This window comes from Amycolatopsis sp. NPDC101161 (assembly GCF_044768185.1).
Taxonomy (GTDB): Bacteria; Actinomycetota; Actinomycetes; order Mycobacteriales; family Pseudonocardiaceae; genus Amycolatopsis.
In genome coordinates, this window is the sequence record NZ_JBIWPI010000003.1 from 191109 (window position 1) to 304812 (window position 113704).

Consider the following 113704-nt stretch of genomic DNA (forward strand, 5'->3'; position numbering starts at 1 on the left):
GGCGGGGGGCGCCGGCGCCGCCCCCCCCCCCCGGCGCCGCGGGGGGGCGCCCCCGCCGCCCCCCCCGGGGGGGGGGGGGGGGGGGCGGGGGCCCCCCCCCCCCCCCCGCCCCGGTGGTTTGATCGAAATCACCAAACCAAACCCGGGGAGTGCTCCGATGGTCAAGAAGGCGTTCCGGTTCGGCGTGGTCGCGGGCGCGACCGAGGGCGGCGCGAAGTGGCTGCAGACCGCGCGGCGGGCCGAAGAGCTCGGCTACTCCACCCTCCTCAGCCCGGACAACCTCAACCTCCCGACGCCCACCGCCGCGCTCGCGGCCGCCGCGGCCGTCACCACCGATCTCCGGGTCGGTTCCTTCGTCCTCGCCAGCCCGCTGCGGACCGCGCGGGCCGCCGCCTGGGAGTCGCACAGCCTGACCGTCATCACGCAGGGGCGGTTCGAGCTCGGGCTCGGGACCGGGCTGCCCACCATGCGCCAGCAGGCCGAGGAGCTCGGCCTGCCCTACGGCTCGGGCCAGGAGCGGCTCGACTCGATCTCCGAGACCATCGACCACGTCCGGCGGCTCGACGGGGACGGGCACACCCCCGTCATGATCGCCGCCGGGGGACCGAAGGCCCGGCGGCTCGCCGGGGCGAAAGCCGACATCGTCACCCTGGCCGGCGGCGTGCTGACCACCCGCGAGGAGATGGCCGGCTACGTCGAGGAAATCCGCGCCGCGGCCGGCGACCGGGACGTCGAACTCGCGCTCAACATCTTCGTCGTCGGGGAGCAGGTGCCGCCGTGGATCCGGGGGTTCATCGGCGTCGACGCCGAGACGCTCATCGAACACGACTCGCTGACCATGCTCCGCGGCAGCCTCGACGACATGGCCGCCGAGCTCGAACGGCGCCGCGACGAGCTCGGTGTCTCCTACATCAGCGTCAACAGCGCCTTCATCGAGGAGTTCGCGCCGCTGGTGGCGCGGCTGTCGGGGAAGTGAGCGTCGCCGGGTCGGTGTTCGCGCCGCACAGCAGCACCGCGACGCGCTCTCCGGGCGACGGCCGGTAGGCGCCGTCCAGCAGCGCCGCGAACGCCGTGGCCCCGCCCGGTTCGACGGCCAGGCGGTAGCGGTCCCACAGCGCCGCCCGGGCTGCCAGGATCGCCGAGTCGTCCACCAGCACCGACCCCACCCCGGTGCGGGTGGCGACCGCGAACGCGATGTCGCCGAGCCGGGACGCGCCCAGCGAGTCCGCGGCGACGCCGGACACCTCGACTCCGACCGGCTCGCCCGCCGCCAGGGCCGCGTGCAACGTCGGCGCCGTGCGCGGTTCGACGCCGACGACCCGCGCCCGGCCTTCGACCGCCGCCGCGATGCCGGCCAGCAGCCCGCCGCCGCCGACCGCGACCAGGATCGTGTCGACGCCGCCCGTCTGCTCCAGCAGCTCGAGCCCGACCGTGCCCTGGCCGGCGCAGATCTCCGGCTGGTCGTAGGCGTGGCAGAAGAGCGCGCCGCGGTCCGCCGCGTCCTTCACCGCCGCGTCGTAGGCGTCCGCGTACTTGTCGCCGACCAGTTCGACCGCCGCGCCCAGCTGCCGCAGCTTCGCGACCTTGACCGCCGGCGCGTTCGCCGGGACGTAGACCCGCGCGGCCACCCCGAACTCCCGCGCGGCGTGGGCGACGGCGAGCCCGGCGTTGCCGCCCGACGCGGCCACGACGCCGGCCGCCGAAAGCGGGCCCGCGGCGATGATCCGGTTGAACGCGCCCCGCGCTTTGAACGACCCGGTGTGCTGCAACTGCTCGAGCTTGAACCACAAGCCGTCGTCGGCGAACACGGGCGTCCGGCGGACCCGGCCCTCGATCCGCGCGGCGGCCTGCTCGACATCCGAAGTGCTGATCACGTCTTCAGCATGCGCGCGGAGCGTCGTAAGCACCAGCGATGTCTTCTATGCTGCCAACAGGTCTGCTTATGGCTGGAGGTGCCGTGCTCGACGCTCGCCGCCTCGCCCTGCTCGCCGAAGTCGCCCGCGCGGGCTCGATCGCGGCGGCGGCTCAAAGACTCGCTTTCACACCGTCCGCCGTCTCGCAGCAGCTGGCGAAGCTCGAACGGGACGTCGGCGCGTCCGTGCTGCACCGCCACGCGCGCGGCGTCACGCTCACGCCGGTCGGGGAAGCGCTGCTGGTCCACGCCGAGACGATCGCCGGGGAACTGCGCGGCGCGGAAGCCGTGCTCCGCGCGGAGCCGGCGCGGCTCGCGGTCGGCACGTTCGCGAGCGCCGGCACGGCACTCGTGCCGGCGGCGCTCGCCGGGTTCCGCCGGGCGCACCCGGCCGTCGCGCTGCGGCTGCTGGACCTCGAGCCGCCCGGCGGCTACGACCTGGTCCGCTCGCGCGAGCTGGACCTGCTGATCACCCACCGCTACCCGGGCGCGCCGCTGCCCGACGCGCGCGGGCTGGTCCGGTCGCTGCTGCGGGCGGAACGGTTCCGGCTGATCCTGCCCCCGGACCACCCGAAGGCCCGCACCCGCCGGCTCACACTGGCGGCGCTGACCGGTGAAGACTGGATTTCGGGCAGCCCCGGGGTGCCCAATCGCGCGTGCCTCGACCAGCTCGCCGACACCGCGGGCGTCACGCTCGGGGTGACCTACGAAACCCGGGACTACCAGGTGATCCCGGCGCTGGTGGAGGCTGGGCTGGGGATCGCGTTCGTGCCGGAAAGCGTGCTCGAGCGGGCGGGCACAGCACGGGTCGAGGTCCGCGACGTGACCGACGCGCGCCCGGCGCGGGACATCTTCCTGGTGCACCACCGGCGGCCGGGCGAGCTGGTCACCGAGATGGTGGACCGGCTCAGCCGACCGGCCGTCCCGCGCTCTCGAAGCGCGCCGAGGCCGCTTTGAGCGCGTCCAGGCACGCGCGCACCGCGCCGCGGTCCTCTTCGCCCGCCCGGCAGATCGCGTAGATCGTGCGGGTCAGCGGCGGGCGGGTCGCCAGGATGCGGACGCCGTCGGGCAGCCGCTCGCGGGCCAGGCGTGGGACCAGCGCCGCGCCGACGTTGCCCGCCACCAGTGCCAGCTGCGTCGGGTACCCGCCCACCGTGCAGCTGATCCGCGGCTCCAGCCGCTGCTTGCGCAGCACCTGCAGCAGCCACTCGTAGCAGCCGGACCCCAGGCTCCAGCCGATCCACGGCAGGTCGTCCACTTCGGACAGATCGACCGTCTTGCGGTGCGCCAGCCGGTGATCGGCGGGCAGGGCGAGGTCCGCGACGTCGGAGAACAACGCGATCCGCGTCGTCGCCGGCGGGAGCACCGTCGGCCGGTCCTCCCAGCTCTCCAGCACCGCGACGTCGAGGTCGCCGGCCAGCACGCGGGGCATCGTCTGCTCCGCCTCGCCTTCGTGCAGCGTCACCGCCAGCCGCGGGTGCTGCGCCGCGAGCGTCGCCAGCGCGGGCGGGAGGAGCGCGTGCACCGTCGTCGGGATCGCGCCGACCCGCAGCGGCCCGATGACGTCCTCGCGCAGCAGCTCCAGATCCGCCTTCGCCTCGGCGACCTGCGCCAGGATCCGCTCGGCGTGCGCGGCCAGCACCTGGCCCGCCTTCGTCAGCCGCACGCCGCGGCCGCGCGGCTCCAGCAGCGGCTGCCCCGCTTCCCGTTCCAGCTTCGCCAGCTGCTGCGACACCCCGGACGGCGTGACGTGCAGGGACGCGGCCGCCGCGGCGACCGAGCCCTGGGTGGCGACGGCGTGCAGCGCGCGCATCCGCTCGAGTCCGAACACAGTAGAGACTCTACCGAATGAGGTACAGAAACATTCGCTTGTTCTTGACAGTCGCGGCCCGCACGCTGGAGGCGTGACCACGACCGCGCCCCGCCCGACCACCACCGCCACGCCGTTCACCGAGCGCCTCGACCCGCGCCTGCTCGCCGTGCTCGGCAGCTTCTGCATCTCGCTGTCGTCGGTCTTCATCAAGGTCTCGCACGCCAGCGGCAGCACGAGCGCGTTCTGGCGCTGCCTGCTGGCCCTGCCGGTGCTGCTCGCGCTCGCCGCGCGGGAACGGCGCAAGTCGGGCCCGGCGCCCCGCGTGCTCCTCCCGCTGCTGGCCGGCGTCGGGCTCGGCCTGGACTTCGTGCTGTGGGGCGAGGCGATCCCGCGGGTCGGCGCCGGCATCGCGACCGTGCTGCTCGCCGTCCAGGTGGTGATCGTGCCGCTGCTGGCGTTCGCGTTCCTGCGCGAACGGCCGGCCAAGCAGTTCCTCTTCGCCGTGCCCGTGCTGCTCGGCGGCGTCGTGCTGGCCGGCGGGTTCGCCGGGAGCGGCTCGTTCGGCCCGGATCCCGTCACCGGCGCGGTGTTCGCGATGCTCGCCGGCGCCGGGTACGCCGTCTACCTCCTCCTGATCCGGCTCAGCGGCGGCAGGGGCGCGCAAGCGCAGTCCCTGGTGCTGGCGACGCTCTCCGCCGGTGCCGCCGCCGTCGTGCTCGGCGTCCCGACCGGCACGCTCGACCTGAGCCCGAGCCTGGAGACGTTCGGCTGGCTGGTCGCGCTCGCCGTCGTCGGCCAGCTGATCGGGTGGATCCTCATCTCCGCCGCGCTGCCCCGGATGTCGGCCACCACCGGCGCGACGCTGATGCTGCTGCAGCCGGTCGGCGCGGTGCTGCTGGGCATCGGCCTGCTGGGGGAGACGCCGAGCGTCCTGCAGCTCGTCGGCTGCGCGGGTGTGGTCGCCGCCGTCTGCTTCGCCGGGCGGACGCGCCGCGGATGATCTGCGGGCCGGGACCGTCCCGGCTACCGTCGCCGGTATGCGTGTGCTGGTGGCCGGTGCTTCGGGGTTCGTCGGCGGCCGGTTGTGCCCGGCGCTGGAAGAGGCGGGGCACGACGTCCTCGCGATGACCCGTCACCCCGCGAAGTACCGCGGCGCCGGGACTCCTGTGCGCGGCGACGTCGCCGACGTCGGTTCCCTGCGCGACGCGCTCAAGGGCGCCGAAGCCGCCTACTACCTCGTCCACTCGCTCGACAGCGCGGACTTCAAGCGCCGGGACGCCGACGCGGCCCGCGCGTTCGCCCGGGCGGCGGCGGACGCGGGCGTGCGCCGGATCGTCTACCTCGGCGGCCTCGGGGACGACGACGACACGCTGTCGGAGCACCTGGCCAGCCGCCGCGAGGTCGAGCGGCTGCTGGGGGAGACCGGCGTGCCGGTGACCGTGCTGCGCGCCGGGATCGTCATCGGGCACGGCGGGACGTCGTGGGAGCTGACCCGCCAGCTCGTCGAACACCTGCCCGCGATGATCACACCGCGCTGGGTCGGCACGCGCACCCAGCCGATCGCGATCGCCGACGTCGTCCGCTACCTGGCCGGCGTGCTCGACCACCCGGAGGCCGAGGGCCGGACGTTCGACATCGGCGGCCCCGAAGTCCTGGCCTACCGCGACATGCTGCAGCGGGTCGCGGCGATCGAGGGGCGGCCGCTGGTGATCGTGCCGGTGCCGCTGCTCTCGCCGCGGCTGTCCTCGTACTGGCTTTCCCTGGTCACCGACATCGACGTGCCGACCGGACGGGCGCTGATCGACTCGATGACGAACGAGGTCGTCGTCCGCGACGACGCCATCCGCCGGATCGTCGAGTTCGAGCCGATGGGCTACGACGAAGCCGTGCTGCAGGCCCTCGGCGAGCGGGCGAAGAGCCGGCGGCCCGCGTGAAGAAGGCTCGTCTCGCCGGGGTGCTGGCCACCGGATCCGGGCTGCTCGGCGCGTCCCTGGCCAGCAGGCCGGGCTCGCGGCGGTTCCACGTCCTCACGGCGTCGGTCGCGGCGACCTGGTTCGCCGGCGCCGGGCGCGTGCCGCGAGGCCGCCGGGACGTCGTCCAGCCGGTTCTGGTCGGGGTGGGCGCGTTCGGCGTGTTCTACGGCTGCGCGCTGGTGGCCCGCCGCATCCCGCCGCTGCGCCGCGCCATCGCGGGGGTGCTCGACCACGCCCACCGCGGTCCGACGACGTCGGTGGCGGCGACGACGCTGGTGACCGGAGCGGCGGAGGAGGTCTTCTTCCGCGGCGCGCTCCACGACGCTTTCGGACCGGGGAAAGCGACGGCGCTGTACGTCCTTTCGACGACGGCGACGCGCAATCCCGCGCTGGTACTGGCTTCGGCGGTGATGGGGACGCTGTTCACCGTGCAGCGCGGCCGGTCGGGCGGGGTGCAGGCGCCGCTGCTGACGCACGTGGTGTGGTCGGCGCTGATGCTCGCCTTCCTGCCGCGCCTGTTCCCGCCCGCTAGCCCGTGATCCCGTCGTAGGCGGCCATGACCGCGCCGAGGCCGCGGTCGTACCCGCCGTCCCAGAGGACCTGGTTCATCACGTACGCCACCACCATGCGGTTCTCCGCGTCGACGAGGACCACCGAGCCGCCCCACCCGCCCCACGAGCACGTGCGGCCCTCGAGCCGGTAGCCCAAGCCGTAACGCATCTGCGCGCCGAGCACGCGGTCCTCGCCGTGGAACTGCTCCTCGAAGACCCGCTCCGCGCCGGCCGCCGACAGCAAACCGCCGCCACCTACGAGCGCCGATTGCACCGCGGCGACCGAGCGGGCGTTGCCGTACCCGTTGATGGCCGGGACTTCCGCGCGCCGCCAGGCTTCGGAGTACGAGTCCGAAACACCGACCAGGAAACCCGGCGGCTTGTCGCCCTGGGGGTCGGGGATCAGCGGCGCGACGCGGTGGTCGTGCTCGGCGGCCAGCCCGATGTGGAAGTCGGCGCCCAGCGGGCCGGCCACCTCCTCGGCGAAGAACGTCCCGAGGCTGCGTCCGGTGACGCGGCGGACGACTTCGCCGACCAGGAACCCGAAGGTGACCGAGTGGTACCCGCCCGCGGTCCCGGGTTCCCACGCCGGGGCCTGCGCGGCCAGCCGCGCGGTCACGGCCGGCCAGTCGAAGAGGTCCTCGACCGCGATCGGACCGGCGAAGTCCGGCAGCCCCGCGGTGTGCCCGAGCAGGTGCCGGACGAGCGTGGTTTCCTTGCCCGCCGCGGCGAATTCGGGCCAGTACGCGGCGACCGGCGCGTCGAGGTCGAGCTCGCCGCGGTCGGCGAGGACCAGCGCGCACAGCGCCGTCATCGTCTTGGTGGTGGACCAGACGGTGGTGATGGTGTCGCGCTCCCACGGCTTCGTGCGGGCGGTGTCGACGTACCCGCCCCACAGGTCGACCACGGGCTCGCCTTCGACGAAGACGGCGACCGAAGCGCCGACGTCGTCGGAATCGAGTGAAGCCGCCAGGACCTCACGCACCTTGCTGAACCGGTCTTCGCACTCACCCCGGATGTCGGTCACGGCGGCCAGCCAACTCCGTCCGGCCCGGCCGCACCACTCATTTTCCCGCGGCGAACCATTGTCCGGAACGAGCCAGAACCGGGCGGAAACCTTCAGAACTGCGTCGCGGCTTCCTATGCTGGAACGAACTCCGGTGCGTGGAGAGGGATGTCGATGCGGACATTGCTCGTGCTGCTGCTCGTGTTCGGTTCCCTGACCCCGATCCCCGCCGAGGCGGCCACGGCGGTGTGCGTGACGTCGTGCGACACGCTCGACCCGTCGCGGGCCGCGCGGGAGAGCTTTCCCCTGCCCGACAAGGTGATCAACGGCCGCGTGCTGCGCCTGCACGCCTCCGACCCCGACGGCATGGCGTGGGCGAGCATCGACAACGGGGTCGCCGGCGACTCCGTCTGGCTCGACCGTTCCTGGGACGCCGGCGCGTCCTGGGAAGGCCTGCTGGGCAAGGCGAGCATCCCCGGCACGTGGACCGGCACGCGCACGCTGATGTACAACCTCACCGATCCGGCGCAGCACCGCCGCGGCTGGGTCCGCGCCTGCGGGGACGCCCAAGGCGTCGGCTGCACCGCGTGGATCTACCCGGACGTCTGCGACGCCGCGTGCGACCGCACCGCGCCGGGCAGCGGGGACAGCCAGCCGGTGACGCCGACGACGCTCTTCGGCCGCACGATCCGGCTCCACTTCGACGGCCGCGGCCTGGCGTGGGCCGGGATCGAGGCCGGCGGTGCCGGCGACGAGGTCTGGCTCGACCGTTCGTGGGACGCCGGGGCGAGCTGGCCGGACGGCTCGTCGCTGGGCCGAACGAGCGTCGCCGCGGGCGCGACCGGTACGCACACGACGGCGTTCGCGACGCGCGATCCCCGCGGCCGGCTCTACGGCGGCGCGGTCCGCGCGTGCGGCCGCGAAGCCACGCACTCCCAAGGAAGCTGCACGGCCTGGGCGCGCCCGGCGACGACCCGCGCGGCCGGTGCGCTCGACGCCCTGATGTGGTCGTACGAGCCGTACACCGCGTGGTGGCCGTCGAGCTGGTGGAACTCGGCGGTCGCGGTGACGGCGGTGGCCGACGCGGGCGGGTTCGACGCCGCGCTGGCCCGCACCTTCGACGTCAACCGCGTCGCTTTCCCGGCCGGGGCAAGGAGTTCCGACGCGATCGACGGCGACTTCGTCAGCCGCGCCATCGACGACAGCGCGTGGTGGGGCCTGGCCTGGGTCGCCGTCTACGACCGCACCCACGACCCGCGCTACCTGACCGAGGCGACGACGATCGCGAACTACGTCCACGGGTTCTGGGACACCGGCAGCTGCGGCGGCGGGGTGTGGTGGAACCGCGAGCGGACGTACAAGAACGCCGTCACGGCGGGGTTGTACCTGCGGCTGACCGCGTCGCTGCACAACCGGATCACCGGCGACACCACGTGGGGCCAGCGGGCTCGCACCGCGGGGGACTGGTACCTCAACAGCGGCCTGATCAACTCCTCGGGCCTGGTGAACGACGGCTTGACGTCGTCGTGCGCGAACAACGGCCAGACCGTCTGGACGTACAACCAGGGCCTTGGCATCGGCGGGCTCCTGGAGCTGTGGCGCGCGACCGGCGTCCAGTCCTATTTGGACGCGTCGAAGCGGCTCGCGGATGCGGCGTTGGCCCGGTTGACCTCAGGCGGCGTGCTCGTCGAATCCTGCGACACCGGAACGGCTTCCTGCGACGACAACCAGAAGCAGTTCAAGGGCATCTTCCTGCGCTACTTCGGCGACCTCGCGACGGCGACGGGCTCGGCGACCTACCGCGCGTTCGCGCGGCAGCAGGCGGACGCGCTGTGGGCGAACGACCGCGACGCGCTGAACCGCATCGGCCAGCGCTGGACCGGGACGACGCCGAACGTGACGGACTGGCGCACCCAGGCCTCGGGACTCGAAGCGATCCTGGCGGCCGGGTAGCCCCGCACGCCAGAATGGGCGGCGTGCGGATCCTCCTGCTCGCGGCCGTCGCCGTGCTCGTCACCGGGTGCCAGGCCGAGGTCGTGGGCCACGCCGCGCCCACCGGGTTCGTCGTCAAGGACGGGACGCAGCTGCGGTTCCGGCCCGTCCTGGCCGAACTGCCGCCCGGGCCCGCGACCGGCTCGGCGGGCGAACGGCAGAGCGTCGACCCGGCCACGCAGCAGGCCGCGGCGCAGGCGTTCGACTGCGCCCAAGGGCGGCCGGATCCCCTGGACGGCCGCGACGACCCCGCATTGCCGCTGGTCAGCTGTGATCGCGCGCAGGGCACGAAGTACATCCTCGCGCCCGGGTTCCTCAGCGGCGCGGACGTGAGCCGGGTGGACGCCGCCGTCGATCCGCAGACCGGCAGCTCGGTCATCAGCCTCAGCTTCACCACCCAGGGCGCGCGGACTTGGGCCGAGTGGACCGGGCGGAACGTCGGCAAGCAGGTCGCGATGGTGCTGAAGAGCCGCGTCCTGACCGCGCCCACCGTGCAGTCCGCCATCACCGGCGGGGAAACGCAGATCACCGGGAAGTTCACGCTGCCCGAAGCGCGGCAGCTGGCCCGGGACATCGCCGGCGGCTGAGGCTCAGCAGGTCGGCGGCAGGGCCTCTCGGCAGGCTTCGATGTTCGTCTTGTTCGTCGCCTGCTGCAGCAGTTCGTAGAGGGTCTCGCGCTGCTCGTCGGTGAGTCCGCTGAACACCTCGTCCTCGACCGCGGCGAGCGCGAACTCCGCCCGCGCCAGCAGCTTGGCGCCGACGTCGGTGAGCTCGACCACGTGCCGGCGCCGGTCGACGGGGGAGCGGCGGCGCTCGATCAGGTTCTCCGCTTCGAGGTCGTTGAGCAGCCCGACGACGTTCGTGCCGTCCATCTCCAGGGTCTTCGCCAGGTCCTGCTGGGAGCTGCCGCCCTGGTCGCGCAGGACCGTCAGGGCGATCAGGTGCCGCGGGCGCAGCCCGAGCGGGGTGAGCACCGACTCGCTGCGCGTCTGCAACCGGCGCGTGAGCTGGCCGAGCAGCGCACCACACCGGTGGGGCGGCTGGTTGACGACCGGCAGCGACGACATGAGCCCAGTATATGGGCGGCCCAACAGTCGGTGTGCTATTAATGGTTTGTCCGACACCAACGATCTATGGGCGGCTAACGACATGGCGCACCTCCTCCACATCGACTCGAGCATCCAGGGCGAGCGCTCGGTGAGCCGCGCGCTCACCGCGCGGGCCGCGGCCGCGTGGCGCGCCGCGCACCCGGACGGCACCGTCACCTACCGCGACCTGGGCGCGAACCCGCTGCCCCACATCGACTCGGCGAGCGCGCTGGCCGGCATGGTGCCGCCGGAGCAGCACACGCCCGAGCAGGCGGCGGCCTGGGCGCGGACCCGCGAGCTGGTCGACGAGATCAAGGCGGCCGACACCGTGCTGCTGGGCCTGCCGCTCTACAACTTCGGCGCGCCGAGCAGCGTCAAGACGTGGGTCGACCACCTCATCGCGCCCGGGCTTTCGGTCGACCACGAGACGCAGACCGGCCTCCTCGGCGGCCGCGAGTTCATCGTGCTGGCCTCCCGCGGCGGCGGCTACGGCGAGGGCACGCCCCGCGAGGGCTGGGACCACGCCGAGCAGTGGCTCCCGCACGGCGTTTCGCTGACCGGCCTCCAGCCGCGGTTCATCACGGCCGAGCTGACGCTGGCGCACGTCAACCCGGCGATGGCGGAGCTCATCCCGCTGGCCGACGCCAGCCTGGCCACGGCGGAAAAGATCATCGACGCCCTCTGGGTCCCCGCGCGGGTCTGAGGGACGGCGACCGTTCGGCGCGCGATTCTTCGCCTTCGACGACTCCGGCCGGGACCCCGGCGCAGCCGCGCCGCCCCGGCCGGTACCGTCCCGCCGGAGGCCGGGTGGCAAGATGCCGGGACCCGGACAGTCGACCTGGGCGAGGAAGGTCAGGTTTGAGCGCGCACACCTCCCAGATGGACGATATCCGGCTGGTCGCGCAACCCAGCGCGTTGCCGGTCACGGAACTGTTCGTCCGCCTGATTCTCACCGACTGGTCCCTGCTGCCGATGCTGGAGCAGGTGACCGCGACCGCGAGACGGCTGGTCGAGACCGTGATCGACGCCGGCGACCCGCGGTCACCCGCGTTCGTCACGCTGCGGCTGCGGCTGCGCGCCGACGTGCTGGTGGTCGAGGTCGACGACGACGTGCCCGGGCTGCCCGAGCCGAAGGTCGCCGGCCCCGGCGAGCGCGTCGGCGTCACGCCCGGCGTGGGCGGGGCCCGCACCACCTGGTGCGAGCTCGAGCTGCCCGGCGGGATGAACGCCAAGCAGGTGCGCCTGCCGCGGCGGCAGGACCGCCGGACCCTGGTCGACGAGCCCGTCTCCGGCGCCCCGGTGGCGGCGGACCCGGAGGTGCTGGAGCGCCTGCTCACCCGGCTGAGCGGCTGGTCCGGCCAGAGCTGACGTGCGGAGCCGTCCTGTCCTGGTGGTGCTCTACGACGGCGTCCGGCTGCTGGACGTCTCCGGGCCGCTGGAGGTCTTCGCCGAGGCCAACGAGCACGGCGGGCGCTACGAGCTGAAGACGGCTTCGCCCGGCGGCGCCGACGTCCGCGCCAACACGGGGACACGGGTGGGTGCGGACCTCGACCTCGCCGCGGCGGACCCGCGCGGCGCGACCGTGCTGGTGCCCGGCGGCCCCGAATGGGTCCGCACGATCGCCGACACCGAGCTCGTCGCGCAGATCCGGCGGCTGGCCGGCGGCGCGGACCGGACGGCGTCGGTGTGCGCGGGCGCGTTCGCGCTGGCCGCCGCCGGCGTCCTCGACGGCCGGCGCGCCACCACGCACTGGGACCTCACCGACCAGCTCGCCCGCCGCTTCCCGCGGATCACCGTCGACGCCGACGCGATCTTCGTCCAGGACGGCCCGGTGCTCACCTCGGCCGGCGTCACCTCCGGCATCGACCTGGCGCTCGCGCTGGTCGAGGCGGACCTCGGCGCCGAGGTGGCCCGGCTGGTGGCCAAGCACCTGGTCGTCTTCCTGCAGCGGCCCGGTGGGCAGTCGCAGTTCAGCGTCCGGCTGGAGACCGGCCGCCCGCGCACGGAGGTGCTGCGGGCCGTGCTCGACGCCGTCGCGGCCGATCCGTCGGCGCCGCACACCCTCGACGACCTGGCCGCCCGCGCCGGGGTCAGCACGCGGCACCTGACGCGACTCTTCCGCGACGAGCTGGGCCGCACGCCCGCGCGGTTCGTCGAGCAGGTGCGCCTCGAGTTCGCCCAGCAGCAGCTGGAAACCACGACCGAGCCGCTCGACGTCGTGGCGCGGCGGTCGGGCTTCGGGTCGGCCGAGACGCTGCGACGCGCCTTCGCGCGCGGCCTCGGCGTGACACCCAGCGACTACCGCGCGCGGTTCCGGACCACCGGGATCGGCTGAACCGGACCCGCCTCCCGATCCGTGCATCCAGGCAGGGAGAGGACGTGGAGGCGAGGAGGCAGCCGTCGTGCGCATTGTCATCGCGGAAGAAGACGCCCTGCTGCGGGAGGGGCTCGTGCTGCTCCTGCGCAGCGAGGGCTTCGACGTCGTCGCGGCCGTCGACCACCCCGGCGACCTGCTGGCCGCGGTCGCGGCGGAGGCACCGGACCTGGCGGTCGTCGACGTCCGGATGCCGCCGACGTTCACCGACGAAGGGCTGCGGGCCGCTCTGGAGGCGCGCCGGCTCATGCCGGGGCTCGCGATCCTCGCGCTCTCGGCGTTCGTCGAAGACGGCTACGCGGGCGACCTCCTGGCCGCCGGAGGCGGTGGCGCGGGATACCTGCTGAAAGAGCGCGTCGGCAAGCCCGACGAGTTCCTCGACGCCCTGCGGCGCGTCGCCGCCGGGGGCACGGTGCTCGACCGCGACGTCGTCGCCCTCCAGCTGGCCCGGCCGCGGCCCGGCGACCCCGTCGGCACGCTCACCGCGCGCGAACGCGAGGTCGTCGCGCTGCTGGCGGAAGGTCACTCGGTGCCGACGATCGGGCGGCTGCTCGGGATCGGCACCGCGGCCGCCCGGCAGCACGCCGGGGACGTCAGCTCGAAGCTGCGCGTCCCCGACGGTGCCCAGGCGATGCTCAGCTACCTGCGGGCGTGAGCACCTCGGCCTGCTTCTCGCGGTACCGGGCGACGTTGGCGAGCTTGACGTCCTCGTAGCCGCGGACGAGGTCGGGCAGCTCGGCCAGCGCGAGGACGCGGGCGCGGTCGGCGTCGGCCGCCGTGAAGGCCGCGAGCACCATGCCGCGGTAGTCCTCGATCAGCTCGCGCTCGACGCGGCGCACCTCGGCGCGGCCGAACGGGTCGAGCCGCGTGCCGCGCAGCCGGCGCAGCGCCCGCAGGACCCGGAACGCCGGGCGGAACCACGGGCCCAGGCTGATCTTGCGCTTCATCCCGAGCGCGCGCAGCACCGGCGGGTGCAGCCGGTAGGCGTACTTCGTGCCTTCGCCGAACTGCTCTTCGAGACCCGCCGTGAACGCGGGGTCGAGCGAAAGCCGCGCGACCTCGTACTCGTCCTTGTAGGCCATCAGCTTGTAGAGGTGCTTCGCGACCGCTTCGGTGATCTCCGTCGGCCCGTCCTCCAGCACCCGCACCCGCTCGACGAACTCCGCGTACGCCCGCGCGTAGCGCTTGTCCTGGTACGCCACCAGATCCGGGACCCGGACGTCGAGCAGGCGCGCCAGCTCCGAACCCGGTTCCGCGTGCACCAGCTTCCGCACGGACGGCTGCGCGACGGGACGCGCCGGCGAGGGGGTGCTCGCGAGCGTGGAGGGGTCGGCGACGAGCTGGCGGCCGCGGCGGAAGGCCTGCAGGTTCGCGGCCACCGCCGTGCCGTTCAGCTCGATCGCGCGCTCGATCGCCGCGGCCGGCAAGCCGATCGCGCCGGTCTGGAAGGCCGCGCCGAGCTGCAGCACGTTCGCGAACTGGTCGTCGTCGAACAGCTCCTCGGCCAGGCCGCGCGCGTCCAGCGACACCGTGCGCTTCGCCGCGGCCTCCAGGGGCGCGAGGACGCTGCCGGGGTCCGGGAAAGAGACCGTCGTGTCGACGACCATCCGGCCGGTCGGCACCTCGGTGGTCGAGACGACCGCGGTGGTGCGGGCGGCGTCGGCCACGCCGAGGTTCGCCGCGTCCGCGCCGACCAGCGCGTCGCACGCCAGGTAGAGGTCGCACTCGCCGGCGGCCAGCTTCGGGGCCTGCTCGACCGGCTCCGCCGTCACCTTCAGGTCGGACACGACCGCGCCGCCCTTCTGGGCCAGCCCGGTCTGGTCGAGCGTGCGGACGTGCCGCCCGTCGAGCACCGCGGCGGTGGCGAGGATCTGCGTCACGGTGACCACACCGGTGCCGCCGATCCCGGTGATCCGCACGGTGAAGTCCTTCTTTTGGATTTCCGGTGCGGGGACGGCGTCGGCGGCCAGCTCGCCGAGCTTCCGGCGCTGCTTCTTGCCGGTGGGCACGACGGTGACGAACGACGGGCAGTCCCCGGCCAGGCACGAGTAGTCGACGTTGCACGACGACTGGTGGATCGCGGTCTTGCGGCCGAACTCGGTCGCGACCGGCTGCACCGACAGGCAGTTCGACTTGGTGCCGCAGTCGCCGCAGCCCTCGCACACGCGCTCGTTGATGACCACGCGGGTCGTCGGCGTGGCCTGCTTGCCGCGGCGGCGCTTGCGCCGCTTCTCGGCCGCGCACTCCTGCTCGTGGATCAGCACGGTGACACCCTTGACCGCGGCCAGTTCTTCTTGCGTCGCCAGGAGTTCCGAGCGGTCGCGGACCTCGACACCGGCGGGGAGCTTGCGGCGTCGCAGCTTCGCGGGTGCGTCGCTGGTGATCACGACCTTCTTCGCGCCTTCGACGAGCAGCAGCTCGGCGACCTTCTCCACCGGCAGCCCGCCGACGGCGTCCTGGCCGCCGGTCATCGCGACGGCGGAGTTGTACAGCAGCTTGTACGTGATGTTGACGCCGGCCGCGACGGCCGCGCGCACGGCGAGGCTGCCGGAGTGGGTGAACGTGCCGTCGCCGATGTTCTGGACGAAGTGCTCGGCCTCGACGAACGGCGCCATGCCGATCCACTGGGTGCCCTCGCCGCCCATCTGCGTCACGCCGAGGACGGTGCCGACCTGATCGGGCTCCATGAACAGGGCCATGGTGTGGCAGCCGATGCCGCCGCCGACCAGCGTGCCTTCGGGGACCTTCGTCGACGAGTTGTGCGGGCAGCCGGAGCAGAAGTACGGCGTGCGCGCGAGCAGCGGCACCGAAATGCGTTCGCGGCGCCGACGCGCTTGGTGGGCTTCGACCGACGGGATGCCTTCGGGCAGCCGCCGGGCCAGGCCGGCCGCGATGCCGTCCGGGTCCAGCTCGCCGAGCTCGGTGAACAGCGTCCGGCCGTCGCGGTCCTTCTTGCCGGTGACCGCGGGTGCGCCGGGGACGCCGTAGAGGACCTCCTTGAGCGCCGTCTCGACGAACGACCGCTTCTCCTCGACGACGACGATCTCGTCGAGACCCTCGGCGAACTCGCGGACGATCCCGGGTTCGAGCGGGTGGATCGCGCCGAGCTTGAGCACGCGGATGCCGTGCCGGCGCAGGCCTTCCGCGTCGAGGCCCAGGGACCGGAACGCCTGCTGGAGGTCCAGGTAGGACTTCCCGGCGGAGACGATGCCGATCCGGTCGGCCGGGCCGCGCGCGGTGATCCGGTTGATCCCGCTCGCGCGCAGGTACTGCGTGACCAGCGGCAGCCGGACGGTGAAGAGACTGCGTTCCAGCTCGGCGAGGCTGGTGCCGAGCAGCCGCGACGTCGGCGTGTGGCGGTAACCCTTTTCGACTTCCGGGGCGGTCCACTGTGGATCGACGATGGCCGTGCCCGACGCGTCGGCGACGTTGGCGACGATCTTCAGCGACGTCCACACGCCGGCGGCCCGCGACAGCTCGACCGCGTGCATGCCGAGGTCGAGGACGTCCTGGGAGTCGGCCGGGTAGAGGATCGGGATCGCCAGGTCGGCGAGCGCGAGCTCCGAGGCGCACGGCACGGTCGAGGACTTCGCGTTCGGGTCGTCGCCGACCAGCGCGACGGCGCCGCCGCGCGGGTCGGTACCGGCCAGGTTGGCGTGCCGCAGCGCGTCGGTCGCGCGGTCGAGGCCGGGGGCCTTGCCGTACCAGAACCCGGTGACGCCGCGCTGCCCGCCGGCACCGGCGACGAGCTGGCTGCCCATCACCGACGTCGCGGCCAGCTCCTCGTTGAGACCGGGGCGGTGGACGACGTCGTGCTTCTCCAGCAGCTTCGCGCGGCGGCCGAGCTCGAGGTCGTAGCCGGCCAGCGGCGAGCCCTCGTACCCGGAGACGAACACGGCGGGGTCGCCGCCGTGGGCGCGGTCGTGGCGGACGCGGTCGAACAGCAGCCGGACCAGCGCCTGCACCCCGGTGAGGTGCACGATCCCCGCTTCCCGCAGGTAGCGGTCCGCCAGCGTGAACGTCTCCACGGCGCGGGCCTCCTTCGCGTCGATGTGCTTCGGAGCACGTGTTTTGAGGCACAGTGCGGCGCTCGCCACAGCGACGCAACAGGCGATGTCGACTCAGCATCCCAGACGCAAACTTCGGCGGGATTTCGCGTCGACTGGCCCGGATTTTTGCGCGAAGTTACGCTCGGACGCATGACCGAAGAGCCGCTCGACGCGACCGACCACGAAATCCTCGGCCTGCTGCGCGAAGACGCCCGCCGCACGCTGTCGGACATCGCCGGCCGCGTCACGCTGTCGACGGCCGCGGTCAAGCGGCGCATCGACCGGCTGCGCGAGACCGGCGTGATCACCGGGTTCACCGTGCAGGTCGACCACGCGAAGCTGGGCTGGGGGATCGAGGCGTTCACCGAGCTGCGGTTCGTCGGGAACACGAAGGTCGCGGAGATCCTGCGCACGACCACGCGGATGCCCGAGGCGCAGGCGGTGTTCACGATCGCGGGCGACCCGGACGCGCTCGTGTGGCTGCGGGTGCGGGACATGGCCCACCTGCAGAAGACGATCGACGAGATCCGCCGCCAGCACCAGGTCACCGGCACGAAGACGCTGATCGCGCTGGAGTCCTGGTCGCGGGGGACCTGACGTGCTCGTGACGCTGGCCGAGCGCCCGGACCTCGCCGACGCCGTCTACGCGATCCCGTACCCGCCCGGCTCGCCGTCGTTCATGGCCGGCAGCTTGCCGAGCCTGCTGGTCCGCGGCCGCCGGGTCGCGCGGCGCTGGCCGCACCTGGTCGTGGCGCTGCTGGAGGAGGACCGGCCGGTCGCGCGCGGGATCATGGTGCCGTTCCGCAGCCGTGGGCCGCTCCCCGCCAGGGGCTGGGACGAAGTGGCGGTGTGGGCCGCGGAGGACGCGCTCGACGACGTCACCCCGGACACCGCGTGTGCGCTGGAGATAGCGGTGCACCCGGACCACCAGGGACGCGGCCATTCGCGCACGGTCTTGGAGGGCATGCGCACGGCGGCGGCCGGGCTGACCTCGCTGGTGATCCCGGTCCGCCCGCCGGACAAGGCGGCGGTGCCGTCGTCGTCGATGCAGGACTACGCCGCCGAGACGCGGCCGGACGGGTTGCCGGCCGACCGCTGGCTGCGCACCCACGTCCGAGCGGGCGGCCGGATCGAGTCGGTGGCGTGCTGCTCGGCGACGGTCCAGGCGCCCCTCGAGGACTGGCGCCGCTGGACCGGGCTGCCGTTCACCGACGACGGCCCGGTCCTCGTCCCGGGTGCGCTGGCTCCGGTGTTCGTGTCGACGGCCCAGGACTTCGCGGTGTACGTGGAGCCGAACGTCTGGGTGTCCCACCGGGTCGGCTAGCCGCCCAGCAGAACTCCGGACGTGCGCTCCCGGTCGAAGAAGAACTCCGGCCACGCCAGCCCGTCCGGCGGCGCGTCGATGGCGGTCGCCCGGCGACGGAGTTCGTTCAGGTAATCAGTGTCGAGAAGCGCGCCAAGCCAAGAGCCGCGCAGCGGGGTCAACGACGGCCACGAACCCAGCCGCCCGTAGTGATCCGCCACGACGTACGCCGCGCCGGGGTACTCGCAGCTCCAGCTGCGAGACCGCCGCGCTGCCGCCGTCGTGCTTCAAGTGCCCCAGCCCGAACAACATCAAGGCCCTGCGGTGCTTCCGCAGCGATCGGCGGGTCGCACGCCAGCACGCGGATCTTGCGCTCGGCCGGCAGCTTCGTGTTGACCTGCCGCACCAAGGCGAAGAGCTGCTCGTAGAACAACGAGAACCCGCAGCTCGGCTGGGTCGTGTCCCGCCGGACGCGGCTGATGTCCGGGACGTCGCCGCCGGCGGTGTAGGCGTCCAGGAGCGGCTGGTGGAGCGAGTTCCCGCACTCCACGGCGATGTCGTTCACCCGGCCGGGGAAGCGGGGATCCCGGACGGGGTCGAACACGAACGGCCCGGGGTCCGGGCCGGCCTTCGCGACGATCGAGTGGGTGTCGAACGCGGCGAGCAGGGCGCCGACCGGATCGGACGGCGGCCGCGAGCACGGCCGGCATCCAGCTCCGCCCGCGCCGCTGTCAAGGCCGGGTCAGTGCTTGAACGCCTCCGCGAGCCACCACGAACCGCCGTCGTCGGCGATCTTCGCGTCGATCACCAGCGGCGCGTCACGCGGACCCGCGAGCCATTCGCGCACCGCGAAGAGGTCTTCGGGCGACCGCACGGTGACGCCGTCGGCGCCGAAACCGCGGCCGATCGCGGCGAGGTCGGAGTCGGGGAACCGGACCGTCGACATGTCGGCGTCGCCGAAGTGGTGGACCTCCGCGCCGTAGGCGGCGTCGTTGTAGACGATCACCACCAGCGGCAGGCCGAGCCGGACCGCGGTGTCCAGTTCGGACAGTGCCATGTGGAACCCGCCGTCGCCGGTGCCGAGCACCGGCAGCCGGTCCGGGCGGGCCAGCGCCGCGCCGATCGCCGTGCCCAGGCCCAGCCCGATGCTCTGGAACGCCTGGGTGAAGCAGAACCCCTGTTCGTCCGGCACCGACAGGTACGCGCTCGGGTAGCCCATGAAGTTGCCGGAGTCGATCGAGACGATCCGCTCGGCGGGCAGCAGCTCGTCCAGCAGCCTGCTCAGCGTCCGCGGGTCGATCCGGCCTCCTCGGGAGAGGTCCTCGTGCTCGACGTCGGTCCACCGGCCGGTCGCGATCCGCGCCGCGACCTCGTCGGTGCGATAACCCTGCTGCTCCTTGACCACCGCGAGGACGTCCGAAGCGGTGCTCGTGACGTCGCCGGTGACGCCGAGGTCGATCGGCCGGTGCGCGCCCAGCGCACTCTGCTCGAGGTCGACCTGGACGAGCTTCGCGTGCGGGCTGAGCAGCTTGCCGTGGCGGGTGGTCCACATGTTCAGCGCGCAGCCCCAGCCGACGACGAGGTCCGCGCCGACGATCAGCTCGGCGGCCAGGGGCGAGGCGAAGCCGCCGGAGATGCCGAGCGCGAACTCGTCGTCGTGGAAGAGCCCGTGCGCGACGGCCGACGTCGCCAGCAGCGCCCCGCACCGGGAAGCCAGCTCCCGCAACGGTTCCCGGCTGCCGCGCGCGCCGCGGCCGGCGATGAACACCGGCCGTTCGGCGGCGTCGAGGAGATCCGCGAACTCGGTCACGGCCGCCGCGTCCGGGCGCAGCGCGGCCGGACCGGGGATCGGCGGCAGCGGCTCGGCCGGTGAAGGCGCGGGCTGAGCTTGAACGTCCAGGGGGAGGTTCAGCACGACGGTCCGGCGCTGCTGCCGCGCGGTCCGGAAGGCCCGCACGGTGTCGGCGACCGCGCTCGCGGCCGAGTGCACGCGCTCCGGGACGGCGCCGACCGCGGCGGCCAGCCCGTCCTGGTCGACGCGGAAGTTCGACAGCACCGACGCGCCCGCGGAGTCGGCGGTGAGTACCAGCATCGGCGTCCGGCTCTTGGCCGCCTCGGTGATGCCGGTCAGCGCGTTGGTCAGCCCGCAGCCCTGGTGCAGCGACAGCACCGAGACCCGCCCGCTCATCCGCGCGTAAGCGTCGGCCATGCTCGCCGCGCCGCCTTCGTGGCGGGCGGCGACGAACCGGACGCCGCCCGCGCGCAGCGCGTTCGTCACCTCGAAGTTGCCGCTGCCCACCACGCCGAACGCGGTGCCGACGCCGAGGCCGGCCAGCGTGCGGCCGACGAGTTCGGCGACGTTCACCGCTCCACCAGGGCGAGCACGCGGGCCGGGCTGCCGGAGCCGCCGACGATCGGCAGCGGCGCGACGACGAGCAGCGTGCCGGTCGGCGGCAGCGCCGCCAGGTTCTGCAGCTGCGTCAGGCCGTGCTTCCCGGCGCCCAGCAGGAGTTCGTGGCAGGGGAACATCGGCTCGAGCCCGGGCGCCTGGCCCGCGTCGGTGCCGACGGTCTCCACGCCGAGCCCGGTGATCGGGGACTCTTCGGCGAGCCAGCGCGCGCACTCGGGCGAGACGCCGGGGGAGTGCGAGCCGGTGTCGTCGGCGTTGAGGAACGCCTCCTGGTCGTGGCTGCGCGCGTCCCAGCCGGTGCGGTAGAGCAGCCAGCCGCCGTCGGGCAGCGAGCCGTGCTCGGCCGTCCACGCGCGGACGTCGTCGATGGAGAGCAGGAAGTCCGGGTTCTCGGCCGCCCGCGCCGAGAAGTCCAGCACGACCGCGGGCGCCACCAGCGTCTTCAGCGGCACCTGCGAGACGTCGTGACCGTCCTTTCCGGACACCCAGTGGACGGGGACGTCGAGGTGGGTGCCGGTGTGCTCACCGGTGTGGATGTCGTTCCAGTACCACCGCGGGCCGCGCTCGTCGTAGCGGCTGATCTCCTCCAGGCGGAACGGGATCGTGTTGGCGAACGGCTCCGGCAGCTGCAGGATCGGCGTGCTCGCGCTCAGGGGAGCGGTGAGGTCGACGATCTCGACCGACCCGTCGCCGAGCGCCTTGCTCAGCCCGTCCAACAACGACATGCCTGCCTCCCGGGTGCCGGTGTGCGTCTCGATCGAGACCCTATGCCCGCCGGGCGTTCCTTGACAGCCGTGTGGTCGCGGGTGTTGTCTTAATGTCGTAGGACAATAGGAAGGTGTCGGGTGATCGAGTTCGTCCTGGACGGCCGCTCGCGGGTCGCCACGTACATGCAGCTCGTCGTCCAGGTGAAGCAGGCGCTGCGGGTCGGCCTGCTGCGCCCCGGCGACCAGCTGCCGAAGGTGCGCGAAGTGGCCCAGGCGCTGGCGATCAACCCGAACACCGTGCTCAAGGCCTACCGCGAGCTGGTCCTGGAGGGACTCGCGGAGGGCCGGCCGGGGGTGGGCACGTTCGTCACCGGCGACCTCGCCGGGCCGTCGCTGGGCAACCAGGCGCGGCTGCGCGACGAGCTCGTGGCCTGGCTGGAGCGCGCCGAAGCCGCGGGGATGTCGGCCGACGACATCGCCGCGCTCATCGAGACCACGTTGCGGGGCACCGCGGTGCCCCGCAACCTTGCGTAGGGAGTTCCCGAATGGAGCCGGCAGTCGAGGCCCGGGCGCTGGGCAAGCGCTACGGGCGCACCTGGGCGTTGCAGGACTGCACGCTGGACGTGCCCGCCGGGCGGATCGCCGCGCTGGTGGGCCCGAACGGCGCGGGCAAGACGACGTTGCTGCACCTGGCCGTCGGGCTGCTGCGGCCGGACGCGGGCGAGGTGCGCGTGTTCGGCCGCGACCCGCGCTCGGTGCTCGCCGACATCGGGTTCGTCGCGCAGGACACCCCGCTGTACCGCGACTTCACCGCGGCCGAGCTCGTCACCATGGGCGGCAAGCTGAACCGCCGCCGCTGGGACGCCGCGCTGGCCCGCGAGCGGCTCGCCGGGCTCGGCATCCCGCCGGACATGCCGGTCGGCAAGCTGTCGGGCGGGCAGCGGGCGCAGGTCGCGCTGGCGCTGGCCCTGGCCAAGCGCCCGCGGCTGCTGCTGCTCGACGAGCCCATCGCCAGCCTGGACCCGTTGGCGCGCCGCGAGTTCATGCAGGCGCTGATGGGGGCGGTGGCCGAGAGCGAGACGACCGTCCTGCTGTCCTCGCACCTGCTGGCCGACCTCGAGCGCAGCTGCGACTACCTGATCGTCCTGCGGCGGTCCCGCGTCCAGCTGACCGGGGCGGTCGACGAGCTGCTCGACACCCACCGCACGCTGGTCGGCCCGCGAGCGGGCAGCGAGTCGATCGCCGGCGTGGCGAAGGTGGTCCGCGCGAGCCACACCGAACGCCAGTCGACCCTGCTCGTCCGCCGCGGCGACGGCCCGGTCGATCCCTTGTGGACGGAGCACGAAGTGACCCTGGAGGACCTGGTGCTGGCGCACCTCGCCGAAGCGGAGACCCGCGTCGCGGCGGACGCGTGGGGGGTGCCGGCGTGATCTGGCTGACCTGGCGCCAGCACCGCAAGCAGGCGCTGTTCACCCTCGGTGCCCTGGTCGCGCTCGCCGCGATCATGGTGCCCACGGGGCTGGCGATGCACACGAAGTTCGACAGCCTCGGCCTGCCCGCCTGCCGGGCCGCGCTCGGCAGCGCGTCGATGATCACCCAGACCGAAGAGGTGGGCCGCTGCACCGGGCTGGGCCACCAGTTCGAGCAGCAGTTCGGCGGCATGGTGTTCGTCGCCGTGCTGTTCGTGGTCCTGCCGGTGCTGGTCGGCGTGTTCTTCGGCGCGCCGCTGGTCGCCCGCGAGGTCGAGCAGGGCACCCACCGTCTCGTGTGGACCCAGGGCGTCAGCCGCCTCCATTGGGCGCTGGTGAAGTTCGGCCTGGTCGGCGGGATCACCGTGGTGCTCGCGGTCGTGTACGCGCTGGGCGTCTCGTGGTGGTTCGAGCCGCTGGTCACCGCGAGCACCGGACGGCTGGGCTACTTCTCGTTCGACGTCCAGGGAGTCGTCCCGATCGCCTACACGCTGTTCGCCTTGGCGCTGGGGGTCTTCGCGGGGACGTACTGGCGGAAGGTGCTGCCCGCCATGGGAATCGCGCTGGTCGGTTTCGCGGCGGTCCGCGTCGCGATCGAGGTCCTGGCCCGGCCGCGGTACCTGCCCGCGCGGACGCTGACGTTCTTCCCGGACGGCAACCAGACGCCGAACACAGCGTCGGGCGACTGGGTGCTGTCCCAAGGCGTCCGCAACGCGGCCGGGGAGATGGTGCTCCCCAACTCCGAGATCGGCCCGTGCGGTGCCGGCGGCTGCGGGCCGAGCGAGGCCGGAGCCGGCGCGTACAACTGGCTGGAGTTCCAGCCGGGGGACCGGTTCTGGACGTTCCAGGCGATCGAGACGGGGATCTTCGTCCTGCTGACGGCGGCGCTGGTGTACTTCGCCCTGCGCCGGCTGCGGACGATCGCCTGACCGGCGCTCGGTCACGAGGAGGCCGGGGTCGTGCGACCCCGGCCTCCGGCGAACGGCGGATTTACAACGTTGCATCAACTCGGTAAGACTGGTTTTACAACGTTGTAAAGCCGAGCGGAGGCCCTCCCGTGTCGCTGAACCGCAGGCAGTTCGTCGCCGGAGCCGTCGCCGCCACCCTGCTGACCGGCGCGAACGGCGGCCCCGCGGCCGCCGCCGTCGTCCGCCGGAGGCTGGCCCCCGCGCAAGGCGGCTTCTACACACCCAACGCCGCCCCGCTGAAGCCGGCCGCCTTCCTCAGGCTCCCGCCCGGGGCCGTCACCGCGAAAGGCTGGCTCGCCGGCCAGCTGAACCTGCAGCTCGACGGCCTCTGCGGCCACTACGCCGAGACGTCGCACTTCCTCGACTTCGCCACCAGCGGCTGGGTCCACCCCGAGCGCACCGGCTGGGAAGAGGTGCCGTACTGGCTGCGCGGCTACGTCGACCTCGCCGCCGTCACCGGGGACGCCACCGCGAAAGCCACCGCGGGCAAGTGGATCGACGCCATCCTCGCGACTCAGCAGTCCGACGGCTTCTTCGGGCCCACGGCCTTGCGGACGGCGCTGAACAACGGCCCGGACTTCTGGCCGTACCTCCCGCTCCTGCAGGCCCTGCGCTCCTGGCAGGAGTACACCGGCGACACCCGCGTCGTCCCGTTCCTGACCCGGTTCCTCCGCTACATGAACGCCCAGGGCAAGAGCGCCTTCGACTCCAGCTGGGTGTCCGTCCGCTGGGGCGACGGCCTCGACAGCGTCTTCTGGCTCTTCAACCGCACCGGCGACACCTTCCTGCTCGACCTCGCCGACAAGATCCACGCGTACGGCGCCGACTGGGTCGGGAACCTGCCGAGCCTGCACAACGTCAACATCGCCCAGGGCTTCCGCGAGCCCGCCCAGTACGCGCTGCGCTCCGGCGACGCCAACCTGACCCGCGCCACCTACTCCGACTACGCCACGGTCATGGCGACGTACGGCCAGTTCGCCGGCGGCGGCTTCGCCGGCGACGAGAACGCGCGGCCCGGCTTCGGCGACCCGCGGCAGGGCTTCGAGACCTGCGGGATCGTCGAGTTCATGGCGAGCCACGAGCTGCTCACCCGGCTGACGGGCGACCCCGTCTGGGCCGACCGCTGCGAGGACCTCGCCTTCAACTCCCTGCCCGCCGCGCTCGACCCGGCCGGGCGCGCGGTCCACTACATCACCAGCGCGAACAGCGTCGACCTCGACGACGTGCCCAAGAGCGAAGGCCAGTTCCAGAACGGCTTCGCGATGCAGGCCTACCTGCCGGGTGTCGACCAGTACCGCTGCTGCCCGCACAACTACGGCATGGGCTGGCCGTACTTCACCGAAGAGCTGTGGCTGGCCACGCCGGACAACGGCCTCGCGGCGGCGATGTACTCCGCCAGCAGCGTCACGGCGAAGGTCGGGGACGGCACCTCGGTGACCATCACCGAGGACACCACCTACCCGTTCTCCGAGCAGGTCACCTTCACGATCCGGACGCCGAAGCCGCTGGCGTTCCCGCTGTACTTCCGGATTCCCGGCTGGTGCGCGGCGCCGCGGCTGGTCGTCGCCGGGGCGACGGTGGCCGCGGCGGCCGGGCCGGCGTTCGTCAAGGTCGACCGGACCTGGGCGAATGGCGACGTCGTCACGCTCACCCTGCCCCAGCGCACCACCACCCGGGTCTGGCCGGCGAACCACGACTCCGTGTCGGTCGACCACGGCCCGCTGACGTACTCGCTGAAGATCGGGGAGAGCTACGAAAGCCTGGGCGGGACCGCGCGGTTCCCGGAGTACGCCGTGCACGCGACGACGCCGTGGAACTACGGCCTCACCGTCGGCGCGGCGCTGACGTTTTCCGCGGCCGGCGGCGCGTTGCCCGCCAACCCGTTCACGCCGGACGCCGCGCCGGTCACGATCACCGCGTCCGCGCGGAAGATCGCCGAGTGGACCGCGGACGACCAGGACGTCGTCACGCCGCTGCAGGCGTCACCGGCGCGCAGCGAGGCGCCGGTCGAGACGGTCACGCTGATCCCGATGGGTGCCGCGCGGCTGCGGATCACGTCGTTCCCGACGGCGGACCCGAACGGGCACCCGTGGTCGCCGGGCGGCGGGGGAGCGGGCTTCCGGATCGTGAACCGCAACTCCGGCAAGGTGTTGGGTGTCGATCAGATGTCCACTGCGGACAGTGCCCGGGTGGTGCAGTTCGCGGACAACGGCACCGACGACCACGTCTGGCACCTCGTGGCGAACGGTGATGGCTGGTACCGCGTCCGCAACCACCACTCGGGCAAGGTGCTGGGCGTGGACCAGATGTCCACCGCGGACAGTGCGCGGGTCGTGCAGTTCACCGACAACGGCACCGCGGACCACCTCTGGCAGCTCGTCGACAACGGCGACGGCTGGTGGCGGCTGAAGAACCGCAACTCGGGCAAGGTGCTGGGCGTCGATCAAATGTCCACCGCGGACAGTGCGCAGGTCGTCCAGTTCGCGGACAACGGTTCGGCCGACCACGTGTGGCGGCTCGTCCCGGACGGCCGGGTGCGGGTGGAGAACCGCAACTCCGGCAAGGTGTTGGGCGTCGACGGTATGTCCACTGCGGACAGTGCGCGGGTGGTGCAGTTCGCCGACAACGGCACCGACGACCACCTGTGGACGTTCGAAGCCGCGGCCGACGGCTGGTTCCTGATCCGCAACGCCCACTCGGGCAAGGTGCTGGGTGTGGACGGCATGTCCACGGCGGACAGCGCGGTCGTCGTCCAGTTCACCGACAACGGTTCGGCCGACCACCTCTGGCGCCTGCGCGACGACGGCAGCGGCTGGTTCCGGATCGTGAACCGCAACTCCGGCAAGGTGCTCGGCGTCGACCGGATGTCGACCGCGGACAGCGCCCAGGTGGTGCAGTTCGGCGACACCGGCACCGCCGACCACCGGTGGCGGCTGCGTTAGCGCTTGACGCCGACGATCCCGGCCACGCACTTCGCCGAAGCCGACAGCGGCGTGAGCCGGGGGCCGTCCGGCCACCACTCGTCGCACACCGCCAGGCCGGGGCCGGACGTCGCGTTCGGCTGGAGGAACTCCAGGCCCGGCAGCATGGCTTCGATCTCCACGCGGGTGCGGAACCGGCCGGCGCCCAGCGGGCCCTGGACCAGGATCTGCTCGATCCGCTTCGCGATCGCGGTCAGCTCCGGCACCTCGGGGTCGAAGAAGTGCGACAGCACCACGTACGAGCCCGGGGCGAGCGCGTCGATGTACTCGCGCATGACGTCGACCGCGCCGTCGCCCTCGAAGTGGTGCATCGTGCCGACGTGCAGCAGCGCGACCGGCTCGGAGAAGTCGATGTGGCTGCGCACCTCCTCGTTGCCGAGCACGGTTTCCGGCGCGAAGATGTCCGCTTCGACCATGTGCGTGAAGTCGTTCTCGACGAGCAGCGCCCGGCCGTGCGCGAGGACCACCGGGTCGTTGTCGACGTAGACGACGGTGTGGTCCTTGTCGATGCGCTGGACGATCTGGTGGGTGTTCTCCGCCGTCGGCAGCCCCGAGCCGCAGTCGAGGAACTGCCGGATCTTGGTCTGGTTCGCCAGCATCCGCAGCGCGCGGTTGTGGAAACCGCGGTTGCCGCGGGCGATGTCGACCGCTTCCGGGACCGCCGTGCGGATCTTCTCCATCACGACGCGGTCGACTTCGTAGTAGTTGTTGCCGCCGAGGAAGCCGTCGTAGATCCGAGCGATGCTCGGCCGGTCGGGGTCGACTCCCACCGGCTTCTGGCTCGGGGACAGCGTCTCGGACATGGTGACCTCGCAGGACTTCGGCGTGGGGCCACCCAGCGTAGTAGTTCGCGTCCGCGCGGTAAACGCGAGGTCAGCCGCTCGGGCGAAGCCGCTGGTCAGGGATGTAGTCGCGGGCGCGCTCGGCGCGTTCGCGGCGCAGCCGTTCGAGGTGCTGCTCGATCCGCCGGTCGAGGTCCCGCGCGGCCTCGGACAGTTCCGTCAGGTCGCGACGGGACGCCGGGTGGCCGACGGCCCCGGTGTCCACTTCGTCCCCTGCCCTGTCCACTGCCGGCACCTCCCGGATCGGATCGGCCTGACCTCGTCGAAGCGTTACTGCCCCAACCGGCCCTCGCCAAAACAATCGCGGCCGTGAGCCTCGGCACGCGCGGTGCGGCCGTCCGGTGGACCGGGAGGCAAATCCCTGGTGCCAATTTTGACCGAGTGGTAGAAATTCAGGGAACCCCGCGACCTCCAGGAGCCGGTGATGAGCGAGCTTTCCGTGCAGCTGTACTCGGTCCGCGACGCCTTCGCGGCCGATCCCGACGGCACCCTCCGGCGGCTCGCCGCGCTCGGGTTCACGCGGGTCGAGCCGTACGGCGTCGTCGAGAACGCCGAGGCGCTACGGGCCGGGTTGCCCGCCCACGGCCTCACCGCCCCGACCGCGCACGCCCGGCTGATCGGCGTCGACCAGGCCGCCGTCTTCGCCACCGCGGCCGAGCTGGGCATCGGCCTGGTCATCGACCCGCTCGTCCGGCCCGAGCAGTGGCAGGACCCGGCCGACATCGCCGCCACGGCGGACGCGCTCAACGCCGCCGCCAAGGTCGCCGCCGAGCACGGCGTGCAGGCCGGCTACCACAACCACTGGTGGGAGCTCCAGGCCCGGCTCGACGGCCGCAGCGCCTTCGAGGTCTTCGCCGACCAGCTCGACCCCGCCGTGGCGCTGGAGGTCGACACGTACTGGGCCACCGCGGGCGGGGAGGACGCGCCCGCGCTGCTGCGCCGCCTCGGCGACTGCGTCCGCGCGATCCACGTCAAGGACGGCGGCCTGGCCACCGACGCGTCCGGTCAGGTGCCCGCCGGCCAGGGCCGGGTGCCGATCCCGGACGTCCTCGCCGCCGCGCCGGACGCGCTGCGCGTGATCGAGTTCGACGCCTACGACGGCGACCTCTTCGAAGCCATCGCCGCCAGCCACGCCTTCCTGACCGGGACCGGCCGGTGACGGGCGGGCCGGTCGGCGTCGGGATCATCGGCGCCGGCGTCATCAGCGGGACCTACCTCGAGAACCTGACGAGCTTCCCGGACGTCCGCGTGCTGCGGGTCGCCGACCTCGACGGCGAGCGCGCGGCCGCCCGGGCGGCCGAGTACGGCGTGCCGCGGTCGGGCACGGTGGCCGAGCTGCTCGCCGATCCCGAGGTCGAGATCGTCGTCAACCTGACCCTGCCGGCTTCGCACGTCGACGTCGGTCTCGCCGCCCTCGAAGCCGGCAAGCACGTCTGGGCCGAGAAGCCCCTGGCCCTCGACCGCCAGACCGGCCGCAAGCTCCTCGATCGCGCACGGGAGAAGAACCTGCGCGTGGCGAGCGCGCCCGACACCGTCCTCGGCGCCGCGTTGCAGACCGCGCGCACCGCCGTCGACGCCGGCCGGATCGGCCGTCCCCTGACCGCGCTGGCCCTCTTCCAGGTGCCGGGCCCGGAAGTGTGGCACCCGGCGCCGGAGTTCTACTTCCGGGCCGGCGGCGGGCCGCTGCTCGACATGGGCCCGTACTACCTGACCGCGCTGGTGCACCTGCTCGGCCCGGTCCGGCGCGTCACCGGGGCCGGCGGCCGGGCACGCGACACGCGGGTCGTCGGGTCCGGGCCGCGGGCGGGCACCGAGTTCCCGGTGACGGTCCCGACCACGGTCACCGCGCTCGTCGAGTTCGAAAACGCTTCCGCCCAGCTCGTGCTGAGCTTCGACTCGGCGCTCAAACGCGCCGGGGTGGTCGAGCTGACCGGCACGCTCGGCACGGCGGTGCTGCCGGACCCCAACCGGTTCGACGAGCCGACCCGGCTGCACCTGCTCGGCCACGACGAGCCGGAGGAGCTGCCGGCGCGCGGGCACGCGGCTTCGCGCGGCACCGGGACGCTGGAGCTGGCGCGGGCGATCCGGGCCGGGGTGCCGGAACGCGCGTCCGGCGAACTGGCCTACCACGTGCTCGACGCGATGCTGGCCATCGACGAGTCCATGACCCGCGGGCAGACCGTGGAGGTCGCCGGCACCGTCGACGTCCCGCCCGCGCTGCCGGCGGGCTGGGACCCGTACGCGAAGACCCTCTAGAGCGGGACGGTGAGCAGGTTCTGCAGGTAGAAGCGCAGCGAACCGACCAGGTCGACGTCGCCGGGGACGGTCAGCCACTGCACCTGCAGGCCGTCCATGAGCGCGATGAACGTCAGCGTGGCCAGGTCCGGGTCGACGCCGTCGCGCAGTTCGCCGCGGGCGGCGAGGACCGCGAAGGACTCGTGCACGCCGGCGCGCGCGGCCCGGTAGTGGCGCACGAAGTACTCGTGCGCCGGGTGGTCGGTGGCGACGGCTTCGGCGGCGAGCCGCGAGTAGAGGTCGACGATCCCGGGGTGGCGGACGTTGTGCTCGGCGAGCGCGACGAAGTGGCGCAGCACCTCCAGCCCGGGCGGCACGGTCAGCTGCTCGCGCTCGGCGTCCTCGGAGTCGCGCCGCTCGAGCACGGCGGCGAGCAGCGCCTCCTTGGTGGGGAAGTAGTACAGGAGGCCGGCGTGCGAAATCCCGACGCGCTTGGCGATCTCCCGCAGCGACGAGCCGTGGTAGCCGAGCTCGCCGTACGCCGCGGCCGCCGCCGTGATGATGTCCTCGCGGCGGATCCGGCCCTTCAGGTAGCCCCCGGTCACGGGGTCGCGGTGGTCTCGGCGGCGTGCACGGGCCCATCATGCCGCAGCCGCTTTTCGCACAAACGCCGTGAGCGGACGAACAATCCGGTTGTGCGAGTGCTCGCGGCTTGCGAGCATCGCCGGGTGAAGAGCGCGGAACGGCAGCGGATCATCGTGGAGCGGCTGCGCGACGCCGACCAAGTGGCCGTCGCGGAGCTGGCGTCGGCGACCGGCGCGTCGGAGATGACCGTGCGCCGGGACCTCGACCACCTGGCCTCGCGCGGTGTGCTGCGGCGCGTGCACGGCGGGGCCGTCCCGGCGTCGACGTCCGGGATCGAGCCGCCGTTCGCCGCCCGCGCGACGGCGGAGCTCGCGGCGAAGCGGGCCATCGCGGCCGCGGCGGCCGAGCTGATCCGCGACGGCGAAACGATCGTCCTGGACAGCGGCACCACCGCGCTGGAGCTGGCGCGGCTGCTGCGCGGGCGCCCGGTCACCGTCATGCCGCTGTCGTTGCACGCGGTCCGCGAGCTGGCCGACGACCTGGCCGTGCGCTTGCTGCTGCCCGGCGGCGAGCCGAGGCCGGGGGAGCAGGCCCTGGTGGGTCCGCTGACCGTCGCGTCGCTGCGGGCGCTCCGGTTCGACGTCGCCGTGCTGAGCCCGTGCGCGTTCGCGCTCGACGCCGGGCTGACCGCCTTCGACCTGGGCGACGCCGAGGTCAAGCAGGTGGCGCTCGCCGTCGCGGCCCGCGCGATCGTGCTCGCCGACGGCGCCAAGTGGGGCCGCGCCGCGCTCGCCCACGTCTGTCCCGCCGACCGCCCGGACGTCCTGGTCACCGACCCGGGCGCGCCCGAGGACCAGCGCGCGGCGCTGGCCGAGCTCGGCGTGCTCGTGCACGTCGCCGTCCCCTGGGAGAACCGATGACCGCTCCGCCCCGCCCCCGCGCCGCCCGGTTCGCGACCTTCATGTTCTTCGGCCTCAACGGGTTCGCGATGGGCATGTGGGTGGTGCACATCCCGGACGTCGAGCGCGCGACCGGCATCTCGCACAGCACGCTGGGCGCGTTGCTGCTGGTGCTCGGCGGCGCGGCGTTCGCGGGCATGCAGATCGCCGGGCCGCTGGTCGACAAGCTCGGCCACCGCCGGCTGGTCCCGGCGGCGGGCGTGCTGCTCGGCCTGGCCCTGTGCGGCCCGGGGTTCGCGGACTCGTGGTGGACGCTGGGGCTGACGCTCATCCTGTTCGGCTTCGGCAACGGCGCGATCGATGTCGGGATGAACTCCCACGCGGTGGTGGTGGAGCGGGCGTACCCGCGCCCGATCATGGCGGCGTTCCACGCGATGTGGTCGATCGGCGGCGCGTTCGCGGCGGTCATCGGCGCGGCGACGCTCGGTGGCGGCGTGCCGACCGGCATCACGCTCACGTGCACCGGGTTGCTGTGCGTGCTGCTTTCCCTGGTGTCGGCGCGGTTCCTGATGGAGCCGGCCGAGGCACCCGCGGTGGTCGCTTCCGAGCCGTCGCAGGTGGTTCGCCGCCGGACGCCGGGCCGCGTGGTGTGGCTGCTCGGGTTGCTGGCGCTGGCACTGATGCTGTCGGAGGGCGTGGCGAACGACTGGGCGGCGCTGCACATGGAGAAGGTCCTGGGCACGTCGTCCTCGACGGCGGCGCTGGCGTACGGCGCGTTCGCGGTGGCGATGACGACCGGCCGCTTCCTGACCGACCGGGTGGCGGCGTTGGTCGGCCCGGCGGCGATCGTCCGCTACGGAGCGACGTTGGCGGCGGTGGGCCTGACGACGGCCGCGGCGGCGCCGTGGGTGCCGGTGTCGCTGGTGGGCTGGGCGCTGTTCGGGCTCGGGTTGTCCGGTGGCGTGCCGCAGTTGTTCACCGCGGCGGGGAACCTGGACACGCGGGCATCGGGGGCGTTGATGGCCCGCGTGGTGGGGTTGGGGTACGTGGGTCTGTTGGCCGGGCCGGCGCTGATCGGCGGGCTGACGCGGTGGATGCCGCTGAACGTGACCTTCGCGGTGCCGGTGGTGCTGTGCGTGCTGGCGGCGGTGTTCGCGGGAGTGCTGAGCCCGAAGCCGGAGCCGGTGGAGGAACCGGTCGGTTCGTGACCGCTAGTGCACCCGTTCCCCGGCCGGCTCGGTGTGGACGACGACCGCGGTCAGGTGCGGGACCACGTGCACGAGCCGGTGCTCCACCTCGTGCGCGAGGGTGTGCGCCTGGGTGACCGTCAGCTCCGCCGCGACCGCGACGGCCAGCTCGGCCCGCAGGCGGTGCCCGATCCAGCGCATCCGCAGGTCGCGGACCTCGAACACACCGTCCACTTCGGACGCTGCCTGCTCGGCCAGCTCGACCGACGCCGGGTCGACTGCGTCCAGCAGCCGCCGGAAGACCTCCTTCGCCGCGTCGCGCAGCACGAACGAGATCGCGACGGTGATGCCGAGCCCGACGATCGGGTCCGCCGCGGGGAAGCCGAACGCGACCCCGGCCGCGCCCACGACGACGGCCAACGACGTGAAGCCGTCCGTGCGGGCGTGCACGCCGTCGGCGACCAGCGCGGCCGAGCCGATCTCGCGGCCGACCTTGATCCGGTACCGCGCGACGAGCTCGTTCCCCGCGAAGCCGATGACGCCCGCGGCAGCGACCACCCACGGGTGCCCGACCGGCTCGGGTGCGAGCAGCCGCACGACGGACTCGTACCCGACGAGCACCGCCGAAGCCGCGACGACCAGCACGACGACCACCCCGGCGAGGTCTTCCGCGCGGCCGAGCCCGTAGGTGTAGCGCCGGGTCGCCGCGCGCCGGCCGAGCAGGAAGGCGACGCCGAGCGGCACGGCGGTCAGCGCGTCGGCGAAGTTGTGGATGGTGTCCCCGAGCAGCGCGACCGACCCGGTGACGAGCACGAGCGCCAGCTGCGCGACGGCGGTCACGAACAGCGCGGCGAACGACCAGGTCAGGGTGCGCAGGCCGCGCGCGCTGGTTTCGAGCGCGTGGTCGACGCGGTCGGCGGAGTCGTGGCTGTGCCCGTGTCCGTGTCCCATGCAGTGAGTCTATCTGCGCACACACGCAGATACGCAAGTAGTAGGGTTTACGGCATGCACGCGTCGCTGCCGGACTTCGACATGCCTGCCGACGAGCAGGTCCACTTGGCGGCGGAGTCGTTCCGCCTCCTCGCCGACCCGACCCGCATCAAGGTCCTGTGGGCGCTGCTGCAGGGGGAGTCCTCGGTGGCCTGCCTGGCCGAACTGGCGGGCGCGGCCCCGACGGCGGTGAGCCAGCACCTGGCGAAGCTGAGGCTGGCGGGTCTGGTGAGGGGCCGCCGCGAGGGAACGTTCGTCTACTACTCGGCCGCGGACGACCACGTCCGAGGGTTGCTGGCCCAGGCCCTGCACCACGCGGACCACCTGGACCGCGACCTCCCCGCCGAGCACGCCCACCGGCCCTAGCCGATCGGCTCCTGCAGCTCCGTCACCCAGCCCGCCGGATCCTCCGGGCAGTCCAGGTACAGCTCCCGCTGCGACCCGGCCGACGCGAAGCCGTGCTCGTCGATCCACCGGACCACCGCCTGCCAGCTCGGCAGCACGCCGTCGATCGCGCCGTGGTGGACCAGGGTTGCCGCGCGGGTCGCCGGGAGGTACGCCACCTTCAGCCCGTTCAGATCGCCCCCGCCCACCGACGCCGGAACCGCCGCGTGCACCACGACCTCGTCCTCCGAGCGCTGCTCGTAGTAGCACGTCAGCCGCCCGGCCGGGGTGACGTCCGCCGCGGGCAGGCGCTGGCCGAGCTCCACGCACAGCGGGCGGACCACCGGCCCGATCGCCTCCGGCGCGAACCCCGCCGCCACGCCCGTCAGCTCCACCACGCGCATCGCCGGCAGCTCCTTGACCACGACGTCGGGCGCGGTTCCCTCCGCCTCGATCGTGCGCAGCCGCGCCTCGACCTGCGCCAGCCGCGCCGCGCCCTCCGCCAGCGCCGCCTCCAGCTCCGCGCGCCGCAGCGTCAGCATGCCGCGCACCTGCTCCGCCGGGACCTCGTCGGCCAGCAGCGTCGCCACCTGGTCGAGGGTGAACCCGAGGTCCTTCAGCGCGACGATCCGGTTGAGCCGCGCCAGCTGGCCCGCCGCGTAGCTGCGGTAGCCCGTCGCGGGGTCGACGCGCGCCGGCCGCAGCAGCCCGAGCGCGTCGTAGTGGCGCAGCATCCAGACCGACACGCGGCCGTGGCGGGCGAAGTCGCCGATCGAGAACACGCCCCGATCATTCCGCAGGCGGCACGAACCCGCCGACGACGTCGGCGGCGAGCTCGGCGAACGTGATCGCGGTGTCGTCCTCGCCGGCCGGCCCGACCACCTGCAGCCCGGCCGGCAGAGGGCCGCCGATCGGCGCGCTCACCGCCGGCAGCCCGGGCAGCGAGGCCTGCGCGATCCAGAACACCTGGTCGTCGTAGCGGCGGCGGTCGCCGTGCGCCGGCGCCGTCGTGAACACCGTCGGGCAGAGGAAGACGTCGACGTCCGCGAAGTACCGGGCCCACGCCGCGCCCAGGTCCGCCCGCCGCCGCTCCTGCTCGCCGGCACTGTCGGGCGTGCGGCCTTCCTGCGCGGCGAAGAACCACTCGACCTGGAAGCCGAACGCGTCCGCCTGGACGACCGGATCGACGCCGTCCGGCCAGCCTTCGGCCACGGGCACGCCGGCTTTGGCGAGCGCGTCGACAGCGTCCGACAAGGCCGCCCCGACCTCCTCGGTCACCGGGCAGGCCGGGTCGTCGAGCACCACGCCGACGCGGAAGTCCGCGAGCCGCGACCGGCGCGAAGACGTCAGCTGCTCAGCGGTGACGCTCAGCGCGAGCCGCAGGTCGGCGGCCGACCGCGCCAGCGGACCGACCGCCGACGGGAACTCCCGGGGCAGGTCGGTGACCGGCCCGGGCGGCTGGAAACCCCGCAGCGGCACCGTTCCCGGCGTCGGCTTGAGGCCGTAGACGCCGCAGTAGGCCGCCGGGATCCGGATCGACCCGGCCAGGTCCGAGCCGTACTCCACAAAGGACAGTCGGCGGCGAGCGCGGCCGCCGCGCCGCCGCTCGAGCCGCCCGGCGTCCGCGCGGGGTCCCGCGGGTTGACCGTCCGCCCGTAGACCGGGTTCTCCGTCCGGCCGAAGTCGGCGAGCAGGTGGTGCACGTTCGACTTCCCGACGACGATCGCGCCCGCCGCCTGCAGCCGCTCCACGACGACGGCGTCCCGATCCGCCACGGCGTCGGCGAACGCCGGCTCGCCCCAGGTCGTGGGCAGGCCCGCCACCGCGAAGGCGTCCTTGATCGTCATCGGGACGCCGTGCAGCGGGCCGCCGGTGGTCGCGTCGGCGCGCGAAGCGGCTTCGAGCGCGTAGTCGCGGCGCGTGGCGACGACGGCGTTGACGTCGGAGGCGTCGATGCGCGCGAAGAGCTGTTCGGTCAGGTCACGCGACGACAACGCGCCCCGGCGGAGGTCGGCGGCCACTTCGGTGGCGGTGCGGAAGAACGTCATGGGTCCGGGATACGCGCTGACACGGTGTCAGGGTCAACTGTCGAGTCCGGCCGCGCCCGTTCGTCCTCGGGAAAACCCTCGACGAAGGAGCGAAATGGACACCATGGACTTGTACCGGCGCGCTCAGGACGAGTTCGACGCGGTACTCGCGGCGGTGCCGGAGGGCCGGTGGGACGCGCCGTCGGCGTGCGCGGAGTGGTCGGTGCGCGACGTCGCCGGGCACGTCGTCTGGGGCCAGCGCCAGCTGCGGGCGTGGGCGAGCGGCGCGGAGTACGGCGAGACCGCGGGTGCGCCGGGCGCGCCCCACCCTGCGGTGCTGGCCGGGACGGACCCCGTCGAGACGTGGCGGGCCGCGTCGGTCCGGACGCTGACCGAGGAGGAGCTGAGCCGCCCGGTTTCGTTGCCCGGCCTGGGTGAAGTGCCGGTCGCCGGGATCGTGCCGCTGCTGATCACCGACCTGGTCGCGCACAGCTGGGACATCGACCAGGAAGTGCGCCTCGAGCCGGAGCTGGTGGCGGTGGCGTTCGGCTGGGCCCGGGCGAACATCGTGCGCCGCCCGGGGTTCTTCGGGCCCGAGCTCGACCCGCCCGCGGACGCCGACGAGCAGACGCGGATGCTGGCCTTCCTCGGCCGCCGGGCGGCCGCGGTGGTTTCCGCGCCGCGCCCGGGTGGTAACCACCGGTGACGCCGCCCGAACCGCGGGCGGTGCACAGGCGGAGGGAAACCCGATGCCGACCGCAGAACGCATGACCGCGCCCCCGGCGCCGCCCGAGCCGGTCCCGCCCGATCCCGCCGCGCCGGACCCGTCGCTGCCCGGGCCGGACCCGGACTTGCCCGCCCCGGAGCCGGGCACGCCGGTGCCGGACCCGCTGCCGCCGGAAACACAGCCGGGTCCGGAGCGGCACTGAGTACGAAGATCAGATGATATGAGTTTCGTATGACTTCGTGTACGGTCGTGGCATGACAACAGCGCAGAACTACCGGCGGATGGTCAACGCCGGGAACAAGATCGTCGTGGGGCTCCAGCGGCTGGGCGTCGCGTTCGGGCCGATGCAGCTGCTCACGGTCCCGGGGCGGCGCACGGGCGTGCCGCGCACGTTCCCCATCGCGGTCATCCCGATCGACGGCGAGCGGTTCATCTTCCAGGCCTACCCCAAGGCGGCCTGGGTCGCGAACGCGCGGGCGGCGGCCGAGGTGACGCTCACCCGCGGCCGCCGGACGTCCCCGGCGCGCCTGACGGAGGTGCCGGTGGAGGAGCGCCGGCCGCTCCTGCGCCGGCTGGTCGCGGACAGCCCGGCGAGCGTGGGGAAGCGGCTGGTGACGACGGGGCTGGCCGACGCGCCGACCCCGGAAGCGGCGGCCGCGGCGGCCGAGCGCATCGCGGTGTTCCGCGTCGACCCGGTGTGAGCCGCGCGCGGTCAGGTCGTGCGGGCCGCCAGCTGCTCGAGCCCGTCGCCGGACAGCCGCTCCAGCGCGGCTTCGCGTCCGGTCATCGCCATCACCAGCGCGAGCATCGGCCCCCGGACCTCCGGCCCGCTCCCGGCCGACCAGTCGGCGTCGTCGGCTCGCAGGGTAAGCCCCGCGACCCGACTCTTCGCCCCGATCAGCAGGTTCGACCGCCGGTAGAACTCGGCCACCCGGATCAGCGTCTCGGCCGGGAACGCCCGGGTCAGCCCGAGCGGCCAGCGGATGTCCGTCCCGTGCACGACGACCTCGCCCAGCCATGAATCGGCCGGCCCCGGCGGTCCCGTCGTGTCGGTGACGTGGGCGCGCAGCCGGGCGAGCGTCGCGTCCGGGCCGTCGGCGGTCTCGCGGGCGATGTTCCGGCTCGTCATCGCCGAGAACCGGAACCCGGAGGCCGCCAGCCGCGCGAAGAACGTCACCGGGGTCAGCGTCGCGGTCGAGACGAGGTGGCCGAGCACGTCGTGCACCGTCCACTCGCGACACAGCGAGCGGGTCGACCAGGCGGTCACGTCCGCGAGGTCGTCGGCCAGTGCGGCGCGTTCGCGGTGGATGCCGGGCCAGGGGCCGGAGTCCGTCATCGGACCTCCTCGGGCCGTCCGGGATCGGCGATCCCGGTGCAGGCAGGTCGTCCGCGGGGGCCGGGGCGTTACAGGCCGGCCGGCTCCGCCGCGCCGCCCTCGAACGCCCGCAGCACCTGTTCGGCGGCGGCGCGCGCGGCCGGGCCCGGTTCGATCACGCGGTCGCCGTCCGGCTGCGGCGCCGGCGCGCCCGCCAGCAGTTCCACCAGCGCGACGGCGAGTTCGCGCACCTTGACGTTGAACTGCTGGCTGGCGCGCCGCAACGTCGCCCAGGCCTCGTCGGGATCACAGCGGCGCAGGGCGATGACGATGCCCTTCGCCTCCTCCAGCGCGGCCCGCGACTGCAGGAGGTCCAGCATCTGCTCGATCCGGCCGGGCAGCGCCGCTTCGGCGACGACGAGCGCCATCGCCGTCAGCCTTTCGTGCCGCCGCAACACCTTCAGCGTCTCTTCGGTGGCGGGCCGGTCGAGCGTCACCGACAGCACGAGCCTGCCCTCGGTGTCCCACAGCGCGGGCAGCGCGGCGGAACCGCGGACGCGCGTCCAGTCCGCTCCGGGGTGGCGCTCGAGCAGGGCGGTCAAGGTGAGCGACGGCCAGCGTTCGTCGGCGAGGACGTCCGCGGTGACGACCGGCTGTCCCGTGTCGCCGGCGGTCGCGACCGGCCCGCCGAGGCCGTCCAGCTGGGCGGGGACGAAGACGTCCCCGATTCCGCGGGACGCGACGACGTGCAGCGGCGATCCGTGGTGGTGCACGGAAACCGCCGCGCCGACGGCGCCGGGCGCGTCGGCGGCGATCCGCTCCAGGAGCTCTTCGAGCAGCGCGGTCACGGGCTTGGTCATGGCTCTGTCCTGCGGGCGGTCAGGCGGCGGTGCGCCGGGAACTCGACGTACGCTCGGATTCTGTTCTAGCATGTCGTCAAAATGATGACAAGATTTGGGTCGTCGGAAGGATGACGAATGGGTGACGGTGACCCGGTCGGAGCGCTGAGCCGGATCCACGAGGTGGTCGCGGCGGCCCGCGCGGGCACGGCGGACCGCGAGCGGCTGCTGACGGCGCTGTCCGGCCTGCGCGTGCTGCGCGAGGAGCTGGCCGGCTGGGAGCCGGAGCTGATCACGGCGGCCCGCACGGCCGGCGCGAGCTGGGTGGCGCTGGCCCCGGCGCTGGGGGTGGCGAGCCGTCAGGCCGCGGAACGGCGGTACCTGCGGCTGCAGCCGTCGGACACGGGCGAGAAGACGGGCGAGGCGAGGGTCGACGCGGAGCGCGACCGCCGGGCGGGCGACCGCGCGGTCGCCGACTGGGCCCGCCGCAACTCGGCGAGCCTGCGCAAGCTGGCCGGCCGGGTGAGCGCACTGGACGGCCTCGACGCGGCGGCCCAGGAGAGCGCGGACCGCCTGGGAGCAGCCCTGGGCGACGACGACCCGGCGACGCTGCTACCCCCGTTGGTGGCTGCCCGGACTTATTTGGCCAGTGACCACGCGGGACTGGCGGAGGAGCTGGGGGAGATTTCCGAGGAGACGGCCCGCCTCCGCCGCGACGCCGCCGGCAACCGGCGGGCGAAGGACTAGCCGGGACGTGCTCGCCGGCCGGGGCGCGCTTGCTGCCACGACCGGCCGATGGGCTGCGAGGGCCGCGCGCGGGCCGAGTCACGGCTCGCTCGTCGCGAGCCCGCGCACGCCGGCTGCCCGCCGCCCCACTGCTCACAGGCCTCCGGCCTCCCGCAGCCGATGCCCGGCGAGCCCGGGCCCGCGCTCGCGTCGGCCGGCTGGGTGTCTGAGTCCCGCCGTGATCGGGTACCACCCCGGCATGGACGACAAGATCCCCGACCGCACCGAAACCCGCGCCGAGCTGCTGCCGGAGGAGCAGGCGGCCGACAGCGCCGACCCCGAGGCCCAGGCCCGCCAGGTGCTCGAGGACTCCGACCGGCGCACCGAGGACCCGAAGCCCACGATGCGCCGCCGCCCCGAGGAAACGGCCTAGTCGCCGCCGCGGAAGTTCTCGTGCGCGCCGGGGTGACCCGGCCGCGCGCGGGCTTCCTCGTCCTCCAACGGCCCTTCCGGCTCGTCACGGCGGGGCGGCACGTCGACCGTATTGCCGCTCGAGTCCTCTTCGCCGGCTTCGTCACGTGGTTGCGTCATCCTGGCGGCTACCCGGCCGAGACCGACGTCAACCCCGACGAAGAGCGTGCCTCACCGCGCAGCAGCAGCACCGCGACCAGCCCGAACGCGGCCACGGCGGCGAAGAAGTAGAAGCCCCACGGGTACGCGACCCCGGCGGTGACCAGCGCGCCGGTCACGAACGGCCCGAGGATCGAACCGAGCCGTCCGACCGCCGACGTCAGCCCGAGCGCCGTGCCCCGCGCCTGCGCCGGGAACACCTGGGCGACGTACCCGTAGATCAGCACCTGCGCGGAGAACACGAACACCCCCGTCAGCAGCACGACCGCGTTGAGCACGAACGCGTTGCCGATGCGCAGGCTCAGCGCCGCGAGCAGCACGGCACCGGCGCCGAACCAGATCCGCGCGATCGGCCGGATCCCGAACCGGTCGGCGATCGTGCCGGCCAGCAGCAGCCCGAGCACCGCGCCGATGTTGAGCACCAGCAGCAGCGTGATCGACGTCGAAATCGGGTACCCGGCGGTCCGCATCAGCTGCGGCAGCCACGTGTTGAGCCCGTAGACCAGCAGCAGCCCCATGAACGACCCGGTCCACACGGCGAGGCTGATCCGCCGGAACCGCGCGCCGAGCAGGTCGCGCAGCCCGACGCGCTCGGTCTCGGGCTGTTCTCGAGCCGCCAGGTACGCCGCGGATTCGGGCAGCTTCCACCACATCAGCGGCACGGCCAGCAGCCCGACGATCCCGCCGCCGTAGAACAGCACGTGCCAGTCTTCCTTCGCGGACAGCGCGAGGATCGACGTCAGCACCGCGCCGACGTGGTAGCCGGTCATGGTGAACGTGCTCGCGCTGGCGCGCCGCCGCGCGGGCAGGTTCTCCGACATCACGGTCAGCGCCACCGGCATGCAGGCGCCGAGCCCGAGGCCCGCGACGAACCGGAAGACCCCGAACATCGCGACGCTCGACGCCACCGGCGTCAGCAGCGTGAACAGCGAGAACAGCAGGACCGAGCCGATGAGCAGCACGCGGCGGCCGAACCGGTCGGTGAGCGGACCGAGGCAGGCCGCGCCGACCGCCACGCCGACGAGCGACACGGTGGCGACCGCGGTCGCGCCGGCCGCGGTGAAACCGAGGTAGCCGCTCTTGAGCAGCGTCGGGATGGTGGCGCCGAGCGCGACCAGGTCGTAGCCCTCGAGCAGGACGGTCAGCCAGCAGAGGACCGCCGTCCACACGGGACGGGAAGACGTCGTTGTCATGGTTTCCTCAGAACGGGTAGCCCGCGATGTCCGCGCGCACGGTCAGCCATTGGGTTTCGGTGAAGGCCTCGATGTTGGCCTGGGCGCCGCCGAAGCGGGAGCCGTTGCCGGAGTCGCCGACGCCGCCGAACGGGGCGGTGGGCTCGTCGCCGACGGTCTGCTCGTTGATGTGCACCTTGCCCGAGCGGACCTCGTCGGCCAGCGTCATCGCGGTGCCGACGTCGCCGAGGATGCCGACCGACAGGCCGTACTCGGAGTCGTTGACGATCCGCGCGGCCTCGTCGAGGTCGCGGTAGGCGCGCACCGGCGCGACCGGGCCGAAGATCTCCTCGCGCCACGCCGGGGTGTCGCCGGACAGTCCGAAAAGGACGGTCGGTGGGTAGAACGGCGCGTCGGGCTTGCCGCCGGCCACCACCCGGGCGCCCGCCGCGACACTGCGGTCGACGACGTCGGTGACGTGCGCGAGCTGCCGGTCGTCGATGATCGGGCCGAGCGCGACCTCGCCGGTGGCCGGGTTGCCGACCGGCAGCCGCCGCGCTTTCTCCGCCAGGGCCTCGACGTACTCGTCCACTTGGGACTCGTGGACGAGGTGGCGGCCGGTCGTCATGCAGATCTGGCCCTGGTGCAGGAACGAGCCGAACGCGCCGGCGGACGCGGCCTTGGCGACGTCGGCGCCCGGCAGCACGACGAGCGCGTTGTTGCCGCCGAGTTCCAGGTGGACGCGCTTGAGCGAACGCGCGGCGGCCTCGCCGACCTTCCGGCCGGCCGCCGTCGAGCCGGTGAACGACACGACCGACACCTCGGGCGCGTCGACGACCGCGGCGCCGACGGTGGCGTCCCCGGGCAGCAGGTGCAGCAGGCCCGCGGGCAGCCCGGCCTCTTCGAAGACGCGCACGATGCTCACCCCGCCGGACACCGCGGTGCGCAGGTCCGGCTTGAGCAGCACGGCGTTGCCGAGCGCGAGGGCGGGCGCGACCGACCGGATCGCCAGGATCAGCGGGAAGTTGAACGGCGAGATCACCGACACCACGCCGGCCGGGACGCGCCGGGCCAGTGACCAGCGCGGTTCGCCGGTGCTCAGCACCTCACCGCGCGGGTGGGTCGGCAAGGCCGCGGCCTCGAAGCAGATCCCGGCCGCCATCTCGGTCTCGATCCCGGCCTTGGGCCGCGTCGAACCGGCTTCGCGGACGATCCAGTCCTGCACCTCGGCGGCGTGCGCCTCCCACAGCTCACCCGCGCGGCGCAACACCGCGGCACGTTCGGCGGGCTTGCGCCGCACCCAGTCGCGCTGGGCTTCCGCCGCGGCGACCGCGGCCTGCGCGACGTCGTCCGGGGTCGCGACGCCGACCCGGCCCAGGGTTTCCCCGGTCGCCGGTTCGACGACGGCGTGGGTTCCGCCGCTGCCACTCAGGAACTCGTTGTCCAGCAAGGTCATGATCACTCCGGTGTGGTCGGTTCGGTGTCGACCTGGATCAGCCGCGGGCCGTCCGGGGTCGTCTTGAGCTGGGCGCGCAGGTCGTCGACGTCGACGGCGGTGGTCGCGGGGACGCCGTAGCCGGCGGCGATGGCGGTGAAGTCGAGCCCGGGGATCTCGGTGCCGGGCACGTCCGGCGTCCCGAGCAGCTCGCCGAACCACCGCAGCGCGCCGTAGACGCCGTTGCGCAGGATCACGAACGTGACCGGGACGCGGTAGTGCGCGGCGGTCCAGAGCGCCGTGATGCCGTAGTTGGCCGAGCCGTCGCCGATGACGCCGACGACCGGGCGGTCCGGGCTGCCCATCGCGACGCCGACCGCGGCGGGCAGGCCGAACCCGAGGCCGCCGGCGGCGGGGAAGAAGTACGAGCCTTCGCGGCGCAGGTCCATCTGCCGCCACCAGGCGGAGTTCGTCGATGTCGATTCGACGACGTACCGGGTGTCGGCGGTCTGGGTTTCGCGCAGCGCGGCGAACACCTGCTCGGGGTGCAGCGCCTTTTCGGCTGTCTTGGGCTCGGGGGTCTCGACGTGGTCCCCGGTCGACGCGCGTCCCGGCACCTTGGCCAGCAGCGCCTCGATCACCGGCGCCGGGTCGGCGACCAGCGCCTCGCCCATCGGCGCGCGGGCCGCGGCGCCGAAGTCGTCGGTCACCTGGACCAGCCGCGTGCCCTCCGGCAGGTACGCGCCGGGCACGTACTGGTGGTAGCGGAAGACGGGCGCGCCGAGCACGAGCACGAGGTCGTGCCCGGTCAGCGCGTCCGAAACCGGAGCGATGCCGGCCGGCAGCACGCCGCGGAAGAGCGGGTGCCGGTTGGGGAACGGCAGCCGGTGCGGCGACGGCGCCACCCACGTCGGCAGGCCGAGGTGCTCGGCCAGCGCGACGGCGCGGTCGAACAGGCCGAGGGCGTCGATGTCCCCGCCGAGGACGAGCGCGGGGTTCTTCGCCGCGGCGAGGCTCGCGGCGAGGTCGTCGAGCTGGGCTCCGGTCGGCGCGAGTCCTCTTTGGACGTTCCGGTCCAGCGTCACGGCGGCGTTCGCGTCGAGGTCCACGGCCCAGTCGTCGTAGGGCACGGAGAGGTAGCTCGGCCGCCGGTGCAGCTCGGCCTCGAACACCGCTTGGGCTAGAGAGCGCGGGACGTCGTCGGCGCAGCTCGGCTCGCCGGACCACGCGGCCAGGGGCCGCATCAGCTGCGTGGCGTCGACGTTGGCGAGCATCGCCTCCATCCCGATCGCCGCGCGGACCTGCTGGCCGGCGGTGAGCACCAGGGGAGAGCGCGAGTAGACGGCGTTGGTCAGCGCGCCCATGGCGTTGCCCGAGCCGGCGGCCGCGTGCAGGTTGACCAGCACCGGGCGGCCGGTCGCCTGGGCGTAGCCGTCGGCCATCCCGACGACGGCGCCTTCGTGCAGGCCGAGGACGTACCGGAAGTCGCCGGGCAGCTCGGCGAGGAACGGCAGCTCGTTGGAGCCGGGGTTGCCGAAGATCGTGGTCAGGCCGCGGCGGTGCAGGAACTCGTGGGCGAGCCGGCGGGCGGTGGGCATGCGCTGTCCTCCTGGGGCGGGTTGGACCAGACCCTAGGGAGACCGCGGCGTGTGTTCCAATAAATGTTGCCTCGGTGATTCATAGACGGGATCGATGATGCGTGACTTCGACCTCAACCTGGTGCGCACGTTCGTGCTGCTCTACGAGACCCGCAGCGTCACCGCGACGGCCGAGTCCCTGCACGTCACGCAGCCGACCATCAGCTACAGCCTGCAGAAGCTCCGGCGCCGGTTCTCCGACGAGCTGTTCCGCCGCACGGGCGGCGGCCTGGTCCCGACGACGACGGCCCGCGCGCTGTACGAGCCGCTGCACAGCGCGCTGTCGGGCATCGAGACGGCGGTCAGCGGCGCGTGGTCGTTCGACCCTTCGACCGCCCGGGCCGCGTTCACGCTGTGCCTGTCCGACCTGGGGGAGATCTCGCTGCTGCCGCGCTTGATGGCGGCGCTGCCGGGTTCTGCTCCCGGCGTGACGCTGACGGTCCGCCCGCTGGACGTCGACCGCGCGGCCGACCAGCTCGGCCGCGGCGAGATCGACGCGTTCATCGCCTCCCCGCTGATCAGCTCCCAGCGCGTGGCCCGGATCCCGCTGTTCTCCGAGGGCTACCTGGGCATGGTGGCTGCCGACCATCCGCGGCTGGGCTCACGCGTCGACTTCGACGCGCTGGCGGCCGAGCGCCACGTGACGGTGTTCGGCCCGACCGGCCACGACGGCCCCCGCCGCGCCCTGGAGGCGCACGGGCTCCTGGACCGCGTGGTGCTGGAGGTGACGCGCTTCGCGGCCCTGCCGTACCTGGTCCAGGACGGCGAGCTGGTGGCCATGGTGCCGCGCCTGGTGGCGGAGATGTTCGCGGCCCAGCACCGGGTCCGGCTGTTCGAGCTGCCGATGGACGTCGAGCCGGCGCAGGTGTCGGTGTACACGCGCCACACGCACGCGCGCAGTCCGGCGCAGCATTGGCTTGTGACATTCATGCGTGAAGTGCTCGGCTGATTTAACACGCATTTTTCACGCGTGCCCTTTTCCCGCCGAAAGGTCTGGGCCGAACGTGTAGTGCTTGGTGCTGAACCGATCCCGATCTGCCTAGTGTCGATCACGATCCTGACACCCGAGCTAGGGAGGAATCCGGTGAAGCTCGTCCGCCTGGTGAAGAAAGCGCTTCCCAAGAAGAGCCTGAAGGCTTACGCCTGGTACGGCTGGATCTGATCGCGCGGCCGGTCCCGGCCACCGGGACCGGCCCCCGTTCCCTTCGAGGAGTGCCGAACGTGGTCATCGCTCCCGCTCACCGCGAGGTCGTCTTCGCGCCCCGCCTGGAGAAACTGCTGCGTGAGCACCGCGACGGCGGGCTCTTCCGCCTCGAGCCGGACACCGTCGGGATCGCCGATCCGGAGCTGATGGACGCCGTGCTGCGCGCTCGCCCGGCCAACGCCGAGGAGCGCCCGACGTTCAAGCCGGTGCTCGGCCGCCACGTCACCCGCGCCGAGTCCGCGAGCCTGATGCAATCACTCGGCGCGGACGTCCGGGCCGCGCTCAAGCGGCCCGCCGACCACCCCGACCTCACCGGGGCGTGGCCCGCCGTACCCCATGACTACCTGCGCCGATTCGTCTTCGGGCCCGAGACGCGCCGGTTCCGCGTGCTCGTCGACCGCCGCCTGGCGCTGACGCCGAAGCTGACGTGGTCGGCCGTCGCCGCCGGGGCCGCGCTGGCCCGCCGGCCGGCTCCGGACACGGAGCTGTCCACGCTCGCCCGGCAGGTCCTCGCCGCCGAAACCCTGGCCGAGCGGCGTTTCCGGATGTACCTCTACCGCCGGGTCGCCGCGCCGATCTGCTTCACCGTCGCCGCGCTGGTGACCAACGCGGTGTGGCTGGGTGCGCCGTTCGACGACGACGTCCCGAACGAGTACGTCCTCGATGAAGCGCTGCGGCTGCTGCCGCCGTCGTGGAACATCCTGCGCGTCCGCTCGCCGGAGTTCGCCGAGGTGGACGCCCGCATCACGCCCGGCGACGACGTCCTGCTGCTGCCGCTGCTGAGCCACCGCTCACCGGCGCTGTGGGAGGCACCGGACGAGTTCCGGCCGCGGCGCTGGGCCGGGCTCGACGCCGACCGGCACCCCGGGTACCTGCCGTTCGGGCACGTCAGCGAACGCTGCTGGGGCCGTCACCTCGTGCTGCCGCTGGCGAGCCGCCTGCTCGACGTCGTCCGCGCGCAGGGGCTGGTGCCCGATCCGCGACGCCCTCGCGCGCACGTCGAGCTCGACGGCCTGCTTGAGCTGGCCGACGTGCGGATCGTCAGCCAGCGTCGCAGCGGGCGCCGTTGAGGGTGAACGCCGTCGGCGCCGGGTTTCCGTGGTCGAAGGCCCCGTTCAACCCCGTGCTGACCGTCGCTCCCGGCGCGAGGGTGGCGTTGTAGGACTCGGCGTTCACCGTCACGCGGCTCCCGCTCTGGCTGTAGACGCCGTCCCAGCCGTGGGTCACCTGCTGGCCGGCGGTGAACGTCCAGGAGAGCGTCCACGGCGAGAGCTTCTGGCCGCTCTTGTTGGTGATGGCGACGCCCGCGGTGAAGCCGTCGTTCCACTGGTCGGTGACGGAAAAGCGCACGACGCACGTCGCGGCTTCGACCGGCGGCGGTGGCTTGGGAGCGGCCGAGGTCGAAGCCGGCGTCGACGACGCGGTTTGCCGCAGCACGGTCGGGATCGGCGTCGGACTCGGCCGGGTGGACGGGGGAGTCGGACGCGGCGTCGTCGCGGGCGCGAGCAGGTCCTGGGGCGAGGCTTGCCGCTGCGGCGCGCTTTCGGACGTCACCGCGATGAGCACGAGGCTGCCGACCACCACGACGGCGCCGGCGAACGCGGAGATCCACCGGATCCGCCGGCCGGCCCGCTGCTGGACGGCCGCGGCCTCGCGGGCGCGCTGCTCGAGCCGTTCGCGGTAGCCGTCGCCGGTGTCCTCCTCACGCGGCGGCGCGGCCGCGGGAGGCCCGCCGAGCGAGCGCGGCGTCGCCCCCGTCTCCCGGAGCAGCTCGGCGACCGACAGCTCGTCGTCGTCCCGCCGCCGATCGGCGCGCGCCATCCGGAACCTCCCGTTCTGCGGCCCGACCGGCGAATCCTAGGAAGCGAGGGCGACCTTGTAAACCGTGTGCACGCCGCGTGCACCCGCCGTGCACGAGACGCAGACGCCGCGGCGGTTACCTGGGGCGGTGGCCGGAACCCACCGGCCCGATCCCCAGGAGGTTCCCGATGTCCGACCCGAAGATCATCGCCGTCGTCGGCGCCACCGGCCAGCAGGGCGGCGGCCTGGCCCGCGCGATCCTCGACGACCCGGAGCGGCGGTTCGCGCTCCGGGCGATCACCCGCAACCCGGACTCCGCGGCCGCGCAGGCGTTGGCCGCCCGTGGCGCCGAAGTCGTCGCCGCCGACCTGGACGACGAATCGAGTCTCACGAAGGCCTTCGAAGGCGCGTACGGCGCTTACCTGGTCACGGCGTTCTGGGAGTACAACTCCGTCGAACGCAAGCAGCAGCAGGCACGCGCGATGGCCGCGGCGGCGAAGGCCGCGGGACTGCGGCACGTGATCTGGTCGACCCTGCCCGACACCCGCCTGCACCTGCGCGACGACCGCGTCCCGACGCTGCACGAGCGGTACAAGGTCCCGCACTTCGACAGCAAGGCCGAGGCGGAGGCGTTCTTCGTCGAGGCGGGCGTGCCCACGACGTTCCTCTCGACGACCTTCTACTTCGAAGCCTTCCTCGACTTCTTCCGCCCGGTCCGCGACGACGACGGCGTCGTCGCGCTGCACCTCCCGATGGCCGACCGGCGGCTGCCGGGCATCGCGGCGGAGGACATCGGCCGGACGGCGTTCGGCGTCTTCGCGCAGGGCCCGTCGCTGGCCGGCGAGACGATCAGCATCTCGGGGGAGAACCTGACCGGCGAGCAGTACGCGGCGGCGTTCGCCAAGGAGCTCGACACGGTGGTCGCCTACCGCCCGATGAGCGTCGAAGCGCTGCGGTCGGCGGGCTTCCCGGGCGCGGACGACCTGTCGAACATGTTCGTCTACTACACCGAACACGAAGCCGCGTTCGCCGGCGCGCGCGACCCCGAAGCGGTGCGGAAGCTCAACCCGCGGCTGCAGGACTTCGCGTCCTGGCTCGCTTCGCGGCGGGAGGCGTTCGAGGGGCTGTGACGGAATACGCGTCCGCAGCCGCCGGTTGCGCTCTGCGTGACCGATGCGGTGCGGTTCGAAGTCCTCGGCCCGGTCCGGGCGTGGCGCGGCGACGTCGAGCTCGAGCTGGGGCCACCCCGGCAACGGGCGGCGCTGGCGATCCTGCTCCTGCAGGAGGGCACGCCGCTGTCGCCATCCCAGCTGGTCACGGCGTTGTGGGGCGGCGCGGAGCCACGGGCGGCGATCGGCATGGTGCGCTCGTACGTGTCCCGCCTGCGCCACGCCGGCGTCCCGATCGAGTCAGCGGGAGGCGGCTACGCGATTCGTTCCGGTTCCGTGGACGTGACGGAGTTCCAGCGCCTTTTGTCTTCGCCGCGCGAGGCTCTGGACTTGTGGCACGGCACGCCGCTGTCCGGGGTGAACGGCGAGTACGCGGAGGCAGCGCGCGAGCGCCTTATCCAGCTGCACTTCACGGCCCGTGAAGACCTGGCGGCGGCGGACATCGCGGCCGGCCGGCACGTCGATCTGAGCGAGCTGATCGCCGAGCAGCCGTTGCGCGAGCGGCCGCGAGAGCTGCAGATGCTGGCGCTGTACCGCGCGGGTCGCCAGGCGGAGGCGTTGGAGCTGTTCGCGGCGACGCAGCGCCTGCTGGAGTCCGAACTGGGCCTCGACCCGGGCCCGGAGCTGCGGGAGATGCAACGCCGCATCCTGGCGGCGGACCCGTCGCTGGCGCCGTCGGCGTCCCGCCCGTCCCAGCTACCCCCGGACCTCCCGGAGTTCGTCGGCCGCGTGTCTCTCACATCAGCGCTGTCCGAGGCGCTGACCAATCCGCGAGCACCGCTCCCGGTGATCGGCGTCGAGGGCTTGGCGGCCATAGGCAAGACAACGCTGGCGATCCACGTGGCCCGAGCGGCGGATTTCCCGGACGGCCAGCTGTTCCTGGACTTGGCGGAGTCGGCGGACCCGCTGTCCGAGCTCCTGCACGGAGTCGGGGTAACGAACCTACCGGCGTCGCCGAGCGAGCGCGCGGCCCTGTGGCGAACCCGAACAACGGGTCGTCGGCTACTGGTGGTCCTGGACAACGCCCGCCCCGGCGACGACATCCGTCCCTTACTTCCGGGCCCAGGCGGCCCAGCAGTGCTGATCACGGCGCGCAGGCGTTTGTACGACGTCCCGCACGCCCACTGGACAAAGTTGGGCGCGCTCGACGTCAGCGAATCGGTGGCCCTGCTCGCGCACCTGGTGGGGGAGGACCGAGTGGCGTCGTCTTCGGCGGCGACCCAGGAGCTGGCCACGCGAACGGCGGGTCTCCCGCAGGTCATCCGCGCGATCGGAGAGAGGCTGGCATCCCGCCCGGAGTGGTCGATGGCGGAGGCGTTGCGAAGGGTGGGCCGCCCGGCCCCGGGAGCGCCGGCCAGGCCCCCGGAGTGCCAGGCGATAGAGCGGCCGTACGAGTCGGCGGTGGCGGAGCTGACGCCGTGGCAAAGGTTGGCGTTCGAGCGGCTATCGGCGTTCCCGAGGTTCTCGACGGCAACGGCGTCGGAGGTGCTGGACTTACCGCTCCAGGACACGTCGCTCCTCCTGGAGTCCCTGGTGGACACGCACTTGCTGGAGGCCGCTGGTTCCGACGGGTACGCGTACCGGGAGCCGGTCCGGTTGTTCGCTGAATCGATGCAGCCCCACCGAAACCGCCCGATGATGCCAGAGGCGGCGGAGGTGTCGATCGAGACCCCCCTGAACGGGCCTGGGGAGGCGCCGTATACTCTTTCTTCAGCAGGTCCGAGTGGCGGAATGGCAGACGCGCTAGCTTGAGGTGCTAGTGCCCTTAACGGGCGTGGGGGTTCAAGTCCCCCCTCGGACACAAAAACACGGGATATCTCCCGCATCGCAGAGTAACAGGCCCGCCACGGCGGGTCTTTCTGGCGTTCAGCCCAGGCCAGACTCGGCTACGCTGATCTTGACCGAGCCCTCCCCGTGCGACCGCTGTCGGGGAGGTGCGTCATGACCGGCGTCGCGCCGCTCACGTTCACGCCCCGCACCGGCAAACCTGAACCTGCTCCTGTACGGGCCGGAACCCTCGTCCCGCTGCCGATACCAGTGCTGCCGGACCTGGCCGCGAATGGGCAGCGGCGATTTTCCACCGCGCTGCTGGACGCCTCTGGCCGGATCCAGGACCGCGGCATCGTCACCGCCCTGAAATGGAAACCTGGTGACCGTCTGCTGATCACGCAGATTCGCTCGTCCGCGGTGATCTGGCGCCGCAGCGACGGTGTCTTCCGGATGACCACCAAACCGTATGTCGTGCTGCCCGCCCCGGTCCGCCACGGCTGCCGCGTGCTCGCCGGCAGCCGCGTCCTGCTCGTGGCCGACCTCGCCCAGGACGTCCTGGTCGTGCACCCCGAACACGTAGTGCACGCGATGCTGCGCGACTTCCACACCACCCTTGCCGCTGGGGAGGCGGACCAATGACCGAAACCACCACCACCACCACGAACCCCGCCGACCTCGAAGCCGCCCGCCTGCTGCTTTCGCGCCTGGGCGTCAACCCCGCCGACCTGCTCACCGAACCGGCCGAGAACGGCGACCGTAAACCCGTCCCGACGATCAATGACTGGATTCCGGTCGTCGCCGGGCTCGTCTCGCCCAGCACCGCCGCCTCCTACGGCTCCTACTGGAAGAAAGCCGAAGCCGCCTGGAACGGCCGCCGGATGGACACCATCACCGCCAGCGAGATCAAGACCCAGGCCGAGATCGTCCGCCGCACCGCCCGGGTCCGGCGCAACTCCCGCGGCGGACGCAACGCAGCCGAGAACTTCATCGCCGCCATCCGCTGCCTCTACAAGCACCTGGTCAACGACCAGCGCATCGATGACCGCAACAACCCGGCCATCCGCGTCACCAAACCGCGCCGCAACCCCTCCACCCGGCGCGGCCTGGCCAACGACCGGCTCATCGAGCTCTCCGACGTCGTGGCCAGCACCGGCAACGACCCGGAACTCGACGCGCTGATCTGCCGCCTGCACGTCGAGACCGCTTGCCGTCGCGGCGGCGCACTGGCCCTACGGCCCCGCGACCTCGACGACAAACAGTGCCTGATCCTGCTGCGCGAGAAGGGCGAGACCGAACGCTGGCAGCCCGTCTCGCCGACACTGATACGCCACCTGCTCGCGCACGCCGAGGAACGGGGTGACGGCGACCGCAATGGACAACTGCTGCGCTACGCCGACGGTCTGCCAATCACCAAACGCCGCTACGACTACATCTTCAACCGAGTCCAGAACGAACTCGACTGGGCCAAGGCTATGGGTGTCACCGCCCACTGGCTCCGCCACACCACCCTGACGTGGGTCGAACGTCGCTTCGGCATCGGTATCGCGCGCGCCTACGCCGGACACGCCGACAGCGGCAGCGACCTGACCACCACGACCTACGTCAAGGCCGACATCACTGAAGTGGCCAGTGCCCTGTCCGCCCTGACCGGGGAGCCACATCCGCTCGCACCCGCGTGACCAGCCTGCGGGGTGTTCGCGCCGCTGTCGTGTCGCGCGAACACCTCGCAGGTGTGGCCGTATGGCTCCCGGTGATCAGGGGCGGGAATTGGGCTGAACCTGAAGGGTGTCGTGGTAGGCGAGGACCATGTCGTAGAGGCGGCGCTGCGGGTAGATGACCAGCAACTTGTGCTCGAGCAGCGCGGCGAGGAAGACCTGGTCGCCGGCGCGCACACGGCAACGAGAACGGATCTTCGTGGGCAAGACGAGATTCAGCTTCGCCGGCACCCGCCGTCCAGCGGTCGGGTCCGCGGTGACAACGATCAATCCCGAACGTATGTCGTAGCGAATCGGGATTCCCGCAGACCAGCCGAGCAGCGTGATGGCTGCCTTCGATGCAACGGCGCCTGAGCCGTCGACCCGCACGAGGGCGAAACCTGCCGTCGAGTTGTCAACCAGCGGCTCTAGTGGCGGGACGGGAAGCGCCGTGACCGTGGAGCCCGTTTTGGATAGCGGTGGGATCGTGAGCGTCTCGACGATGCGGTCGGCGGGCTGTACGACATGAGAGCTGGACGGGATGTCGGCCGGAGTCCTGATAGCGCGAGTGCTGCTCGTCGCCACCTTCTCGTTGGCGCTGGACGGTGTGGACACATTGCCTCCACGTGCGTTGACGTGGGAGGGCGTCGGTCATCCAAGCGGATCACTAGTGTCAGAATGCCGCGCGATGGGCTTGACTGCCAACTCTGCACCGGAGCCTCAGTTCAACGCGACAACTTGAGTTGTTGGTTGTGCAGGGGGACGGTTCAGTTCGGCCGTTATCGGCTGCGGTCTCGACGGCTGGTCGAGTGCGCCAGCTTGTCAGGATCGTTCGAGCTGAGCGTGAGGCGGACACGCCCCAGGCATCTGAGTGCAACTCGCCCAGATGGTCTCGGCTGCTGCTTTCGTGTGGGCACAGATTTGGCAGTGAGCTTGGTACGCTGCAACGCCAAGGCGTACGTAGCCGGGGTGTGCAGGGAGCAGGTGGCGACGCTGCGGGAGTATTGGCTCGAGGTAGTGATTGTACTGGTCGGCCTGATCACGGTCCTCGCCTATGTCCTGGTATCAGGAATTGTGAATTGAAGCCATCGTGCTAGTTTCAGGTGACCTGGTTCGCCGCCAGGGCTGTACTTGTTCTTTCTGGGCGTCGGTTGGCCCGGCCGTTCCGTTTGTCCTATGGGTGCCTCGGAACGGCTGGTGATGCGGACATCGCCGCAGCCGCCAACGACGCCCTCGTCGTCATCCTGCGGTTCTCCCGCCTGCACCTCCTCGACGCGACCGGCGCGAAGGCTCCGGGCGAGTCGATCGAAGCTGGAATCACGCGGCATCGCGGTGCTGCTGAAGGGAATCCAGGACCACCATCACCACCTGCCGGCCACGACCGTAGCCCCTGCGCACCGTCGGCTACTTCCTCACCAGGCTCGGCGATGTCATAGTCCATGCGCGCTCTCACGTGGACCGCTCTCAAGCTCTCCGCTGTTGACGATAGTCTCGTTGTGGTCGCCGTTGACCAGCGCTCCGTTCAGTGTTCTCACCCGGATTTTCGACTTGCTGGTGGTGGGTCTTGCGGAAGGCGGCGCTTTGTTGCCGCCGGCCGCGGTGCGTGCTTCAGGTGATTCATGGGGCGCGAAGCGGGTGAAGATCGCCGATACAGCGCCACCGCTCACGGTCAGCAGCAGCGTCAGCACGCTCGACCATTTATCCGCCTCGTCCAAGCTGTGCAGCACGAGGAAAGCGGCGAGGGAAAGAACGGCGATCGTGGCCGTGGTGGCCGCGACGAAGTGCCTTGTCCGTGCCGACATGAGGTTCCTCCGCAACTTCGGGGTCACAAACAAAAACCGTTGTACTGGTTGATCGATTGATTCTCATGGACGTCTCCGACATGGCTCGGGGAGGTGTTGCGTTCGCAAGCCACAATACGCTTTCGATATCGTCGGATTTGACCGGTCTCGCCGGAGGTGGCGGGGGCGAGAGATCTACCTCTTCGCGAAGGTCCTGCAAGTTGCCGTCCATCAGAGTTCGGTTGGTTTCCGCCGTGAACTCGGAAACGGCCCGCGTTCCCACCCCGTCCACCACGGCGATCGCCTCGCCGAGCCGGACTTTCCCGCCGCGCGTCCGGGTAACGGGCCGGATCGCGCCGTTCGCGGTGAAGCTGGGATCCCGCAGGACTCCCATGACGTCGACCGTCCGGCTCAACGAGCGGTTGAAAGCCGGCTCTGCCGCCGGATCATGGAGGGCGCGCGCGAACTGCCCAATCAGGTCCGGTTGTCTGGCCAGTAGGCCCGGCAGCGAGACCGTGCCGATGGCGATCCTCCGCTCGGTCGTGGCTGAAACCCGGTTGTGGTCGCCGATCACCAGGGCGTTCACCTTGCCGGCCCACACGGAACGATTCCCGGTCGAGCCGTCCAAACCGGCCGGGAGTTTCGCAAGGGGTTCGACGACGATCGTGATGCACGGCAGTTCGGCACTGCCGTCGGGTTCGGGGAATTCCTCGGGAAGCGCCAGCAGCGGATGCGGTTCTGGTCCGTCGCCCGCACGGTCGATCCCGATCTCAGTGAAGCAATCGAGGGTCACCGGCGGCGGCTCCGGGTCCCGACTGATGATCGGCTCCGGCGAGGCCGGGGGCAGGGTGTACCAACTGAGAGACCAAGGCACCACAGCCTGGTCGTCGCCATTGTCGTGGTGGTTGATCGCCGGGGTCGGCCTGCTGCTTGAGTGATCCAAAGCTCCGCCACGGCCTCGGATCGGAGCATTGGCGGCACGTCGCCCGCGGCCCGGCTTCAGTTTCGAATGCTTCCTCGGCTTCGACTTCGATCGCGAGCGAAGATCACTGATCACCGGCCTGGCCAGCAAGAAGGCGAGGACCCCCGCCAGGCCCAGTCCGAGCAGGCCAAGCAGTTCGAGGGTGCGGATAGCCGCCGCCGTTATGCGCGGAAGATTGGCGAGAAACCACCCGACGATCTTTGCGATGCTCCAGATCGCCATGACCAACACGAATGATCCAGCAATTTTCTTCATGGCACTTCCGATCCGCCGCACGGAACCCACCACAAGAATGCCTCGCGCGCCCGCCAGCACAACTGATCCGATGGGGTGAAGCCTCCCGGTGCTGCCTCAGGCGTGCTGCTTCGCGGATTACCGGCGCCGGTCTGCTCGGCACCGACGCCCGGCTCGCTGGCTCGGTCGGCGGTCGTGGCGCGGGTGATCGCGAAGTCCGGGTTGATCGCCTGGAAGTAGAGCCACTCCTGCTCGTCCAGTTCATGCGACGCACGTACCGGACCGGTGCCCGGTTGGTCGCGGTGAGTCGACGGACAGGGCGTGGGCACTGATCGAGCCGCTGTTGCCGCCGCGGCCAATATCCAGGCGCGCACGGGTCAGCCCACCGTGATGTTCGAGCTGCCGCTGCTCTGGTAGCCCTCGGTCGCGAGGATCATGTAGTAGTTGAAGCGGCCGAGCCGCATGCCGGCGCGGTCCCAGGCGTCGAAGTGGTTGCCGGTGGTGATGGTGCCGCCGGTCCGCTTCTGCTGCCGGACGCTCCAGTACTGGTTGAAGGTCTTGGTCCCTTCGACGGACGGCGCGTTGTACCGCGTGGTCTCGTAGATGTCGTAGGTGCCGCCATCGCTGGTCACGGTGCCCTTGTGGGTCCCGGTCGGCCGGTAGCTGCCCCAGTTGTCGACGATGTAGTACTCGACGAGCGGGTTGGACGTTCAGCCGTAAAGCGAGAGGAAGCTGTTGCGGGAGGGGTTGAAACTGCCGCAGTAGTTCACGTTCCGCCGGCTGCCGTTGCCCCAACCCTTGCGGCCGACGAAGTTGTTGGCGTTGCTCCAGTTGGTCTGGTAGTTTCCGCCGGATCCGAGCGTCATGGAGACCGAGCCGTCAGCGGCGGTCCAGAAGGAGTAGTAGTACCTCTTGTTGGTGCCGGTCTGGTTGGTGGTGATGACGGTGTCGGCCCGCGCGACGCCGGGCAGGCTTCTCCAGCAGGAAAGGCTCGCCGAGCGGAACGACACCATCACGTTCACCGCCGTTCTGCTCATTGGACTGTGCCGGATAATCTCCTCGTAGAACCAAGTCGACGCGATCACCGCCAGATCCCCCTCCGCCGACGCCTCACGCAGCACACGCTAATGCAGCAACCGGAACGTATGGACGATCGCCTCCCCGGTTGTTCCGTGCGCGTCGTAACTCACCTCTCCCGCATGCAGAGCCGTGCGGAGGCGGATTCTTTCCGGCCGCCGGTGTGGCCCCGTTGTGCTCGGCCAAGGACGCCATCAACGCACCCGGCACCAGCTCGCTGAACACCGCTTTCGGGCAGTCCGCCGGCACCAGCACGAGCACGCCGTCACCGAGGTCAGCGCGACGGCAGGCCGCCCACTCCACGCCGCACGCCCGCAAGGCCGCCTGGACCACCCGGTAAAGGCCCGACCGCAGCATCAACCGGTGCATCTTCGTCCGGTCTGGCGCGGCGAAGCAGTCGATCACCAGTGCCAATATCGTGTGGTGCACGGGATCCGCGACGGGTTCCGGCGGTCCGCCGCGCCACCAGCACCAACTCCACGACATGAAACGATCGTGAACGGGGGTGGTTGACAGTTCGGTTGCCGGTCGCTGGACAAAACCTTGACAGCCGGTTGACCTGCGCCGAAACACCCCGTGCCGCCGGGTTGCCGTTCTGGGCGGGAAGTCCTCGCCGACCCGCCGGGGGAAGGATGGAGTCCCGGATCCTGGGGTCCGTGGAGCTCCAGCTCGGCGACCGGACGGTCGCGCTCGGGCGCGCGAAGGAACGCTCCCTCCCGGGTGTGCTGATGCTCAACCACGGCAAGGTCGTCACCACCCGCACACTCACCGAAGCCCTCTAGGACGACAACCCACCCAACCACGCCAGGAAAGACCTCCAGACCTACGTCCGCCGGCTGCGCGCCACCCTCCGCGACTCCGGCGTCTCCGCGCGGATCGTCACCCAGCACGCCGGCTACCAGTTCCTGCCCGAGGACGACGACCTCGACTACGCGCGCTTCAAGACCCTGGTCCACGACAGCGGGAACGCGCGGCGAGCGGGACGGCTCGACGACGCCGCGGCCGCCCTCCACGAGGCGATGGACCTCTGACGGGTCGTCGTAGGAGACTTCCCCGGCGTGGAGGGCCAGCCGGAGCCGGATGCGCTGCTCCGGCTGACGGGTCGCGTTGCGGGTCACGAGCTCAGCGGCGAGCGAGCCGGGGAGCAGGTCGGCGAAGAGGACCTTCGGGATCCGCGTGGGAGCGAGGATAAGAACGCCGTCCCCCAGATCGGAGTACCGGCATTCGGCCCAATCGACCCCGGCGGCGGCGAAGGCCCGCTGGACGGCTCTGTACATGCCGCGGCGGATGCTGACCTTGTTGGGATTGGTCCGGCAGCGCCGTCCGAACCCCTCGACGTCGACGATGACGAGGGTGTTGTGCTGGGGTGTCGAGTACGACGCTGCCTCGCTAGCCGGGTGATCGGTCTGCCGGACGATCCCGAGGGCACCCGGGACATGCTGCGGGCGGCCGCAGCCGCGAGTCCGCCCGCCGGGTAGCACCGCGGACGGATCGGCCATAGTCGTTCCCTTCGTCGGAACACCGGCCTGTGCCACGCCCTCTATGGAGGGAACGTGAGACGCTAACCCGTGTATCTGCCACACTATGAGCCCAGCCGAGTTAGGTGTACCGAACCGGAACGTCGTTTGGTTACTGTAACCGCAGGTTTGTCCCCAGTCCCTCATGCACGTGCAGAAGGTCGTGAATCATGGATCTTTCGAGCTGTAACGCGCACCGGCCCTCGTCCGACCACATCGGACGCTAGCGGAGCCCCGACGTGTCCACGCCGGCGTCGCCGGTGGTTGCCTCCTGGGAACTCGCGCTGCGCCTGAAACGACGCGAGCAGTTGGGTATCGAGGTCCGGGCCATCACCGAGGAACTCGGGTTCACCCGCAACTACTGGTCCGCGGTCGAGAATGAGCGCAAGATCCTCTCGCTGGAGAGTCTCACGCGGATCATGGAGCTGTTCGAGTTCGACGCCGAGGAGCGGGAGGAACTGCTCGCGCTCCGCGCGGCAGCCAAGGAGCGCGGCTCGTGCTCACGGTATTCCGCGCTTTTCGACGATGAGATTCAACGACTTTGCGGCCCGGAACTAGGTGCCCGAAGCCTGCGGGATTACGAGAATCTGTTCACCTCCGGAATGCTGCAAACCGCCAACTACACCCGGGCGATCATGTTGCCCGACGTGACCATGCGGCCAGCCGAAGGCGACCAGCGCGTCGAAGCCAGGCAACGCCGCCAGGCACGGCTCGCCGACGAGAACGACACATTGACCCTCACCGCGGTCATCAGCGAAGCCGCGCTCCGGCAGCAGATCGGCGGTCGGCAGGTACTCCGGAATCGGCTCGTGCACCTCGCCACCCTGATCGAGCAGTGTTCGGACCAGCTGGAAATAGGGGTGCTCCCGTTCACTGCGACCACGTGCGGGCTGTTCGGCGGTGCCACTCTTGTCCTTCTCGACTTCGACGACCCGCAGCTACCAACGTTGGCGTGGCAGGAAGCGGTAACAACGTGGGAAACCATCGACGATCCGACCCAGGTGAGGAACCTCACCCGCGACGTTTTCAGGACGCATGCCGGCGCGCGCCCTGAACAAGAAGGAAACGCCGCAAATGATCCACCATCTCACCAAGGAACTAGACTAAGGAAGCCGCTTGACGACGAAGCCCATACCATCCACCTCGTCCCGCCGAGGCGGATGGTTCAAGAGTAGGTACTCGAACGCTGGCGGTAGCTGCGTCGAAGTCCGGTTCAAGACCGGAGCAACTCTCGCATCACGTCCGTCGTCCGGCCACTTCGGACACTAGCCGGGAGACCGCCATGACACCTGATCCCGAAACGGAACGTGTGCTCCGCCGGATCACCTCGGACAAGGCGCGCTCTGCGCTGCGCCGACGCGTCACCAGCATGGACGAGAAACTGGTCCTGGCGGACTGGTCTGCGTCCGGGTTTACCTCGGCTGAGCTGATCGGCGTCTACCGCGCGCCCCGTGGCCAACGTCCGCACAGCGCGATCATCAAAATCACTTCGGCCGGGCAGGGGGACCGCGAGGAAGAGGCTCATCAGAGCGCGTGGTGGCACGCGCCCGCCGACTTCGCCCGCATGCATCTCGCCCGTCCGCTCGGTAACCCGATTCCCGTGGAGGGCGGCGAATGGATCTCCTTCCAGCAGGTCGCCGGGGGCGGCTTCGGGGAACTGGCACAGTTCGGCAAGGCCCTTCCAGACTGGGACGAGGCGGCGCAGACCTGCAGCCGCATCCTGGTCTCGGCGTCGACCGAATGGAACCCCGAATCGAAGGCCACGAAGGCTCCGGTGCGCGATCTGCTGAATGAGCTGGTGGGCCGCCGCGTGGCCAAGGGCGGAACGATCCGGGCGTGGGCCGCCAACATCCCGGAGCTGCTGGAGCGGCCTCGGCGTCTGATTCGGTGCGGCACGGCGATCCTGGTCAACCCGTTCGAGCTGCTGGACGATACCTCCGTCGGCGGTGCGACGGAGCTGCTCGTCTTGCGGGGACACAGCCACGGTGATCTGCATCCCGGCAATCTCCTGGTAGTCCGGCACGCGAACCCCGAGCGACTGCAGTACTGCCTGGTCGACCTGTCCCGCTACCGCCCGGACGGCTTGCTCGCCTGGGATCCCGTCTACCTGACGCTCACGACCGTCGCCGAGCGACTGAGAGACGGGGAACTCGCCAACCCCGCCCTCGAGCGGCTGCGCCGCTGGCTCGTGCGCCCCGACGAGCCACCGAGGTCGCCGTTGCCGGACCGAGTGGTGCAGGCGGTGATCCGCGGCTCCCACTTCGCCGAAGAACAGCTCGCGCGCGAGTACGAGATGCGCTCGGAATGGCAACGTCAGCGGCTGGTGTGTGTGATCGCCGTCGCCCTGATGCTGACCGGCCGGGGCGGGCTGCTCTCGCCCACGCACCGGGAGTGGTTCTTCTGGCTGGCCGCGGAGGCGGCTACCGAACTGGTGGGCGACACAGCGAACGCCGACGACGAACCGCTGCCACGGCCTGCGCGATTGATAACGGGCGAGGAGGTCGTCGATTTCGAACAGCGCAGTCGCGCGGCGAAGCTCTCGGACGCAGCCGGCGATTTCACCGCGAATCCCCGTGAAGACTTCTGGGCACAACTGGTCGGCGAACTCCGTGCCGCCCGGTTGGACGCGGGCGATCGGGCGACTTTCGCGGTCGACACCGAGGAACTGCTCCTGCTGCTCGGCAAGCCAAGGGGCCCGTCGCCAGCACATACCGATCGAGTGGAGAAGTACCTTCGCGGCCTGGCTCGCGTCCTTACCGACGCACTACGCCCGAGCGCAACCGACAAGGATGTGCGAGCAGCCGGTTACCAGGCCCAGCGCCTGCAGGGCTGGCTCCTGGACCTGCTGTCTTGACCGGCCGGGAAAGTGACGGGCAACGGCGACCGCACGGCGGACATCCGCGTGCTTCGCGCAGTAGAGACCATCTTGACCGAGATGCGGAGAGGTTGCCGGCCGAGGCAAGTCGATGCGGACATCAAACCATTACTCGACGAATTGCAGAAGGCCGAACGCGCCGTTGGAGGCCTGTCGAAAGCCAGGCAGACAGCTCAGCTGGAGATCGGCAAGAAGCTGGAGAAAGTACTCTGGATCCTGGACGTAACCGAAGAGCACGTCTCCGCCAAAAGGAGGACGATGGCCCCGGCCGAATACGGCCTCGAGCTCGTGAAATTCGTGTCGGCCCTGGCAGGTGCGCTTGACGAGGCCATCGAATTGGTCTCCTACAAGAGGAAAGGCTTGAGACCGTCGGAGGTGCGTCGGCAGACGCACTCGGTGACGATCGACCTGCCGGACGACCGGCGGATCGGCTGACTTCACCCGGCCGCGACGATGGCCTGGTGCTGCATCAGGGTCAAGGCTCGGTGAACCGGGTGGACGAAGAGTTCGCGGAACTCCTCTGATTCCTCGTAGGGGCCGACGAGGTCCGCCAGCTTGGGCAGCTTCGCGAGGTCCACCTCCGCCTCACCGGCGTGGACGCCAGGCAGAAAGTCCTCGTACTCGGTGAGCAGGGACCGCAGGCAGTCCCCCGCCGTCTTCAGATACCCGGCAAGCTCGCGTTGCGCGGGGAAGAGTTTGTCATCGGCCCGCACAACGTGCCGCATGGTCTCCAGGGACAGCTGGGCATCGAGGATCACCTGCAGCAACTCGTCGTACTTGGCCACCCGGACTCGGTGCCCGGCCAGGCCGGACCGGGACGCGAGCGCCTGCGCGCGCAACATCCGCCGCGCTCGCTTGACGACGTTGTACTGCTCGACCAATTCCCGAAGGTGCCGTTGCCGCGCCTCGCGCAAGACCAGCGCCTGATCCTCCTCCTGCCGGGTTTGCTGCGCCTTCAGCTCGGCTTCCCGGTTGAACGCCTGGAACACCAGCGTGACTCCGCCGCCCAACACCGCGACCAGAAAGAACTGCAAGACGATCTTGTACGCCTCCACGCCCAGCGCTTGTGTGGCGACGTCGTGCCGGAGGACGAGGAGCGCACTCGAAGCAAGCCCGAGCAGCACGACCACCGAGGTGGCCGCCGTGAGCCGACGCGACAGTTTGCTACGTGTGGGTTCAATGGTCATAGTGTATCCGGCGGAGACCAGGACGAGCTCGTCTACGACCATGGCCTCGGCACCGCGCCCTTGACGCGTCTCGGCGTCTTGCCCGGATCGGGCGGAAGGGCCCTGGCGATCCCGGCGCCGGGCCCTCGGCCGGCCTAGGCATGCCGGTGATCGCTAGTACTAAGGGCTGAGGCTACTTCGATCGAACAGCTGTGCAGCGTCACATTGCGAAGTCGAAGCTGAAAGTTGTCTGCTCGCCAGGAAAGGGTCGCGAGGGATTCATCCGTTGGCACTCGGCGATGCGCTGTATCGGCAGCGACACCATGAGCTCGTATCGGGATTCGCCGGTCTCCCTGCCAGGCATACACCATTGCGGCGAGTCCGGTACTGTGCAGCAGGGAAGACTCGAGCGTCGATACGCTCGATATTATTCCGATTTCCGTCGAGCAACGATTTTACGGCGGCGTCTGGTGCCCCTTACCTGCAAACATATCCTCCGCTGTCACTAGGCGGATCACCTAATCAAGCCAGGGGTCCCATGCCGTTGTTGATGGGGCCGATCCATTTTTGGTCCAGTGTGCGCCCAGAGATTATTGTCAGTGCCGCGCCAGTAGACGTAGGTGGCTCCGTTGTCGTCGACGCCGGCTGATGGTGCGGAGCCGAGGGGGCCTGCGCCGAGTGTGTAGGGGCCGTTGAGTGGTTTGCGGCCGTCGCCGAGTGCTTGCCAGAGGTTGCCGTCGGTGCCGCGCCACAACACGTATGCGCTTCCGTCGGCACCGAGCGCCGCAGAGGGCGACGGTGAGACGCTGCGTCGGTCCAAAGGGTCACGAAGTCCTCAGCTGACTGATTCAGCGGCGCGAGCTCCTCCTCGGATGCGCCCAGGGCGCGCAGGTGAGCCACAAGGTCAGGAAGCATCCCGACGTGCGCAACCCCGTCGGTGTTGATGTCGAACGTTTTTCTGCCCGATGACACTCCGATTCGCATCGCAGCAGAATCACGGTCAACTGCGTTGGCCAGTAATCGGCTCGCGGGTCAACTGAACCGGCTCAGCTAGGTCTTGGCACGGGGAGGCTAGGGGTCCTGAGCACCGGCAAGGTTCGCACGGTCAAAGATCGGCGCCGCCGAAGTCCGCGCCTTCGAGGTCAGCGACTCTGAAGTCCGCGCCGTCGAGCTGCGTGCCGCCGAGATTTGCGCCGCGGAGGTCTGCGAAGCTGAGATGCGCGTGGCGGAGGTTCGCGCCCGCCAGATCCGCGTGGCGAACGTCCGCGCTGGCCAGATCCGCGTCGCTAAGGTGTGCGCCTTCGAGGTCTGCGCCGCGGAGGTTTGCGTGGTCGACGTCCGCGACGCGGAGGTCCGCGCCGTCGAGGTGCGCGGCGGCCAGATCCGCGTCGCTGAGGTTTGCGTTGCTGAGGAACGCGCCGTGCAGGCAGGTCGAGCGTAGGTCGATCCGGGTAGTTGCGTCTCTCTGTGGGTCGCGACGGCCCAGCACGGTAAGGGCGGCTTGAACATCAGCCCTGGGGCGATCGGTGTTGCGGGTGCACCCCGTGCCGTTAGAATTATCGGCGTTGATGCTGGTGACGTACGAATGCCGAGAGGACCTCGATGATGGTCGGCTGGTCGCGTGGCGAGTCATACATCAGCCGCTCCAGTTCGTACACGCCACCCAAGCGGGTTTGCAGATGATCATCGCCCTGGGTGCCGATCTGATCAACCGCCGAAGCGTATCGCCCGGTGACCTGCCCTTGCTCGGCCAGCGCGTTCTGCTCGCGGGAGGTGGTGAGGGATTCCCCCGTGAACACCAGCGCCGCGAGCGCGGTGAACGCGGTGATCACGCTCGTCACCTTCGACCAGTCTCGTCCCCGCTTGCCACCCGCGGAACTGGCTGACGAGGTAGGCGGCTGCGGCAGGCCGGATCGTGTCCACCCACCAGGACCGGGCACCCACAGCGGCACCGGCCCAAATGCCGACGCCGCCGACGGTCTCGTGGAGCGCCGCCACCAGACGATCCCGACGCCCTCAGTCGCGACGGCGGCGACTGCAGGCCACCACAGGGCCCACCACGCGCCGATCGCAGCCCACCCCGGCCACCACGACAAGCTGGGCAACGTGACCAGTATTACCAGCGCAGCGAATACGGCCGCTGCCGAAAGCAGCATTATCGCGCCCCAGCACCGCCATCTACGCAGCTTCACCCGCTTACGTGTACCACTTGGACGTGCTGGCAGCTGTGCTCCGAACGGCGGACCGCTGAACGATCCCCGGTCGTCAAGACCGCCGGCATCACGAGCAGGGCTGGCGTCCGGCAGAGAGCGGACTCGACGGTACCGGTCCTCCCTGGCCGCCGGGGTTCTCCGACGCGTGCCGCACGCGATCCCCGTATCCGCGAACACCATCAAGGTCATCAGCAGCTTGGCACAGCGATGACGATGCCACCGACCAGGCTGAATAGCAGGGCCTCGCGGGCAGCAGGGGGCGTCCAGCACCGTCGAGTCGATCTCGACAATCTCCCTGGCCGCAGCGCCGTGGCCGCGCCGAGATGTGCAGGCCGTGCGAGAGCGCCGGGGATCCGAGCTGCTCGACTGCCATGATGTACAACTCGGTCAGCCATCACTCGGTCGAGACGTGCTTGGTGGCACGAGCGAGCCGGTCCTGCTGGGCCGCGCCGGTCATGCGGCGGCTGGCGCTGAAATTAGCTGGGGCGGCTGATATCCAGAACGTACGGACGGACGTGGGTTCCCCTTGGTGCCGCGTCTGCCTGCTTGTGCAGTTGGTTGGTGAGTTCCTGCACTGAAGGTGCGGTGGTCTTTGTCCAGCGGGCCGGGCGTTGGGCAGCGTTGACCCAGTAAACGAGGTAAATTCCATGCGTTGTTGCGGTTGGCAGTAGGTAGCGGTTGATCAGCTGGTCCTGCATCGCGGTGAATAGCTCCGCGTTGTTGACCAGCTTCGCTTCGATGATCACTCGTGCCGTGGCAGCAGGGGTGAGCGTGGGTGCGCTGGCCGTGAGGTCGATGCGGGTGCCGACGCCCGTGTTCTTCTTTCGGAGCACTTGTACTTCACGGTCAACGACGAGCTGGCCGTTGAGGGCCTCGTGGAGACGGCGACGAACCCAGTCTGACATGTCGTCCTCGGACTTTGGCGATTCTGTACTGTTCCAGAGTTCCTGGAATGCCCCGTCACCCTTGATCTGATGTTGTAGACGGTCCAGTTGGTGGATGACGACGTCGGAGAGGTCGGCGTCGTCGCGGACGAGGCGTGCGTCCGTGGTTCGGAGCAGGTCAAGGATGGCACGGGGACTTGTATTGGTGTCGGCGAGATCTGCTTGCCGAGTTCGTGCGGTTCGCAAGTATCGCGTGATGACGTGTTGGGCGAGTTTCGGGCGTCCATCCTTAAGTGATTCGAGACTGTCAACGTTGCCGGTGTCAGCCAGTCGGTGTAGAACGCTGTTGCGTATTTCGCGGGCGTTGTGGTTTGGCGTGAAGGACGCACCCGTGTACAGGGGCGGGTCCGTGTCGAAGGGGAAGGCGTCGAGGAGTATTACTGCGGCGCTGCTGAGGTGATCGTCGTCGAGTTTCGTGATATCGAGTCCTTGCATGCGGACAGCGAGGTCGGCGGGTGAGCACAGAGCGGATGCCAGGCTGTCGATCGCCCCGTTGGGGTCGAGTGTTGCTAGGAGCTGCCGCGCCGGCGAGGCTTTTGATTCGTCCTCGCCGCTGGCAAGTTGCCGGCAGGTTTTGAGAGCGAGGTCGGCCGGCGCGTGCTGGACCAGGAGGGCAAGGAGATCGCCGCTGAGTTCGGCGTCATACCTGGCGGCCGCGAGGCTGTCTGCGAGAGCGGGCACGATACCAACGGCGAGGTGTTCGTAGATTGCCGGTGCTGTGAGGTGATGTGTTTCCACGCTCAGATGGTCGAGGTGCGTGATCGCAGCTTCGTACAAGGTTTCGCGTAGTTCGGCGGGAACGTTGTCGAGGAGGTCAGTGCGTAGTGCGCTGCCTCCGTTGAGTGAGCCTTGGGGGGTGGCGATGATCGGGTGTAGCCAGCGTCGCCACACGGCCGACTCGAATGCTGCCGCGTGAGCCGGCGCGTGTCGCCCAAGCGTGGCAAGCAGGTGCACGCCTGCCCAGTCCGGCCAAGCATCCGCGAGCGTCGACGTTTGCTTGTGACACCAAGTCTCCGTGCGTGGCTGATGCCCTTGCACGTAATAGATCCCGGCTGCCTGAACCCGCTGCTGCTGTTGTGCGGACAAGAGCGGCCAGCCGGGGCGTTCCGTGAGGTCAGGGTGGAAGATGGCTTGCGGGTCGCGGGAGGGGGTAATAGCCAGCAGATAGGCGACCTCGGGGAACGACATCGGATCGGCGTCGAGCTGAGCAACCGCTCTCTCGAGCGCGGCTCGTCGATCCTCCTTGGCCTTGTCGGCCTCTTGCAGCTGGGACTTCCCGAGGGCAGTTGACTCTTGCGCCTGCGCCGGTGCAGGGGAGCTGATAGGCGTTGCTCCTCGCAGGTGGTTGGTGGCGGCGAACGCCGGATCCGTCGGCGGCATCCTGAGAATCCGGTCAGCGACCTCGACGGTTGGCTCCCGAAGAAGCTGCGGCAAGACCGCCAGCAGCGTGCCGGCTGCCTGCGAAGCCAACGTGGGAAGGACGTCGAGTAACCAGGTGACGTCGTCAGCTCGCAGCGTTCCGGTCACGAGTACGGCGTACGCGGCGTCCGGCCAGACCTCGGCGATGGCGACCGCCAGGTCGCGTCGACGAGCGTCAGGCCCGTCGCTCCACGGTGTCAGCTTGTTCCTGGGCAGCGAGGGAGATTCCCAGAGTCCTGTGCGGAGACTGGCGACCACGACTTCGGCGAGAACGTTGCGCAGCGCTGGTTCGGCGGAATCGGCCCAGGTTCGCTGGACCACCCCGATCAGCATGTCTTCGAGGTGGGAATGCTCATGGGGGATCTGGCGAGCAAACCACGCACTGAACGTCCGAAGGTCTGCGTCGGGCACGCGATCGACGACGGTTTGCAGAAGCCTCTCGTAATAGCCGCCAAGGACCCGGGGCTTGCTTGGACGCAGCGCGTGCGTCAGCTCGTCTGTAGAGAGGTGGGAGGGATACAGGACGTTCACGGCGGCACTGAAGACGTCGCTGTCGGGATCTTCGCTTGTGCTGCGATGCAGAAGCTCGCGTAACGACAGCCGGTCCGCGTCGCTGCCGAGCTTGTCCACGGCATGGATGGCGGCGCGACGCGCATAGGGAAACCAGGTCGCATCGAGACTGGCTCGCGCCAGCAACGCGGACACCTCGGTGCAGTTCCCGGCTTCGGCCAGACGCGCGATCCACCAGAGCTCCTCCGAGCTGCGGATGCCACCCGACAGGCGGGTCTTGAGCTGTTCGGCCAGCCCCGGATGGGCCAGACCGGTCAGATCGGTTCCCCACGCCGTCGACAGGCCGTCCGACGCTGCGGCGGTCAAGAGTCCTGTCACCACAGCCGCGCGTGCGGCGTCCGTCGGTAGCTCGACCGACGCCGACGCGAAGGTCAACGCATTGGAGGCAAGCAGGCCCTCAACCAGCCACGGTTGGAGGGCGGCCAACCACGCCGCGACGCCGGCGCGTTCTCCGGGAATCAGTCCGTTGCTGTGAACGCCCAGGAGAGCCGGAACCTGCCCCGGGGCGATTCCGCGTTCCACCAGGTACGCGGCAGCGAGATACTCGACGTATTGGCGATGCCGGAAGATCAGCGTGCCATCCGGGGCGGCGTCGAACAGAGCCGTGGCGAGAACGTCGCGATAATCGTCGGGTTCGACCGGCCTGGTTGGTTCCGCGGGTTCCGGGTCCGTGGGCAGGTCGGCGAGACTGAAGACGGTGTTCGCGCTCGAATGGGCAACGCTGAACAGAGTAGCCTCGCCAAAGCTTGCAAATGTGGCCAGTCGGCGGGCGATGCGGACAGCGCGATCCTGTGGCATGTTGGAGGGCCGTTTGTCGTCGGCTTCCGTAAGAAGGCGGGTTACTTCGAACTCGTTGGCTAGCGACGGATTGCGTGGCAGACGACCTTCGGCGCCCCAATACTTCGCCGTCGCGAGAAGCTGCTTCGGTGATGCGGAAAGCTTGCCCAGCTTGGCGTCGATGATAGCTTCGATGAATGCGGCACCGTTGATGTCGTCTTCGGAGGTGAGTTCGACCGCGGCGGCGCGGTCTAGAGGAAGTAACTTCAGTTCGAGGAAATCCTTAAGAGTGTGCTGCAGGATATCGGCCAGGGATACCCGCCAGGCGATAGGCCGACACGCTAACCGCAGGCGCAGTCGACCAGGATCGAGGTTGCCCAGCCTCTGTTCGAGCCAACGAAACACGCGTGCGGTCCCGTCGCGGGCTTCGTCCAATGAGTCCAGATACAGTGGAGTGCCGTTCTGAGCGGCCGCGATGAGTTCGTCATCCAGGACTTCGAGTGTCTGCCACGCCGTATCGAGGTATCGAGCTGCCGGCTCGATGTCAGCCAGAGCCTGGAAGGTGATGGTCTTGCCGGCTCCGCCTGCCGCGAACAGAACGTAGCTTGATGCGTCCGTGGCTAACTCCAGTACGGGGATCGGGCGCTGGTCTGCGTGCCACCACTCGCTAAGGTCCGGCACGAGGAGAAAGTCCGCGTCGTCGAGCAAAGGCCGGGAACCCGACGGCAGCACGAACCGCCGCACTCCACGCACCACCACGTTGGCCTCCATATCCAGATCTGAAACCGCCAGCCTAGACAATGGTCACGGCTCCCGGACGCGGTCCCAGCGGCAGTCGGCTGCGGTCGGCCGCCTCCAGGTGGCGTCGATCACGACGAGGACTGAGCTGTGTTTGCGCTGTTCAACGCCCTGATCGGTGACATTGCGTACGGAGCTGAGCGCCCTACGCTGCGGCAGCGTCACGACGAGGGTGACGTTGCCCGGCCCGACTTGACAGCGCCCGCGCCGTCTCGCAGTATTCGAACAAGTGTTCGATGATTTCGGGTTCGCTCGCGGCTTCCCCTCGTGGGCGTCTTCGGTGCGTGTTCGTGGTGCTGGAGGTGCGTGGTGGCGGTGCCGGAGGCGGTGGCGGGACTCACGGCGATCCCCGGCGTTCGCACGGCCGCGCAGCTCGGCGAGCCGAGCCCGGACCCTTCGGCGTCCGCTGGGTCGCTGCCGGTAACCCCGGCGCTGGCCAAGCTGGTGCCCGACGGTCTGCGGCGCGGCACAGTGGTATCGGTCTCCGGCTCGACCGCGCTGGTGCTGGCGCTGCTCGCCGAGGCGACCCGGGAAGGATCGTGGGCAGCCATCACCGGTATGCCCGAGGTCGGTGTCGCAGCCGCCGCAGAGCTGGGCGTCGAGCTGGAGCGGCTCGCCCTCGTCCCGGACGCCGGGGCTGAAGTCGCCGCGGTGCTGTCGGCGTTGATCGACGGGTTTGATCTGGTCGTGCTCGGCCCGGACATCGCTCGCGGGATGCAGGCGCCGCTGGCGCGCCGGCTGGCTGGACGTGTTCGCAATCGAGGTGCGGTTCTGCTCGCCGCCGGCCCGTGGCCGGGCGCGGACCTGGAGCTGAGCGTGTCGAACCGCCGGTGGCGCGGTCTTACCGACGACGGATTTGGCCACTTGGAGTTCCGGGACGTCGTCGCGACCCGCCGCGGGCGGGGCGCTGCGACTCGCCCGAGTGCCGTCGCCCTGCGGCTTCCGGGCTCTGGCGGTGCCGTCGCCGTCGGCGAGGAACCTGCTGGCCGTGGGCTGCGCGAGGTCGCCGGATGATCCACACGTCGAGCGGGTCGGGACCGTCACGAGGTGCTCGATGATCGGCGAAGCCGTCCGCTCGGGTGCGCGCGGGGAGTTCGGTGCGCTGGTTCCGGTTCGGCCGGTCGTCGGGGAGATCGACAGGTGTCTACGTGGCCACTGGCTCAACCTGGACCTCTACGACAAGCTGGCGCCGTTCAGTCACCGTTACCGATTGCACGGGTGGCTGTGCGAGGTGTGCCGTGGGCTGGAGGCGTGCGAGCCGGATGCTCGGCGCCTCGCCGAGTGGGCGCTCCTCGACGTCACGGTCCAGCACGCGCCCGACGCAGCGCCAAACAGCGGACTCGTCTTGGCCGCCCATCCGCCGGCCGCGGAAACGTTGGCCGGCCGGGTCGAGCTTCGGCTCGACGGCGGCGAGGTCGGCTCGGTGACAGCGAGCCCGTGCGGGAGGTGCCGGACGGCCACCCTTGACTACGTCCACGTAGCCGCGGAGTACCGGTGCCTGGGTCTCGGTCGCACGTTGGTGGCGGCCGCGGTGGCGCGGGCGCCGTCGTACCGGTGGACGGCTCCGCTGCCGGACGGCCCGGTGGCGCAGTCGTTCCGTGCCCGGATCGCCATGCGCCGGGCCGGTCCGGCAGCTCGGCGTGCGGGAGCTTGTCGCGAGGGGTCGAGTTCGCGGTGGCCGACTACCAGCGGCGCTCGACTAGGTCGCCCCACTGCCGTGGGCGGAGAAGTTAGGGCTCGGCGGCACATCGGGGGGCGTTGTGCCGCCGAGCCAGGACTGGGGATGATCGGGACGGTCGGGGGGCGTGCCGGACCGATCACCTCAGCAAGCAACGAGAAGGCGTTCGGCGGCCACAATGACGTCCGGCGCTGGAGATCACCGAGACGGGTGACGCGCTGGTGTCCGGGTCGCGGAGGCGTGCTGGCGAGGAACCTCCCCGGCATCCGGCGTCACCCGGCAGTTCGAGTCGCCATCGGTGGAGACGCGTCGGCGGACTTGAGCCTTCGGAAGCCGGATATTGCTGATTAGCCGCCGCCGTAGTGACGGGAGACGGCGACGCTCGGGCTGGGTGGGTCGGGTGTCGTCAGGTCCTGGCGGTGGTCGTCGAGAAGCTGCTTGATCTGCGAGATGAGGCGATCGGTATGGTCAAGTGCGGTTAGCTGCTCGGAGGTGTCCTGGTCGTAGCCGGCCTGGCGAAGTTCGGTCAGCAGTGTCCGGTCGAGGTCAGCGAGCGCGCCTTTGAGGTCGCGGAAGTCAAGCGTCACGATGTCGAGGATGCGTGAGCCGCGGTGTCGAGTAAAACAGTTCGCCGCGATCTGGTGACACGCGTCTGTGCGGCTTTCGACGGCGGTGACCTGGCCTGCAAGGTCGCGGATTCGCGTCAAAATTCTTAGCGGCCGGGTGCTGTGGGTAGTTGTGACGGGTGTGGATGCTGGGGTGGCAAGCAATCGATCGCAGCCACTCGATCGGGGGCTTGGTGTCGCTTGTTTGGGACGGGGAGTGTCGAGCTTGTGGAATCGCGTGAATTTCGGGTATAGCTTCCATCTGACGTGCCGCCGACCCGCATTGCGCGGTTGCTGGCTCTCTGCGGGCGCCTCACTTTTAGTACGTCGCCGCTCACGGTCGCACCTGAAATGTCTGCCGCGGTGGTCCTGCGAGGCTAGATGTTTAAGGCAGTTTGGAGCTAAGTCCGCGTAATAGGTTCGACGTTGTGAAGCCCGCCTCCGGAGAGTGGGTGACGGTGACGTCTGCGTCCTCTACCAGACACTTTAGCCTCACGGTTGTCACGCGTGACCCCAGAAACCACGCGGATGGACAGCGTTTCGGGTCACGAAATGGGTCACGCGCAGGGCGCTTTAAGTGTGGCGTATGCCACGCATGCGAGGTGCGTGTCGGGACAGTGCACGGGCTGGAGATGGGGCGCTCGGGGCGCCGCCGTGGCATGACGGCGACGACATGCTGTTAAGACGCCTGGATCCTCGGCTGTTCAGCCGGAGCCGGTCTGGCGGAGCTTGCGGGCCGCGGTGGTGAAGATCCAGTGCGGGTGACCATCCGGTCGCCGGCGCACCGCTGCACGGGCGGCCGGTTCTCGTCGGCGGAGACCGCCTAGCCGCTGATGAGGTAGGGAATTCGGCCGCAGTCGGTGCCACGCGTGGTCAGTAGGACGACTCCGGCCGCAGTGACCACGGCGTCGACAACCGCGAACTTCGCCGGTTGAGCGAGGGTAGCCGAGAAGGAACTACTTCTTCAGCTCTGCGTTGCCGAAACCGACTTCGTAAAATACTCCATTTCCTGCCCGCGTCTTCCTGGTGGGCACGCACGAGATTTTCATCTGGTTTACACCCTTCAGTGAGACATCTAGAATGCGGACGCCATCGCTGGGCTTAATGGTCACAACCTTCAGGGGAACCTTGCCGATGTTGTTGGAGATTGTAATCTCGCTGGCGATATCCTCGGTGATCCCCGCGCCACTTTGATCATTGCCAAAGCCGATTACGGCGTGAAGGGATGAGTATCCCGCAACGTCGAACGCGACAAGTCCATCTTCTGAGGTGCACCCCACGGCAACACTGTGAGGGTATGAATTTGAGCCGATCTCTAGGCCAGGGTTGCTGTTCAGTGCGTTAGGGCTTCCGATCCTCTTAGCATCCTGGAGATACAGCGTTGACCCAGAATCTGTTGAGTTACCGTCTGCAGATTCTGAAGCTTTTGCAGGAGGCTCAGGTGGGGGCGGTGACGATTCCGTTGTCGTCGGCGGAATCGACTTAGTGTCGGTTGGCTGTGAAGGCCTAGATGGCATTTCCGGCGACTCGGCAACCGCCGGTGTTGGCGTCGGCGCGGTGGTGGGCGGCGATTCTATCACGATATGCGGAAGTCCGGTAAAAGATATGATAATGCAGAGGACTCCCAGAAGGGCGGATGCTGCAAGTGCCCTAGGTGTCAAGTTCCCGCGTAAACGAATAATTCCCAGGAGGCTAACTACTCCACCGGTGGCCCCGACCAGCAACAATGCAACACCAAGTACGAATACCCCAAGAAGGCTAGGGTTCGCCCAAACTGCCACTTAACTCGTCTCCCTTGGTTCGCCGCGAGTGGATGATTCGCTCTCGCGACCTGCCCCACCTACATGTAGGTCGTTGGAGGTGTCGTCTCGGTTACAACTATCTGGCGCGACTTCACGACATCCTCTGAGAGTTGCGACACATGGTGAATAAATTTCATATCTGCCGACTGTTCGGAACCTTCAAGTCTGCCTCCTGGTGTCGTCGGCGTGACAACAGTGAAGCGACAAGGTCGTCCTGGAAATTCAGCCGATCGAGTGGCGTCATCGCACGACGTGTAGGCACAGGTGCTGCGTTAGTAGGGCTGTCCGACCTCGGTCATCGCCTGCCACTCGCACGGCCCAAGCAAATGATCAAGAACGTCTCCGTGTCTGACGGCGGCGAGTTCGCAGCTACGACGACGTTCAGTGTGCTGTGTCATCAACGACAGGCGTGCTCGCGATGTACCGACCGAGGTGCTCGGCTTGGTTAGCGAACGTGTACCGGTCGTCGGTGTCGGAACGGATGCGTTCGACGGCGGGGCCACTCGTCGGATTCTCATCGCCAACGAGCGCAGCGTCGATGACGAGCAGGTCGTCGCCATCCCGCGGAAGCTCAGATGGTCGGAGGTGGCTTCGACGTAGTCGAGATCTGCTCGGCCGGGCCTCGACATCGAGGCGGCATGGACATCCTCGGCTTGCAGTTGGTCTCACTCAGCCTCATTACGCGCTAGTTCGAAGTCCGTGTGAGCCACGAGTGCTAGCTGAATCACAGTTTCCACCGCTATCCTGTCGCTCAATGAGGAGGAGGTAACGGTATGAATGTCGCTTGGTGGGCTTTAGGCGTGTCCGCGCTGTCCTTGTTTGTCGCCGCAAGCTCACTGCTATGGAACGTTTACTCGTTCCGGAGGACAGGGCCCATTGTTCGCGTGGAATTTTCAATGGTCACTGGCGTTGAGCTATTTGAAGGTGTCGAGGACGATTCCCGCTACCCATGGGAGCTTACTCGGTCACTCTGGGATAGTGGGCGCACGTATCGAAGGTTCATAAAATTCCGCATCGATGTCAGAAATATCGGCCGTTCGCCGATTGATATTGATTCCGTCTCAGTCGGATACCTCCCTCATTTTGACCTGTTTGAGACCTATGTGTATAGGCCGGGCACTGAGTCTTCAATACGTTTGGATCACGGTTCGAGACGCGTATTCGAGCAGGAATTCCGTGATCTTGTGGGCGTGCAGGCGCACGAGATAGGCAAGAGAGCGCAGCGCATTTATGCGCGAGTCTCACTCGGTGACGGTGTGACGCTGGAGCCTTCGGTAATTCCGTATTCAAAGTTGCTCGATGCGATATCTGAAGCCGAAAAGGAAGCTGCGGCTGGCGGTCCCGAATAATCGAGACAGCGCTGAATGGCGGATATCGACACAATGCCTGCTGTTGCAGTCGTCAGGCCGGCCGACGCGGCGCGAATCAGGGAGTCGTAGCCGAACCGGACGCGATCACTTTCGGTGAGCAGTGCCGGAGCGTCGGCAGTCAGTCCGCGGGATCGGGCGGGCGGGGATGAGGACTTTCGAGGTCGGTGCTGTTCGGTTGGCGCTGCCAGAGCCAGGTAAGGCTCGGTGTGGTGTCCGGCATGAGGACATCGCTCCTGTCAGCGAATTCGGGACTGGCGGGCGGGTGCAGCGCGGTCGGTGAGGATGCGGGGGTGTTCGCGGCCGGCGGCGATGCCGTCACGGACGTCCTGGCCAGCTCGCGGTGGTCGAAGTCGGCGACGCCGAGGTGACGCCGGGCGGCGTCGGTGAGGTGGTGGGTGATCGCGGTGGCGCTGATCCAGCCGTGCCAAGCAGGTCCCCGAGCGCCGCTGCGGCGGCGTAGACGGTGATGTGGCGGTGGCCTTCGGTGGCGGTGGCGACGTTGCGGCACTCGGCGGCCTGGACATAGGCGGTGATCCGTTTGCTGGTCGCCGGCAGTGCCGGGATCACGGTGGGGTGAGGCGGTGGTGGCGGCGGGGTGAGGGCAGTGACCAGCCAGCCGGGCAGGACCGACCGGGAGATCCCAGGTGACGGTGTAGGGCACCAGCACGACGTGGACGGTGGCCAGAGAGCCCGGGGGCCGCGATGAGGGCGCCGGGACCGCGGGGGCGACGTGCCAGTCGAGTCCCCGGCCGCGATGCCCACGTTGTGCAGGGGTGGCGATACCGCCACCGGCGGATGCGGTCGGGATCACAGGTGGCTCGTTGCTACCAGGCGGGAATGGCGGCCCGTTTGCTGCGCGGGCGAGCGGGGAAGACTGGCCACCTGCGCCCGGCAGCACCTAACGCAGCGCCGAGCAGTCTGTCGGTGGCGATTGCTGCAGCGGCCCTCCAGAAGTTAGTCGTTCAGGTGTTCGCAGGACGGTTCGGCCGCGCGGGCGATATTCCGGAGCGTCACTTCGTTCTCACCCCTGGTCATGTGACCATCGGAAGATCGGCTGCCGGGGAGGGCCTCCCTATGGCGAAAGGCACTAGCGCTGGCCTCCTGGACAACCAGCAGGCTCAATCGGTGTTCAAGCATGAGCTGTTACGGGGCTACGCCCTCCCCTTCGTCGTGATGACCGCGTCGAAAATCCCAGGTCGGCGGGCGATGGTGGTGGACGGCTACGCCGGCCGCGGCCGTTACGACGATGGACGACCGGCATCGGCGGAGCTGTTGCTGCAGGCCGCGCATCGCGCGCGTACATCCACCCAAGTTGAGGTGCTGCTGGTCGAACGCAGCAGACAGGACTATCGAAGACTGTCGACAGTCGCGGCCGAGTACCGCGACCAAGGCCTACAGGTCGAGGCGTTTCACGGCCAAGTCCAGGAACACTTGCCCGAGATCGTGTCCCGCGCCGACGGCGTGCCGCTATTCTTGTTCCTCGACCCCTGTGGCGCGATCCTGCCGTTCGTCGAGCTGCACCGTCTGCTCCGCCGGGCGCGCGGTAGCAGCTGGCCACGAACCGAAGCGCTCCTGAACTTCAGCGCCGACTTCACCCGACGCGCCGCGGGCGTCCTGCACAAGAACCTGCACGACCACGCCGCGATCCAGGCGATGGACGCCGTCTGCGGCGGCCCGTGGTGGCGGAAAGTCGCGCTTGAAGCGCACAAGAGCTCACGCCGCGCAGACTGGGAGTCTGCGGCAGAAGCCGTCGTCACCGAATACGCGCGCCGGCTCGGCGCCGCCACGAACATGAAACATGTCGTGGTCCCAGTGCGGAGGCAAATGCACCATCAACCGGTCTATCACCTGGTGTTCTTGACCAGGGGTGAGCACGGGATCTGGGTCTTCGGGCACAGCGCCGCCGCGGCGCGACGCGCGTGGCTCGACGTAGTCGGTCCGGGCGCCGACCCGCCAGAAGGGGTGCTGTTCAACCTCGCCGAGTTCCAGCAGGAAGACGAAGAGCAGCGCGCCATCGAGGAGATCAAGCGCAACCTGGTCAAGCTCGCCGGCCGGGACGGCAGCTTCAAGCTAGCGCACCACCCGCAAGCGGTGTTCGGCGATGCCTACGGCATCGCCGGCGACGTGCTAGTGCGCAAAGCCGCCCGCGAGCTGCACAAGGCCGGCACGATCCGCATCGACTGCACACCCAAGCAGGTGCGAGACTGGCTGGTCGGCTGACCACGACAGTGAACGAGTGACTGGCGCCTCAGTGGGCGAGTAGCTGCGGCATCTCGTCCCACAGTCGACCGTCGAGTTCGCGGCCGCCGGCCTTCGGTGTGCGACCGCCCCACTGCTTGTGGAAGAAAGCGACCTCGGCATCCTGGCAGCGGTCGCGGATGCCCCGCACCCACGCAGGGTCGACAGGACGCGCCCGGGGACCGGACTCACCGCCGGTGATCACCCAATCGATACCGTCCAGCTCGAGCCCGTCCAGTGGCCCCAGCAGCGGCTCGCAAGACAGGAACCGCACCGCCGCCGGTACGTCGCGCAGGTCATCGACCCGGCCAAGCTGTGAGGCGTTCTCCACGCTGACCCCGATCCACAGGTTCGCCGGCCACGACAGCTGATCCGCCAGCCGCCGCAGGCGGGTCGAGCGTTTAGTCAAGACCTGATAGGTGTGCTGCGGGGTGGACGCGATGACCTCGAACACATCCCGCACGAATGCTGTCGGCACCCTGGCGTGGAACAGGTCGCTCATCGAGTTCACGAACACCACCCGAGGCGTGCGCCAACGCCGCGGCAGATCCAGCGCGTCCGGGTGGACCGTCACACCGAAGCCAGGGCCGGACGTGCGCGGGTCACCGTCATTCTGGTACTTCGGCGTGCCCATGGCTTTCAATCGCTTGGCCAGAATGAGGGCGTAGCAGTTGTCGCAACCGGCCGATACCTGGTCGCAACCTGTCGTCGGGTTCCAGGTGACTTCCGTCCACTCGATCGCCGACTTGCTGCTCATCGTCACTCCTGCTCGCGCACCGCTCATCGCCCCTTGCCGAGAAACTTTACGCGATACCCGTAACGAGGATCCCGTAGCATCGAGTTCGTGACCGAGATGGATGCAGAACGGCTGCGTCAGGTCTCCCAGCACGCGTTCGGACAGCGGTACCGCCTCGAGCTGATGCTGGCCATCGCCAGCACCGACGACGGCATCGTCTGCCTCACCGACCTGGCCAAGACCCTCGAGATCACGATCAGCAACCTGCAGAGCCCGCTGCGTGCCCTGGTCAACACTGGACTGATCAGCCCGCTGCCCCGCGGCGACTCACGTCGGAAGTTCTACATCCGCAACCCGAGCGCCGCCTGGGCCTGGGCTCAGGAGCTGAGCGAGCTCGGGCAAAGCGGCTTCCTGACGTCCGACCCGAGTCCTGCCGATGCAGGATCAGCGGGTAACGACGTCATGTCACCTGGGAGCGACATCCCGTAACACCGGCGGCGGTGTCGGCGACTCTTGATCTATGCCGACGTCCAGGTCCGCCGAACTCCAGCTGTGGGACCGTCCGCCGCATACGGCCGCGAAGCACAGTCTGCTTCGCGCCTACCTCGGCGCCTGGTTCCCCATCATCGCCAAGTACAACCGGCGCGTCATCTACTACGACGCCTTCGCCGGCCCAGGCGAATACGGCAACGGTAACCCCCGGTACCCGGGGTCGCCGATCATTGCGCTCGACACCCTGCTCGGTCATGACTACCGTCCGAACATGAGTGGAACGGAGTTCCTGTTCCTGTTCAACGAGAAAGACCCGGCCTGCGGCGCCAACCTGGCGCGCCTCGTCGCCGAGATGAAGGCAAAGCACACTCCGTGGCCGGCGAATGTCAAGATCGGCATTGAGAACAAGACCTTCATCGAAGTCACCGGCGAGATGCTCGACGACCTGGACGGACGCAACGCTCGGCTAGCGCCGACGTTCGCCTTCGTCGACCCCGTCGGCGTCAAAGCGACCCCGATGTCGACCCTCGCTCGCCTGACCAACTACCCGAAGGGCGAACTGCTCGTCTACTTCGCTCACGAGGCAGTCACCCGCTTCTGCGGCGCAGGCAACATCGACCAGGCCCTGACGGACCTGTTCGGCACCGACGAGTACAAGGGCGCTTCGCTGCTGCAAGGCGTACAACGAAGCCAGTACGTGCACGACCTGTACAAGCGCCAACTTCACGCGATGTGCAAGTTCCCTTACAATCAAAGCTTCGCGATGTACGACAGGCGCGGCAAGCGACTGTATGACTTGTTCTATTGCACTCGCGAACTCATTGGACTCGATCGTATGAAGGGCGCGATGTGGAAAGTTGCCCCCTCGGGCGACTTCAGCTTTCGGGATCGACTCGCGAACCAGGACGTTCTGTTCTCGCAAATCGTCGACACGACCCCGCTCCGCAAGCACCTACTGGCCCAGTTTGCAGGTCAAGCCGTAACCATCGAATCCATCGTCGACAACGTCATGGCTGCAACCCCCTACGCCAGCAGTCATGTCAAGCGCGCCACGCTGAGGCCGATGCAGAACGACGGTCTGATCACAAGCCCAAATCAAGTTAGGAAGGGTTTTTCCCCGGACGGAACGATCGTTGTCTTCCCGGCCGCTCGGCCCTAGCCGGCAAGATCGATGTGAGGCTCGGTGTGCAGCGGTTGATCAAGGTACTCGCGGAGCGCCTGCCGACCGTGCCGTCGAAGCGCTATGTCAGCGTTAACCTTGGTTCGGAGCGTCGAGGTGGAATTGATCTTGCAATAGCTTATATTAACGTTCTCGTTTCTGTTCACTCGCTGTCGAGAGGCAATCATGACCGCGGACGAAGTCGAGCGCCGGATCGCCGAGCTGTCCGAGCGGCTTGCCGCGCTCGCCGACGGCGGCGACGAGCAGCGCGCGACCCGCGCCGAGTTGGCCGCGGCGCTGGCGGTCCGCTACGTGCAGCACGGCGGGCCCGACACTGACCGGGTCCGGGCCACCGAGCTGGCCGATCTGGTGCAGGCCGATCCCGCGAGCACCACCGAGCAACGGGACCGGATGTCCCAGCTGGCGTTGACCCTGACCATGGTGGGCAAGACGTCGGCCACCGCCTTGCGTGGCCACCCGGTCCCGGATCTCGCGTCCGTCCTGAACACGACGGAGTGGCTGGCGCCGGCTAGCCCAGACCAGCTGGCGGCGGGGATCGCCGAGATTCGGGACAGGCTCTCGGCCGTCACCGGCGTCGACTCCCTCCCGCCGGAGATCCGTGCACTGTTCGAGCTCATGTCGCCGCTGGCCGACCTCATGGCATCCGGCACCGCGCCGCCCTCCGAGGCGACCGTGGCCAAGCTCGACGCGGTGCTGGGCAGCACTCCGCAGAGCGGCAACCCCGGAATCGAGTTGCTCCGCACGATGATGCCGGTGATCGCGCCGGCCCCGGAGCCGGCGGTGCGGGCGCGTCAGATGCGGGAGTTGCTGGACGGGCTGCCGGAAGACCACATGCTCACGCCGATGCTGCGAGCCGACCTCGCCACGCACCTGGTCGGCAAGGCCGGGCAAGGCGGCTTCGACGACCTGCGGCAGGCGGAAGAGCTGCTGAAGCAGGCGTCCGTGCCCGACGAGCACCCGCTGTCGGACAGTATCCGGCGTCAGCTCGCCGGTGCCCTCCTGGCTTCGGTCGGCGCGGAGCCAACTCCGGAACGGATCGCCGAGGCAGAGCACGTCGTCGACCGGGTGCTGGCCGGAACCGCGGAAGCCGGTCCAGACCGCTATGGAGCGGAGCTCGTGCTGCGGTCCATGTTGGCGATCCTGCGCGGTGCCCAGGGCGACGCCGGACAGACCGCAGCCGGCGTCACCGGCCTGCTGGAGGCCGTCCGGGTCCTGCCCGCCGACCACGAGCTGCACGCCGTCGCGGTCGGCCTGGTCGGTGGCGTCCTGGCCGACCGGCACCTCGCCCTCGGCCTCCTCGAGGACACCGACTCCGCTGCGGCACTGCTCACCAAGGCGGCGGAGCCGGCTGGGGACAGCCCCGTTGACGGCTCCGTGGTGGTTGCCGCGTTGGCTGCATCGACCGAGGTCAGCCGGGCGCTGCGAGTCGGGGACGATGCCGGACTCTCCGTCGCGGTCGACCGGCTCGACGAGGCGGTGGCCAGACTGCCCGCGGCGCACGTGGTGCGGCCGAGCGCCGAGCTCCTGTCGGGGCTCGTCGGACTGCGCTTGGCGCTGACCGATGCAGGGAGCGTTCGGGAGTCCGTGGGCGCTTTGCGCGCACGACTGATTGGTGGGCCTGTACCGGGGCCATCGGGCGACATGCTCGAGTTCATGGCCGACAGCACGATGGCGTTCGCCCGTGCGCTCGACGGAGAGCCAGAGGAGATCCTCGCCGCGATCGAGCGGCTCGAAGCGCGGCTGAGCCGGGTGACGATGCTCTATCACCAGACGACGGTGCGGGGGCTGTTGGGCCTGGCGTACCTGACAGCTCACGACAGAGCGATCGGACCGGCCGATTTCTTGAGCCGCGCGGTGATTCACCTCGAGCAGTCTCTGCAGACGGCCGACGACGTGGCGCGCTCTGAAGTGTTACTCGTCCTCGCTCGTGCTCGCAGGGGCAGCCGGCAGGAGCAAACTCTTGAGGTCGGCTCTCCTGGCGACTCGAGGACCGCAGATTTCGGACCAGTTGCGCACGTCCCACCCACCGCGGTCCTCGTTCAGCACGCCCAGCCCCAGATGCTGGGGGTACACCGTGCGATTCGGCTCGACCCTGTTCAACGGGAGGAGCAGGAAGACGTCGAGCGAGTTGAAGATGGATTGCCGCCGTATGTGCTTCGGGACTTGGACGTGGAACTGCGGGCAAGGCTTAATGTTGCGCAGCGGAACGGCGGGTTCGTTCTACTAGTTGGCGGTTCAACGGTTGGCAAAACCCGCACGCTGTTCGAGGCTGTTCGAGCAGTATTGCCCGATTGGTGGTTGATCCACCCGCGCGACCCCGAGACCCTGCAGCAGTTTGTTGCTGAGCCAGCTCGACGGACAGTGGTGTGGCTCGACGAACTGCAGAGGTATCTTGATCGTCCCGGTGGAGTTTCAGCCGCCGTAGTTCGTCGCCTGATCGAAATCGGTGTTCCTGTCGTCGGGACGATATGGCCAGAAGAGTACTTTAAGCGTGTTACGCCTCCGGTCCAGGGGAAACATGATATGTATGCTGAGGACCGCTCGCTCCTCAGCGTCGCTGATATCGTTCACGTGCCGGATACCTTCAGTGCGGCCGAACAACAGCGAGCCCGAGCCGCCGCCTCCGACCGTCGTATTCGAGCTGCCCTCGACGCGTCAGATGCGAGGTTTACGCAGTTTGTAGCCGCCGGTCCGGAGTTGGTGCGCTGGTGGGAGGACGCGCCGCCGCGGCAGAGCTATGGTCAAGCTGTCATTACCGCTGCACTTGACGCGCGCCGAGCTGGCGCCAATGCCCCCGTCACCCGCGCCTACCTTGCAGATGCCGCCCGCGGATATCTCACGCCTAAGCAACGATCCGATGCTCCGCCTGATTGGCTCGACCAAGCTCTGACATACGCGACAACCCTGGTGCACGGAGCTACTGCCGCCCTAAGGCCCGTTGCTTCCAGTTCTGAACAGAGCGCCAGCTATGTCGTAGCCGACTTCCTTCATCAACATGCGCTTGGTACTCGGCGCATGGTGAGTCTTCCCGACGAGGCGTGGCGTGCCCTCATTCGCGAACATCACCCCGACGACACCAGGCGAATCGCCGACTACGCAAAGAGTCGTAACCGAAACCGCGAAGCTGCAATCCTCTACCGCCTGCTTGCGGAAAAGGGTGACATCCACGCAGCCTTTCGGCTGGCAGACGTGTTAGCGGGGCTGCAAGGATTCGATGAGCTTACCGCTCGTGCCGACGGTGGCGACAACTACTCTGCCTTCCGGTTGGCCGAGTTGCTGGCCGAGCATGGACGCGTCGACGACGCCATCGCACGGTACCGGTCTCTTGCTGATGCAGGTGACACCGATGCTGCCCAGCGCTTGGCGGAGCTACGGAGTACTCAGGAGTTGCTGGACGCAGAAGAACGTCGGTCAATCGCCGTGCGGGAGCAAGTCATACTTGCGCGTCTGCGGGACGAATCGAATTCGGCGGGAGTCGCGGCCGCGCTGGCTGAATTGGGTGACTACGAACAGGCTGTAAGTGTCTATGAGCAAGACGTAGCGCATCTTTCGGCAACTCTAGGCAGGAATCATCCTGAGACATTGTCCCGCTCGGTTTCGCTACTGTTTGCGCTCCAGGATAAAGGAGAGAATCAGCGTGCTTTAGTATTGGCGAACGATGTTAGTGAGCGGGCGATAGCGCGGCTCGGAATCGATCATCCTGTCACGTTAGCTTCATTTCTTGGCTTAGCTTCTTCTCTTCGTGACAATAATGATTTCGAGCGTGCGAAATTAGTTGATGAGCAACTGCTTTCTCGTTGCAATGAGTTATTTGGGCCGTTTCATCCCCGTTCCTTGCAGGCCACAACGTCGTTGGCTTGTGACCATGCAGGGTGCGGCGAAGTTGAAAAGGCGAGGAGTCTCAATGAGCGCACGCTTGAGCGTTATCGTCTGGTCTTGGGTAGAGATCATCCTGATACCCTCGCGTGTGCAGTAAATTTGATCGTTGACTACGTGGCACTTGGTGAGAATCGGCGTGCCGCCGAGCTTCACGCTGACACCCTTCGTCGGTACCGTCGCACGCTCGGCGACGACCACCCCGACACTCTTCTGTGCGTGGCTGCCGTGTCCGCATCTTCGGCCGAGATCCCATCGAACAAAGTTACGCAGCGCTGGCGGATGCCTGCCAGGAATCGCCATGTGGGAGCCGAGCACGGTCCGGAGGAGAAAGCGTGAGCGCCAATCTTCCGCGGCGCGCCAGGCTGCGAGTGCGCCGACCGGACCGGCTCGTGCCCGGCCTGCTTCACGGCCTCACGGCGGAGGCTCGGATTCTGGAAAGTCGGGCGCGTGAGATCTTCACGCCGCATCGGCCATTGGCTGCGCATGAGCGGCAGTATGGTCGCTACGAAGAAACAATGCAGGTCGTAGGTGCCCTCAATACCCCTGGGCTTCATGTCGTGCTTCGAGGGTCGGCTGGTATCGGCAAAACCTCGCTTATGAACTCTGTTGTCGCCACGATGGCAGCTGCGAAAAACATGTCGAATACGGTCGTTCGATGCGATTCGTCTGACACATTCGAGACCATCGTTGCTGAGTCACTCGCAAAAGCGGGAATCGACGTCCTGCGAGTTGAGTCGGTTGTAAAAGAAACCAGAAAAACGAAAGTAGATGCCAATATCCCGCACATTGGCATTGGCACTGAGAGGCAATATGAGACGTATGCGACCTACCGTCCAGATGCTCGGATGGGTCCTGCTGAAGCTGCACGCTATCTGGTTGGGCAAAGCTTCATTCTAGCGATAGACGACACGCATGCCGTCCCTGAAGCTGAGCGGCACAAGCTGGCTGTTTTCGTCAAGCATCTAGGGGAGAGTGGTTCAGGGGTAAAGGTGTTATTTGCCGGCGTCGCGAGCTCGGCAATTGACCTTATAGGCCCCGGCGGCGGTGCGGCCTTGGCTGATGTTTGCCTCACGCGCATTTCGAGTCAAGATATATGCGATCTGATTCAATCCGGATTCGAAATGCTGGGTATAACGATTGACGAGAGCATTCCCGCGGCTGTCGCAGATCTTTGTGATGGATATCCTCAACTTGCACAATTGTTGGGGCTGAATTGCGCCGAGGGGGTTATTCGCGAGGGGCGTACCCATGTTGTCGCGCAGGACTTGCGTCTTGCAAGTGTCGACGCCGTTCGAGGTGTCGACCGAACTTTAGTGCATACCTACGAGCACGCCCGCGAACCGACGTTACTCGAACTAGTTGCCGGTCTTCCGGCGGCACCGTTCACGCTTGCCGACCTCGCCAAGGGGGGCTGGGTGTCGCCGATGCCCGGCTGGGCTGTAGGCGAGTCGGCAATTTTTCGTCAGGTAGACACGAATACGTACGAGTTCACTGATCCTCGAATGCGAAGCTATATTCGGATTCGACACCTGTTGGCGTGACGTATGCCGGTTAAATATCCGACATAGGTTGTTGTTCCCGGGTCGTGTGGTCGTCGTCGGTGCCTGTCGAAGACCAAGTCATCCGTGGCTGCCGAGGTTGCGGTCCCGCCATGCGCTGAGTCTAAGTTGGCGCGTGGCGTCAGGTTGACGACATGAAGATTTTGGTAGATCCTGACGTTAATGGTGTCAATGCGCGTGACTGTGTGGGCGTCGACACCAGCCTCCCCGGTAGCTGGTATCGGAGGTCTGTTATGCCCGATCCCGACGTCGGGGTGCGACGTTTCCTTTCGGTTGGCCAAGCGGCAAAGTTGCTCGGCGTTTCCGTCATGACAATCTACCGCGCCGTGAACGAAGGGGTTTTTTCGGCGATTCGAACCCGAGGACGTATCTCGATCCCTGCAAAAGCGATCGACGCGATGGAGGAAGTTGCTGTCGCGCAGATGCGAGCGGTCGACTCCAGCGAGTTCACGCTGCCGAAGACGGGCAGCCGCGGCGGCGGTAGTAGGTGAAGCATCTTTGATGGGTCGCTGGCATGCGACGTTAGCGGCTTTAGCCCTCAGGTTGTGGTTGAGCGCGAATTGACGCCTATCGCGCTGATGCTGTGACCGCAGCCTGAGGGGGTCCGCTTGCCCCCGGAAGGGGGTGTACAGAGTGGGGGAAGTTAATTCCCCGTCAGGAGCGACAGTTGCGCCTTCGGTCGCGACGAAGGCGTCACAGTCGGTTTCTCCTCCGGTGTAGTGGTGCACCCGTTTAAGGATGCCCAATTCGAGTGCTGCGTCTCGTGCTCGGCGGACGGTCTTCGGGTCGAGACCGGCGCGCTCGGCCCAGCAACGAATCGAGATGGAGCCGCCTGTGGAGAGAACGGCGTGCGCGAAGGCGTCGAGAGCTGCGCGCAAGCTACTGATCCGTACGCCCGCGATCGTCCCGGTGTGCACTACAACGCTAAGTCCGCGCGACAACTGCCTATCCACGGCGGCCTGAAGCACGGCACGGACGCGCTGAAGCCGACGAGGTGACGGTTCGCTCGGGTGGTTGCCGGCTTGAGGTGGTCCCAGGCGTCGTCGTCGCGGTCTGCTTTCGGCCGCTTCGCGGAGTGCGGGTATCCAGCGGCCTCGGCGCCAGGCGTCTCTCCCGAGGTGTGCGGCTTGTGTCGGGGATGCCTGGTGGAAAAGGTTCCATGCCTGCCGCTCGGTGAAGCCGCTTTCGGCGGCGGCGATCGTGGTGGCAGGTGCCCAAAACCAGCGCTGCCAAGCTTGGCGCCCGATCTCACGGGCCTTGGTGCCGGCGAGGTTGGCGAAGGCCCAGGCGTGTGCCGTGGCGTGGCCGGCGCGGGCGAGTGCGAGGGCGTGGCCGTACTCGCGTTCGGACCTGCTGACGCCTGAGGCGCTGCGTCGGTGCGCTGGTGGTGAGGTCTGCGGGGCCCTGGACCTGACGGGGTGCGGTACGTCGCTTGTTGTCAACGTGCAGCTCAGTATCGGGCTGGGCAGCGCGTGTCGGTGGGGTGAGGAGGTGAGCCGGAGGGTCGAGCGGACGGTGGCGGAGACGTTCTGCCGGGTGGCGACAGCGCGGACGATGCGCTGCAGTTCCTCGTAGAGGCTCGGCGGCACCTTTATGACGAGGTGGGTGTGCCCCGCGCGGCCGGAGGTACGCCGGAGCCAGGGAAGTCCGTAGCAGTCGGCCCACAGCAGCAGCTGTTCTGCAACGACTTCGCCGGCGTCGGGACTGGTGCCAGTGTCTTCTGGGTCGATGTCGATGGCAAGGAGGGGCTGGCGAAGCGTGCCGACGATGGCTTTGGCTTCGCTGTCGGCGTTGAGGATGCTGGCGGCGTCGTCGAGGTGGTGGGTGATCGTGTGTGCGTGGTTGTCGGCGTCGATGACAATGAACGGCGCCCGGAAGAGTGCCTGGTCGAGGCGCGAGGGCAGGTAGTCGTCTGGCATGGGAAGTCCTCGGGAGCTCGGTGCGGCGGGTCAAGCGCTGGTCAGCGCTGGGTGTCGGCCGGGGTTCGCCAGGGCCAGCGCAAGGGTGGGGCAAGGACAGCCAGCCCGGGCGGCACTGTGTCGATGCGGAGGATCGCGACGGTCCAGGTCATGCCGATGCCAATGCCGAGCAAGGCGACGTGGTCGCCAGGGACAACCGCGCGGCGCGTGAGCAGGTGGGCAAGGCCGACGATCTGGTCGTTAGGTCCTATGTGGCCCCATTGGTCGCCGGCGTGGCAGAGGGTGCGGTCGGCGGTGATGCCGAGCGGTTGCAGGCAGTTGGTGTCGAGCAGGTGTTGTCCGTAGTGCGGTAGCAGCACCCAGCGGATCTGGTCGAGGTGCAGGTCGGCGTCGCGGAAGACTTCGTCGATGACGGCGCGGACGCCCTCGTGGTTTCGGCGCGTGATTGAGGCGGTGCCGACGAGATCGGTGTATTGGCGTTTGCGTTCGCGGATGCGTTCGATGCCGAGTTCGGTGGTGCCGGCGGGGGCGAAGCGGTGGTTGCCGCGGTGGAGCTGTTCGAGGGTGGGGTCGGTGTAGGAGCTGGTGGCGAGGATGGTGGCGAGGCCGGGTTGGCGGCCGAGGATGAGGGCGGAGCCGCCGTCGCCGTAGGCGATGCCGTGGTCGGCGGTGAGGTGGTCGAAGGCGGGTGGGCCGAAGGTTTCGCCGCCGGTGAGCAGGACCGTGTCGAGGTCGGGGCTGCCGGCGAGGACGCGGGCGGAGATGTCGATGCCGCCGACGAGGCTGTTGCTCATGGCGTTGAGTTCGGTGGCGATACCCCGCCCTGCGGGTAGCCCGAGGCGGGAGCGGACGTAGGCGGGGCGGGACCAGAAGTCGATGCCGCGGCTGCCGCGCCAGATCGCGGCGTGGAAGTGCAGGTCGGGGACGGGCAAGGGGCCGGTGGTGGCGATGGCCATGCTGGCGAGGGCGTTGCGGCCGGCGCGGACGGCCAGGTCCATGCCGGTGCTGCCTGAGGCGATCGACACGGCGCGCTGGCCGATGACGCCACGTAGCGGCCGGCTGGACTCGAGGTCGTCGACGGCCACGAGCTCGCCGAGCGCGGCGCCGACGCCGCGCAGATGGAGGTTCGTCCAGCGCATCGTTAGCACCGCCCCATCTGGCTCGTGCGTGCAGGGAGGTCGGCGACGATGGCCTCGACAGAGCCGTAGTAGGCCCGCAGGTGATGGGTCGTGATGCCCGCGCAAGCGGCGATCTCGTCGAGGGTGGCCGGTCCGCCGGGTGGCGGGTGGTCGAGTAGGTCGCGGACGGTGTCGGTGATCCAGGTGCGCATGACGTCTTCCTGATCGAGGCGGTGGGTGTGGCACGCCAGGAGCGGGGAGGCGCCAATCGGGTCTGGTCGGCGGGGTGGCGTGGGTGCTGGACGACGGGTGAGAACGGGTCAGGTGCGGCGGGCGCGGCCGCTGCGCCGTGTGAGCAGGGCTTTGTGGTGGGCGCGGCGCAGGTCGGGGATCTGGTCGCGGACGACGCGGTCGAGTTCGGGCATGCGGTGGACGTCTGTGTCGAAGCCGGGGTCGGTGCGGAAGACCTGGGCCAGCACGGAGGCGTTGTTGCTGAGGTTGACCACCGCGTAGGGCAGGGTCGCCGGGATGTAGATCATGTCTCCGGCACGGGGGTGAAAGGGCTGCATGGCGTTGCCGGAGAGAACGGCGACGTGGCCGCTGATGATCGCGATCGCGGTCTCGGTGGTGTCATGACGTTGCGGCGCGAGTGTGGTGGCGCCGGGCAGGTGCATCCGGCCGCCCGACAACGCGCGGGTCGGAACGATCCCGGTCCGCAGGATCGGGGTGAGCGTCTCGCCTTCGTCGGCAAGCTGGCCGGCCGCGGACGGTATCGGCGTGGTCGTGGTGTCCATCTCGGCAGTTCCTCTCCAGGTGGGTTCAGCGGGCCGGGGTGTCGGTGGTGTGGCGAGCGAGTTCGCGGGCCAGCGCGGCGTTGGCGACGGCCTGGGGCACAAGGCGGCGGCCGTGCCCGCACGCAGCGGCGACCGCCAGGACGGACCGATCCAGCTCGGTCTCGACCAGCCCGAGCGCAGCGCGGGAGGCATTGGGGTGGGTTTCATCGACGAGGCCGGCGATGACGTCGATGTCGCGGCGTAGGTGCCGCAGCGCCCGGTAGAACCGCGGATCTGTCGACGGGGCCTGGGTGCCGGTGCACATCGGGATGTGCGCGGCCGGCATCGGGATCCGCAGCCGGTGCAGCTGCTTGTGCAGCGCGTTGAGGAACTGCACCGCGGGCACGAGATCCGTCAGCGCGAACAGCGGCTGGTGGCCGAGGTCGCCGTGGCAGAGGTGGATCCGCCAGATCGCGTCGCGGGGGCCGTCACTGAGGACGCGGGCGACCTGCTTGGCCAGCGCCCGCACCGCCGCCGGCCACAGCGGCCGCGGGGTGCGGTCCAGCGTCGCGAGCACGGCGGGGGTTTCGAGCTGGAAGACGACCTGGTTGCCGTGCTGGCGGTGGATGGTGTGGACGTCGTCGAGCACGGCCTGGCGGAACACCGGCAGATGAGTGACCGCGGCAGCGGGGCTGCCGAAGGTGAACAGCGCCAGGTCGTAGGGGTTCGGGATCGACACCTGGTGCGGTGGGAAATCTCGGTCGTCGCGCAGCTGGGCGCGGGCGGCCATGACGGCGTCGGTGTGGGCGGCGCGGCCGAGGGACAGGTCCTCGGACTCCAGCCAGCGGTCACGCTTGAGGCGGTAGGTCGGCATGTCGTCGTAGTCGGCGGAGGCGCCGGTGCGGACGGGTTCGAGAGCGTCGACGGCGGCGAGGCCGTCGAGCCAGTCGATGATCCACCGCGGGTCCGGATCGCACGGCAGTCCGGTCAACGTCGTGTCGGTGCTGTGGTCGAGGAACCACTGCATCGTCGCGCGGTGGTCGCCGGTCAGGACAGCGGGCAGCGAGCCGACGAAGTGGACAGCCCGGTCCTCGTCGGGGGTCGCGGTGGTGTCGGGGTAGTCGGTGCTGGCGTGGCTGAAAACGAGTGTGGACATGAGGATCTCCCCGGTTGGGCGGGTTGGCTGGGTTGTGTGGGGGTGCGGGCGTGGGGAGGGGCGCCCGGCGGGGATGTGGGAGCGAAGAGGGGTGCGCGGGCCCGCGCTGGAGGGGTTGAGGTGGGGGCGCGGGCCCGCGCGGTCTGAGGGTTAGCCGGTGACGGCGACGTGGCCGGGCTTGGGCTGCGGCTTGGGCGCGGTCCGGTCACCCGGGTTGTCACCCTGCTGGTGCCGCTGACCCGGCACACCCGGCCGCGCAGTCCCCGGTGCCCCGGGTTTGTGCGTGGGGGCGGGGCGGGTGCCGGTGGGCGGGTTGCCGGTCGGCGGCGGCGGGTTACCGGCGCCGCAGCTGACCGTCGCCACCGTCACGGTGATCGCTGTGCCTACAGTGGGTTTGCTCGAGGTCGGTCCGCCGGATCCGTTGGTGCGGGTGGGTGCGGTGGCGGTGGTGACGGCGATGATGCCGGCGGTACCGTGCCCGCCGCCACTGACTTTGAGGTTGCCGCTGCCGCCCTTGGGGGCGCTGGTGGTGATCGAGCCGTTGCGGCAGGTTGCGACGAACGGCCCGACCGTGGTCCCGCCGACCCGCACCGACGCGACGCGGGCTTCGGCGAACCCGGCGCCGGCCTGCAGGCTGATGCCGCTGGCCACGACCGCGCCGCTGGGACTGGACACCGAGCCGCCGGCGGTCTTGATCGCGCCGCTGCTGGACACACTGGGACTGGCCGAGAGGTGCTCGCCGCCGGAGACCGAGATCCCGGTCGCGGTCGACGTCGCTGCTGCGGCGGCGAGGGCGGGCGGCGCCGCGGTCGCGGGGGTGCAGCTGGACGCGAACGTGGTGAGGGTGCCGATGAGGAGCGCTCCGGCGCCGGCCGCGGCGAGGGCGGTACGAGTGGTGTTCATGGCTGATTTCTCCAGAAACTGTTGGCGTGATTGGGTTAGCGGATGAGGACCGGAGTGCCGATGGGCACCGGGTCCGCGGGGTTGGTGAAGGTGGTGAGTGCGTCGGCGGGGACGCGGATGCATCCGTCGCTGGACGGGCGGCCGAACACGTCGGTGGTCGGCCAGCCGTGGATTCCCGTGGTCCCCGGACCGCCGCCGTAGGTGGTGAACGTCGTCGAGTGGATCCCGAGCGGGAAGATCACCGGGCTGAATTTCTGTTTCGCGTCGGTCATCGAGGCCAGTACGAACGTCCGCCCGGTCGGGGTTGGCGAGGCTGCGGTGCCGACGCCGACGCTCCAGGTGCCGATCTGCTGGTGGTCGCGGTAGAGGGTGAGCCGGAACGCGGCCCGGTCGATGACGATCCGGTCGGTGGTCGATCGGCTGTCGAGCGTGTTGTCCTGAGTGGACAGCCAGCCAGTGGAGCCGTTGGGCCGCGACGGCAGCAGCACTTGCACCCAGCCTGGCTCCTCTTCGATCACCGGCAACCAGGTGTCGGACCCGAGCTGGGTGATCGGCAGGACCGCGATCGCCGGACCCCCGGGCTGGTTGAAGACCGGCACTGGCGCTGTCGGGTGCACGAGCTGCCCGTCCGGTATCTCCTCGGCGGTGGCGTCCTGCGGAGCGGTCGGAATGGTGCTGAAGGTGCTCGCCTCTGGCAGCCCCGCCAGATTCGGGACCGCCCGAGCGGCCACGACCGGGGCGTGCAGCTCGACTCCCAGCTCGACCGGCTCGGCGCCGCGAGCGGCGTCGGGCGCCGGCCGCGACGGTGAGAGCAGCGCACCCGCAGTACCGACCAGCGCGATCCCGGCCAGCCAGAGCGCGAGCACCCGCCACCGGTTCGGTGCCGGCTGCGGCGTCTCAGACATGGATCAGTCCTTCCTCGAGGTCGATGGAGGCCGCAGCAGACCCGCCCGCACTGGAGCGGGCCTGCCGCGAAAAGCGGTTGTGGTTACTGGGAAAGCGCGGAGATGAATCCGTCGGCGGGCGTGCCGAGTCCGGTGACGTTGTCCCAGCCGGGGCCGCTTTGCAGGTTCTGCGGACGAGCGTCGAAGTCGATCAGGTAGCTGCCCTGCCCGCCGGGGACGGCGACGCCGCCGAAGGCGTGCATCATCGGCGTCCACACCCCGGCCTTCTGCGGCACGACGTCAGCGATCGCGCCCGACCCACGCAGGCTGTAGAGGACCGGAGTGAGCAGCCCGGCGCGGGAGTTGCCCGAGCGCGCCTGCTGCGCGTCGGCGACGAGCCCGGCGATCAGCGGCGAGGCGAGTGAGGTGCCGCCGTAGGAGCCGATCCCGAACTGGCCCTTGATGGTCTGCCCGACCAGCATCCCGGTGTAGGAGTCGGCCAAAGCGGCGATGTCTGGCACCGCCCGCTTCCCACCCGCGCCGGAGACGACACCGGCTTGCCAGTCCGGAGCGTCATACGGGGCGGAGGCGCCGCCGCCGGCGCCGGAGGCGAACGGACCGTCCGCGTCCCGCTGCGGCGACCACGAGTCGCCGGACTGGGTGTTGCCGCTGTTCTCCCACCCAGTCAGCACCTTCGGCTGGTTGTTCTGGTCCAGCCCGACGCTGGTGCCGCCGACGGCCACAACCCAGGGGCTCGAGGACGGGAAGCTGGCGGTCGCGTGGCCGACGGCACCGGAGTTGTTACCGGCGTCGCCGCTGGACACGGTGATGGTCTGGCCCTGGATCGCCGCCTGCAGCGCCATGCTGTTGAACTGGTCCCGCGCCGCCTGCGGCAACGAAGATTCGCCGTCGGCGTTGCCGTAGCTGTTGCTGATCACATCCACGGCGTTGTCGGTCACAGCCTGGTTGAACGCGTCGTAGATCCCGGTGCCCTTGCAGGTCTTCCCGGCGTAGTAACGGATCTTCGCGCTCGGGGCGATGGTGTGCGAGGCCTGAACATCGAGGGTCTGTTCGGCGGCCCAGCCGTCGGAGCCGCACTCGGACGCGTCGGTGAATCCGCCCTGCGGCAGGACTGCGGAGTACTGCCCGTCCGCCAGCGGCGGCACACCGAGCTGGGCGGCGGCCTGGTTGGTGTCGGCCACGACGGTGTCGGAGTTGTAGGCGCCGACGACACCGATCGTCGTGCCCGCGCCGGTGTTTCCGTTGCCCAGCTTGTACATCGCGCGGACCTGGGTGCCGGTGTAGCCGCAGAGGGAGTTGGACTGGGATCCGGCGGGGTACTTTTGCGGGACGTCGGTGTTGTTCTGCTCGCCCCACCAGCGCGCGCAGTGCTGCTCCGCCGCAGCGTTCGGGCGGGTGTGCTGGGGCTTGAGCAGAGCGGCGCTGTCGTCCAGACCGAGCACCGCGGTGATCGACGCGCGCAGCGAGGCCGGCACGGTGACCGGCGACGTCGGGGCGGCGAGGGTCCGGGTGGCGCCGTCGATCCGGGTCCGGAATGCGGCGATCCTCGTACCGAACGCCGACTCCAGCGCTGAGGTCGGGGCTTCGGCGTCGACGAAGTGCCGGTTGGCGCTGACCCCGGTCACGTGCAAGCCCTGGGTGCCCAGCCACTGCGACACCTGCTCGACGGTGTCCTGAGTCGGGGCGAATCGGTCGAGGAAGTCTTGTGAGGACAGGAACTTCCCGTTTCCGGCGGTGCCGGGTGTGGCCAGCTGCGCGGCGAGGTGTTCGGCGCCGGGCTGGTCGCGCAACGCGAGGGCGACCTGGATGTGCCGCACGGTGTTTCCGTTGGTGCGGGCGACTTCGGTGTTCGGGGTGGCCCAGGCCGGGGTGCTGCCGGCGATGGGCGCGCGGTCGCCGGTGTCGCCGGCGGGGGTGCTGGGTGTCGCGACGGCGGTGGCCGCGGTGGAGGCGAGTAGGGCCGCGGTCGCGGCGAGGGCATGCCAAAGACGGCTGTGCATCGAGGTTTCTCCTTAAAAGAAAGGGAAAAGCCATCCAGCGTGAATGCCCGTCGAGTGATGGACGTGCTGGAGGGTGTGCCTCGTGCCGCAGCCAGGGATACGCGAAGAGGGGCTGAGCGGAGACTTCGGCTGGTGTGGACTGGCCCACAGAGGACCTGGTCATCGTGGAGGTCGCTGCGCGACCGGTGCGAACGAAGTGCGGAGATGGCCGAAGGCGGGACGCGACAACGGCGGTCCGCGAGCCGTCCCGGCGTATAGTGTTGTCAGTGGTCTGAGCACGAGTAAGTCCCAACGTGGGTAGGCCGATCGCGCATGCACCGCGCCTCCCCCGGCGTGGAACACGATCCGCCTTGCTGAGACGAACAATAACCAGGTCTCGGCAAAAGTCAACATGTGTGGCCCATTGATAAAGCGTCATTGAGTGCGCCGAGTAGCTGTTACTGCGCAAGGTTGCGATAGGTGTTGCGTTAAGTGCTCTCCGTAAGCCGCATGCAAGGCTATTTTCGGCCGATCGACCGAAAGCCTGTACGGCTACCGAGGGTAGTCGCATTGACGCTACCCGGTTGTTGACGATTAACCCGATCGAGTGTTGCATTGGTTAATGCTTGAGGACCGCGGTGGTACCCGTGGTACGAAACATGACGCGGAGCGCCGCACACCTCGGGTGACGCGGCGCGCGCCAGTGAGGGGTCGTCGCAGGCATCGATCGATGCCCGCGACGAGCGGGAACGGGGCGAGGAGGGGCAATGCCACAGTCGCAGGCCGCGGCAGGGTGCAACAGTGTCACCAATGGTGCAACGCATCGGCGTCATGGCGCGTAGACCGCTGCCGAGTGCCGGTATACCGGGTGCGGCCTATTCGACGACACTCATCGGTCAATCACACAAGGTGACTGAGGTCGAGGGCTATATCGACGAAGGCGACCCGGTAGTGGTGGTGACGGGCAGTGGCGGAGTAGGAAAGACTCGACTGGCCGGTGAGGCGTTTGAGCAGCGACGCGACGCCTACGACGCGGCCGCCTTCCTCCGCCTTGAAGAAATAAGCGGTGAAGCCGGCGACGAAGCGACAGTAGAGCGAATCTGCAACTTGCTGCTCGCAGATTTACGCGTCGCGAATCACCAGCCCGACGCCCGGCCGCTGGACGTGCTGATCGGGTTCTTGTGCGACCGCAGTGTCCTACTTGTGCTGGACAACTGCGAACAGCTGCTCAAGCCCGTCCAGGAACTTGTGGACCTGCTGATCAACCGGGCGCCGCACCTGCAGATCATCGCGACCAGCCGCGCCTGGCTGGAGATCCACGGCGCCCGCATCGTGCACCTCAATCCCCTCCGCGTCCCGGAAGAGGACGCTGGCCGCGTCGAGGCCGAAGAGTGCGACGCGGTGAAGCTGCTACAGGACCGCGCTGCGCTCGCCGGACGGCCGCTGACCGCAGACGACGACTGGTCGGCCATCGTCGGCCTGGTCCGCTGGTCCGACGGCATTCCGCTCATCCTGGAACTCGTCGCGGCCCAGCTGAGCACCGGACGCTCGCCCCGCGTGGTGTTCGAACGCCTGGAAGGCGGATCCGCCCTGAAATATGCCCCGGGAACCCGTGGAGTCCAAGCTCATCATCTGGCTCTGGACGCGGCGATCGGTGAATCCTGGAAGCTGTGCACCGAGGTCCAGCGGCGCGTGTGGGCGAGGCTGACGGTGTTCACCGGCGGCTTCACCCTCGAGGCGGCCGAGCAGGTCTGCGCGGACGCCGCCGTCGACCGCGCGGTGATCCTGACGACGCTGGACTACCTGGTCCGGCACTCGATCATTGAAGGCGCGTCGGCAGACGGTCGCTACCGTCAGCACAACTACCTGCGCGAGTACGGCCGGCGACGCCTGACGCAGTTCGGTGACCAGGACGCGATCGAGGAACGCCTCTGTGCATGGGTCGCGCAGCTGGTGCGCGACGCGGCTGACGGGTGGTTCGGCCGCGATGAGATGTGTTGGCTGACCGGGGTCAACGCCGAGTCCGGCAACATCACCGGGGTGGTGACGTGGTGTGCCGAACGCGGCGAGGTGGAGCGCGGTTTGACGATCATGGTCGACCTGCTGCGTACCCGGGCGCCGTATTTCTTCGCCACCGAGATTCCCGTGTGCCGCCAGGTCGACGACCTGCTGCGGGCCGGCCCCGCGGGGCCGTCGCCGGTGCGGGTCTCGGCGCTGGCGATGGTCGGCTGGATCTGGACCGCGCTCGGTGCCCGCGAGCGCGGCAAAGCCCATCGCGACGAATGCCTTGACCTCGCCCGGCGCATCGGCATGGAGAACGCCCCGGCGGTGCTGTTCATCGACGGCACCTATGACGCGCTGGCGATGGGCCTGCGCAGCGGCTACGCGAAGCTGGAGGCGGCCCGGGAGGGTTTCCGCGCGGTCGGCGCCCACGGCTCGGCCTACATGGCCGGCCTGTTCCACGCGTTCACCGCCGGTCTGCACGGCCCCGTCGAGGAGGCCGATCGCATGTCGCAGTGGTGCCTGGACGAGGCCTACGCCCGCGGTGCGGAATGGGCGATCACCTGGGCGGAATGGACCCGCGGCCTGCCCGAAGGATCGCAGCCGCAGGCCAGCGCCCGCAACGCGCTGCGCGCGCAGGTGAGACTCGGCGACCTGTGGGGGCCCGCCTGGGGGGTGGAAGAGGAAGCCCGCAAACGCGTGCTGGCCGGCGATCTTGCCGGCGGTGCCCACCTGTACGGCGGCTCGGACAGCCTCCAGGCCCGCCACGGCGTCCGGTTCAACGGCCTGCCCGGGTGGCGCCATCACCGGGACATCGCGATCGACGCGATCATCGACGGCATCGGCGAGGAGGCGTTCGAAGCCGCCCGCCTGAACGGGAGCCGATGGCGTGACGAGCAGATCGTGGCGTTCGCTCTGGGCGAAGCAGACCCTGTGTCGCCGCGACTGACTCGGCGCCAGTGGGAGATCGCGCGGATGGTCAGCGAGGAGATGTCGAATATCGAGATCGGCGCTGCCCTGCATGTGTCGGCGCGGACGGTCGAGGGTGAACTGACGCGGAGCTACCGGCGCCTGAACCTGTGCGGCCGCGCGGAGCTCGCCGAGTGGTATCGGCACACCTCGGCGCTCAGCGACGGCTCCAGCGCACCGGAAGCGCCGCCACCCCGCGGATGATCCCGAACGTGCGCCGCACGGTGGCGTCCGGCTGAAGGCAGAAATCGGGGAGCGCGCGCAGCAGCTCCTCGAGCATGACCCGCAGCTCGATCCGAGCCAGGTGGCGGCCGAGGCAGCGGTGCTCGCCTGCGCCCCACCCCAGGTGCGGTGTCCGGCTGCGCTCGCGGTCGAGGCGGAAGGCCTCGCCGTCGTCGAAGCGGCGTTCATCGCGGTTGGCGCTGCCCCACGCCAGCAGCAGCCGGTCCCCGGGGGAGAGCGGCATCCCGCCGAGTTGGGTGTCGACGGTGGCGGTACGGCCGGTGGCCGCAACCGCCGGCTCGTAGCGGACCAGCTCCTCGACGAACGCCTCGACCTGCCCCACATCACCCATCACGCGCTCGCGCAGCGCGGGGTCTTCCAGGAGCTGCAGGATCGCGGTGGCGCAGGCGTCGGCGGTGGTCAGATGCCCGGCCGCGACCATCAGCATCGTCATCTTGACCAGCTCGTCCTCGCCGGGGATGCGTCCGTCGACCTCGGCGGTGACCATGCGCGAGAGCAGGTCCTCGCCGGGGTAGGCGCGGCGTTCGCGGATCTGTCCGAGCAGGAAGTCCGCGTACATCCGTCCGATCTGCTGGGCCTCGCTCAAGGTCTCAGCGCCGTAGAGAGCGCGCACGTGCTCCGAGAGCCACGCTCGCTCCAGCTCCGAGAGCCCGAGCACCCGCCCGATCACCAGCGGCGGCACCTGCTGGGTGTAGCCACTGACCAGGTCCGCCGCACCGCGGGGGATCAGCTCCTGCAGCGTTTCGCGGCAGATCGCCCGGACGTACTGTTCCTGGGCCGCCGCGGCCGCCGGGGTGAAGAAGTCCATGAGCGCGCGCCGCCACTGGTGATGATGCTCGTCGTCGGTCTCGAACATCGGCGCCACGGCCTCCCGCATTTCGGTGACCACCGCCGCCGCGCCCAGCCCGTCGACGTAGGCGCTGAACCGTTCCGGGGCCTGGGCGGCCTCGCGGATCTCGTCGTAGCCGGTGACCAACACGAACCCATCCAGCTCACCGCTGCGCGCGACCGGACACCCCCGGCGGATCGTCCCCAGCGTTTCGTACGCCGTTTCGGCGACCGTGGGATCGAGATGGTTGAAACCTCGTGCCAATGTCGCCGGATCACTGTCAGTCTCGCGCGTCGGCGCGTCCCCCGAATTCAGCACCATGACTTCTGACTACTCGGCCGGAGACGGCGCAATCAACCCTCCGCCAGGCAAGAATGCGGCCTGGGCGGGGAATATGCGGGCCCGCATCCACCCCGCAATGACCGCAAACACCCCCGCATGACCCCCGCAAACGAACACTGCGGGATCCAGCGGGCGTCTCCGGGCGTCTGAGGTGTACCGCGTCCGTCAGGATGGCGGCAACGCTCTGACCTGCTTCGATAAAGGGCATCAGTGCTGAGCGTGACCAAGGGGGCCGGTGGGGACCGGCTGGATCCAACCAACATCCAGGGGCGACAGTGGAGACGAGAGAATACGAAGATCACGAGTTCATCCGGCACTGCGACGGCATCATCGCCACGCTGCCGATCCGATACCCATTCGATGTGCATGCCTTCATCGACGCCTTCGGAGAACAACGAGGAATAGCCGTCGTGCTAGGTCGGATGCCGACCGGGAGAGGCGGGACAAGCGGGCTACTGGTGCGTGCGCGGACGCAATGCTGGCTCGGGATCGCGGCCGCCGCCGTACCGGCGCACGTCGCCCACATCACCTACCACGAGATCGGGCACTTGGTGCTCGGTCACCCCGGCGACTACGTCTGCGGCCGCCGCTCCTGTCCAGACGACCGTTGGGAGATCGAAGCCGAACAATTCGCCTACCGGCTGCGGGCACACATCCGGGCCGGGATGGCACGCCACCGCGACCGGCTCCCGCCCGGCCGGACGGCGCTGCGGGCGGCGTTCGGGTCCCGCCGGCACCTGTGCGCCGATGGCTGACGCGGTCTCGCTCCTGTGGTACGGCGCCGCGGCCGCCGGCGTGACCGAATCGGCCCGGAAAGCGCTGGTCAACCGAGGGTTCGGCTACACCCTCAGCCGCCACTTCCTGACCGCCGGCATCGCCTGTATGGCCTTGTCGCTGGCGGCCGGGGACCCGATGACACTGGACTGGGCCGACCAGCTGACCGGCCTGCACAACGTGGCGATCGTGGTCCACAACGCGCTGGCCATGCTGGCGATGGTGTTCACCGCCGGGTTCCTGCACACCCTCGGGCAGCTGCGCCTCCCCATGCCCGGCGTCGTCACGATCTTCGTGGCCTGCGCCGCGGCGATGGTCACCCTCTACCTGCAGGCCGGGGCGCACACGTCCTTCTTCGGGGCGCCAAAGAACCCTACGTTGCCTTCGCAGCTCTACAGCGCGATTTACCTGACCTACATGGTCGGCTGGCTCGCGGCGCTGCTGCTGGGGTTGACCGTGGTCGCGATGGGCGAGGTGGCCGGGGTTCATGGCGGAGTCACCTTGGCTCAGCTGGGGGTGGCGGTGTCGCTGGTCGGGCTGTCCTGGCGGCTCGGCGTCGTCCTGCGCCTGCTGTTCGACCCGCACCATCCGCCTCGCGGCACCCACTTCGCGGTGTTCACCGACGGCGTCGGCCTGGTGCTGTTCGTCGCCGGCTCGGTGTTCGCTGCCGTGACCCGCAGGATGTTCGACCGGCGCGACCGGCGCCGCGCGCAACGTCAGGAGGCCGCGATCGAGCGGCTGTGGCTGCGCGTGCGGATTCTGCTCGCCCAGCGCCGCCGGCCGCCGCTGAGCTCGATCCAGCAGATGGTCGAGATCGAGGACGCGCTGCTCATCGTGGATCAGCTGATCGATGCCTCGACGCGCTCCAAGATACGCAACGAGCTGTGGGACCTCGTACTGCTCTACGAGATGGATATCGAGCCGATGGCGACCGCCGTCGAGATCGAGATCGCCATTGCCCTCATCGTCGCGCGGCTATCGCAGCCGACCGCGGTGCACGCCCCGGGCAACACCGACGCCGCCGACGACACCGAGGCGTGGTGGCCCGAGACCGAGCTGCTGCCCGTTGACGACGACAAGCGAGCCAGGTGGCTGGCAGCTATCGGAGCATCGTTGAGCGAGCGTCGTGTACGGCGCTTGGCGAAGAAACTGGGACCGAAGCCGCCCCGCCGGTAGCAGAGCGTGACAACAAGTCGCCGGAACCCATCAGCTGGGCCGCCCGTGGCCGGTGCCGCGGGCGGTCCGGGCGATCCGTTCCAGCACCTTCAGCAGCTGCTGCTTGTCGGCCTCGTGGGCACCGTCGAGGTAGCTGGCGATGCTCCGGGCGTTGACGTCGAGGCCGCCGAATTCGGTCATCAGCTCGTGGGCTCTGCGGTCGGTCTCGTCACGCGGCAGTTCGAAGGCCGCAGCCGGAACGTTGGGGTAGAGCAGCTTGTGATGGATTCGCCAGAACTCGGCCAAGGCGTCGTTGATCTGCGGGCGCGTGTTCGCCCGGACCCCGCCCTTGAAGTTGTGGAGGGCCTGTTTGGTCAAGGTCTCCCCGCTACGGGCCTGAACCCACCGTGCCACCAGCGTCGCCGGGGCGACGAAACTCCGGAACCCGGGGGCCTCGTCGGCGGCCAGGCGGGCAATCTCGTCCGGATCGGTCACGGGTTCGCCGTCGAGCACGTAGTAGGTCGACTCGTGATCGAACAGGTACGTCAACCGCTCGGCGAAGGTGTCCAGGTTGAGCAGTTCGAGGGTCAACTGCTGCTGCGCGGCGTAGGAGCGGCGTGGTATCGGCGAGGTCAGGTACTCGGGCGCAGTTTTTTCCCAGCTATCGAATACTGGTTCATCTTCGTATCGTCGTCCCACATCGCCCCCACCATTGCCGTCGTCACCTGGCGTTTGCTTCGCGGTAATGCCGGTATTTGACACCTGGCGAGTGGCGTCTACCATCGAAGCAAAGAGCCACACTCGTTGCCAGTGTCTTCGGTTTGCCGAGAGAAAGCAACCTACGCCACCCCGTCCAGGGGGTTGGAGCACGGTCCCGCTGTGACCGCCGCACCCTTCACCGGCGCACCACCGCTGAGGGGAGGCCCGTCATGGTCACATCGGAGAACCTACCTGCGGACGTTCACTCCCGTGTGGACGTGCCGGAGACCGAGCGGCAGCAGGCCACACCCGCAGAGGAGAAGGCTGAGCTGGTCGACTGGTCGCCGTTCGGCCGGGTCGTACCGATTCTGGCGGCTTCTCCCGGGGCCGGCGCTACGAGTACCGCCGTCGCGATCGCCGATGCGCTCCAGCTGGCGGGCCGCTCGGTCCTGCTCGTCGACGCCGGCGATCCGGTCCGATCCGGACTGGGACGTGCTGCGCGGGCCGATGGGCCGCGGCGGGACGGGCCCGGCCCCGCAGCAGGTATCCGGTTCTCGCGGCGCGCCCGCGCAGTCCTGGCGCGCCTGGATGTGGCCGATCTCGCCGCTGAGGCCGTGCTGTTCCCGCCACCGCCGTACTGGCACCCCGGCGGTCGCGGGGTAGACGTGACTGTGGTCGACATCGGCCACGACCCGTGGCGGCTGGCGACCGATCCCGCGCTCGGGCCGGGGCAGTGGCTGCGCGTCGGCAGCCCGTCACCGATTCCGGCGCTGGTGGTGCGGCCCACCGTGCCCGCACTCGCGCACGCCGAACAAGTCCTGGCCCGCTTGGCGCCGTGGGTGCGCGCGGGCACAGTGACCCCACCCACGCAACTGCTCGTCGTCGGAGCTCGTCGCTGGCCGAAGGGCGTCGCGGGCACTGCGGGGCGCCGCACCAGCGTTCTGCTCCCCGACGCGGTGTTCTTTCCCCACAATCGTGAAGTCGCCGCGCACGGCATCACCGCCGACGTGACACCGTCGTCACTGCGGACACCGGCCGACCACCTCCTGCGCTCCTGGCGGGTGCTGCCGCAGCGGACACGCCGCCGACGCGCTCGATGGCCACGTCACGCTCGCGACAGCAACGGCCGCGTCGCGGACCACGACACCGGCTGAGACCAGCCCGCCGCTCAATCAAAGAACTTCAACGCCCTCCCACTTGACCCGCCTGACGTGACGTCGGGCGGTGCGATGTGGAGGGCGCGATGTCCGCGCACAGTGTCATCGACTGGCTCGTCCAGATCCCCAACCCGACACCGGTCAAGCCCGATGTCGGCGGCGACAAGATCCTGGGGCTGCTCAACAACGTCAAGTGGGGCGCGGGCGTCGCGCTCATCGCCGGCTTCTTCATCGGGCTGATCGTCTGGGCCGGTGGTCGCTGGGTCGATCACCACCGTGCCGGGAAAGTCGGCGTCGTCATGATGCTCTGCGCCGTCGCCGGCGCGATCCTCTACGGCATCGGCTGGTCGCTCATCAACAGCTTCGCGGGCGGCTGAGCCATGTTCACCACTACGAAATCGCCGCGCGCCCGCACGCGAACGCGCCGCCTGATCATCGTCGTCGTCCTGCTCGTCGTCGCGGTCGCCGTGGTGCTGATTGCCCGGCACGCAACGGCACCACCATCGCCCCCGACGGCAGCGACTCCGCCCGGCGCCGCGCCCTCGCCGACACCCACCGCACCGGTCGACGAGGCGACCGCGCTGGCCACCCGCCCCATGCTGACCCTGCCACCCGAAGCAGCCCTGCCACATGAACTCACCACCGCCACGGCCGGACCGCCGATCACCGTCCCGCGACCGGCCCCGATCGCGAACCGGGTGATCTCCGACGACTTCCCCGCCACCGCCGAAGGGGCATTGGGCTGGCTGACCGACTTCAACGAGACCGCGCTGCGCGGCGGCGACCCCTCCACCTACCTGCGGGCCTACGGCGACGCCGCACTCCCGCACGCCCCGTCCCCGCAAGGCAACGGCCTGCTCGCGCTGCTCACGTCCTTCCGTGACGAGGCCGGCATCCGACCCGGTGAACTCAAGCCCGGCCTGACCGTGACCTACGAGGTCACCCAAGGCCTGATCAAGGGCACCGCCGACGACGGCCGGTTCGTGGTGGTGTGCACGCTCGGGCAGCTGAGCTTCGACTACCAGGGCCAGGCCACGCGCATGGGCATCGGCGACTGCCAGGCCCTGCGCTGGACCGGCACCGCCTGGCGCATCGCCCCCGGTGCCCGCGCGGCCTACGCGGCGTCGGCGTGGCCGGGCAGCGCCGAATCGGTCGCCGCCGGCTACCGGCCCCTGACCCGGGACGGTGCCCGATGACGCCGGCGGAGCTCGAGTTGCTGAAGGCGCTGGGCAGGCTGGCCGGCGCAGGGGTCAAAGCGACCGCCGCCGGGGTCCTCGAGCCGCTCATGGCAGCCACCTGGGCTGCGGCCTTGTTCATCCTGCGCACCGCATTCCAGCTGGTCGACCAGTTCTCCCTCTTCACCGTGTCCACCACAGACGGACCGGTGTCCATTCTGTGGCCGATGACGCTGTGGATCTCCGGGGCCATCGCGCTGGGGATGTTCTTCTGGCAGATCATCACCACCGTCCTGCACGGCGGCCGCGGCTTCCTCCGCCTCATCACCGGGCCCGTTCAGTACGGGATCGCGCTCGCCGTGACCGTGGGTGTGGTCGCGGCGTTCCTCGCTGCCGCCGACGGCCTGACCGAGGCGATTCTGTCCACGGGGCTGCGGGTGGGGAACTTCCGCGACGCGTTGAACATGACCGGCTTCACCGACGCCCTGTCCGATGAGGTCAAGAACGTCGTGCTCGGACTCGCCGGAGTCTTCGGGGTGATCCCGGCCGGGCTGGGGTTCGCGTTCGAGGCGGTGTTCCGCGAGGCCACGATCTACGTGCTAGTCGCGACGGTCCCTATCGCTGCGGCCGGCCTGGTGGCCGAGGTGACCGCGCGGTGGTACTGGAAAGTCGTCCGCTGGGGCCTGGTCGCCATCGTGATGAAACCCGCCCTGGCGTTTGTGCTGGTGTTGGCGATCGCGATCGTCGGCGGCGCGCAGGGCCTATCCGGGCTGCTGGCCGGCATCGGGGTGCTGTTCCTCGCGCTCTGTGTGCCGCTGGTGCTGTTCAAGCTCTTCGCGTTCGTCGACCAAGACGCCGACCCGCAGGGAGTATTCCGGGACAAGCTCTCGGACGCGGGGCTGGACTCCTACGGCGCCAACAGCATCGCCGGGCGCATCGCCGGCGCGTTCTCCAACAAAGCCCGCAAAGAGATGGGCGACAACGGAAACAGCCGCGACGGGGAAGACGGTGGCGATAGCCAGGAGCAGGCTAACGTCGACCGCTTCGACCAGGCCGCGGCCGAGGACGACACGACCGCCGGGCCGCTCGACGCGACCGGTGACGAGCACACCTCCAGCGACGCGGACGGGGCCGGCACCTCTTCCGGTTCCGGTGGCACGGAAGTCGACGTGTCCAGCGGCGGTGACGGAGACTCAGAAACTGATCCGGCAGAGCCGTCCGTCCCCGAGACTGGCGGTCCCGGCGCGACGAGCGTGACGGGGGCCGTCGACGACGGCGATGGCGATGGCGATGTCGGCCCGTCACCACCTCCGGACCCGCCCGGCGATACCGGACCGCCGACCCCGCCGACCCCGAAGCCCGACAACGGGCCGCGCCCAGACGACGGCGGCGCCGCGACCGGCGAAGCCGAGGAAGCCGCGGTGCTGCTGTGAGCGCGGCCACCCGGATCTACAAAGGACTCTCGCGAAAGGAGCGCGCGGGCTGGATCATCGGCTTGACGCCCGTGCAGGCGTTCGTCTGCGTCGGACTCGCCGTGCCGGTAATCCTCGCGCTGGCGGCCGGGCGCTTCGGTCAGGCTCTCGCCCTCGGCGGGTTCTGTGGCACGGCCGCAGCGCTGGTAGTCGTCCCCGTGCGCGGGCGCCCGGCGCTGCGCTGGCTGGCGCATCTTCTGCTTTACCGCGCTGGCATCGCGCTGGGTTGGTCGCGGTGGCAGTCGCGCGCCGTCGCCGGGCAGGTCACCGATCTCGATGAGCCGGATCTGCCTGGGGTGCTGGCGCGGCTGCGGTTCCCCGACGGGCCACCGCTGAGAGATGTGGGGCGGGTGTGCCTGATCCACGACACCGGCGACGGCCGGTGGGGCGCGACCGCCCGGCTGACTCACGCTGGGGTCGGGATGCTCTCGGACGCGCAGTGCGAGCGGCTGGCCAACCGGCTGGGGAACCTGCTGCTGTCGATCGGGCACCGCGAGGTCATCGACCGGATGAGCCTGCTGGTACGCACCGTCCCCGACGACGGCGCCGACCACCAAGCGTGGCGCACCGAGCACGACGTCCCGGACGCCCCGCCGCTCGCGCGCCAGGCCAGTGAGGAGCTGGACCGGCTGGTCGGGGCGGTATCGGTCCGGCACGAAGTGTTCGTCACCCTCTTCGGCACCGAAGACGCCCTCCGCCGCCCCGCCGCCGCGGCCGGGGGCGGGGTCGCCGGCCGGGCCGCCGTGCTCTACCGCGTCCTGGACGGGCTCGAGGACAAACTCAAGTCGCTGGGCGCGACCGGAGTGAAGTGGCTCTCGGGCCCGGAACTGGCGGTGGCGATCCGCACCGGCTTCAACCCGGCCAGCGCCGCCGGCCTCGCCGCGCGCCGCCACCAGGCCGGGGACGCCGGTGTCCGCTGGGCAACCGCCGGCCCGGTACACGCGCCAGCACCCTCGCCGCGCGCGTACTACCACGACGGTTTCGCGACGGTGTCCTACTCGGTGCTGATGCCCGAGGCCGGGACCGTGTTTGGATCACTCGACGGGCTGCTGGCGGTCAAGACCGCCGGCGAGCGCCGCAGCCTGGCCATCCACTACGAAACCCTCTCCCAGCACCGGTCCCGCAAGGCCGTACGCCGACTGCGGTTCCGCACCGGCGTCATGCGGGACTGGAAATCCTCCAAAGGCTTCAACTCCGGCGCCGCCGAAGCCCGCGAAGCCGGCGGCGCGCGGGCACAGGAGCACGCGGTCGCGGCCGGGCACGGCATCGTCCGCTTCGCCGTTGCCGCGGCCGTCACGATCCCGGACACGTGGAACGTCGAAGACCACGCGGCCAAGCTGGAGAACGACATCGCCGGCCGCTTCCAGCTCCTGCGGATGGAACTGGCCCAGGACGCCGGGTTCGTCGCCGCAGTCTTGCCCGTCGGTGTCGGGCTGCCCCGCCTGCGCGGCGGCGCGTCATGAGCCGCCGCACCGACGAACGGACCGCCGCGGAACTGCTTGCCACCTTCGGCCCGGCGCTCAGCACCCGACCGACGGGACGCCCACGTCCAGACGGCCGCGGCGCTCGCGTGAACCAGCGGGCCGCGCCGCGGCGCGGCTTCGCGCGGCCCGGGCACGGCTGGTCGCCGGTGGCGGCGCCGCTGCAGGTCTATCAGGCCGGCACGCACGAGATCGGCGGGTTGTTTCCGTTGCTGGCGGCGAGCCCGCTGCCGGCGGTCGGCGCGCGGATGGGCTACGACGTCCATTCCGGCGGCGCGTTCTACCTGCATCCGGTCGAGTTCGTCCTGCGCTCGATCTGCACCAACCCGAACATGGTCCTGTTCGGTGAGCCCGGGCGCGGCAAGTCCTCCACGGTGGTGGCGTTCCTGCTGCGGATGATGCTCACCGGCGTCCGCACCTTGATCTCGGGCGACGTCAAAGGCGAATACACCCCGCTGCTGAGTGCTCTGGGTGTCACGCCGATCATGCTCGGCCGCGGCAGCGCCGCCCGCCTCAACGCCCTCGACCTCGGCCCCTTGGCCGCCCGCTGGGACACGTGGTCGATCGAGCGGCAGCGCGACGAGCTCGACGGGGTCCTGGGCCGTTGGGTGCAGCTGCTGGTCGCGCTCGCCGAGGCCCAGGGCTACCGGCCCACGGTCACCGACGAAGCAGCGCTGTCGGCCGTGCTACGCCAGCTGCTCGGAGTCAGCGACGGCTACACCCAGCTCACGCCGATCACCATCCCCGACGTCCACCGGGCGCTGTCGGACCCGGATGAGCGGCTGTGGCAGAGCCTGCGCTTCGCCGGCCGCCGCCAGTTCCTGGATCACCTCCGGTCGATCACCGACGCGCTAGCCAACCTGATCTCCGGCCCGCTGGCCGGACTGTTCGACGCGGCCACGAACTTCACCGTCGACTGGAACGCCCCCATCCAGAGCCTGGACCTGTCCCGGCTGCGGACCCGCGGCGATCAAGCCGTGGCCGTCGCGTTGACGTGCTTGGGGTCGTGGTCGTCGCTGGCCACGGATTTGCAGGAGGACGGGGAGCTGCGGATCGTCGTCCGGGACGAGATCTGGCGGCAACTGCGCCTCGGCTTGCGCGCGGTCCAGGCGGTGGACAGCGAACTACGGCTCTCGCGCGCGGAACGCAAGATCCAGATCCTGGTCAGCCACAAGCCCGGTGACTTCCTCTCCGTCGGCGCCACCGGCTCCCAAGAGGTCGCCATCGCCCGCGACCTGCTGGCCCTGTGCTCGATTCGTGTCCTGCTGGGACAGTCGACTCGCGTGGCGAGTGAACTAGCTGATGTTCTTGGCCTGTCGGACAAGGAACACGAAGCCACCACGGGGTGGGCTAACGACCGGCCAGGCCGCGCGCTGTGGAAGATCGAAAACCGGACCGGGCTCAAAGTCCAGACCGTGCTCAGCCGGATCGAGCGGCAGATCTTCGACACCAATTCCCAGTTGGTCCGGAAGTCGAACCCGCCGGCGCACAGCGATTCCGTGGAGATGTCGTCGTGAGGCCCGACGGGATGTTAGCTGCCGTGGCCGGCGCGCTGGTCGGCCTGGTGATGCTGCCGATCTTCGCCCTGGCCCTGATTGTCGTGCCCGCGGCGACCGCGACGGTCGTGCAACTATCCGGCTGCGAAGAGGGCGGCCCCGGCGGCGGCTCGGTCGTCGTCGACCGCCAGCAGCTGGGCGCCGGCGAGATGGACATCGCCCGCACCATTGTCGACGTCGTGCAGCAACGCCGGCTTCCCCGGCGGGCCGCAGCTCTCGCGATCGCGACGGGGATGGTGGAGTCGGGGTTGCGCAACCTTGACTACGGTGACCGCGACTCGATCGGGGTGTTCCAGCAGCGCCCGAGCCAAGGCTGGGGCACCCGCGAGCAGATCCTCAACCCCGTCTACGCCACCGGCAAGTTCCTCGACGCCCTCATCGCGCTGCCCGGCTGGGACACCATGGCCCCAGGCCAAGCCGAGCAGGCGGTGCAGCACAGCGGCTTCCCCGACCGCTACGCCCCACGCGAACCTGCCGCCGCCGCGATCGTGGATCGCTTCTGGACGGGGCCCGACAACCCCGCCCCGCCGGCGCCACCTGGCGGCGCGGCTGACGTCGTCCAGGCGAAGAGCCTGTGCCCGGACCAGGGCGGATCGGATGTCCCTCGCGACCCCGGCCAGATCGACCCGACGAAGCTGCCGCCAGGGTTCACCTTGCCGGACGATGTCCGCCAGCGCGCCGCCGTCGGGTTCGCCCTCGGCCAGCTCGGCAAACCGTATGTCTGGGGCGCGAAAGGCCCGAACGCCTACGACTGCTCCGGGCTGATGCTCGCCTCCTGGGCCGCCGCCGGTGTCGGCATCCCCGCCGGGACGGTCAGCCAGGTCCACGCCGGGCACGCCGTCTCCTCGCTGGATCAGGTGCAGCCCGGGGATCTGCTGTTCATCCCCGGCTCGCTCGGCACCGCGCAGGTGCCCCGGCACGTCGGGATGTACGCCGGGCATGGCTTGATCGTCGTCGACGCCTACGACACGGACACCGGCGTCATCCTCGAGCCCCTCTCGGCTTGGACCTCGAAGATCGTCGCGATCCGGCGGATCGCCGACCCCAGTTCGCCCTCCCCGCCACCGGGAGGGAGCCCACTCCGATGAACGTCGCCGTGGTGCCGCTCTCCCGCTGTCCGGGAGGAGCGGCCGATGCCGCGCACACGCACCGACACCCTCAACCTCGACCGCGACGTTGCCCTGATGGGCCTCGCGGTCGCTGCCCTGGCGGTCCTTTGCGCTCTCGGCGCGATCGTCGTCACCGCCGCCGTCCTGGTCACTGGGCTCGTCACCGGCAGCTGGGCGTGGCCGCCGATCACCGCCTGGCCTGGCTTCGCGCTGACGGTCGCCTTCCACGCCGCTGATCCCGGTTCGGCGTTGCCGGTCCCGTGGTCGGCCGCGGTCAGCGATCACCAGGTCGCGTTCTACATCTGGTTCACCACGATCACCATGCTCGCCGCCGGCCTCACCGTCGGCGCCGCGATCCCGGTCTGGCGACGGGTAGCACCAACCGATGCCGGACACGCCAGCCGCCGCGAGCTAGCCAGGACCCTGTCGGTCGCCGCGGCGCGCAAGACCGCGGTCTGGACTCGCGGTGACCTCACCGACGAGCAGCGCCGGACCGCGCCGGTCGAGCAGATCGCGGTCCCGCTACACCGAGGCCCCCGGCGCCAGCGGCTGGTGACCTCGCTGGAGACCCCGACCGGGACGATCGCGCCGACCCGCTCGGGCAAGAGCCGCACCGACCTGGTGCACAAGGTCCTCGCCGCGCCGGGCGCGCTGATCGCGTCGACGACGAAGAACGACCTGGCCGAGTGGTGCCTGCTGGCCCGCACCCGCCGCCCCGATGCCGGGCCGGTGCAGGTGATCGACGCCACCGGGACGCTGTCCTGGCCGGCGCACGCGCGCTGGTCCCCGGTCACCGGCTGCACCGACCCCGCCGTCGCGCTCCGGCGGGCGGAGACGCTGATCGAGGCGTCCTCGCTCGGGCTGGAGAACGTCGGCGGCAACGACAAGGTCTTCCGCGGCCGCGCCACGATCGTGATGCAGGCGTACCTGCTCGCCGCCGCCATGCACCACCGCACCGTGGATCACCTGGTGCGGTGGTCGATCGCCAAACCCGCCGACCGCGAACCGGTCGAGCTGCTGGAGCAACAGTATCCGCAGCTGGCGCAGAACCTGGAGTCGGAGATCGGGATGGTCGCCGAAACCTCCGACGCGGTCTGGATGAGCGTGCGGCGCGCGATCGAGCCGTTCATGAACCCGGCCATCCGCTACTTCGCCACCCCCAGCCCGGCCGACGACCTGAACATCGACGAGTTCCTGCGCCGCCGCGGCAGCCTGTTCATCATCGCCGGGGAACACCAAGCCCCGCAGGCCCGGCCGGTCCTCACGGCGCTGGTGGAGCAGATCCTCACCACCGCTCAGGACACCGCGCTGCGCCGCGAACGTCGCCGGCTGGAACCACCGACGACGGCGATCCTGGACGAACTGTTCGCGGGGACGCCGGTGCCGCGGCTGCCGGCGATCATCGCCGACTCCGCCGGCCGCGGCGTGCTGATCCACTGGTCCGCGCAGTCGCGCTCCCAGCTGGACGAGCTCTACGGCGAGCCGGGCCGGCTGCAGCTGATCGACAACACCCTCACCCTGACCGCCTTCCCGGGGCTGAAAGACGACAAGACGCTGGAGTGGCTGTCCACGCTGTCCGGGCAGCACCGCCGCCGCACCCACCAGCACCACAGCGACGGACTGTTCAGCGTCGGCCGCGGCGCCAGCGGCGAGGAGACCGTCCCGACGCTGCGCGCCGGGGACATCCGCACCCTCGACCGCGGCCGGGTGCTGATCCTGCACGGCAACCTCCGCCCCATCCTCGGCCGCACCGTCGACGTCGAGCAACGGCCCGACTGGCCCCAGCTGCAGGCCGACGTCGCGCTAATCCGTTCCGGCCGCGCCGCGATCACGCCCGACGGCTACCCGCTGACGCTTCCCGGCGTGGGTGATCTGCGATGAGCGACGACGACATCGCCGTGCGCCCGAACGACCCCGCCGACCACAACGAGCAGTGGATGGACGGCGAGGACGGACCGCCGCCGCGGTCGCTAAGTGAGCTCGACGAGGCGGTCGCTGGGCTCGAAACGGTGGCCAAGGTCCTGGGGCGCCGGATCGAGCAGTTGTCGGAGAAGCTCGCGGAACTGACCGACGAGCCGGAGAACGATCCGCGGATGGCGCGGTGGCTGATGTTCCTGCCACCGGCAGCAGCTGAGGATAAGGAACATCGCGGGGAAACACCGCTGTTCACGATCGCGCACTTCGTGCAGTACTACAACGAGACCTACGTCGGCAATCCCGGCACCCGCGCGGTCGCCATCCCCGACTGCTGGCTGGACCATCCCGGCCTAGTCGCCGAGATCGCCACTCTCACCTACACCTGGCGCGAAGCCCACCTCGGCAGGAAAGCCACCGCTCGCGACGCGCAGTACTGGCACGACCACTGGCGCCCCGGCTTCGCCGAGCGCATGGCTACCGAGTGGGTCCATCAACGCTGCCGCTCCGACGGGCACAAGAACGCCGGCGCACCGCCCCGCCCCGACCGCTTCACCTTGGAACATCGCGAGCGGGAGGCACAAGCAGCTGCCCACAACGGCGTCACCAGTTCGCAGAGCGAGCCAAATCAGCCGTGATCGGTACGCGGCTTTCAGCGTGTCGGCGATCGCGCCATACATCGCACGAGTCGCGGGCGCGAACTGGCTGGCCGAGCACGTCGCCGCCGTGACGGCGGTGGTCTATTAGGTCGCTAGCGCAGTGACCGCGACTGCGACCGCTGATAGTGAGTCGTCCGACGCCGTTGTGAGTTGGCAGGATTCATGCTTACCGGGGATCGGTGGGCCCAGACAGTTCCGGCGGCACACCCTCCGGGAATTGCTCTGCAACGAAGCGGGGCGCCTGGGCGAAGGTGACGCCACGGAACTCGGCGTTCTTGCGGAACGTCGCGTCGCGCAGTCCGAGGGTGCCGTCGAATGCGGCGCCTTGGAAGCTGACGTCGCGGGCGAAGACGGCGTCCCGGAAGCTGACGTCGTGCCGGAACGCGGCGCCGGGGAAGTTGGCGTTGCCGGCGAAGGTAGTGCCGACGAACCGCGCGTTTCCGCCGAAAACCGCGCCGCGAAACTCGGAGTCGGTGGCGAAGCGAGCCGAACCGAACTCGGCGCCGTGGGCGAAGACGGTTTTGGTGAACCACGCACGGCGGCCGAACCTCGCGCCGAGGAACCCGGCGTCGGCGGTGAAGGAAGTACCGTCGAATCGTGCGCCTCGCATGAACTTCGCCTCGACGAAGTCGACACTCCCGGCGAAGGTCATGCTGCGGAACTGCGCGCGTCCGGCGAAAGTGGCGTGGCCGAATTGCGCCTCGTCGGTGAAGGTGGCGTGTTCGAAGGTCGCGTCCTCGGCGAAGGTCGTCCCGGTGAAGCGGGTCGGGCCGAGGAAAGTAATGCCGTTCAGGTGGAGAACGTGCAGGTGGCATCCGCTGAAGTCGGCGTTGATCAGTACCGCGCCGGTCAGGTCGAGTTCCAGGCCGGGCCAGAACCTCGCCGCCGGGTTCTCGGGTTCGGGACCCGGGCGCAGGTGGCTGGTCAGGATGCGTTGAGCGGTGAGACGGACTTCGCGTTCCTGCTGCCACTGTCGGTGCGCTTCCGGGGCGTCGACCGGAGCCTGTGGTGGGTCTACGGGCATCCGCAGGTAGGCGCACATCACGTTGACGATGGTCTGCCGCTGCTCCGCGTTGTCCTGAGCTAGCCGCTCGAGTGCGTAAAACCCGCCGAGGCGAACCGGGGCCTCATCGGCCCCGAGGTGCTCGACGGCCTTTGTGAACAGCTCGGTGATACGACGGGCAGTCGCGTCTGTTTCGGTAGCGAGCGCGACCCGCTCTTGGTGCGCCCGGTTCTCCACGGCGACGCGCTCCTGGAGGGCGTAGGCACGGGCGACGTCGGCCTGGTCACGCTCCTTCTGGAGTAGTGCGAGGTCCGTAGAGCGCTGTCGTCGCCATGCCAGGTACAGGGCGAACATCCCGCCGCCTCCCAGACCGAGACTCAACCCGATCCGGAGCACCTCCAGCTGTGCAGTCACCCGGCTTGGGTCGGAGCCGTCCGTGGTAAGGGAGAACCACAAGGCAGTTACGGCTGCGGTCACGACGAGCGCTGTTCCTGCGGCCATGGCCAGCACTGCCCTGCCTGACAGCGGGGTCACGATCGGCTTCGGCCGATCAACGGAGTGCGGGACGGGCGGCAGGCCTGAGGGGGTATCGGTCACCGCCCAATCATGACGTGCGTCTTGGCGTTCCGAGGCGATCACAGTATCGAAAGCCGGCGTGTCTACCGCGTGCACCTCGAGCAGTGGGTGTTCCGCAACTGCAAGGCCGCCACGATGGCCGTCTGACGAACGTGGTCGGCTGCTCATACTGTGTGGTGGCACCGGCTTATCGTCGGTCAGTGAGTCGCGGGAGCGGCGCCCGCTGGCGCAGCGCGTCGACCGAATGCATCCCACCGCGCGAAACGCTGGGCCTGGGCCTGGGCCGTGACGCCGACGTCATGGCCGGCGGCGAATTCTCGTTTGGACCTTCGCCGGGCGTCGGCGTCCGCCGCTGCGTGAAAGCCGCTGTCACTCTCGATGCAGCAACTGCGCGAGGTTCGCGCTTCGCTTGTGTCGCAGCGTCCCGGGAACTGCCGGAGTTTCCGACGATTATGTTGGTGGACGCGTCAGTTAGCGGTGTTGGGCTACAGTGGCCAGACCCGGCGTATCCCGTTCGTGGCTGGAGCCTCTGGAGGTCCCCGATATGGCGCAGAAAGTTCTTGTGGAAATGGTCGACGACATCGACGGGGAGGTGGCCAACCAGACGGTGCCGTTCAGCCTCGACGGCGTGAGCTATGAGATCGACCTCTCTGACGCCAACGCGGCCGACCTGCGCGACGGACTCGCCCGCTATGTCACCGCTGGGCGGCGCGTCGGTGGCCGTAAGGTGCGGCTGGCAGCCGGTGAGTCCACCCGGGTGAAGAAGCCCGGGACTGCGGCCGAGGATCGCGAACGGTCACGCCAGATCCGTGCGTGGGCCAACGCCAACGGCTACGCGGTATCCGAGCGCGGCCGTCTCTCAAGCGAGATCATCGAGGCGTTCGACGCCAACGATGGCCAGCCCATCGTCGTTGAGGAACCCGCTCGGCCGGCGCGGAAGCGCGCTCCGCGTAGGAAGGTAGCGGCTGCGAAGAAGTAGAAGTAGGCAGCTGAGGACATTGGACAAGGCGCGGAGACAAGTTCTAGGAGACCTCCGTTGTCCGGCGAGGACAGTCACACGATTGATCCTGTGGCCGCCCTCACCGGACATCGGAGGTGCGTAGCTCAGTAACTCAGCCCGCGGTGGGTGCTTTCGCCGTAACCGTGGTCTTGGCCGTCGACCAGTTCGTCTTCCAGTTCGGTTCGCCGCGCGGCCGCGGCCGTCTCCGCCTCGGCGTCGTCTTCTAGTTCCTTCTCGGCGGCGAGTTCGGTGTTGAACCGGGCGGCGTAGGCGTCGGCGGCGTCGCGCAGTGATTCGCGGGTCAGCATCACGTCGGATGCGGCGTCTTCGCGGTCGGGGATGGTCATCAGGTGCCTCCATTGCTGGGTGATGTTCCGCCAGGCGTCGGCCCGAAGGTCGGTGCCGGCCGGTTGGTTGCCGAGCGGGGAGGCAGCATCCGTGGTCGTGATTCCGTACGTTTCACGATACGCCGCAGCGAGCCCGACAAGGTGATCCCACCGCTGCGCGAGTGCAGCATCGTTAGGGCGCGCGCCGAAGCGTGCGAGCCACGGCGGCCGGTCCCGCACGGCTTGGTCCCGCAGCTGGTCGGTTCGCGCGGTGATCTCCGCGTTCATGGTCGCCAGCCGCTCCAGTGAACCGCGATAGTTGACCGTGTGCGCCAGATCGGGTTGGGCCTGCCACGGCAGGGCGGAGTGGTGCCCGGCGCCGGCGTCGTGCTGGCGACCGAGCGCGCGGACGAGCGCGACGCCGGTCGCGCGCGGGTCGGTGTTTTGGCCGCCGGTCGTCGTCGCGGCGACCTGGCGGGCGGCGTCGGTGAGCGCGGTGTCGGGATCGAGTCCGCGGGTGGCGCCGCCGGCGGCGTGGCGCCACACGATGCCCCATCGCTCCTCAGCTACTGTCGCGTCCGGTAGGTGCGCGGCGACGATCTGCTGCCAGCGGACGATCTGCTCGTCGGTCGCCGGCGCGATCCGGGCGGGTGCGTCGTGGGTTCCGATGTGGTCGTTGACTCGCTTGGCCAGCACCGCAGCGGCGTCGGAAGCCCAGCTGAATCCCCGGCCGTCGACCAGATCACGGACAAGTCG

Annotated in this window: 103 protein-coding genes, 1 tRNA gene and 2 pseudogenes (1 of these 106 running past the window's edge); 61 read left to right on the forward strand and 45 right to left on the reverse strand. The window is 69.7% G+C overall.

Translation table 11 applies throughout. From position 1 onward, the window contains the following. Positions 1–157: 157 nt before the first annotated feature. Positions 158–976: an LLM class flavin-dependent oxidoreductase gene (locus ACIRSS_RS22735; RefSeq protein WP_400897979.1), complete on the forward strand. Its 819-nt coding sequence runs from the start codon at positions 158–160 to the stop codon at positions 974–976. Here the strand turns inward: ACIRSS_RS22735 and ACIRSS_RS22740 are convergent. Beyond that, positions 930–1874, reverse strand: a complete 945-nt coding sequence (locus ACIRSS_RS22740) for a threonine/serine dehydratase (protein ID WP_400897981.1) — start codon at positions 1872–1874, stop codon at positions 930–932. The two genes, ACIRSS_RS22735 and ACIRSS_RS22740, sit on opposite strands and share 47 nt — an antisense overlap. 83 nt (positions 1875–1957) lie before the next feature. Here ACIRSS_RS22740 and ACIRSS_RS22745 point away from each other — a divergent pair, with 83 nt between their 5' ends. Continuing rightward, a complete protein-coding gene (locus ACIRSS_RS22745; protein ID WP_400897983.1) occupies positions 1958–2869 on the forward strand; it encodes a LysR substrate-binding domain-containing protein in 912 nt (303 codons plus the stop codon). On the opposite strand, the gene ACIRSS_RS22750 is transcribed toward ACIRSS_RS22745, so the two are convergent. Then, a complete protein-coding gene (locus ACIRSS_RS22750; RefSeq protein ID WP_400897985.1) occupies positions 2820–3743 on the reverse strand; it encodes a LysR family transcriptional regulator in 924 nt (307 codons plus the stop codon). The genes ACIRSS_RS22745 and ACIRSS_RS22750 overlap by 50 nt on opposite strands. A gap of 73 nt (positions 3744–3816) precedes the next feature. On the opposite strand from ACIRSS_RS22750, the gene ACIRSS_RS22755 reads away from it, so the two are divergent. Genes ACIRSS_RS22755 through ACIRSS_RS22765 form a run of 3 tightly spaced genes read left to right on the forward strand, consistent with a single transcriptional unit; the run spans position 3817 to position 6237 of the window. Further along, positions 3817–4725 (forward strand): DMT family transporter, encoded by a 909-nt coding sequence (locus ACIRSS_RS22755; protein WP_400897987.1) that lies wholly within the window; start codon positions 3817–3819, stop codon positions 4723–4725. Between the two features lie 37 nt (positions 4726–4762). Then, positions 4763–5659, forward strand: a complete 897-nt coding sequence (locus ACIRSS_RS22760; protein WP_400897989.1) for an NAD(P)H-binding protein — start codon at positions 4763–4765, stop codon at positions 5657–5659. Further along, positions 5656–6237 carry a type II CAAX prenyl endopeptidase Rce1 family protein gene (locus ACIRSS_RS22765; protein WP_400897991.1) on the forward strand — a complete coding sequence of 194 codons (582 nt, stop codon included), beginning with the start codon at positions 5656–5658 and terminating at the stop codon, positions 6235–6237. Before ACIRSS_RS22760 ends, ACIRSS_RS22765 begins: the two co-directional genes overlap by 4 nt. Here the strand turns inward: ACIRSS_RS22765 and ACIRSS_RS22770 are convergent. Next, on the reverse strand, positions 6227–7276 hold the full coding sequence (locus ACIRSS_RS22770; protein WP_400897993.1) for a serine hydrolase domain-containing protein: 1050 nt from the start codon (positions 7274–7276) through the stop codon (positions 6227–6229). The two genes, ACIRSS_RS22765 and ACIRSS_RS22770, sit on opposite strands and share 11 nt — an antisense overlap. A gap of 153 nt (positions 7277–7429) precedes the next feature. Here ACIRSS_RS22770 and ACIRSS_RS22775 point away from each other — a divergent pair, with 153 nt between their 5' ends. Both ACIRSS_RS22775 and ACIRSS_RS22780 read left to right on the forward strand, forming a co-directional pair. Further along, on the forward strand, positions 7430–9208 hold the full coding sequence (locus ACIRSS_RS22775; RefSeq protein ID WP_400897995.1) for a glycoside hydrolase family 76 protein: 1779 nt from the start codon (positions 7430–7432) through the stop codon (positions 9206–9208). Between the two features lie 14 nt (positions 9209–9222). Then, positions 9223–9834 (forward strand): SecDF P1 head subdomain-containing protein, encoded by a 612-nt coding sequence (locus tag ACIRSS_RS22780; protein WP_400897997.1) that lies wholly within the window; start codon positions 9223–9225, stop codon positions 9832–9834. Between the two features lie 3 nt (positions 9835–9837). Here the strand turns inward: ACIRSS_RS22780 and ACIRSS_RS22785 are convergent, their stop codons facing one another. Further along, positions 9838–10314, reverse strand: a complete 477-nt coding sequence (locus tag ACIRSS_RS22785; protein ID WP_400897999.1) for a MarR family winged helix-turn-helix transcriptional regulator — start codon at positions 10312–10314, stop codon at positions 9838–9840. An 82-nt stretch (positions 10315–10396) separates the two neighbouring features. Here ACIRSS_RS22785 and ACIRSS_RS22790 point away from each other — a divergent pair, with 82 nt between their 5' ends. The 4 genes from ACIRSS_RS22790 (at position 10397) to ACIRSS_RS22805 (ending at position 13364) form a co-directional block, all read left to right on the forward strand. Beyond that, positions 10397–11038 carry an FMN-dependent NADH-azoreductase gene (locus ACIRSS_RS22790; RefSeq protein ID WP_400898001.1) on the forward strand — a complete coding sequence of 214 codons (642 nt, stop codon included), beginning with the start codon at positions 10397–10399 and terminating at the stop codon, positions 11036–11038. 155 nt (positions 11039–11193) lie between these two features. Continuing rightward, positions 11194–11703, forward strand: a complete 510-nt coding sequence (locus ACIRSS_RS22795; protein WP_400898003.1) for an ATP-binding protein — start codon at positions 11194–11196, stop codon at positions 11701–11703. A 1-nt stretch (position 11704) separates the two neighbouring features. Beyond that, positions 11705–12670: a GlxA family transcriptional regulator gene (locus tag ACIRSS_RS22800; protein WP_400898005.1), complete on the forward strand. Its 966-nt coding sequence runs from the start codon at positions 11705–11707 to the stop codon at positions 12668–12670. A 67-nt stretch (positions 12671–12737) separates the two neighbouring features. Beyond that, positions 12738–13364, forward strand: a complete 627-nt coding sequence (locus tag ACIRSS_RS22805; RefSeq protein ID WP_400898007.1) for a response regulator — start codon at positions 12738–12740, stop codon at positions 13362–13364. Here the strand turns inward: ACIRSS_RS22805 and ACIRSS_RS22810 are convergent. Next, positions 13345–16737 carry an indolepyruvate ferredoxin oxidoreductase family protein gene (locus ACIRSS_RS22810; protein WP_400898009.1) on the reverse strand — a complete coding sequence of 1131 codons (3393 nt, stop codon included), beginning with the start codon at positions 16735–16737 and terminating at the stop codon, positions 13345–13347. The genes ACIRSS_RS22805 and ACIRSS_RS22810 overlap by 20 nt on opposite strands. Before the next feature lie 171 nt (positions 16738–16908). Here ACIRSS_RS22810 and ACIRSS_RS22815 point away from each other — a divergent pair, with 171 nt between their 5' ends. Continuing rightward, entirely contained in the window at positions 16909–17355 is a 447-nt protein-coding gene (locus tag ACIRSS_RS22815; protein ID WP_364461332.1) for an Lrp/AsnC family transcriptional regulator, read from the forward strand. Between the two features lies 1 nt (position 17356). Then, positions 17357–18082 carry a hypothetical protein gene (locus ACIRSS_RS22820; protein ID WP_400898011.1) on the forward strand — a complete coding sequence of 242 codons (726 nt, stop codon included), beginning with the start codon at positions 17357–17359 and terminating at the stop codon, positions 18080–18082. Here the strand turns inward: ACIRSS_RS22820 and ACIRSS_RS22825 are convergent. The 4 genes from ACIRSS_RS22825 to ACIRSS_RS22840 all read right to left on the reverse strand — a co-directional run bounded on the left by ACIRSS_RS22825 (position 18079) and on the right by ACIRSS_RS22840 (position 21196). Next, positions 18079–18243, reverse strand: a complete 165-nt coding sequence (locus ACIRSS_RS22825) for a hypothetical protein (protein ID WP_400898013.1) — start codon at positions 18241–18243, stop codon at positions 18079–18081. The two genes, ACIRSS_RS22820 and ACIRSS_RS22825, sit on opposite strands and share 4 nt — an antisense overlap. Further along, on the reverse strand, positions 18240–18665 hold the full coding sequence (locus ACIRSS_RS22830) for a hypothetical protein (RefSeq protein ID WP_400898015.1): 426 nt from the start codon (positions 18663–18665) through the stop codon (positions 18240–18242). Before ACIRSS_RS22830 ends, ACIRSS_RS22825 begins: the two co-directional genes overlap by 4 nt. 138 nt (positions 18666–18803) lie before the next feature. Next, complete coding sequence (locus ACIRSS_RS22835; protein WP_400898017.1) at positions 18804–20426, reverse strand: thiamine pyrophosphate-binding protein; 1623 nt, start codon at positions 20424–20426, stop codon at positions 18804–18806. Further along, positions 20423–21196: a cyclase family protein gene (locus ACIRSS_RS22840; RefSeq protein WP_400898019.1), complete on the reverse strand. Its 774-nt coding sequence runs from the start codon at positions 21194–21196 to the stop codon at positions 20423–20425. Before ACIRSS_RS22840 ends, ACIRSS_RS22835 begins: the two co-directional genes overlap by 4 nt. Positions 21197–21316: 120 nt before the next feature. On the opposite strand from ACIRSS_RS22840, the gene ACIRSS_RS22845 reads away from it, so the two are divergent. From ACIRSS_RS22845 to ACIRSS_RS22860, 4 genes are all read left to right on the forward strand, one after another. After that, positions 21317–21712 (forward strand): GntR family transcriptional regulator, encoded by a 396-nt coding sequence (locus ACIRSS_RS22845; protein ID WP_400898021.1) that lies wholly within the window; start codon positions 21317–21319, stop codon positions 21710–21712. An 11-nt stretch (positions 21713–21723) separates the two neighbouring features. Continuing rightward, positions 21724–22608, forward strand: a complete 885-nt coding sequence (locus ACIRSS_RS22850; protein WP_400898023.1) for an ABC transporter ATP-binding protein — start codon at positions 21724–21726, stop codon at positions 22606–22608. Next, positions 22605–23576 (forward strand): transporter, encoded by a 972-nt coding sequence (locus ACIRSS_RS22855; RefSeq protein WP_400898025.1) that lies wholly within the window; start codon positions 22605–22607, stop codon positions 23574–23576. The genes ACIRSS_RS22850 and ACIRSS_RS22855 overlap by 4 nt, the downstream gene beginning before the upstream one ends. A 128-nt stretch (positions 23577–23704) precedes the next feature. Further along, complete coding sequence (locus ACIRSS_RS22860; protein WP_400898027.1) at positions 23705–26557, forward strand: RICIN domain-containing protein; 2853 nt, start codon at positions 23705–23707, stop codon at positions 26555–26557. Here the strand turns inward: ACIRSS_RS22860 and ACIRSS_RS22865 are convergent. Next, positions 26554–27399, reverse strand: a complete 846-nt coding sequence (locus tag ACIRSS_RS22865; RefSeq protein ID WP_400898029.1) for an SAM-dependent methyltransferase — start codon at positions 27397–27399, stop codon at positions 26554–26556. The genes ACIRSS_RS22860 and ACIRSS_RS22865 overlap by 4 nt on opposite strands. Positions 27400–27469: 70 nt before the next feature. Next, entirely contained in the window at positions 27470–27664 is a 195-nt protein-coding gene (locus ACIRSS_RS22870) for a hypothetical protein (protein WP_400898031.1), read from the reverse strand. A 198-nt stretch (positions 27665–27862) separates the two neighbouring features. Here ACIRSS_RS22870 and ACIRSS_RS22875 point away from each other — a divergent pair, with 198 nt between their 5' ends. Both ACIRSS_RS22875 and ACIRSS_RS22880 read left to right on the forward strand, forming a co-directional pair. Continuing rightward, positions 27863–28597 (forward strand): sugar phosphate isomerase/epimerase family protein, encoded by a 735-nt coding sequence (locus ACIRSS_RS22875; protein WP_400898033.1) that lies wholly within the window; start codon positions 27863–27865, stop codon positions 28595–28597. Beyond that, a complete protein-coding gene (locus tag ACIRSS_RS22880; RefSeq protein ID WP_400898035.1) occupies positions 28594–29694 on the forward strand; it encodes a Gfo/Idh/MocA family protein in 1101 nt (366 codons plus the stop codon). The genes ACIRSS_RS22875 and ACIRSS_RS22880 overlap by 4 nt, the downstream gene beginning before the upstream one ends. Here the strand turns inward: ACIRSS_RS22880 and ACIRSS_RS22885 are convergent. After that, the gene (locus ACIRSS_RS22885; RefSeq protein WP_400898037.1) at positions 29691–30278 is read right to left on the reverse strand and encodes a TetR/AcrR family transcriptional regulator; all 588 of its coding nucleotides are present in this window, start codon (positions 30276–30278) and stop codon (positions 29691–29693) included. The two genes, ACIRSS_RS22880 and ACIRSS_RS22885, sit on opposite strands and share 4 nt — an antisense overlap. Positions 30279–30401: 123 nt before the next feature. Here ACIRSS_RS22885 and ACIRSS_RS22890 point away from each other — a divergent pair, with 123 nt between their 5' ends. Together ACIRSS_RS22890 and ACIRSS_RS22895 are read left to right on the forward strand one after the other, a co-directional pair. Beyond that, on the forward strand, positions 30402–31178 hold the full coding sequence (locus tag ACIRSS_RS22890) for a DeoR/GlpR family DNA-binding transcription regulator (protein ID WP_400898039.1): 777 nt from the start codon (positions 30402–30404) through the stop codon (positions 31176–31178). Further along, entirely contained in the window at positions 31175–32365 is a 1191-nt protein-coding gene (locus ACIRSS_RS22895) for an MFS transporter (protein WP_400898041.1), read from the forward strand. The genes ACIRSS_RS22890 and ACIRSS_RS22895 overlap by 4 nt, the downstream gene beginning before the upstream one ends. Positions 32366–32368: 3 nt before the next feature. Here the strand turns inward: ACIRSS_RS22895 and ACIRSS_RS22900 are convergent, their stop codons facing one another. Continuing rightward, positions 32369–33295 carry a cation diffusion facilitator family transporter gene (locus tag ACIRSS_RS22900; protein ID WP_400898043.1) on the reverse strand — a complete coding sequence of 309 codons (927 nt, stop codon included), beginning with the start codon at positions 33293–33295 and terminating at the stop codon, positions 32369–32371. Between the two features lie 54 nt (positions 33296–33349). Between ACIRSS_RS22900 and ACIRSS_RS22905 the strand changes: the two genes are divergently transcribed. Then, the gene (locus ACIRSS_RS22905) at positions 33350–33700 is read left to right on the forward strand and encodes an ArsR/SmtB family transcription factor (protein WP_400898045.1); all 351 of its coding nucleotides are present in this window, start codon (positions 33350–33352) and stop codon (positions 33698–33700) included. On the opposite strand, the gene ACIRSS_RS22910 is transcribed toward ACIRSS_RS22905, so the two are convergent. Both ACIRSS_RS22910 and ACIRSS_RS22915 read right to left on the reverse strand, forming a co-directional pair. After that, complete coding sequence (locus ACIRSS_RS22910) at positions 33697–34500, reverse strand: MerR family transcriptional regulator (RefSeq protein ID WP_400898047.1); 804 nt, start codon at positions 34498–34500, stop codon at positions 33697–33699. The genes ACIRSS_RS22905 and ACIRSS_RS22910 overlap by 4 nt on opposite strands. Positions 34501–34507: 7 nt before the next feature. Next, positions 34508–35766: pseudogene (locus tag ACIRSS_RS22915) on the reverse strand (amidase family protein). 94 nt (positions 35767–35860) lie between these two features. Here ACIRSS_RS22915 and ACIRSS_RS22920 point away from each other — a divergent pair. The 3 genes from ACIRSS_RS22920 to ACIRSS_RS22930 are packed head-to-tail and all read left to right on the forward strand — an operon-like array spanning position 35861 to position 37173. Further along, complete coding sequence (locus ACIRSS_RS22920; RefSeq protein WP_400898049.1) at positions 35861–36451, forward strand: TIGR03086 family metal-binding protein; 591 nt, start codon at positions 35861–35863, stop codon at positions 36449–36451. Positions 36452–36494: 43 nt separating this feature from the next. Then, positions 36495–36674: a hypothetical protein gene (locus tag ACIRSS_RS22925; protein WP_400898051.1), complete on the forward strand. Its 180-nt coding sequence runs from the start codon at positions 36495–36497 to the stop codon at positions 36672–36674. A gap of 52 nt (positions 36675–36726) precedes the next feature. Beyond that, entirely contained in the window at positions 36727–37173 is a 447-nt protein-coding gene (locus tag ACIRSS_RS22930; protein WP_400898053.1) for a nitroreductase/quinone reductase family protein, read from the forward strand. Positions 37174–37184: 11 nt separating this feature from the next. On the opposite strand, the gene ACIRSS_RS22935 is transcribed toward ACIRSS_RS22930, so the two are convergent. Further along, positions 37185–37808, reverse strand: coding sequence for a maleylpyruvate isomerase family mycothiol-dependent enzyme (locus tag ACIRSS_RS22935; RefSeq protein ID WP_400898055.1), 624 nt, complete (start codon positions 37806–37808; stop codon positions 37185–37187). Between the two features lie 68 nt (positions 37809–37876). Further along, positions 37877–38647 carry an ANTAR domain-containing protein gene (locus tag ACIRSS_RS22940; RefSeq protein WP_400898057.1) on the reverse strand — a complete coding sequence of 257 codons (771 nt, stop codon included), beginning with the start codon at positions 38645–38647 and terminating at the stop codon, positions 37877–37879. Between the two features lie 117 nt (positions 38648–38764). On the opposite strand from ACIRSS_RS22940, the gene ACIRSS_RS22945 reads away from it, so the two are divergent. Both ACIRSS_RS22945 and ACIRSS_RS22950 read left to right on the forward strand, forming a co-directional pair. Further along, entirely contained in the window at positions 38765–39373 is a 609-nt protein-coding gene (locus ACIRSS_RS22945) for an HSP18 transcriptional regulator (protein ID WP_400898059.1), read from the forward strand. 238 nt (positions 39374–39611) lie between these two features. Continuing rightward, complete coding sequence (locus ACIRSS_RS22950; protein WP_167379575.1) at positions 39612–39785, forward strand: hypothetical protein; 174 nt, start codon at positions 39612–39614, stop codon at positions 39783–39785. On the opposite strand, the gene ACIRSS_RS22955 is transcribed toward ACIRSS_RS22950, so the two are convergent. The 4 genes from ACIRSS_RS22955 to mdlC are packed head-to-tail and all read right to left on the reverse strand — an operon-like array spanning position 39782 to position 44187. After that, positions 39782–39943 (reverse strand): hypothetical protein, encoded by a 162-nt coding sequence (locus ACIRSS_RS22955; protein WP_400898061.1) that lies wholly within the window; start codon positions 39941–39943, stop codon positions 39782–39784. The genes ACIRSS_RS22950 and ACIRSS_RS22955 overlap by 4 nt on opposite strands. An 8-nt stretch (positions 39944–39951) precedes the next feature. Then, complete coding sequence (locus ACIRSS_RS22960) at positions 39952–41175, reverse strand: MFS transporter (RefSeq protein WP_400898063.1); 1224 nt, start codon at positions 41173–41175, stop codon at positions 39952–39954. Positions 41176–41182: 7 nt separating this feature from the next. Continuing rightward, positions 41183–42610, reverse strand: coding sequence for a benzaldehyde dehydrogenase (locus ACIRSS_RS22965; protein ID WP_400898065.1), 1428 nt, complete (start codon positions 42608–42610; stop codon positions 41183–41185). Positions 42611–42612: 2 nt separating this feature from the next. Beyond that, on the reverse strand, positions 42613–44187 hold the full coding sequence (gene mdlC / locus ACIRSS_RS22970) for a benzoylformate decarboxylase (protein WP_400898067.1): 1575 nt from the start codon (positions 44185–44187) through the stop codon (positions 42613–42615). Positions 44188–44284: 97 nt separating this feature from the next. Between mdlC and ACIRSS_RS22975 the strand changes: the two genes are divergently transcribed. Genes ACIRSS_RS22975 through ACIRSS_RS22985 form a run of 3 tightly spaced genes read left to right on the forward strand, consistent with a single transcriptional unit; the run spans position 44285 to position 46500 of the window. Next, positions 44285–45175, forward strand: a complete 891-nt coding sequence (locus ACIRSS_RS22975; protein ID WP_400898069.1) for a LysR family transcriptional regulator — start codon at positions 44285–44287, stop codon at positions 45173–45175. A 21-nt stretch (positions 45176–45196) separates the two neighbouring features. Then, positions 45197–45388 carry a tryptorubin family RiPP precursor gene (locus ACIRSS_RS22980; protein WP_400898071.1) on the forward strand — a complete coding sequence of 64 codons (192 nt, stop codon included), beginning with the start codon at positions 45197–45199 and terminating at the stop codon, positions 45386–45388. 59 nt (positions 45389–45447) lie between these two features. Further along, complete coding sequence (locus tag ACIRSS_RS22985; protein ID WP_400898073.1) at positions 45448–46500, forward strand: cytochrome P450; 1053 nt, start codon at positions 45448–45450, stop codon at positions 46498–46500. Here ACIRSS_RS22985 and ACIRSS_RS22990 read toward each other — a convergent pair. Next, a complete protein-coding gene (locus ACIRSS_RS22990; RefSeq protein WP_400898075.1) occupies positions 46472–47251 on the reverse strand; it encodes a cellulose-binding domain-containing protein in 780 nt (259 codons plus the stop codon). The genes ACIRSS_RS22985 and ACIRSS_RS22990 overlap by 29 nt on opposite strands. Positions 47252–47418: 167 nt before the next feature. On the opposite strand from ACIRSS_RS22990, the gene ACIRSS_RS22995 reads away from it, so the two are divergent. The 5 genes from ACIRSS_RS22995 (at position 47419) to ACIRSS_RS23015 (ending at position 51848) form a co-directional block, all read left to right on the forward strand. Beyond that, a complete protein-coding gene (locus tag ACIRSS_RS22995) occupies positions 47419–48360 on the forward strand; it encodes an NmrA/HSCARG family protein (protein WP_400898077.1) in 942 nt (313 codons plus the stop codon). Positions 48361–48396: 36 nt separating this feature from the next. Further along, complete coding sequence (locus ACIRSS_RS23000; protein WP_400898079.1) at positions 48397–50151, forward strand: BTAD domain-containing putative transcriptional regulator; 1755 nt, start codon at positions 48397–48399, stop codon at positions 50149–50151. Next, positions 50117–50200 (forward strand) — tRNA-Leu (locus tag ACIRSS_RS23005). The genes ACIRSS_RS23000 and ACIRSS_RS23005 overlap by 35 nt, the downstream gene beginning before the upstream one ends. Positions 50201–50340: 140 nt before the next feature. Next, on the forward strand, positions 50341–50808 hold the full coding sequence (locus ACIRSS_RS23010) for a hypothetical protein (protein WP_400898081.1): 468 nt from the start codon (positions 50341–50343) through the stop codon (positions 50806–50808). Next, a complete protein-coding gene (locus ACIRSS_RS23015) occupies positions 50805–51848 on the forward strand; it encodes a tyrosine-type recombinase/integrase (RefSeq protein WP_400898083.1) in 1044 nt (347 codons plus the stop codon). The genes ACIRSS_RS23010 and ACIRSS_RS23015 overlap by 4 nt, the downstream gene beginning before the upstream one ends. Before the next feature lie 75 nt (positions 51849–51923). Here ACIRSS_RS23015 and ACIRSS_RS23020 read toward each other — a convergent pair whose 3' ends face one another. The 5 genes and pseudogenes from ACIRSS_RS23020 to ACIRSS_RS23040 form a co-directional block, all read right to left on the reverse strand. Further along, entirely contained in the window at positions 51924–52478 is a 555-nt protein-coding gene (locus ACIRSS_RS23020; RefSeq protein ID WP_400898085.1) for a hypothetical protein, read from the reverse strand. Between the two features lie 815 nt (positions 52479–53293). Then, entirely contained in the window at positions 53294–53551 is a 258-nt protein-coding gene (locus tag ACIRSS_RS23025; protein ID WP_400898087.1) for a hypothetical protein, read from the reverse strand. A gap of 10 nt (positions 53552–53561) precedes the next feature. After that, on the reverse strand, positions 53562–54881 hold the full coding sequence (locus ACIRSS_RS23030) for a hypothetical protein (RefSeq protein WP_400898089.1): 1320 nt from the start codon (positions 54879–54881) through the stop codon (positions 53562–53564). A gap of 356 nt (positions 54882–55237) precedes the next feature. Next, positions 55238–55897, reverse strand: a pseudogene (locus ACIRSS_RS23035) (glycoside hydrolase family 11 protein). 441 nt (positions 55898–56338) lie between these two features. Continuing rightward, positions 56339–57436: a hypothetical protein gene (locus tag ACIRSS_RS23040; RefSeq protein ID WP_400898091.1), complete on the reverse strand. Its 1098-nt coding sequence runs from the start codon at positions 57434–57436 to the stop codon at positions 56339–56341. A 257-nt stretch (positions 57437–57693) separates the two neighbouring features. Here ACIRSS_RS23040 and ACIRSS_RS23045 point away from each other — a divergent pair, with 257 nt between their 5' ends. Genes ACIRSS_RS23045 through ACIRSS_RS23060 form a run of 4 tightly spaced genes read left to right on the forward strand, consistent with a single transcriptional unit; the run spans position 57694 to position 60764 of the window. Continuing rightward, the gene (locus tag ACIRSS_RS23045; protein WP_400898092.1) at positions 57694–58629 is read left to right on the forward strand and encodes a Scr1 family TA system antitoxin-like transcriptional regulator; all 936 of its coding nucleotides are present in this window, start codon (positions 57694–57696) and stop codon (positions 58627–58629) included. Continuing rightward, the gene (locus ACIRSS_RS23050) at positions 58571–58723 is read left to right on the forward strand and encodes a DUF397 domain-containing protein (protein ID WP_400898094.1); all 153 of its coding nucleotides are present in this window, start codon (positions 58571–58573) and stop codon (positions 58721–58723) included. Before ACIRSS_RS23045 ends, ACIRSS_RS23050 begins: the two co-directional genes overlap by 59 nt. Positions 58724–58736: 13 nt before the next feature. Further along, positions 58737–60308: a hypothetical protein gene (locus ACIRSS_RS23055; protein ID WP_400898096.1), complete on the forward strand. Its 1572-nt coding sequence runs from the start codon at positions 58737–58739 to the stop codon at positions 60306–60308. Positions 60309–60320: 12 nt separating this feature from the next. Continuing rightward, positions 60321–60764: a hypothetical protein gene (locus ACIRSS_RS23060; protein ID WP_400898098.1), complete on the forward strand. Its 444-nt coding sequence runs from the start codon at positions 60321–60323 to the stop codon at positions 60762–60764. A 2-nt stretch (positions 60765–60766) separates the two neighbouring features. Here ACIRSS_RS23060 and ACIRSS_RS23065 read toward each other — a convergent pair whose 3' ends face one another. The 4 genes from ACIRSS_RS23065 to ACIRSS_RS23080 form a co-directional block, all read right to left on the reverse strand. Then, positions 60767–61516: a hypothetical protein gene (locus ACIRSS_RS23065; protein ID WP_400898100.1), complete on the reverse strand. Its 750-nt coding sequence runs from the start codon at positions 61514–61516 to the stop codon at positions 60767–60769. Positions 61517–62600: 1084 nt separating this feature from the next. Continuing rightward, on the reverse strand, positions 62601–62984 hold the full coding sequence (locus ACIRSS_RS23070; RefSeq protein WP_400898102.1) for a pentapeptide repeat-containing protein: 384 nt from the start codon (positions 62982–62984) through the stop codon (positions 62601–62603). 67 nt (positions 62985–63051) lie between these two features. Beyond that, positions 63052–63327, reverse strand: a complete 276-nt coding sequence (locus tag ACIRSS_RS23075; protein ID WP_400898104.1) for a hypothetical protein — start codon at positions 63325–63327, stop codon at positions 63052–63054. Between the two features lie 857 nt (positions 63328–64184). Then, the gene (locus ACIRSS_RS23080; protein WP_400898106.1) at positions 64185–68189 is read right to left on the reverse strand and encodes a hypothetical protein; all 4005 of its coding nucleotides are present in this window, start codon (positions 68187–68189) and stop codon (positions 64185–64187) included. Between the two features lie 336 nt (positions 68190–68525). Here ACIRSS_RS23080 and ACIRSS_RS23085 point away from each other — a divergent pair, with 336 nt between their 5' ends. Together ACIRSS_RS23085 and ACIRSS_RS23090 are read left to right on the forward strand one after the other, a co-directional pair. Continuing rightward, positions 68526–69230 carry a hypothetical protein gene (locus tag ACIRSS_RS23085; protein WP_400898108.1) on the forward strand — a complete coding sequence of 235 codons (705 nt, stop codon included), beginning with the start codon at positions 68526–68528 and terminating at the stop codon, positions 69228–69230. 40 nt (positions 69231–69270) lie between these two features. Next, a complete protein-coding gene (locus ACIRSS_RS23090; RefSeq protein WP_400898110.1) occupies positions 69271–70245 on the forward strand; it encodes a GNAT family N-acetyltransferase in 975 nt (324 codons plus the stop codon). On the opposite strand, the gene ACIRSS_RS23095 is transcribed toward ACIRSS_RS23090, so the two are convergent. Together ACIRSS_RS23095 and ACIRSS_RS23100 are read right to left on the reverse strand one after the other, a co-directional pair. After that, a complete protein-coding gene (locus tag ACIRSS_RS23095) occupies positions 70242–70481 on the reverse strand; it encodes a hypothetical protein (protein WP_400898112.1) in 240 nt (79 codons plus the stop codon). The genes ACIRSS_RS23090 and ACIRSS_RS23095 overlap by 4 nt on opposite strands. A gap of 974 nt (positions 70482–71455) precedes the next feature. Beyond that, positions 71456–72280 (reverse strand): hypothetical protein, encoded by an 825-nt coding sequence (locus tag ACIRSS_RS23100; RefSeq protein WP_400898113.1) that lies wholly within the window; start codon positions 72278–72280, stop codon positions 71456–71458. A 794-nt stretch (positions 72281–73074) separates the two neighbouring features. On the opposite strand from ACIRSS_RS23100, the gene ACIRSS_RS23105 reads away from it, so the two are divergent. Continuing rightward, complete coding sequence (locus tag ACIRSS_RS23105) at positions 73075–73650, forward strand: hypothetical protein (RefSeq protein WP_400898115.1); 576 nt, start codon at positions 73075–73077, stop codon at positions 73648–73650. A 945-nt stretch (positions 73651–74595) separates the two neighbouring features. After that, positions 74596–75891 carry a three-Cys-motif partner protein TcmP gene (gene tcmP / locus ACIRSS_RS23110; protein ID WP_400898117.1) on the forward strand — a complete coding sequence of 432 codons (1296 nt, stop codon included), beginning with the start codon at positions 74596–74598 and terminating at the stop codon, positions 75889–75891. Between the two features lie 28 nt (positions 75892–75919). Here tcmP (ACIRSS_RS23110) and ACIRSS_RS23115 read toward each other — a convergent pair whose 3' ends face one another. Next, positions 75920–76666, reverse strand: a complete 747-nt coding sequence (locus ACIRSS_RS23115; RefSeq protein WP_400898119.1) for a DUF5131 family protein — start codon at positions 76664–76666, stop codon at positions 75920–75922. An 87-nt stretch (positions 76667–76753) separates the two neighbouring features. On the opposite strand from ACIRSS_RS23115, the gene ACIRSS_RS23120 reads away from it, so the two are divergent. From ACIRSS_RS23120 to ACIRSS_RS23140, 5 genes are all read left to right on the forward strand, one after another. Then, the gene (locus ACIRSS_RS23120) at positions 76754–77134 is read left to right on the forward strand and encodes a hypothetical protein (RefSeq protein ID WP_400898121.1); all 381 of its coding nucleotides are present in this window, start codon (positions 76754–76756) and stop codon (positions 77132–77134) included. A 31-nt stretch (positions 77135–77165) separates the two neighbouring features. Further along, the gene (gene tcmP, locus ACIRSS_RS23125) at positions 77166–78296 is read left to right on the forward strand and encodes a three-Cys-motif partner protein TcmP (protein WP_400898123.1); all 1131 of its coding nucleotides are present in this window, start codon (positions 77166–77168) and stop codon (positions 78294–78296) included. A gap of 186 nt (positions 78297–78482) precedes the next feature. Beyond that, positions 78483–82532, forward strand: a complete 4050-nt coding sequence (locus tag ACIRSS_RS23130) for a tetratricopeptide repeat protein (RefSeq protein ID WP_400898125.1) — start codon at positions 78483–78485, stop codon at positions 82530–82532. Then, positions 82529–83737: a hypothetical protein gene (locus tag ACIRSS_RS23135; protein WP_400898127.1), complete on the forward strand. Its 1209-nt coding sequence runs from the start codon at positions 82529–82531 to the stop codon at positions 83735–83737. Before ACIRSS_RS23130 ends, ACIRSS_RS23135 begins: the two co-directional genes overlap by 4 nt. Before the next feature lie 326 nt (positions 83738–84063). After that, entirely contained in the window at positions 84064–84246 is a 183-nt protein-coding gene (locus ACIRSS_RS23140; protein WP_400899760.1) for a hypothetical protein, read from the forward strand. Positions 84247–85715: 1469 nt separating this feature from the next. Here the strand turns inward: ACIRSS_RS23140 and ACIRSS_RS23145 are convergent. The 7 genes from ACIRSS_RS23145 to ACIRSS_RS23175 all read right to left on the reverse strand — a co-directional run bounded on the left by ACIRSS_RS23145 (position 85716) and on the right by ACIRSS_RS23175 (position 92529). Then, entirely contained in the window at positions 85716–86813 is a 1098-nt protein-coding gene (locus ACIRSS_RS23145) for a 3-oxoacyl-[acyl-carrier-protein] synthase III C-terminal domain-containing protein (RefSeq protein ID WP_400898129.1), read from the reverse strand. Positions 86814–86815: 2 nt separating this feature from the next. Continuing rightward, complete coding sequence (locus ACIRSS_RS23150) at positions 86816–87004, reverse strand: hypothetical protein (protein WP_400898131.1); 189 nt, start codon at positions 87002–87004, stop codon at positions 86816–86818. 108 nt (positions 87005–87112) lie between these two features. Continuing rightward, positions 87113–87586 carry a hypothetical protein gene (locus ACIRSS_RS23155; RefSeq protein ID WP_400898133.1) on the reverse strand — a complete coding sequence of 158 codons (474 nt, stop codon included), beginning with the start codon at positions 87584–87586 and terminating at the stop codon, positions 87113–87115. 25 nt (positions 87587–87611) lie between these two features. Then, on the reverse strand, positions 87612–88721 hold the full coding sequence (locus tag ACIRSS_RS23160) for a hypothetical protein (RefSeq protein ID WP_400898135.1): 1110 nt from the start codon (positions 88719–88721) through the stop codon (positions 87612–87614). 150 nt (positions 88722–88871) lie between these two features. Next, complete coding sequence (locus ACIRSS_RS23165; protein WP_400898137.1) at positions 88872–89624, reverse strand: hypothetical protein; 753 nt, start codon at positions 89622–89624, stop codon at positions 88872–88874. 35 nt (positions 89625–89659) lie between these two features. Beyond that, positions 89660–90529 carry a L,D-transpeptidase family protein gene (locus ACIRSS_RS23170; RefSeq protein ID WP_400898139.1) on the reverse strand — a complete coding sequence of 290 codons (870 nt, stop codon included), beginning with the start codon at positions 90527–90529 and terminating at the stop codon, positions 89660–89662. Positions 90530–90612: 83 nt separating this feature from the next. Then, positions 90613–92529, reverse strand: a complete 1917-nt coding sequence (locus ACIRSS_RS23175) for a protease pro-enzyme activation domain-containing protein (protein WP_400898141.1) — start codon at positions 92527–92529, stop codon at positions 90613–90615. A gap of 789 nt (positions 92530–93318) precedes the next feature. On the opposite strand from ACIRSS_RS23175, the gene ACIRSS_RS23180 reads away from it, so the two are divergent. Continuing rightward, positions 93319–95682, forward strand: coding sequence for an ATP-binding protein (locus tag ACIRSS_RS23180; protein ID WP_400898143.1), 2364 nt, complete (start codon positions 93319–93321; stop codon positions 95680–95682). On the opposite strand, the gene ACIRSS_RS23185 is transcribed toward ACIRSS_RS23180, so the two are convergent. Next, positions 95636–96700, reverse strand: coding sequence for a cytochrome P450 (locus ACIRSS_RS23185; protein ID WP_400898145.1), 1065 nt, complete (start codon positions 96698–96700; stop codon positions 95636–95638). The genes ACIRSS_RS23180 and ACIRSS_RS23185 overlap by 47 nt on opposite strands. A 650-nt stretch (positions 96701–97350) precedes the next feature. Here ACIRSS_RS23185 and ACIRSS_RS23190 point away from each other — a divergent pair. Both ACIRSS_RS23190 and ACIRSS_RS23195 read left to right on the forward strand, forming a co-directional pair. Next, on the forward strand, positions 97351–97647 hold the full coding sequence (locus ACIRSS_RS23190) for an ImmA/IrrE family metallo-endopeptidase (protein ID WP_400898147.1): 297 nt from the start codon (positions 97351–97353) through the stop codon (positions 97645–97647). Further along, positions 97640–98842 carry a hypothetical protein gene (locus tag ACIRSS_RS23195; protein WP_400898149.1) on the forward strand — a complete coding sequence of 401 codons (1203 nt, stop codon included), beginning with the start codon at positions 97640–97642 and terminating at the stop codon, positions 98840–98842. The genes ACIRSS_RS23190 and ACIRSS_RS23195 overlap by 8 nt, the downstream gene beginning before the upstream one ends. Before the next feature lie 30 nt (positions 98843–98872). On the opposite strand, the gene ACIRSS_RS23200 is transcribed toward ACIRSS_RS23195, so the two are convergent. After that, positions 98873–99520, reverse strand: a complete 648-nt coding sequence (locus ACIRSS_RS23200) for a hypothetical protein (RefSeq protein WP_400898151.1) — start codon at positions 99518–99520, stop codon at positions 98873–98875. 278 nt (positions 99521–99798) lie between these two features. On the opposite strand from ACIRSS_RS23200, the gene ACIRSS_RS23205 reads away from it, so the two are divergent. From ACIRSS_RS23205 to ACIRSS_RS23245, 9 genes are all read left to right on the forward strand, one after another. Beyond that, positions 99799–100674, forward strand: coding sequence for a hypothetical protein (locus tag ACIRSS_RS23205; protein WP_400898153.1), 876 nt, complete (start codon positions 99799–99801; stop codon positions 100672–100674). A gap of 89 nt (positions 100675–100763) precedes the next feature. Further along, positions 100764–101054 carry a hypothetical protein gene (locus tag ACIRSS_RS23210; RefSeq protein WP_400898155.1) on the forward strand — a complete coding sequence of 97 codons (291 nt, stop codon included), beginning with the start codon at positions 100764–100766 and terminating at the stop codon, positions 101052–101054. A gap of 3 nt (positions 101055–101057) precedes the next feature. Continuing rightward, positions 101058–101873 carry a hypothetical protein gene (locus tag ACIRSS_RS23215; protein WP_400898157.1) on the forward strand — a complete coding sequence of 272 codons (816 nt, stop codon included), beginning with the start codon at positions 101058–101060 and terminating at the stop codon, positions 101871–101873. Continuing rightward, positions 101870–103285 carry a hypothetical protein gene (locus tag ACIRSS_RS23220; protein ID WP_400898159.1) on the forward strand — a complete coding sequence of 472 codons (1416 nt, stop codon included), beginning with the start codon at positions 101870–101872 and terminating at the stop codon, positions 103283–103285. The genes ACIRSS_RS23215 and ACIRSS_RS23220 overlap by 4 nt, the downstream gene beginning before the upstream one ends. After that, a complete protein-coding gene (locus ACIRSS_RS23225) occupies positions 103282–104787 on the forward strand; it encodes an SCO6880 family protein (protein ID WP_400898161.1) in 1506 nt (501 codons plus the stop codon). The genes ACIRSS_RS23220 and ACIRSS_RS23225 overlap by 4 nt, the downstream gene beginning before the upstream one ends. A 107-nt stretch (positions 104788–104894) precedes the next feature. Next, positions 104895–106322, forward strand: coding sequence for an ATP-binding protein (locus ACIRSS_RS23230; RefSeq protein WP_400898163.1), 1428 nt, complete (start codon positions 104895–104897; stop codon positions 106320–106322). Further along, positions 106319–107449, forward strand: coding sequence for a C40 family peptidase (locus ACIRSS_RS23235; protein WP_400898165.1), 1131 nt, complete (start codon positions 106319–106321; stop codon positions 107447–107449). The genes ACIRSS_RS23230 and ACIRSS_RS23235 overlap by 4 nt, the downstream gene beginning before the upstream one ends. A 45-nt stretch (positions 107450–107494) precedes the next feature. Next, positions 107495–109351 carry a type IV secretory system conjugative DNA transfer family protein gene (locus ACIRSS_RS23240; RefSeq protein WP_400898167.1) on the forward strand — a complete coding sequence of 619 codons (1857 nt, stop codon included), beginning with the start codon at positions 107495–107497 and terminating at the stop codon, positions 109349–109351. Next, positions 109348–110022 (forward strand): hypothetical protein, encoded by a 675-nt coding sequence (locus ACIRSS_RS23245; protein WP_400898169.1) that lies wholly within the window; start codon positions 109348–109350, stop codon positions 110020–110022. Before ACIRSS_RS23240 ends, ACIRSS_RS23245 begins: the two co-directional genes overlap by 4 nt. A gap of 187 nt (positions 110023–110209) precedes the next feature. Here the strand turns inward: ACIRSS_RS23245 and ACIRSS_RS23250 are convergent, their stop codons facing one another. Beyond that, complete coding sequence (locus tag ACIRSS_RS23250; protein ID WP_400898171.1) at positions 110210–111643, reverse strand: pentapeptide repeat-containing protein; 1434 nt, start codon at positions 111641–111643, stop codon at positions 110210–110212. Positions 111644–112166: 523 nt separating this feature from the next. Between ACIRSS_RS23250 and ACIRSS_RS23255 the strand changes: the two genes are divergently transcribed. Further along, on the forward strand, positions 112167–112601 hold the full coding sequence (locus ACIRSS_RS23255) for an Lsr2 family protein (RefSeq protein ID WP_400898173.1): 435 nt from the start codon (positions 112167–112169) through the stop codon (positions 112599–112601). A 125-nt stretch (positions 112602–112726) separates the two neighbouring features. Here ACIRSS_RS23255 and mobF read toward each other — a convergent pair whose 3' ends face one another. Beyond that, positions 112727–113704: the final stretch of a MobF family relaxase gene (gene mobF / locus ACIRSS_RS23260; protein ID WP_400898175.1), read on the reverse strand. It continues 4137 nt past the right edge of the window; only the last 978 of its 5115 coding nucleotides appear in the window; its start codon lies beyond the right edge, outside the window; its stop codon occupies positions 112727–112729.

What these genes read in the sequence shown, in the direction of transcription:
- ACIRSS_RS22735 (WP_400897979.1), top strand. Translation starts at nt 158, where the DNA reads ATGGTCAAGAAGGCGTTCCGGTTCGGCGTGGTCGCGGGCGCGACCGAG.
- ACIRSS_RS22760 (WP_400897989.1), top strand. Translation starts at nt 4,763, where the DNA reads ATGCGTGTGCTGGTGGCCGGTGCTTCGGGGTTCGTCGGCGGCCGGTTG.
- ACIRSS_RS22775 (WP_400897995.1), top strand. Translation starts at nt 7,430, where the DNA reads ATGCGGACATTGCTCGTGCTGCTGCTCGTGTTCGGTTCCCTGACCCCG.
- ACIRSS_RS22780 (WP_400897997.1), top strand. Translation starts at nt 9,223, where the DNA reads ATGGGCGGCGTGCGGATCCTCCTGCTCGCGGCCGTCGCCGTGCTCGTC.
- ACIRSS_RS22785 (WP_400897999.1), bottom strand. Translation starts at nt 10,314, where the DNA reads ATGTCGTCGCTGCCGGTCGTCAACCAGCCGCCCCACCGGTGTGGTGCG.
- ACIRSS_RS22790 (WP_400898001.1), top strand. Translation starts at nt 10,397, where the DNA reads ATGGCGCACCTCCTCCACATCGACTCGAGCATCCAGGGCGAGCGCTCG.
- ACIRSS_RS22815 (WP_364461332.1), top strand. Translation starts at nt 16,909, where the DNA reads ATGACCGAAGAGCCGCTCGACGCGACCGACCACGAAATCCTCGGCCTG.
- ACIRSS_RS22840 (WP_400898019.1), bottom strand. Translation starts at nt 21,196, where the DNA reads ATGTCGTTGTTGGACGGGCTGAGCAAGGCGCTCGGCGACGGGTCGGTC.
- ACIRSS_RS22850 (WP_400898023.1), top strand. Translation starts at nt 21,724, where the DNA reads ATGGAGCCGGCAGTCGAGGCCCGGGCGCTGGGCAAGCGCTACGGGCGC.
- ACIRSS_RS22865 (WP_400898029.1), bottom strand. Translation starts at nt 27,399, where the DNA reads ATGTCCGAGACGCTGTCCCCGAGCCAGAAGCCGGTGGGAGTCGACCCC.
- ACIRSS_RS22875 (WP_400898033.1), top strand. Translation starts at nt 27,863, where the DNA reads ATGAGCGAGCTTTCCGTGCAGCTGTACTCGGTCCGCGACGCCTTCGCG.
- ACIRSS_RS22895 (WP_400898041.1), top strand. Translation starts at nt 31,175, where the DNA reads ATGACCGCTCCGCCCCGCCCCCGCGCCGCCCGGTTCGCGACCTTCATG.
- ACIRSS_RS22900 (WP_400898043.1), bottom strand. Translation starts at nt 33,295, where the DNA reads ATGGGACACGGACACGGGCACAGCCACGACTCCGCCGACCGCGTCGAC.
- ACIRSS_RS22905 (WP_400898045.1), top strand. Translation starts at nt 33,350, where the DNA reads ATGCACGCGTCGCTGCCGGACTTCGACATGCCTGCCGACGAGCAGGTC.
- ACIRSS_RS22920 (WP_400898049.1), top strand. Translation starts at nt 35,861, where the DNA reads ATGGACACCATGGACTTGTACCGGCGCGCTCAGGACGAGTTCGACGCG.
- ACIRSS_RS22925 (WP_400898051.1), top strand. Translation starts at nt 36,495, where the DNA reads ATGCCGACCGCAGAACGCATGACCGCGCCCCCGGCGCCGCCCGAGCCG.
- ACIRSS_RS22930 (WP_400898053.1), top strand. Translation starts at nt 36,727, where the DNA reads ATGACAACAGCGCAGAACTACCGGCGGATGGTCAACGCCGGGAACAAG.
- ACIRSS_RS22935 (WP_400898055.1), bottom strand. Translation starts at nt 37,808, where the DNA reads ATGACGGACTCCGGCCCCTGGCCCGGCATCCACCGCGAACGCGCCGCA.
- ACIRSS_RS22940 (WP_400898057.1), bottom strand. Translation starts at nt 38,647, where the DNA reads ATGACCAAGCCCGTGACCGCGCTGCTCGAAGAGCTCCTGGAGCGGATC.
- ACIRSS_RS22945 (WP_400898059.1), top strand. Translation starts at nt 38,765, where the DNA reads ATGGGTGACGGTGACCCGGTCGGAGCGCTGAGCCGGATCCACGAGGTG.
- ACIRSS_RS22950 (WP_167379575.1), top strand. Translation starts at nt 39,612, where the DNA reads ATGGACGACAAGATCCCCGACCGCACCGAAACCCGCGCCGAGCTGCTG.
- ACIRSS_RS22955 (WP_400898061.1), bottom strand. Translation starts at nt 39,943, where the DNA reads ATGACGCAACCACGTGACGAAGCCGGCGAAGAGGACTCGAGCGGCAAT.
- ACIRSS_RS22960 (WP_400898063.1), bottom strand. Translation starts at nt 41,175, where the DNA reads ATGACAACGACGTCTTCCCGTCCCGTGTGGACGGCGGTCCTCTGCTGG.
- ACIRSS_RS22965 (WP_400898065.1), bottom strand. Translation starts at nt 42,610, where the DNA reads ATGACCTTGCTGGACAACGAGTTCCTGAGTGGCAGCGGCGGAACCCAC.
- mdlC (WP_400898067.1), bottom strand. Translation starts at nt 44,187, where the DNA reads ATGCCCACCGCCCGCCGGCTCGCCCACGAGTTCCTGCACCGCCGCGGC.
- ACIRSS_RS22975 (WP_400898069.1), top strand. Translation starts at nt 44,285, where the DNA reads ATGCGTGACTTCGACCTCAACCTGGTGCGCACGTTCGTGCTGCTCTAC.
- ACIRSS_RS22990 (WP_400898075.1), bottom strand. Translation starts at nt 47,251, where the DNA reads ATGGCGCGCGCCGATCGGCGGCGGGACGACGACGAGCTGTCGGTCGCC.
- ACIRSS_RS22995 (WP_400898077.1), top strand. Translation starts at nt 47,419, where the DNA reads ATGTCCGACCCGAAGATCATCGCCGTCGTCGGCGCCACCGGCCAGCAG.
- ACIRSS_RS23010 (WP_400898081.1), top strand. Translation starts at nt 50,341, where the DNA reads ATGACCGGCGTCGCGCCGCTCACGTTCACGCCCCGCACCGGCAAACCT.
- ACIRSS_RS23015 (WP_400898083.1), top strand. Translation starts at nt 50,805, where the DNA reads ATGACCGAAACCACCACCACCACCACGAACCCCGCCGACCTCGAAGCC.
- ACIRSS_RS23030 (WP_400898089.1), bottom strand. Translation starts at nt 54,881, where the DNA reads ATGAAGAAAATTGCTGGATCATTCGTGTTGGTCATGGCGATCTGGAGC.
- ACIRSS_RS23040 (WP_400898091.1), bottom strand. Translation starts at nt 57,436, where the DNA reads ATGGCCGATCCGTCCGCGGTGCTACCCGGCGGGCGGACTCGCGGCTGC.
- ACIRSS_RS23055 (WP_400898096.1), top strand. Translation starts at nt 58,737, where the DNA reads ATGACACCTGATCCCGAAACGGAACGTGTGCTCCGCCGGATCACCTCG.
- ACIRSS_RS23065 (WP_400898100.1), bottom strand. Translation starts at nt 61,516, where the DNA reads ATGACCATTGAACCCACACGTAGCAAACTGTCGCGTCGGCTCACGGCG.
- ACIRSS_RS23080 (WP_400898106.1), bottom strand. Translation starts at nt 68,189, where the DNA reads ATGGAGGCCAACGTGGTGGTGCGTGGAGTGCGGCGGTTCGTGCTGCCG.
- ACIRSS_RS23090 (WP_400898110.1), top strand. Translation starts at nt 69,271, where the DNA reads ATGATCGGCGAAGCCGTCCGCTCGGGTGCGCGCGGGGAGTTCGGTGCG.
- ACIRSS_RS23105 (WP_400898115.1), top strand. Translation starts at nt 73,075, where the DNA reads ATGAATGTCGCTTGGTGGGCTTTAGGCGTGTCCGCGCTGTCCTTGTTT.
- ACIRSS_RS23115 (WP_400898119.1), bottom strand. Translation starts at nt 76,666, where the DNA reads ATGAGCAGCAAGTCGGCGATCGAGTGGACGGAAGTCACCTGGAACCCG.
- tcmP (WP_400898123.1), top strand. Translation starts at nt 77,166, where the DNA reads ATGCCGACGTCCAGGTCCGCCGAACTCCAGCTGTGGGACCGTCCGCCG.
- ACIRSS_RS23130 (WP_400898125.1), top strand. Translation starts at nt 78,483, where the DNA reads ATGACCGCGGACGAAGTCGAGCGCCGGATCGCCGAGCTGTCCGAGCGG.
- ACIRSS_RS23140 (WP_400899760.1), top strand. Translation starts at nt 84,064, where the DNA reads ATGACAATCTACCGCGCCGTGAACGAAGGGGTTTTTTCGGCGATTCGA.
- ACIRSS_RS23145 (WP_400898129.1), bottom strand. Translation starts at nt 86,813, where the DNA reads ATGCGCTGGACGAACCTCCATCTGCGCGGCGTCGGCGCCGCGCTCGGC.
- ACIRSS_RS23150 (WP_400898131.1), bottom strand. Translation starts at nt 87,004, where the DNA reads ATGCGCACCTGGATCACCGACACCGTCCGCGACCTACTCGACCACCCG.
- ACIRSS_RS23155 (WP_400898133.1), bottom strand. Translation starts at nt 87,586, where the DNA reads ATGGACACCACGACCACGCCGATACCGTCCGCGGCCGGCCAGCTTGCC.
- ACIRSS_RS23160 (WP_400898135.1), bottom strand. Translation starts at nt 88,721, where the DNA reads ATGTCCACACTCGTTTTCAGCCACGCCAGCACCGACTACCCCGACACC.
- ACIRSS_RS23165 (WP_400898137.1), bottom strand. Translation starts at nt 89,624, where the DNA reads ATGAACACCACTCGTACCGCCCTCGCCGCGGCCGGCGCCGGAGCGCTC.
- ACIRSS_RS23170 (WP_400898139.1), bottom strand. Translation starts at nt 90,529, where the DNA reads ATGTCTGAGACGCCGCAGCCGGCACCGAACCGGTGGCGGGTGCTCGCG.
- ACIRSS_RS23175 (WP_400898141.1), bottom strand. Translation starts at nt 92,529, where the DNA reads ATGCACAGCCGTCTTTGGCATGCCCTCGCCGCGACCGCGGCCCTACTC.
- ACIRSS_RS23180 (WP_400898143.1), top strand. Translation starts at nt 93,319, where the DNA reads ATGGTGCAACGCATCGGCGTCATGGCGCGTAGACCGCTGCCGAGTGCC.
- ACIRSS_RS23195 (WP_400898149.1), top strand. Translation starts at nt 97,640, where the DNA reads ATGGCTGACGCGGTCTCGCTCCTGTGGTACGGCGCCGCGGCCGCCGGC.
- ACIRSS_RS23210 (WP_400898155.1), top strand. Translation starts at nt 100,764, where the DNA reads ATGTCCGCGCACAGTGTCATCGACTGGCTCGTCCAGATCCCCAACCCG.
- ACIRSS_RS23215 (WP_400898157.1), top strand. Translation starts at nt 101,058, where the DNA reads ATGTTCACCACTACGAAATCGCCGCGCGCCCGCACGCGAACGCGCCGC.
- ACIRSS_RS23220 (WP_400898159.1), top strand. Translation starts at nt 101,870, where the DNA reads ATGACGCCGGCGGAGCTCGAGTTGCTGAAGGCGCTGGGCAGGCTGGCC.
- ACIRSS_RS23240 (WP_400898167.1), top strand. Translation starts at nt 107,495, where the DNA reads ATGCCGCGCACACGCACCGACACCCTCAACCTCGACCGCGACGTTGCC.
- ACIRSS_RS23245 (WP_400898169.1), top strand. Translation starts at nt 109,348, where the DNA reads ATGAGCGACGACGACATCGCCGTGCGCCCGAACGACCCCGCCGACCAC.
- ACIRSS_RS23255 (WP_400898173.1), top strand. Translation starts at nt 112,167, where the DNA reads ATGGCGCAGAAAGTTCTTGTGGAAATGGTCGACGACATCGACGGGGAG.